The sequence below is a fragment of the Peribacillus sp. NPDC097675 genome (assembly GCF_050277655.1).
In the GTDB taxonomy this organism is placed as follows: domain Bacteria; phylum Bacillota; class Bacilli; order Bacillales; family DSM-1321; genus Peribacillus.
In genome coordinates, this window is sequence record NZ_JBNNSK010000001.1 from 115,343 (window position 1) to 230,685 (window position 115,343).

Below are 115,343 nucleotides of genomic sequence, written 5' to 3' on the forward strand. Positions count from 1 at the left end.
AATAAAGAGGATATTTTAATATCGTTATTTCATGAAAAAATGGGCTACTTTGTAGAACAAATTGAAGAAGAATTAAAAGGTAAGACTTCAGTTTCCGAAAAACTCTTCCTATTAATTCAAAAACATTTTCAAATCCTTTCAGAAGACGTGAACTTAGCAATTGTCACTCAATTGGAATTAAGACAGTCGAATAAAGAATTACGACTTAGGATTAATGAAGTATTGAGAGGATATTTAAATTTAATTGATCAAATCATTACCGATGGGAAAGAGAATGGTGAATTTCTGCCTGATCTAAATAATTTACTCGCAAGGCAAATGATTTTTGGAACCATTGATGAAACAGTGACAACTTGGGTGATGAATGAACAAAAATATTCACTCTCAGATCTCGCAACTGAGGTTCACCGTCTTTTGCTTGGTGGTTGTGGAACGAAAGGTTAGTGCTGACGGGAGGATGGCCAGAACCATCCTCTAGCCATTTAGCTTTTCGGCTTTTTCTTCAGAAAATGGTACATAAGGAATTTTCAAAAAAGTTTGATTATGATGGGAGAGGTCGATATGGAATATCTTAAGCTCGCAGTTGAAAATCATGTTGCTTTTATAACGATTAATCATGCACCTGCAAATGCACTTTCATCAGCAATCATTGGTGAATTAGCGCAGGCCTTCGATCAAATCGAAAGCAATGAGGATGTTCGTGTGGTACTGCTTCATGGTGAAGGTAGATTCTTCTCTGCAGGAGCAGATATCAAAGAATTTACTAGTGTGGAAAACGGTAAAGCTTTTGAGAAACTGGCCCAAAATGGTCAATCCGTATTTGAAAGAATCGAATCTTTTCCTAAGCCGGTTGTTGCAGCGATTCATGGAGCAGCCCTTGGCGGAGGGCTAGAACTAGCTATGGCCTGTCACATTCGGTTAGTAACTGAACGCGCAAAATTAGGGTTGCCGGAATTGCAACTAGGGCTAGTTCCTGGATATGCTGGATCGCAACGTCTACCAAGATATGTCGGTATGGCAAAAGCCGCAGAAATGCTATTTACCAGTGAGCCGATAACAGGTACACAAGCGGTGGAGTGGGGGTTGGCAAACCATGCTTACACGGATGAAGAATTACTTCCAAAAGCGAAGGATTTGGCTTCTAAAATTGCCAAGAAAAGTCCACTTGCCTTGAAGGCGGCTATTGAACTATTGAATTATACGAAGAATGATTCCTTCTATAAAGGTGTAGAAAGAGAAACTGTTTTATTCGGTCACGTTTTTGACTCCGCTGATGCAAAGGAAGGCATTTCAGCCTTTATTGAAAAAAGGGAAGCGGTATTTAAAGGGCAGTGAATCTTAAGTGACATTTAAGTATAAGTAAATATATTACTAATATTTAAATAACAAGCAGGATTTTGAAGAGTCCTAGAGAATAACTAAATAGTATGCCTAAAATTCATAATCTTCAAAACTCAAATTATTCGGGAGGTATTATCGTGAACATTTATGTGCTACTGAAAAGAACATTTGATACAGAAGAAAAAATTACGCTTTCTAACGGAAAAATCAATGAGGATGGAGCAGAGTTCATCATCAATCCATACGATGAGTATGCCGTAGAAGAAGCAATCCAAGTACGTGACGCCCAAGGTGGAGAAGTTACGGTTATTTCCGTCGGATCTGAAGATTCAGAAAAACAATTACGCACAGCGCTTGCTATGGGTGCTGACAAAGCCGTTTTGATAAATATTGAAGACGACATAGAAAATGGCGATCAATTTACGACTGCCAAAATTATCGGAGAATACTTAAAAGATAAAGAAGCTGACCTAATCATTGCAGGAAACGTAGCCATTGATGGCGGATCAGGGCAAGTAGGTCCACGTGTGGCTGAAATATTGGATATTCCTTACATCACAACTATTACAAAACTTAACATCGCTAATGGAAATGTAAGCGTTATCCGTGATGTGGAAGGAGATTCCGAAACAATCGAAGCTACGCTTCCGTTGCTAGTGACGGCGCAACAAGGGCTGAATGAACCTCGTTATCCGTCTTTACCAGGGATCATGAAAGCAAAGAAAAAACCGCTTGAAGAGTTGGAATTGGATGATTTGGATTTGGAAGAGGACGATGTCGAGGCAAAAACAAAAACAATTGAAATCTTCCTTCCGGCCAAAAAGGAAGCTGGTAAAGTTTTAACTGGCGAAATCCCGAACCAAGTTAGCGAACTTGTTCAATTATTACGCAGTGAAGCAAAAGTAATCTAATAGAATACCCTTAATTGAAAATAAACAATACACAACAAAAAGATAAAATAGAGCACAGGAGGTTTTTAAAAATGGCTAGAAAGTTTCTTGTATTGGGCGAAGTGCGCGATGGTTCTCTAAGAAATGTATCGTTCGAAGCTATCGGAGCGGCGAAACTTGCTGCAGATGGTGGAGAAATCGTAGGTGTTTTAGTAGGTGACAGTGTTCAATCTTTAGGAAGTGAATTGATTCAGTATGGTGCAGACCGTGTTGTAGTGGTTGAACATGATCAATTAAAACAATATACATCAGATGGTTATGCTCAAAGTTTACTGGCTATTATCGAGCAAGAAAAACCAGAAGGCATTTTCTTCGGTCATACGGCGTTAGGGAAAGACTTGGCTCCCAAATTAGCTGGTAAGCTGGAATCAGGTTTGATTTCCGATGTAACTTCCATTGAGGAAGAAGGCGGAAATATCGTCTTCACTCGCCCGATATACTCTGGAAAAGCCTTTGAAAAGAAAATCGTTACAGACGGCATTGTATTTGCGACTATACGTCCGAATAACATTGAGCCTCTTTCGAAGGATGAGTCCCGTTCTGGAGATGTGTCTACATTAAGCGTGGATATTAAAGACTTACGCACAATCATTAAAGATGTAGTAAGAAAGGCAAGTGAAGGGGTCGACCTTTCAGAAGCGAAAGTAGTCATTGCTGGTGGACGTGGTGTGAAAAGTGAAGATGGATTCGAACCGTTAAAAGAACTTGCACAAGTTCTTGGCGGAGCAGTCGGTGCATCTCGTGGTGCGTGTGACGCTGATTATTGCGATTACTCTTTGCAAATTGGACAAACGGGTAAAGTCGTTACACCTGACCTTTATATTGCCTGCGGAATCTCTGGAGCTATCCAGCATTTAGCTGGTATGTCCAACTCTAAAATCATCGTAGCAATCAATAAAGATCCAGAAGCAAACATTTTCAACGTAGCTGATTATGGTATTGTAGGCGACTTATTTGAAGTTATTCCAATGCTGACGGAAGAATTCAAGAAGTTAAAAGTAAACGCTTAAGTATTGTATCCAGAAATATATAAGATAGGTGTTTGTCAGGTAACTGGCAAATGCCTTTCTTTTTGTACTGTTCTGTTAGTTAGATATCAGTATTTTTTCTCTAATTATGGACATGCTACCATTGAAGCAAAATAATAGCATCATTTCCTGTTCCAATGTTATACTAACTATAGTTATTTGAGTACATTTTAGGAGGAAATAATATATGGCTATCGTAAATGCAACTGATCAAACATTCTCAGCAGATACTAACGAAGGTGTCGTTCTTGTAGACTTTTGGGCTCCATGGTGCGGACCGTGCAAAATGATCGCTCCTGTTCTTCACGAGTTGGATGAAGAAATGGGCGACAAAGCGAAAATCGTGAAAGTAGACGTTGACGAAAACCAAGAAACAGCTGGCAAATTCGGCGTTATGAGTATCCCTACTTTAATCGTTCTTAAAGACGGTGAAGTTGTGGATAAAGTGGTTGGATTCCAACCGAAGGAAGCTCTTGCTGATCTTCTTGCTAAACACGCTTAATTCGAATGGAGAAAGAGCTTCAAGTCTATGGACTTGAAGCTTTTTTTTGTATCTTGATATATAATTAATTGTAAAATGGGAGAACAGGAGGCTGAACGCATGAATCAACGGATAAAGAATAAACTTGCCCTTCTCCCTGATCAGCCTGGTTGTTACTTAATGAAGGATCGTCAGGGAACAATCATATATGTAGGCAAGGCGAAAGTATTGAAAAATCGCGTCCGCTCTTATTTTACGGGTTCACATGATGGGAAAACATTCAGGCTCGTAAATGAAATTGAGGATTTCGAGTATATTGTTACCTCGTCTAATATTGAGGCGCTCATTTTAGAATTGAATTTAATCAAAAAACATGATCCAAAATATAATGTCATGCTGAAGGATGACAAGACCTACCCATTCATCAAGTTGACAGCAGAAAAACATCCGCGTTTAATCATTACCAGAAAGGTCAAAAAAGACAAAGGGAAATATTTTGGTCCATATCCCAATGCTTTTGCAGCCAATGAAACGAAAAAACTTCTCGACCGCATTTATCCTTTGAGAAAATGTAACACACTCCCAGACCGTGTCTGCCTTTATTACCACCTTGGCCAGTGTTTGGCCCCTTGTGTGTATGATGTAGAGGATCAGGAATATAAGCAAATCGTCGATGATATTAACCGATTTTTAAATGGCGGGCATACCGAGATTAAAAGGGAACTGACGGAAAAAATGCTTGAAGCTTCTGAAATGCTCGATTTTGAACGAGCAAAGGAATATCGGGACAAAATCGCTCACATCGAAATCACGATGGAAAAACAGAAAATGATGACGACCGATTTCATTGACCGGGATGTATTTGGTTTTTCTTATGATAAAGGATGGATGTGCGTCCAAGTATTTTTTGTGCGTCAAGGAAAGCTGATTGAAAGGGATGTTTCTCTGTTTCCAGTCTATGATGAACCGGAACAGGAGCTTCTTACGTTTCTGGGACAATTTTATGAAAAGACCAATCACTTTAAACCGAAAGAAATATTATTGCCAGAGTCTGTAGATGCGGAATTGGCAGAGGGGTTGCTGGGTGTAAAAACACTACATCCGAAACGGGGCCCTAAAAAAGAAATGCTTCAACTTGCTAATAAAAACGCCTCTATTGCACTTCAAGAGAAGTTTTCATTAATTGAACGGGATGAAGAAAGAACCATTAAAGCGGTGGAAAATCTAGGTGATAAATTAGGCATCTTCACTCCGCATCGAATCGAGGCTTTTGATAATTCCAATATTCAAGGAAGCGATCCGGTATCTGCATTGGTCGTCTTTATTGATGGAAAACCAGAAAAACGGGAGTATCGCAAGTACAAAATTAAAACGGTGAAAGGACCTGATGACTACGAATCGATGCGTGAAGTCGTCCGCAGAAGATATTCACGCGTTTTGAAAGAAGGTTTACCCCTTCCAGATTTAATCATTATTGATGGAGGGAAGGGACATGTGGAAGCTGTCCGGGATATCTTGGAAAATGAGCTTGGTCTGGATATACCACTTTCCGGTCTCATAAAGGATGAAAAGCACCGAACCTCCCAATTGATGATTGGCAACCCTCTCGAACTGGTTCCACTTGATTCGCGAAGTCAGGAGTTTTACCTGCTACAAAGAATTCAAGATGAAGTGCATCGATTCGCGATAACCTTCCATCGCCAGCTTCGGGGGAAAAATGCCATTCACTCGCTGCTTGACGATATTCCAGGAGTGGGTGAAAAGAGAAGAAAGCAACTCCTCAGGCATTTCGGGTCATTGAAAAAAATGAAAGAAGCCTCAATCGAGCAAATCACGGAGGCTGGAATGCCCAAAAATGTAGCAGAAGGAATCTTTAGAAAATTACAAGAATAACCTTGCTAGCGACTTTTTCCTATGATATGATATAAAGGAATTTTTAACATGACAATTTAGAGTGCTGATAGAGGTGCGGAATTCATTAGTAAAAACCTAGAGAAGTATGAGCTTCGATGAAGGGTTTTGAAAGGGAATAACGCCGAAGGAAGACAAGACTCATACCTTGTTTTTCTGGTCTGACCATTTAATAGGTGGCAGATTGTCAGGGTTGATACCCTGGAGAGCTATCTCACTGTGATTACTGCGCGGATATGTAACCACAGCAATGAGATATTTCTCATTGCTTTTTTTATTGCCTAAAAAAGATAGAGAGGATGCATATGAATGGCACTGATCGTACAAAAATTTGGCGGAACTTCTGTCGGAAGCGTCGAGAAAATTAAGAATGTTGCAAACCGTGTAATCGAGGAAGCAGAAAAAGGGAATGATGTCGTTGTCGTTGTTTCAGCTATGGGTAAAACGACGGATGAATTGGTTTCAATGGCGAAAGACATTTGTAGCTCTCCAAGTAAGAGGGAAATGGATATGCTATTGACGACTGGAGAACAGGTTACGATTTCCCTGTTAACGATGGCATTGATACAAAAGGGACATGAAGCAATCTCTTTCACTGGATGGCAGGCGGGGATGCAGACAGAATCGGTTCACGGAAATGCCCGGATATTAGACATCGATGCTTCTAGAATTCAAGCTCAGCTAAAAAAGAATAAAATTGTCATTGTCGCTGGATTTCAGGGAATGGATGAACAAGGGGAAATCACGACATTGGGTCGGGGCGGTTCTGACACTACTGCGGTGGCAATAGCTGCAGCCCTTAACGCAAAACGATGTGATATTTATACCGATGTTACAGGTGTTTTCACAACAGATCCACGCTACATACAAAACGCTAGGAAGTTACATTCCATTTCCTATGATGAAATGCTTGAGCTTGCCCATCTGGGAGCAGGGGTCCTGCATCCGAGAGCTGTTGAATATGCGAAAAACTATCAAATCCCGCTTGAAGTCCGTTCAAGCTTAGAAAAAGAATCTGGCACCATCATTGAGGAGGAAGCAACTATGGAAGAAAATTTAATTGTACGTGGCATTGCCTTTGAGGATAGTATTACAAGAGTTACAGTAAATGGTTTGCCTCATTCACTTAGCGTGTTATCAACCATTTTCACGACACTTGCGAAAAACCACATAAATGTAGATATCATTATCCAAAGCATGACAGCAGAGGATACAACCAATCTTTCTTTCTCTATTAAGAGTGAAGACACAAAAGCAGCTTTGCGTGTTCTTGAAAACAATAAAAGTCATCTGAAATTTGATTGTGTAGAAACGGAAGGCGAGTTGGCCAAAGTATCCATTGTCGGTTCAGGAATGGTTACTAATCCCGGAGTAGCGGCAGAGATGTTTGAAGTAATGGCCAATACAGGCATCCAAGTGAAAATGGTCAGCACTTCTGAAATCAAAGTTTCGACCGTCGTAAATGAAAAGGAAATGGTAAAAGCGGTCGAGGCCCTTCATGAGGCATTTAAGCTTGGCCAACATGCCAAAGTGCTTGCCTGATTGATCTTGGAGGGAATGGCTTATAAAATGCAAAAGGGCACCTAAAAAGGTAGCCCTTTTTAGGTGCCGATAGGTATAACGAAAGAGAAGGGTTATAGAAAATAATAGACACCAAGAGAAATCAACATGATGGCCATCATAATAAGACCGATGAGCAGGGAGAAGGAAGACGGTAGGGATACAACATCGGAAAGTTTGGGGATGTCTTCTTTTTCCTCTCCTAAATGCTGGTTTTGTATTTGGAATAACCTACGGAAACTATAAAAAACCACATCAAAAAATCCACGTTGAACGACAAAAGTGACTAGTGATAAAAGAATCAACCCTCCACCTATGTAAAAAGTCATATTAATGAAATTCAAAAGAGTTAAACCCTGGTGGAACATGAAGGATAGCACGATGGATAATGCGATCCCAGAAAACGTACCTATAAGTATTTTTTTCATTAAGTTTACCTCTAGTTCTTCTTTTTGTAAGTATATCAAAAACATGAATAAACAAAAAGATTTTTTGAAATAGTTTGAAGAGAGATGTTCAATAACTTAATAGTATTCTGAAAAATTAAAATATTATAAATAATTACACTTTAACTACTTAAAGTAATAAAAACCTAGAATATTCACTATTTTTATAGTATATGAATTTTTTTAAAATAATTTATTATTCTAAGTTATATACAAAATCGAAAAAATCAGTATAATTAAAATATGTTTTTAAAATATAGAAAGAGGGGTCAATGCAAAATGAAAAATTCAAAATTGGCAATCTTAGCCGGTCTAATGCTGGTTCTAAGCGTCATGCTAGCAGCATGCGGCGGTAATTCAGATAATTCTGAGAAAAAGTCAACTGGAAAAAAATTGGCTGATAAACAAGAAATTAGTATTATGAGTAAATCAGAAATCCCGGTCATGGATTCAGTGAAAACAACGGATACAGTAGGATTTAACTATTTAAATAACGTGAACGAAGGTTTATATACCATTGATAAAGATGGAGAGACAGTACCTGCTCTTGTTGATGGAGAACCGGAAGTAAGTAAAGATGGTAAAACGTATACGTTTAAATTGATAGATTCAAAATGGTCGAACGGTGATCCCGTTACAGCAAACGATTTTGTTTTTGCCTTTAAACGTGCAATGGACCCAGAAGTGGCTTCTGAATATGGTCCTTACATGATGAATGGAAAAATTGCAGGTGCATCAGAAATCACAAACGCGGCTGCTAAGAAAAAATCATATGATTTAGACAGCCTTGGTGTGCAAGCGGTTGACGACAAAACACTAGCAATTACGTTTGAAAAACCACTTGCTTACTGGAAAGAATACTTATCTTTTGCAACATTCTTCCCGCAAAATGAAAAGTTCGTTAAAGAACAAGGCGACAAATATGCTACAAGTGCAGACACGCTATTGTACAACGGTCCCTTTGTCATGACTTCTTGGAAAGGTCCAACTGCGACAGAGTGGGAACTACAAAAGAACACGAATTACCGCGATGCGGATTCTGTTAAGTTAGAAAAAATCACGGTCAATGTTTCAAAAGACAACAATGCACAAGTAAATGCATTTGAAGCTGGAGAAGCAGACATCACGGACTTACTAACATCTGATCTTGTCCCACAATATGAAGGGGACGAGCGTTTACAAACTAATTTGGCACCAACAGTCTTCTGGATGAAGATGAATGAGAAAAATAAGGCGCTTGCGAATGTCAACATCCGTGAAGCACTTGCAAAAGCTTTCAATAAAGATGACCTTGCATCAAGCGTCCTAGGTGATGGTTCAGTTGCTGCAAATTACTTTGTACCAAAAGATTTCGTAAGCTATGATGGAAAAGACTTCCGCGAAGAAAATGGAGATCTAATTACATTTAACGCAAAAGAAGCAAAAGCGGCTTGGGAAAAAGGCTTAAAAGAATTGGGCGTTAAAGAACTTACTTTCAGCTATATGGGTGATGAAACTGATTCTGCCAAAAAAATCGCTGAATATATGAAAAACCAATTAGAGAAAAACCTTCCGGGTTTAACAATCAAAGTCGAAAGCGTTCCATTCTCAATTAGATTAGATCGTACGAAAAAAGGTGATTTTGATTTGGTTGTATCAGGTTGGGGACCAGATTATAAAGATGCCATTTCGTTTACTGATCTTTGGTTAACAGGTGGAACAAATAACGAAATGAATTATTCAAACCCTAAATACGATGAACTGATCAATAAAGCTACAACAGAATTGACGGACGATCCGGCTGCATATGCGAAGGCTATGCAAGATGCTGAAAAGCTCTTCTTGACGGAAGATTTCGGAATTGCGCCAATTTATCAACGAGTAGAAAACATCCTTGTGAATCCTAAAGTCAAAGGAATTGTTAAGAGTGATTTAGGACCACATTATTACTACAAAGGTGTAACAGTAGTAGAATAAGCAAATTTTAAAGCTAGAAAAGAGAGTATATCACTAGTATATACTCTCTTTTCACTATAAAACTATTGTCGAAAAAGAGAGAATTTTATATTTTGTGAGGTGTACGATGGCCAGATATCTAACGCAACGGATCATATATATGTTAATTACTTTATTTATCATAGCAAGCTTGACGTTCTTTCTAATGAAGATGATCCCGGGTTCTCCTTTTGCAAATGCAAGTAAGTTGTCGGAAGCTCAATTTCAAATCATGGAGGACAAGTATGGATTAAACGAGCCTGTACCCGTTCAATACGGGAAATACATGTTGAACCTAATCAAGGGTGATCTGGGGGTTTCGTTTCAATTCAACAATACACCCGTCACACAATTGCTAGGAGAACGGATCCAGCCTTCCTTGGTATTAGGATTCCAAGCAATGTTTTTTGGAACGGTTTTTGGGATTTTCTTGGGTGTAATTGGGGCCCTCAAACAAAATACATGGGCTGATTATGGAACAACACTCATTGCGGTCTTGGGTAAATCGATACCAAGCTTCGTATTCGCCGGCTTGCTGCAATATTACATCGGAGTGAAATTGGGTTGGTTACCGGTTATGTTCTGGAAAGGTTGGGAGTACAGCATTATGCCAACGATTGCATTAGCGATGTTCCCGATAGCCACATCTGCCCGTTTCATGAGGACTGAAATGATTGATGTCCTCGGTTCGGATTATATCACCCTTGCCAAGGCAAAAGGGGCGAGTAATTTTGAAGTGGCTTTCAAACATGGCTTGCGAAATGCCTTGATACCGGTCATAACTGTACTAGGGCCACTAACGGTATCACTCATGACTGGTTCGCTTGTCATTGAACAAATATTCGGAATACCAGGGATTGGGGAACAATTCGTTAAATCAATAACGGTGAATGATTACTCGGTAATCATGGGTACGACATTACTCTTTTCATTCTTATTTATCGTTATCGTTTTATTGGTCGACATTCTCTACGGTATAATCGATCCACGTATTAGGTTAGCGGGAGGGAAAAAATAATGGCAAACAAAGAAATGAGAATGTCTAAAAGTCAATTTGCACCGGCCATTATGGACGCCACGATAAGTGAAGCAATCAATAAGCCGAGTATCAGTTTCTGGCAGGATTCCTGGATGCGAATTCGTAAAAATAAAGCAGCCCTTGTAAGTATGGTATTGATTGCTTTAGTTTTTATTTTTGCTTGGGTAGCACCTCTTTTTAGTGGACATGGATTGGATGAACAAAATTTACAACGTACAAATCTTCCATCTAAGATTCCTGTCTTGGAAAACGTAAGCTGGCTTCCATTTGATGGTACAAAGACATTAGCAAATGGTACTGTAGTGGATGTTTACGAACAGAAAAAGATTGAAGAGCATTATTGGTTTGGAACGGATGGACTTGGTCGGGATGTCCTTACCCGAGTGGCCAAAGGAATCCAAATATCTTTATATATTGCCTTTTTAGCTGCTTTACTCGATATGGTCATCGGTGTGGCGTATGGAGCTATTTCTGGTTATTTTGGCGGGAAACTTGATAATGTCATGCAACGTATTGTTGAAGTCGTTTCAGGCGTACCTAACCTCGTAGTGGTCATCTTAATGATCCTTGTTTTCGAACCAGGTATCTTGTCCATTACCATCGCTTTGGCCATTACAAGCTGGACTAGTATGTCCCGTGTCGTCCGAGCTCAGGTCATGAAGTTAAAAGAACAAGAATTTGTCTTGGCTTCCAGGACACTAGGAAGCTCAAATTTAAAAATCATTTTAAAACATTTGCTACCAAACTTAGCAAGCGTCATTATCATCAATACGATGTTTACCATACCAAGTGCGATTTTCTTCGAAGCTTTCTTAAGTTTCATTGGATTGGGTCTGCAATCCCCACTAGCATCACTTGGGACGCTAATCAACGATGGTTTCAAAACGCTTAGACTATATCCACATCTGATGTTATTCCCAGCATTTTTCATCAGCCTTATCATGGTTTGCTTTAATATGATTGCCGATGGACTTCGTGATGCATTAGATCCAAAAATGCGAGATTAATAGGGGAGGAAATGAAATGAAAAACCTATTGGAAGTAAAAGATTTACATGTATCGTTTCATACCTTTTCTGGTGAAGTCCAGGCGATCCGTGGTGTGAACTTTGAATTGAAAAAGGGGGAAACCCTGGCGATTGTAGGAGAATCTGGATCTGGTAAGTCGGTGACATCCAAATCTATCATGAGACTGCTGCCACCAAACAATTCAGAAATCAAAAGTGGTGAAATTCTTTTTGAAGGAAAAGACTTGGCCAAGCTGTCTAATAAAGACATGCAAAAGGTCCGAGGAAAAGACATCTCGATGATTTTCCAAGATCCGATGACATCGTTAAATCCTACAATCAAAGTGGGCAAGCAAATCATGGAGCCCATTTTAAAGCATCAACATGTCAGTAAATCGGCTGCAAAGGAACGTGCGATTGAATTATTGAAGCTTGTGGGTATTCCAAATCCAGAGCAACGCTTCGAACAATATCCTCACCAATTTTCTGGGGGAATGAGACAACGTGTCGTCATCGCCATCGCTTTAGCATGTAACCCAAAAGTCTTGATTGCGGATGAGCCTACGACTGCTTTGGATGTGACCATTCAAGCTCAAATCCTTGAATTGATGAAGGATTTACAAAAGAAAATAGAGACATCAATTATCTTTATCACTCATGATTTGGGTGTAGTTGCGAACATAGCGGATCGAGTAGCGGTGATGTATGCAGGGAAAATCGTTGAAATAGGTACGGCGGATGAAATTTTTTATAATCCGCAGCATCCATACACATGGGGACTCATCAGTTCGATGCCAAGCCTAGACGATACCGGGGAACAAGAGTTGTATACGATTCCTGGCACACCACCCAATCTGTTGAATCCACCAAAAGGTGATGCCTTTGCTCCAAGGAATGAGTATGCAATGCAAATTGATTTAGAACAACAGCCACCTGTTTACAAAATATCCGATACGCATTATGCAGCAACTTGGCTTTTACATCCGGATGCGCCTGAGGTGACACCACCTCTAGCTGTTCAAAAACGCATGAAGCAATTCGTTCAGGGGGTAGCTAAATAATGGAACAACGTGAAAAATTAGTGGAAGTCAAACATTTAAAACAATACTTCAATAATGGCAAGCCTAATATGGTAAAAGCAATCGATGATATTTCTTTTGATATTTATCAAGGGGAAACGCTTGGATTTGTTGGGGAATCGGGTTGCGGCAAATCGACAACCGGTCGGACAATCATCCGCTTGTATGACGCAACAGATGGTGAGGTCCTTTTCAAAGGGGAAAGTGTCCATGGAAAGAAATCCAAGAAAGAACTGAAAGATATGAACAGAAAAATGCAAATGATCTTTCAAGACCCATATGCTTCGCTAAATCCTAAAATGAAGGTTGTCGATATAATCGCAGAGGGAATCGATAACCATGGTTTATCCAATACAAAAAAAGAGCGTTTAGAACGGGTCTATCATTTACTTGAAACGGTTGGATTAAATCGTGAACATGCAAATCGGTATCCACATGAATTCTCTGGAGGACAGCGTCAACGTATCGGGATTGCGCGAGCCCTGGCTGTTGAACCGGAATTCATTATCGCAGATGAACCGATTTCCGCGTTGGATGTATCCATTCAGGCACAGGTCGTAAATCTATTGAAAAAACTTCAAAAAGAAAAAAATCTAACATACTTGTTCATTGCCCACGATCTATCGATGGTCAAATACATCAGTGATAGAATCGGCGTTATGTACTTCGGTAAGTTAGTGGAGCTTGCACCTAGTGAAGAGCTCTATAACAACCCGATACATCCGTACACACAATCCCTGTTATCTGCAATTCCGCTTCCGGATCCAGAAATGGAGCGTACAAGGCAAAGGAAAGCCTATAACCCCGCTACACATGCTTATAAGGCAGATGAAGAAGTGAAAATGCGTGAGGTAAAGCCAGGCCACTTCGTTTTGTGTTCTGAACGCGAATTTCATCAATTCCAAGGTAATGTAGTAAATGATTTTCGGTCATGAAAAAGGAAGTCCAATATTTTAAGTCCTAAATGAATGGGGCTTAGATTATTGGACTTATTTTTTTGAAGTCTACAACTATCTATTTTAGAAAAAGGATTAGTTTCTTCTTATTATATTGTAGTCTACATCATCAATTTCTTTCTTGTGTAGGATATATGCTGTTTCGTGTTAGTGGAGTTAAGGGTGCAGCGCTTTGAGGTGGAAGAAATACGTGGAATCATTACAGAAAAAAGCCCCTTCAAAACAAGTCGGCCTAACCTAGGCATCCTTTTTTTTGAAGGGGTTCATGCTTAAATAGAATCTTTTGGATCCCAACGGATGGTGAAGTCAACTTTTTTGGCACGACGTTTGATTTCTTCCGTAGCTTCACTGAGGAACTTTTTTTGTAGGGAAAATTGTTCGGCAAGGAAGCCTGCTTCCAATTGGAAGTGAGCGTCAGGATATAAATCTAAACGACGGCTGATCATATCTCCAGATAAGGATAGTTCCATCTCGGTCTTGGAAAGCTTTATGATTTCAAGATGGCCCCAACCTGCATTATGGAAAAACGCAGCTACCTCCTGGTCGCCATTCAACGGGAATTTTCTTGCTAGTTGTTTACCTGCCCAATATAGGATTTGATAAGAGTCATTCCCGAGAATATCGTTCAATAAAAATTCTCTGATCAGTTCGTAGCCGAAAGCCGGAACCTGGAATTCTTCCGTTTGAATTTCTTCTTCTATAGCTGCAGCAATATTTTTTTTCATGTATTATCGCCTCTTTCTGTAAATCTATTATAAACGTTTTCCATTTGCGAATTATACTGTTTTTTTAAATATTCAAAGAATAAATGTAAATAAATGTTAAATTATACTAAAATATTAATAGATTAGTTAGTAATTTCACATAATTAGTATTAAAAACTATTTAATTTCATACTAATCTTCTGAAAATATTTATTTTAAAAAAGAGAAATCTTGTATCCGTTTTCTTGACGCCCATTGAAGTCAGGAGTAAAATGGACTTGTCACATAATTGTAAGAAAGTATAGAGGGGGACTATTAGACTCTATACTTATTTTCACGCGGAGATAATAGATAGATCTTTGCATGATTTTTCACAAATTAAGGGGGGGCACTTAGTGGCAAAGAATCGTGAGTTTGGGAATCGTAGGCTTCATTCACTTCTAGGGGTAATACCAATCGGTCTATTCCTAATTTTCCACTTGTCAGTTAACTTTATGGCAACAAAGGGAGCAGAGACATTCAACGGAGCAGTTCATTTAATTGAATATACTCCAGTGTTGATTTTGGTAGAATGGGTAGTAATCTATCTACCATTAATTTTCCATGCAGTTTATGGAATTTATATTGCCTTTACAGCAAAAAACAATTTAGGGAAATTCAGTTACTTCCGTAACTGGATGTTCATGCTACAACGTTTAACAGGCATCCTAACATTGATTTTCCTTGTTTGGCATATTTGGCAAACTAGGATTCAAAGAGCTTTTGGGGAAACAGTAGATTTTGATATGATGGCAGAGGTTTTCTCTAATCCATTTATGATCGGTTTTTATATCGTTGGTATTGTTTCGGCAATTTTCCACTTTGCTAATGGGTTATGGTCGTTTGCAGTAAGTTGGGGACTAACCGTTTCACCTAAGTCGCAAAGGGTTATGACTTATGTTACTTTAATCATTTTCGTTCTTCTTTCTTATATAGGAATTAGCGCAGTTTTCGCTTTCGTATAAGTAGCAGAAGAAATTAATTTATACGTACTAGAAAAAACAAAGCTTTTCTAATGGAATAAGGGAGTGACACAATTGGGTAAAGGTAAAATTATTATCGTCGGTGGAGGTCTAGCTGGTTTAATGGCTACGATCAAAGCAGCAGAGTTAGGACAACATGTTGATTTATTCTCATTAGTTCCAGTAAAACGATCTCACTCTGTTTGTGCACAAGGCGGAATCAACGGGGCAGTTAATACAAAAGGTGAAGGCGATTCTCCATGGCTTCACTTTGATGATACAGTATATGGTGGGGATTTCTTAGCAAATCAACCTCCAGTTAAAGCAATGTGCGATGCAGCACCATCCATTATTCATATGTTTGACCGTATGGGTGTTATGTTTAGCCGTACGCCGGAAGGTCTACTTGATTTCCGTCGCTTTGGTGGAACACAATTTCACCGTACAGCTTTTGCTGGTGCAACAACTGGTCAGCAATTGCTTTATGCATTGGACGAGCAAGTTCGTCGCTATGAAGTAGAAGGTCTTGTAACGAAATATGAAGGTTGGGAATTCCTTGGAGCTGTTATTGATGATGATCAAACAGCACGTGGTATTGTAGCTCAAAACTTGACTTCAATGGAAATCCAATCATTCCCTGGCGACGCAGTCATCATGGCTAGCGGTGGCCCTGGAATCATTTTCGGTAAATCCACTAACTCTATGATCAATACAGGTTCAGCTGCATCTATCGTCTATCAACAAGGTGCACATTATGCGAATGGTGAGTTCATTCAAATTCACCCGACAGCAATCCCTGGTGATGATAAACTTCGCTTGATGAGTGAATCTGCTCGTGGTGAAGGTGGACGTATCTGGACATATAAAGACGGAAAACCATGGTACTTCCTTGAAGAGAAATACCCGGCTTATGGTAATCTAGTGCCTCGTGATATTGCAACACGTGAAATCTTTGACGTGTGTGTAAATATGAAACTAGGTATTAACGGAGAAAACATGGTTTACCTTGACCTTTCACATAAAGATTCACATGAACTGGATGTTAAGCTTGGTGGAATCATTGAAATCTATGAGAAATTCGTTGGTGAAGATCCTCATAAAGTACCAATGAAAATCTTCCCTGCCGTTCACTATTCTATGGGCGGACTTTGGGTGGATTATGACCAAATGACAAACATCAAAGGTTTATTCGCTGCTGGTGAGTGTGATTACTCTCAACATGGTGGGAACCGTTTAGGTGCGAACTCACTTCTTTCAGCCATCTATGGTGGTTCAGTTGCTGGTCCGAATGCTGTTAAATACATTCAAGGGCTTGATAAAACTTCAGATTCTCTTCCTTCTTCATTGTTCGAAGGGTATAAAAAACAAGAGCAAGAGAAATGGAATTCAATCATGTCTCTTAATGGTAATGAAAACGCGTATGTCCTTCACAAAGAACTTGGTGAATGGATGACTAACAACGTTACTGTTGTTCGTTACAATGACAAGCTTAAAGAGACAGATAATAAAATTCTTGAGTTGATGGAGCGTTACAAAAAAATCAACATCAACGACACGGCTAAATGGAGCAACCAAGGAGCTGCCTTTACTAGACAACTTCAAAACATGATGCAATTGGCACGTGTAATTACAATTGGTGCCTTAAACCGTGATGAAAGTCGTGGAGCACATTACAAACCTGACTTCCCGGAACGTAATGATGAGAAGTTCATGAAAACAACAATGGCTACATTCCAAGGACCAGATCAAGCACCTGCATTCCATTATGAAGATATTGATGTATCACTAATTGCACCGCGTAAACGTGATTACACGACTACACATTAAAGAGGGGGAGCATAAAAATGGTTGAAACTAAATCTGAGACTAAAACAGTCCGTTTTATTATTACTCGTCAAGATACACCTGATTCAGCTCCTTATGATGAGGAATTTGAATTAGCATACCGTCCAAATATGAACGTCATTTCTGCTTTAATGGAAATTCGTCGTAATCCGGTAACTGTACAAGGTAAACAAACTACTGCTATCGCTTGGGACATGAACTGTCTTGAAGAAGTTTGTGGTGCCTGTTCAATGGTCATCAATGGTAAGCCAAGACAGTCTTGTACTGCTCTTATTGACCAATTAGAACAACCTGTACGCCTTGCGCCGATGCGTACTTTCCCGGTTATACGTGACCTTCAAGTCGACCGTAGCCGTATGTTTGATTCATTGAAAAAGGTAAAAGCTTGGATCCCAATTGATGGTACGTATAATCTTGGACCAGGACCACGTATGCCAGAAAAGAAACGTCAATGGGCATATGAATTATCAAAATGTATGACTTGTGGCGTATGTTTGGAAGCTTGTCCGAACGTTAATGACCATTCTAACTTCATGGGACCACAACCATTATCACAAGTTCGTTTATTCAATGCACATCCAACTGGTGCAATGAACAAAGCAGAACGTTTAAACACAATCATGTCAGATGGCGGTCTTGCTAACTGCGGGAACTCACAAAACTGTGTGCAGTCTTGCCCTAAAGGTATTCCGTTGACTACATCGATTGCAGCATTAAACCGTGATACTGCCATTCAACAATTCCGTAACTTCTTCGGAAGCGACGAAGTTTAATAACTAAAGGAAAGATCCCATATCCCTAGGATATGGGATCTTTCCTTTTATAAATATCGAACAGATTAAAAGCCCAGAATTATCCCCATTAATTCTTTACTACAATGAAATTCACTCAAAAAAAATATGTATTTCGGTAACATACTAAACAGTATTTTTTTCGTCTTCAAGGAGATTCTACCCTTATAGGAGGGGTCAGAATATGAAAAACGGCTCTGTTCAAAAAATCTCTTTTATTTTAATTATCTGTGGTTTCATGCTTGTGAATGCTTTCCCACTTATAAGTAGTACAAAAGATACGGCCTCATTGGTGGAATTCATTAAGAATTCAAGAGTTGGTAGTATAGTAAATGCTTCAGCTAAATCGGTAAGTCAAGAACTTGATTTAACAATTTTATACACGAATGATACCCATGCTCATCTGAAAAGCATCCCACGTCGTTTTACAGCAATCAATAAAATAAGGGACGCAAAAGAAAATGTCCTGTTACTCGATTCGGGCGACGTATTTACAGGCTCTCCCTTCTTTGATCAATATCTTGGCCAAGCAGATATCCACTTTATGAATAAAATCGGGTATGATGCTATGACACTGGGTAATCATGAATTCGATAAGTCATCGACCATATTGAGAGACTTTATAAAAGCTGCTGCTTTTCCCATTGTGACTGCTAATATCAATTTTTCTAAAGATGAGGATTTAAAGGAATTGGCTCATACAGAAATTGATACATCGGGTAGGAAAGGTAACATTTATCCGGCAGTAGTCAAAAAAATCAAAGGCCAGAGGGTGGGGGTTGTTGGTCTGACGACGGAAAGGACAACCCTTTTATCCAAACCTAATAAGGAAATCGTATTCGAAGGTGCTTTTGAGAAAGCTGAGAAAACAGTAAAAGCACTTGATGCTAAAGGGGTCAATAAAATCATTGTCCTTTCACACCTTGGTTACGGCTATGATAAAAAGTTAGCAAGGACAGTTAAAGGGATAGATGTTATCGTCGGTAGCCATTCTCATACTAAGTTGAAAGTACCTGACGTCTATAATCGAAAGAAGGAACCGACTCTGATAGTACAAGCAGGCAGGTATGGAAGGTTTCTTGGGGATTTAGATGTTACGTTTGATAATACCGGGAAATTGATAAAATGGAATGGAAAGCTCATTGATATACTGGTGAAAAACGAAGCAGGGGAATTTTTGTATGCAGAAGACAAGTGGGCCAAAAATCGTCTTGAGGAATTCAGTATCCCCATTAAGGAAATGAAAAAGAAAAAATAATAGAGTGAACAAAAAGGAAGACGTGTTCCCTTCCTTTTTGTTCATGATCATATTCTGGTTAAATGGAGAGATAGATTAGAAAAATAATTAAAAATATCTTCCCATTCCCTTTTTTTTCTTATAAGATGAATGAATAGCCATTCATTTTAAAGGGGGATTCTCAAATTGAGTAGAATACCATATATCGATAATATAAAAGAGTGGAGCAGTGAGTTTTCTTTTAAACATGACATTAAAGTCCGTTTTTCTGAAACAGACATGTTTGGTCATCTAAATAATACAGTGCCATTCACTTACTTTGAAGAGGCGAGGATTGAGTATTTTAATAGTATGGGCTTCATGATGGACTGGTTGTCAGCAGAAAGTGATTTGATTCCGGTTGTAGCCGATTTACAATGTGATTATATCCAGCAAGTATTTTTTAACGATCAATTGACGATTCACGTAAAAGCTGCCCACATTGGCAATTCTTCAATAGATATTCATTATCTGGGAACAAAAGAAGATGGCAAGGCTTGCTTCACGGGTAGGGGAACGATCGTCCAAGTATCGAAGGCTACCGGGAAGCCTGTTCCTTTGGCTGAAGATATGAAAAAATGGATGTCACAAACAAGTGTCAATCGCCTTTAAAAGTAAAATTTCAATTAGACAAGTAAAAGAGTCACTCCCTTGCCATAGCCGACATACTATATCTTGACTAAATAGACACCCACTCCGGGTTTTATGCTGGTGAAGGCAAGGAGGGTAACATTACTTGAAGGAGAACGAATTCACTCATAAGCCACTACTCACCAAAAGAGAAAAAGAAGTATTTGAGTTACTAGTACAAGACAAAACAACAAAAGATATCGCAGGTGAATTGTTTATTAGCGAAAAAACAGTTCGAAATCACATTTCAAATGCGATGCAGAAGCTTGGAGTCAAAGGACGTTCACAGGCAGTTATAGAGCTCCTTCGTATGGGAGAACTTAAGCTTTAATGTGTTGCTTTATTAATACGTAAGCCTTATATATCTATACTCTCCCGTTCATTTGCAGCATATAAGGAATGATGAAACATCTCGATGTTTCGACTTCCTTGGATGCTGCATATTTTTATGAGAGGAATATCTTGATGTCATAGAACTTCTGTCTTGAAATTTATTTCACTTTCTCCCAAAATGGTAGTATGATAAGTTTCATGAAGTTAGGTGAGAAGCTTAGGATTAGATTTCCTTCAGCTTAGAATTTCATCAAGAAATGAAAGAAAAATGAGGCGAGATTGTTGAAACAACCAATAGGAATTATTGATTCTGGAGTCGGTGGCCTGACTGTGGCTAAAGAAGTTATGCGTCAGTTACCGAATGAAAATATAATATACCTAGGCGATACGGCTAGATGCCCCTATGGTCCAAGGTCGAAAAAAGATGTTAAAAACTTCACATGGCAGATGACCCGGTTCCTAATGAAACAGGATATCAAAATGCTAATCATAGCCTGTAATACAGCAACTGCAGCGGTGCTGGATGAAATTAGGGCAATTCTTCCGATTCCTGTCCTCGGGGTCATCCTCCCTGGGGCAAGGGCTGCACTAAAGGTTTCGAATTCCCTACATATCGGCGTAATTGGCACAGAGGGAACGGTGAAGAGCAAAGCCTATGACGATGCACTCGTTTCCATAAACTCTGGTGTGGAAGTAGATAGTTTAGCCTGTCCGAAATTCGTCCCGATTGTGGAAAGCGGGGAGTTTCAAGGGGATATCGTCGAGAGGGTCGTGGCGCAAACGTTGAAGCCATTAAAGAAAATAAATATTGATACGCTCATTCTCGGCTGTACCCATTATCCTCATTTAGGACCCGTGATTTCAAAATTCATGGGAGACAAGGTACAAGTCATTTCCTCCGGGGAAGAGACGGCACGTGAAGCAAGTGTCATTTTGGATTACTACCGACTAAGCAATAGAAGCAAAAGGATCCCTGTTCATCGTTTTTATACAACGGGTTCTAAAGATATATTTGGTGCAATCGCATCGAGTTGGCTCGGCATAGAAATCGATACGATAGAGACCATTAAAATCGACCATCTTTAAGACTTCCATACGGAGGTCTTTTTTGTTTTTTTAAAACGAATGAATGTATGGAGTTGGTCAAGTTACTAAAGATGAGGGAAAATAATTGGTCTATTTTCGCTTAGGGCTCGTATAAATAGGAGTACAAACTGTCCTAGGAGTGATTTTATGTCCAATAAATCAAAAGTAACAGCAGCTGTGACAATCCTAGCTTCTTCCCTTTTCCTTTCTGGCTGCGGGTTGTTCGGCGCTGGCGAAAAAACGGAAATCGATCCCCCTAAGGATGTTTCTTTAGTGGAGGATGAAGCTTCGTTGGAAGAACCGAAGGAGAAGCAGCAGCCTGTAGCGGATGGAGAAGATGCGGCAACTGAACAAACAGTAAAGACCGAACTTTATTTAATTGATAAAAGTGGCTATGTAGTTCCACAGACTTTAGAACTTCCTAAGTCTGAAGCAGTCGCTAAACAGGCACTGGATTATTTAGTGGATAACGGACCAGTCACGGATAAGCTACCAAATGGGTTCAGGGCAGTGATTCCTGCAGATACTTCAATAAGCGTAAATATAAAAGAAGGAGTAGCTGTAGCTGATTTTTCACCCGAGTTTAAAAACTATCAAAAAGAGGATGAATTAAAAATTCTGCAAGCCATCACCTGGACTCTGACCCAATTTGACTCAGTTGATAAAATCCAGTTAAGGATTAATGGGGAAGATATATCGGAAATGCCGGTAAATGGCACACCGATAGACGATAATATCTCTCGAGCTTCAGGTATCAATATTGATGCGAGTGATGTAATCGATATTTCAAACTCAAAAGCATTGACGGTCTATTACATTGGCGGGGACGAGAAATATTCCTATTATGTACCTGTCACACGAAGGGTCAGTCAAAAGGAATCGGATAACGTGAAAGCGGCCATTAAGGAATTGACGAAGGGGCCAGCGGGATCCAACTTGCAAACGAGCTTCATGAGTGATGTTGCATTACTTGATGATCCTAAGGTTGCAGATGGAAAGGTTGTTCTAAACTTCAATGAAAATATATTGGGAAGTTTCAAAGAGAAAAAGGTCTCCAAGGATGTACTTGATTCTTTGGTTCTATCTTTAACGGAGCAAAAAGGGATTGAAAGCGTGGAGGTTCAGGTTAAGGGAAGTGCCGATCTTCTAAATGAAGAAGGAAAACCATTATCGGAACCGGTAATCCGTCCTGAAAAAGTGAACACAGGCAGTTTTTAGAGTGCGGTATTATTCGCTATAGATAGCGTGATTGGAGGTAGCATATGGCTGCCTCTTCTTTTTATTCTCTACAACTTTTTATAAAAATTCTCGGCCCTAAGTGCCATGATTATTGAAGAAGCTGGAGTTGTGATAAACTTAATTTATAAAGAATCCTCTAACTCCGTCGTTGTTATGAATGTCATCATGACATGTAGCAGAGAATCCGGGATACCTAGATGAATGAAAAAGGGCCTTGCACCCGGTTAATGTGCAGAGGTGTTAGAAGCCATTGACGATAAAACGTAAAAGGTGAGATGAGAAAATGAAAACAGTAATCATTGCGACAAAGAATCAGGGAAAAGCAAATGAGTTTAAAAACATGTTCGCTGCAAAAGGATATGAAGTCAAGACGCTTCTTGACCTACCGGATGCACCGGATATTGAGGAAACTGGAACGACGTTTGAAGAAAATGCAATTCTTAAAGCAGAAGCGATTGCTCATAAGTTAGGTCATTTTGTCATCGCAGACGACTCAGGGTTGATTGTGGATGCGTTAGATGGCCGTCCTGGCGTTTATTCTGCTCGTTATGCGGGAGAAGATAAGATTGATGCGGCAAACACGGAAAAAGTATTAAGGGAACTAGAGGGAGTGCCAGAAGCGGAAAGAACGGCTAGGTTCTACTGCGCATTGGCATTGGCTTCTCCAAATCAAGAAACGATTACCGTTTCGGGAACGATGGAAGGATTAATCACTGAACAACCTTCAGGAACAAATGGTTTTGGCTATGACCCAATCTTTTTTGTAGAAGAGCAGGGGAAAACAAATGCAGAACTGACAAAAGAAGAAAAAAATAATATCAGCCACCGTGCAAATGCATTGAAAGCATTGGATGAAAAACTGGAAGAATTCCTTAGACAGGAAGAAGGAATGTGACTATGAAAGTGCTGATAATGAGTGATAGCCATGGCCTTACTCATGAGTTAAGCATGATTGCTGAGCGTCATAGGCAAGAAGTTACTGCGATGATTCATTGCGGAGATTCAGAACTTGATAGCAAAGACACACTTCTTGAGGGGTTTTTGGCGGTACGGGGAAATTGTGATGATGGTGGCTTGCCTAATGATCTCATCCAAGACATCGCTGGCAAACGCTTCTTCATAACGCATGGGCATCTATACAACATTAAGATGACATTAATGAACTTGTCTTATAAAAGTGAAGAAGCGGGAGCTGATATAATTTGCTTCGGTCATTCCCACGCAGCAGGTTCTGAACTGATTGACGGCAGGCTATTCATTAACCCCGGAAGCATTCGCCAGCCTCGGGGAAGAAAAGAAAAAACGTATGCAGTTTTGAATATTGAAGAAAGTCAACTTGAACTTTCCTATTACGACCTTGAAGGAAATACAGTCGAGGAACTAAATAAAACTTATAAAATCGACTAACATATGGTATAATGAACAGGAAGCGCTCCTTGCTTCCTGTCTTATAAAATGAAGAAAAAATTATGAAAACCATTGACTTTCTTTTAATATCCTAATATAATAAGAATTGTCCTTAGGGAACAGTTAAGTAACGTTAATACATAAGTGTTACCGCAACTTATATCATAAAATGTCTCAGTAGCTCAGCTGGATAGAGCAACGCCCTTCTAAGGCGTCGGTCGGGAGTTCGAATCTCTCCTGGGACACTACCAAAACAGCCAAAACCTTTTAGAGGATTTGGCTGTTTTTTTTGTTATGAACCTTACTCTTTTATTTGGCAAGTTTTTTAAGGGGAAATGAATTGAATACCTGAAGTTATCACTTATATTCTACTTGGGAATTTTTGCGAATGGGTAAAACCTCTATAAAGCCAAAAGAAAATTATATTAAAAACTTAAAAATAGTTGACTTTCATTTGGATCTTTACTATAATAAAAAATGTCTTATTGAAAGATTAAGATGCATACATAAATATTTCCGTGAAATGTCTCAGTAGCTCAGCTGGATAGAGCAACGCCCTTCTAAGGCGTCGGTCGGGAGTTCGAATCTCTCCTGGGACACTACCAAAACAGCCAAATCCTTTTAGAGGGTTTGGCTGTTTTTTCTTTTCCGAGTATTGCTTGTGTTTTTTATTATATGTTTATAATTCGCCTTACTCCTGATCAGTTATCTTTCATACTGATTCCGAAAGGATAATACAATTAAAATAGTGGATATCGAATGAATGATATTTCTAATGATGGAGATAACGGTGTACGCCCATAGATCTATTGCTATGTAGCTTCTTTACTAACTTGTTTATATTTCCATTTTAGAGAAGGTGGATTATCTTTTATGTCGAACTGTATAGGAATAAGGGAGATGTTTAGATGAATAAAGATAGCTTATTTAAATTCATTCAAACTTCCACGCGAGGGAATTTCTTTTCAGTAGAGATAGCCCAAGATGGAACTAAAGTTGTTCAACTGGCCAAGGAGCTAGAGCAAGAAGGAAGAATTAAACTAAGAGAGTGTAAATCGCAAAACCAAGGGGTTTATCTGGAAGGAATCCTTAAATTTGTTCCTAATTAATGAACCTTAAAGGTTCATTTAGGAAGAGGAAAAAAGCATCCAAAGAGTTGGATGCTTTTTTTCTGCTTTTGAATCAATCTTTGTTTAAGCTTTGTAGATTTTTATTTATGATTTCACGGTTCTTAATTATTGCTGTGTTTAATTCTTCAAGCGGTGTTCGAGTAATATCTTGATCAATTGGAAGTGGGTTCTTGTTGGACGGATGCTCCAATATTGAATCAATGGTATCACGTAACTGAAGCATTGATATATTGAATTTTGCTGAGATGTTATATAATTCTTTATGTATTTCAGGGTTATGGATAGAAACAACCTTTCCATGCTCTGATTTCATTGATATATCCTCCTCTAAAGCTTGATACGAATATATATAGCTTATTATTGAGATATGATAATTATACATGGAAGGCAGGTTTTTTTCATGGGGAAATAAACTCAATTTAGATTTCTTACTAAAAAAGAAATTATAGGAGAATATTAATGAAGGTATGCTGGATTCGTCATGAGGGTGTCAGTATTGAGGTTTAAGAATCGGGATGTTAATCCATGATTAATCACATCTGCAAATGGTAATTTCGGATTGAAATGCGAAAAAAATGAAGAGTATAAGTAAAAAAGGAAAAGTAACATACATACTACAGCTTTTGTGATCAGGATAGGCTCCTTTATTTTATTTCCCTGAATGGGTGAGTGCTTCGACTTTATTAAGATTTTAGCCCATATATCTTTTGGATATAGTAAAATAGAGGCTGAGAGCTTGATAAATAATCAATTTTAGGAGTTGCACATGAAGCGGTTTGGATGGTTTATAACGGGAATTGGGGTTTTACTCGCACTGGGTGCTCTGCTTTATCCCTTGAATGTTATCAATAAGGTTGTTTGTATTTATTTATTACTAGGTGGATCCGGGCTTATGTTCGTTGGTTCCATGTTTAGGGCCTTTTCCCTTCTTAAGAGAAAAGGGTAATGACAGGTGGGTTGATAGATTAAGGTGGCTCTATGTAGAAGTGAATTGGAGTCCCCTGAATATCAGCCTTTTTTAGGGAATATAAAAAAATCAGGTGATGAAGAGTGGAAAAGAATCAATTGAAGTATGCACAGCAGCATTTGGCCAATGAACGGACTTTTTTGGCGTGGATTCGAACCGTGATCGCCATTGTAGGAGTGGGTTTTCTAACAACGAGTCTGCACTTTACGGTAGGTGTTTATCGAGATGCACGAATTGATTTGATTAGTATCGTACTTGGAATGTTTACCTGTTTTCTGGGTCTGGTGATCACCGTATTGGCAACGATAAGTTATCTACAGAAGAAACGACAAATTAACGAGGAGACCTTCAAGCCTTCTGCTACCCAAGTAATTCTGATTGCGGTGTTTATGGTTATTTTATTATTGATGATCATTTTATATTTTCTCTTTATTAAATTATAACAATCTGTCCTATTAATTAGGGCATTTTTTTATGAGCTTTTTTATTTGAATAATATACCTAGCATAATATACGGCATGAATTCGATGGGTGATTATGCGAAGAGGAACTATAGTTAGTGGAATTTATGATGGTTGTGTTTACAATGCAGGTCCTTACCCACCTTGGGATGTCGTCTTTAGAGTCCTTCATTGAAGGCTCTATCAATTATTTGTTTCGTAGTCAGATTGTGTTATATCATATAAGGGACAAAAGGAGGTCATCAAGATGGTAGATATCCAAAAAGGTGAAGGGGCATTTTTCGTCGAGGATTTAGGTGAGAAGCTCGCTGAGATTACGTACTTTAAATCAGGTGATAAAGAAATTACGGTGAATCATACAGTTGTTTCCGAGAAGCTGCGAGGGCAGAAGGTTGGAAATGCATTGGTTGAAAAGGTGATTGAACTGGCACGTGAGGAAAATTTGAAGATTGTTCCTGAATGTACATTCGTCCAAAAACAATTTGAAAAAAATGCAGATTACGAAGATGTTTTAGCCAAATAAGTAAAGGGCTGGATGCAAGGAAGAGGATGGACCCCCATTCTCAGCCTAAGTATCCAGCCCTTTTTCTTTCCGATTAATCATGTTTAACGACAAATTCCTCTTAATTTCATGATTTTAGGGATACTGCCTTTCCCATAACAGGCTTGTTTGCATTGTATATAGGGGAGGCGATAGTATGACTATTAAATTGAAGACCCTATTAGACCGGGCAACTAAAAATATGGGAAGCGGTATGAACTCGGTTGTTAAAGAATCAATCCTTGAAGTGATTAAATTAGCGTATGATGAAAAAATTTACGTTCTAATTACATCAGGATATCGAAGTTTTGCAGAGCAAAATAAATTATTTGCTCAAGGACGGACGGACAAATCGAAACCAATTGTGACTAACGCTAGAGCTGGTGAATCTTTACACAACTATGGTTTGGCTTTGGATTATGTCATTGTCAGCGATGACGGTCGTAGGGCTATATGGACGGTCAATAATAAATGGAAACGGGTGGCAGCAATTGCGAAATCATTGGGATTTGCGTGGGGAGGAGATTTCTCATCGTTCCTTGATTACCCGCATCTTCAAATGACTGGTGGTTTAACTATAAAGGACCTTCAAAATGGGAAGAGACCTAATTTAGTGTCCAAAGTTAAAAAGACCCCTAAAGATACACCTTTTCCAGGAACCATCTATAAAGTGAAAAGTCCACTAATGAATGGGAATAATATAAAGAAGATTCAACAGAAGCTTGGAATGCCTACTAAAGATATTGATGGGTTATATGGGGCTAAAACTGAAAAAGCAGTGATTGCCTTTCAGAAAAAAAATGGCTTACAGGCAGATGGTGTGGTAGGTAAGAATACTTGGAATAAATTATTTAACTAACTTTCATGATCTTTATATGTCTTGTAAGAATAAAGGATTAGGGAATTTCATGTTTTTTAACGATAAAATCACATTTTATTTTTTTGATGTAAATAGGATAATAGAAGGGATGAAAGCGTATACAAAAAAGTTGATAATTTAGAATTGTCAAATAATTTGCTAAATAGCTGTTGACTATAGCCCAAAATGCGAGTAAGATAATCTCAAATACAACACATCAAACATAAGCGGATCAAAAAAATAGAATAATGCAAAAACATTGAAAAGGATAAGTAGTCTTTTTGCAAGACATTCACAGAGAGCCGGATTGCTGAGAACCGGTATTGTCCCAAAAGATGAACTCACCTTGGAGTTTCAGCTTGAAAGTTATACTAGTAGAGCTGAACGGGTGCGTACCAGTACCCGTTACCAAAACAGAGAATGGTGTAAACCGTTCAAAGTGCGCGTGGAGTTTCATGCGAAAAAGGGTGGTACCGTGGAGCGACAGATAAAGTCTTTTCACCCCTTTAACTTGCTAAATGCAAGTACATTTGGGGTGAAAAGGCTTTTTTGTATGCAAAAAAATCCGAATATTTAGAATTTTATTGAGTGAGAAAGCGGAGGAGGTCTTTACGAATGACACAAAAAGCAGTAGTGGCTGATCGAAAAGGTGGAAAGACACATTATAGTGGTGCCGAGTTTTTGATGGAAGCATTGAAACAGGAAAATGTTGAAGTCATCTTTGGTTATCCTGGTGGTTCTGTATTGCCGATTTATGACAAGCTTTATAGCTCAGAGCTTTTTCATATTTTGACAAGACATGAGCAGGGTGCGATTCACGCAGCTGAAGGGTACGCCAGGATTACCGGCAAACCTGGAGTGGTCATTGTCACATCCGGACCAGGAGCCACAAACATTGTTACTGGCTTAGCGGATGCAATGATTGATTCTCTACCACTTGTTGTTATTTCGGGTCAGGTAGCTACTAGCGTAATTGGAACGGATGCCTTCCAGGAGGCAGATGTACTTGGAATCACGACTCCCATTACAAAACATAACTATCAAGTGAGAAAGCCGGAAGACCTCCCACGTATCATTAAAGAAGCGTTTTATATCGCTTCAAGCGGACGACCGGGTCCCGTGTTAATAGATATTCCTAAGGATATGGCGATTTTGGAAGGAAAAACAATGGAAGAAGAGCCCGAGATGGACCTGCCGGGCTATCAGCCGACAACAAAGCCGAATTACTTGCAGATTAGAAAACTTGTTGAAGCCGTAAGTGGTGCAAAAAGACCGGTTATACTTGCTGGTGCAGGTGTCCTGCATGCAAAAGCATCCCATTTATTGAAGGAATATGCCGAACAACAGGGCATACCGGTTGTTCACACTTTGCTTGGTCTTGGTGGTTTTCCAGCCGATCATCCGCAATTTATTGGAATGGGTGGAATGCATGGCAGTTTCACAGCTAACATGGCGTTATCGAAATGTGATCTTTTAATAAATGTGGGTGCAAGATTCGATGATCGTTTGACCGGGAATTTAGCCAAATTTGCACAGCATGCAACAGTTGCCCATATCGATATTGATCCCGCGGAAATCGGAAAGAACGTACCGACCCAAATTCCCGTTGTCGGCAGTGCAAAAGAAGCTTTAACGGAATTAATAGTACAAAGTGGGAAAAAACCTGATATTACGGAGTGGACTAATCAGCTGAAAGAATGGAATGAAGAATTCCCCTTACGTTATACCCAAGAAGAAGGGATTCTGAAACCCCAACGTGTCATTCAAATGCTTCATGAAAAAACGAAGGGGGAAGCCATTGTTACGACGGATGTTGGACAGCATCAAATGTGGGCGGCTCAATATTATCCCTTTAACCGACCAAATTCATGGGTCACTTCCGGTGGGCTGGGTACGATGGGATTTGGCTTACCGTCCTCTATCGGAGCGCAAATGGCAAACCCGAAAGCGACCGTTCTTTCGATATCGGGGGATGGCGGTTTCCAGATGTGTCTTCAAGAACTTTCGGTTATTGCTGAAATGAACTTGCCGATTAAAATCATCATCATCAATAACGGTGCGTTAGGAATGGTAAGGCAATGGCAGGAACTCTTCCATGATAATCGCTTTTCCCATAGTGTCTTCCAATCTCAACCTGATTTCGTGAAATTGGCTGAAGCATATGGAATTCCAGGGTTTAAAGCGACCACGGAGGAAGAAGCCAGTGCTTATCTCGATCAAGCGCTTGCGACGGAGGGACCGGCATTGATCGATTTCCGTGTCAAGCAAAAGGAAAATGTCTTTCCGATGGTTGCATCAGGAAAAGGCCTGGATGAAATGGAAGGAGTCTAAGCAATGAGGGGAATTCTAAGCCTTACGGTGAACAACAGGCCAGGCGTCCTTAATCGGATTACGAACCTATTCACGAAAAGAAATTATAACATTGAGAGTATGACTGTCGGTAAATCTGAACAGGAAGGCATTTCAAGGATGACCTTCGTGGTCGATGTTGATGACGAAACGGTCATTGAACAAATCACAAAACAATTAAACAAACAGATTGAAGTTCTTAAAGTAATTGATATTACCAATCAAGCAATTGTGGCTAGGGAACTGGCACTCGTCAAGATATTGGTGACAAGTCAGACCCGACCAGAAATTTATTCGGTAATTGAGCCTTTTCGGGCATCTGTAATAGATGTAAGTAAAGATAGCCTTACGGTTCAAATTACGGGGGAATCAGATAAAATCGAAGCCTTTATCGAACTCATTAAACCTTATGGTATCAAGGAATTGGCAAGAACAGGGACAGCAGCTTTCCCACGTGGAATGCAGATGTCATATGCAAAAAGCGCAACAATCGTTTAAAAACAAAACCAAACTATATGGATAAGAAAAGGGAGATGTAAATTATGGCAAAAGTATATTATAACGCAGAAGCAAACGAGAACTTTTTCAATAATAAAAAGGTAGCGGTAATCGGATACGGATCACAAGGACATGCACATGCTCAAAACTTACGTGACAGCGGTGTTGATGTAATCGTTGGAATTAGAAAAGGGAAATCGTTCGATAAAGCAGTAGAGGACGGATTCAATGTATATACAGTAAGAGAAGCAGCGGAGCAAGCAGATGTAATCATGAACCTTTTACCAGACGAAACTCAACCGAAAGTATATCAAGAAGAAATCAAACCCGTATTGCAAGCAGGTCAAGCATTAATGTTCGCGCATGGATTCAACGTTCACTTTAATCAAATCGTTCCACCAGCAGACGTAGATGTGTTATTAGTTGCTCCAAAAGGTCCAGGACATCTTGTTCGCCGTACATATGAACAAGGTGCAGGGGTACCGGCATTATTCGCGATCTATCAAGATGTTACGGGAGAAGCGAGGGAATTGGCACTTGCTTATGCTAGAGGAATCGGAGCACTAAGAGCGGGTGGATTGGAAACAACGTTCCAAGAAGAAACAGAAACGGATCTTTTTGGAGAACAGGCCGTGCTTTGCGGTGGATTAACTTCGCTTGTGAAAGCTGGTTTTGAGACTTTGACGGAAGCTGGTTACCAACCGGAAGTTGCATACTTCGAGTGTTTACATGAACTGAAATTGATCATCGACCTTATGTATGAAGGTGGCATGGAGAACATGCGTTATTCAATCTCTGATACCGCTCAATGGGGAGATTTCGTTTCTGGTCCACGCGTTGTAACGGAAACGACAAAAGAAGCAATGAAAGCTATCTTAAAGGACATCCAAGAAGGTGAATTCGCCAAAGGGTGGATCTTGGAAAACCAAGCAAACCGTCCAGTCTTCAATGCTATTAACAATCGCGAGAACCAACACCAGATCGAAGTGGTTGGTCGCGAATTAAGAAAAATGATGCCATTCGTAAAACCACAACAAACAGAGAAAGAAGTGGTAGCCGTTGCGAAAAATTAATATTTTCGAAACCTCACTTCGTGATGGGGAGCAATCGGCGGGTGTGAACTTAAATTTCACCGAAAAGCTTGAAATTGCTTACCAGCTCGAAAGGTTGGGTGTGGATATTATCGAGGCCGGTTTTCCGGCAGCGTCCAAAGGAGACTTCAACTCCGTACAGGAAATCGCGCGCAAAATAAGAAACAGCTCTGTTACAGGGCTGGCGCGCGCTGTAAAGGGGGATATTGACGCTGCGTGGGACTCATTAAGAGTTGGGGCAGAACCAAGGCTGCATACATTTATCGCCACGTCTCCGATTCACCGTCAATATAAGCTGAAAATGTCAAAAGAACAAGTGATTGAGAAATCAGTTGCCATGGTCAAGTACGGGGCAGAGCGTTTCCCAGTCGTACAATGGTCTGCTGAGGATGCCAGTCGAACTGAACTTGACTATCTGGCTGAAATAGTCGAAGCGGTCATTCAGGCGGGTGCGAAGGTTATCAATATACCGGATACAGTGGGTTATGCAGCACCGATTGAATATGGAAACATCTTCCGTTACCTACGTGAAAATGTTCCTTCCATCGATAAAGTAAGCCTCTCAGCTCACTGCCATGATGATCTTGGAATGGCAACGGCTAACTCATTGGCTGCCATTGAAGGTGGGGCAACGCAAGTCGAGGGGACGATAAATGGAATAGGCGAACGTGCCGGCAATGTGGCCCTTGAAGAAGTGGCGATGGCCCTTTACATCCGAAAAGATTTCTATCAAGCGGAAACGGGTCTCGTCTTAAATGAAATCAAAAGGGCTAGTGATCTAGTTAGCCGTTTAACGGGAATGCAGGTTCCTGCGAATAAAGCCATTATCGGAGCCAATGCCTATGCCCATGAATCCGGGATTCATCAAGATGGCATGTTAAAAGAAAAAACGACGTATGAAATTATTTCACCGGAACTAGTCGGTGTTTCATCTAATTCACTTGTGCTAGGTAAGCATTCTGGCCGACATGCTTTCAAAGAGAGATTACAAGAATTGAATTTCTCCGTAACAGATGAAGAAATGAATTCTTTATTCGTTCAATTCAAAGAATTGGCGGATAACAAGAAAACAATGACGGACGAAGATATCGTAGCCCTAGTTCTTGAGCAAAAAGCGACTGATATCAGTTTTTATGATCTGATTTCTTTCCAGATATCTCATGGTACGCACCAAGTTGCAACGGCCACGGTTACGTTGAAAAAAGGCAATAATGAAGAAATTCAAGAAGCAGCTACAGGTGCAGGTAGTGTTGAAGCCCTATATAACACGTTGGAAAGATGTTTGGGTAGTGAAGTCAACTTACAGGACTACAGGATACAATCTGTGGGAGCTGGGATGGATGCTTTAGCGCAAGTTTTCGTGAAAATTAATTACAACGGTGTGGAGACGAGTGGGCGCGGACTTGACCAGGACGTATTGGAAGCTTCGGCAAAAGCCTATTTAAACGCAGTGAACCGTGTTGTCATCATGAAGGAATTAGAAGAAAAAGCAGTTTTGCAATAGGAAGGGGAGATTTCGATGAAAAGGAATATTACGGTGCTTCAAGGAGATGGCATAGGGAAAGAAGTTACTAGAGGCGCTGTAGAAATTCTTGAGGCCGTTGCCCAAAGGTACGGACACGATTTTGAATTTCAATATGGAGAAATTGGCGGTGGGGCAATCGATAATACTGGGTTGCCACTGCCGGACGAAACGATAGAGATCTGTAAGAATAGCGATGCGGTATTATTAGGTGCTGTCGGTGGGCCGCAGTGGGATAATCAGCCTGCACACCTGAGACCTGAACGTGGGTTATTGAAAATCCGCAAAGAACTGAATCTCTATGCTAACATCCGGCCAATCAGCTACTATTCCAGTTTGTCGGAATCTTCACCCCTTAAAAAGGAATTCATTGAAGATGTGGATTTCGTTATTGTACGCGAACTAACGGGTGGCCTTTATTTTGGGAAACCAAGCGAACGCGTGGAACGTGAAGGGAAGGACGCGGTTGTCGATACTCTCTTTTATCAGAAAGATGAAATGAAGCGCATCATTGAACTTGCGTTTAAATTGGCCTCCGACCGCAAGAAAAAAGTGACATCGGTCGACAAAGCCAATGTCCTTGAATCTAGTAGGATGTGGCGGGAGACGGCTGATGAAATCGCAAAAGACTATCCGGAAGTGGAACTTGAACACATGCTTGTTGATAATGCCGCCATGCAACTTATAAAGAACCCGAAGCAATTTGATATTATCGTGACGGAAAATATGTTTGGCGACATTTTGAGCGATGAAGCGTCCGTATTAACTGGTTCACTTGGCATGTTGCCTTCCGCCTCTATTTCAACGGAAGGACCTAATTTATACGAACCGATACATGGATCTGCTCCTGATATTGCTGGTAAAAACTTAGCAAATCCAATTGGGATGATTTTATCCGCTGCATCGTTGCTACGCTTATCTTTTGGGTTGGAAAATGAAGCAGATGCGGTCGAACAAGCGGTGGAAACGATTCTCGATTATGGATTGAGGACAGGTGATATTGCTAACGGTCAATCTCCAATTACCACAACGACAGAAATGATTGCCCAGATAAAAGCGACGCTATTAGACCAGGAAGCCATCTCCAACATCATGGGAGCTTATGCTTAACCTTCTTTCACGGCCTAAACTTAGGCCGTGTTTTTTAAAAAACTATAAATTTGATTGAGGTGGATAGATGTGGGTAAATCAATAATTGAAAAAATATGGGATCGCCATATTATAAATGAAGAGGAAAATAAACCGGATTTATTGTATATAGATCTTCAATATATTCATGAAGTAACATCCCCTCAGGCATTTGAAGGTTTAAGGTTGAAAGGGCGCAAAGTGAGAAGACCGGATCGAACCTTTGCAACAATGGACCACAATGTACCGACTGTAAATCGCTACTTCATTCAAGATGATATCGCAAGAAAACAGTTGGAAGCACTCGATAAGAACTGTAAAGAATTCGGCATCCGACTTGCTGATTTAGACAGCCCAGAACAAGGGATCGTGCACGTTATCGGCCCGGAATTAGGTCTTACACAACCTGGTATGACGATTGTTTGCGGAGATAGCCATACTTCTACGCATGGGGCATTCGGATCGATTGCCTTTGGAATAGGTACAAGTGAAGTGGAGCATGTTTTGGCGACACAATCGCTTTGGCAAACAAAACCGAAAACGTTAAAGCTTGAAGTTAATGGGAAACTTGGTCATGGTGTCATGGCGAAAGATGTCATTTTATATGTCATATCTAAATTCGGTGTCGACTTTGGAACAGGCCATATCATTGAATACTGTGGGGAAGTCTTTGAAGAAATGTCGATGGAAGAAAGAATGACAGTATGCAATATGTCGATTGAAGGGGGAGCAAGGGCAGGGTTAGTGGCCCCGGATGAAACCACTTTCTCCTATTTAAAAGGGCGTAAATATGTGTCGAAAGGGGAAGAGTTCGAACGTTGTGTCCGGGATTGGAAGTCACTCGCTAGTGACACGGATGCGGTGTATGATCGTGAAATCATCCTTGATGGCAGCTTGATTTCACCGATGGTCAGCTGGGGAACAAATCCAGGTATGGCTAGTGGAGTAGACGAAAGTGTACCAACTTCTTCGAGTAATATCAATGATTCGAAAGAGCTCGTCCGTGCGCTTGAATATATGGGGCTTCAGGAAGGAATGGCAATTACGGATATTCCTGTTCAACATGTATTTATTGGTTCGTGTACGAATTCCCGGATTGAGGACTTACGCCAGGCAGCTGAGATGGTGGAAGGCAGAACGGTTAAAAAGGGTGTTCGGGCAATGGTAGTACCAGGTTCACAAAGTGTAAAGAGACAGGCGGAAGAAGAGGGCCTGGATGAAATTTTCAAGTCTTCGGGTTTTGAGTGGAGGGAATCAGGTTGTAGCATGTGCTTGAGCATGAATCCTGATGCTGTACCTTCTGGTGAACATTGTGCTTCCACTAGTAACCGGAATTTTGAAGGGCGCCAAGGAGCAGGAGCAAGGACCCATCTAGTAAGCCCGGCCATGGCGGCAGCTGCAGCTATATATGGGAAGTTTGTCGATATAAGAAATTTACAAAAAATAGAACAAGTCCATTAATTAAACAAAACAGTTGGAGGTGCAGAATGGAAATGGAACCCATTACGATATATAAAGGAAGAGCGGCGGCACTAAATCGCAAAAATGTGGATACCGATCAAATCATTCCAAAACAATTTTTAAAACGCATTGAACGTAGCGGCTTTGGTGAATTCTTGTTCTATAACTGGCGCTTTGATGAAGAAGGATATGAACGCCCTGATTTTGAATTGAATCAGCCTCAAAATCGTGATACGTCCATTTTAATTGCAGGAGAAAATTTTGGCTGTGGTTCCTCACGGGAACATGCACCGTGGTCGTTAAAAGATTATGGTTTTGATATTGTCATCGCCCCTTCTTATGCCGACATTTTTAAAAGCAATTGTATGAAAAATGGGATGGTCCCCATTGCCTTAAGCCAGGAGCAAGTCCAGTACCTTATGGAGAGGGTCTCTGCCCCTGACTATGAATTGACAATCGATCTTCCTAATCAAACCGTGGTAGATGGCCAAGGCTTTGAGGCGAGCTTTGAAATTCATCCATATTGGAAAGAAATGTTGGTTAAAGGCTGGGATGAAATCTCAATCACCCTTCAGTATGATGAGAAAATAACTGCTTATGAAAAACAAAAAGATGCACTTTCTAGCGTTTAAAGAAAATAGGTTTCGAGCTTCCTTATTGACATAAAATAGGAAGCTCGTTTTTTTTGTGGATAAATAATCAACTATAGACCATCACGGAGGGGTCATTGATTTTTGAATTTCGTTCTATTACATGCTAAACTGTCTTTCAAAAGTGAACGGCGAGGTGAAAACTAGGATGGATCATAATAATGGAAAGAACCAGGATGATTCCAAGGTCATTGCCTTTCCAAACCTAGGGGAGAGGCTAATCATTAAAGGGTTGGATGAGCTTGGGAACAGGAATTTTAAAGAGGCAGCTCTCCTCTTCACTCAAGCACGGGAATTTGAGCCGGAGAATGATGAAGTCTGTATGGGTTTAGTTGTATCGCTTGTAGAGCTTGAACATTATGAAGAGGCCAAAGAATTGTGTCAAGAGATGCTTAATAAGGGAATCGGGGACTATTTTCAATTGATTAACATCTATTTAATGGTCCTTCTACAATTAAATGAACATGAGGATATGATTACGACGATTGAACTTTTGTTTGATGAAAATCAAATACCGTTCGACCAAGAAGAGCATTTTGAAAAGATGCTCCATTTCAGCAAAAGGGCACTCGAAGAGAAAAAAGAGGAATCCGACAGGGGTAAACAGCTTCTTGAAGAAGAACTGCAGCAGGAAGAGTTGTTCGGTGGGAAAACGGATCAAGACATGTTGCTTGTGATATCAAAACTAACGAATCTAAACATTCGACCATTTATCCCTCAAATCGAGCAGTATCTTCAAAGTGAAGGACAACCATTTTTCAAAACGATGCTTCTTAACATCCTTATTGATCAGGAATATAACGAAAAAGTGATCGTTCAAAAATTCGGTGAATCCCAGATCGTCATTCCGAGTAAGTTGGAAGAATGGAAGGAAACGAGTTTTTATAAAACGATAAATGCCCTGATTGAAGAAGAAATCAGTCAGAAAAACCCGAGTTTATTTAAAATGGTGCACAGTTTAATTGAACGGCATTCATTTCTGTTATATCCATTTGAACCAGAACAACAAAAGATACCAGTATGGGCGGCTGCCTATCATGCGTTAGCCGAACAGTATATGACAGGGGAAGATATGGTTCAGAAAATAGCGGATAATTATTCCGTTGGTGGGGAAGCGGTTACGAATATTCTAGCCACAATAAAAGAAATCGAAGAAATTTCTTACCCCATTATTTAACCTATTGCTGTTGTAACAGTTTAAACCTGTGTTATAATGTAGTGGTTGTAATGTATAATCGTCTAATTTTGACGAATTCCCAATATTTTTCTTGGGTATATTTGAAGGATGACTTGTTAAAACTTGCAAAGCATATTCATCCAATGCTTATTATTGAAGTATATAGATCTTTTTGGAGGGAAACACATGTCTGTAAAATGGGAAAAACAAGAAGGTAATCAAGGCGTATTAACAATCGAAGTAGATGCTGTAAAAGTAAACGAAGGTTTAGACGCAGCATTCAAAAAAGTAGTAAAACAAGTAAACGTACCTGGCTTCCGTAAAGGTAAAATGCCACGTCAAATGTTCGAAAAGAAATTCGGCGTAGAATCATTATATCAAGATGCTCTTGATTTCATTCTTCCTGATGCGTATGCAAATGCTGTCGAAGAAGCTGGAATTCAGCCTGTAGATCGTCCAGAAATCGACATCGAAAAAATGGAAAAAGGCGAAAACCTAATCTTCACTGCAATTGTAACTGTTAAACCTGAAGTTAAATTAGGAGATTACAAAGGTGTTGAAGTAGAAAAATTCAATACTGAAGTAACAGAAGAAGACGTTGATAATGAATTGAAAGCAATGCAAGAACGTCAAGCTGAACTTGTCGTTAAAGAAGAAGGACAAGCTGCAGAAGGCGACACAGTCGTTCTTGACTTTGAAGGATTCGTTGATGGCGAAGCATTCGAAGGTGGAGCTTCAGAAAACCATTCTTTAGAAATCGGTTCTAACTCATTCATTCCTGGATTCGAAGAACAACTTGTTGGTCTTGAAACAGGTGCTGAGAAAGATATCGAAGTTACTTTCCCTGAAGAATACCATGCTGCTGAACTTGCAGGTAAACCAGCTGTATTCAAAGTGAAAATTCATGAAATCAAAACAAAACAACTTCCTGAGTTGGATGATGAGTTCGCGAAAGACGTTGACGAAGAAGTTGAAACGTTAGCTGAACTTAAAGAAAAAACTAAACATAAATTAGAGCATGACAAAAAACATGAAGAAGAAAACTTCGTACAAAACACTGTAATTGGTAAAGCTGTTGAAGGTGCAGAAATGGACATTCCTGAAGCTATGATTTCTAATGAAGTAGACCGCATGATGAATGAATTCTCTCAACGCATTCAATCTCAAGGCCTAAACTTAGAACTTTACTACCAATTCTCAGGTCAAGACGAAGAAGCTTTAAAAGCACAAATGAAAGAAGAAGCTGAAGGACAAGTTCGTACAAGCTTGACTCTTGAAGCAATCGCAGAAGTTGAAAAAATCGAAGCAACAGACGAAGACGTTGAAGCTGAACTTGCTCAAATGGCTACAATGTACAACATGGAAGTTGAAGCGATCAAACAAGCTCTTGGAAACTTAGAAAACATCAAAGGCGATCTTAAAATTAAGAAAGCAATTGACTTCTTGGTGGAAAACAGTAAAACAGTTGAAGCAAAATAATTTATTCTTAAGTAACGGTTTGTAAATATTTTCTTCAAAAAACAAGGCGCGAGTAATCGTGCCTTGTTTTATACATATTAAGAATTTGTTGGTAATTTTAACTATCAGATAGTTTCTGATTGATTTTTTTTTCATTTCAGTGTAGATTAGTTCTAACACGGCATATACATATTTATACAGAAAAACCTATTTTTAAAAACAGAAGTGTTTGGATATACTGATAAATGGAAACATACATATGAAATGAGATTCTGTACTTATTGGACAACTTGCTAGTGAGCGTTTTTGTTACAAAATATCCAAGAACATGATAGAATGCAAAACATACTAGGAATTTTGGAACGCTTAAGTAGTTATGGATCTGCTCCAGTTTGGAACAGATGCCATATACATCGCTAGAGTTGGAAGGAAGAGTATTTAAAGGGGTGAACGTACATGTTTAAATTTAATGATGAAAAAGGACAATTAAAATGTTCTTTTTGTGGAAAAACTCAAGAACAGGTCCGTAAACTGGTAGCTGGTCCAGGTGTATATATTTGTGACGAGTGTATCGAGCTTTGTACTGAGATTGTTGAAGAAGAGCTGGGTACGGATGAAGAAGTAGAATTCAGAGACGTACCTAAACCTAAGGAAATCCGTGGGATTCTAGACGAATATGTGATTGGACAAGAACAGGCTAAAAAATCTCTAGCTGTTGCTGTTTATAATCATTATAAGCGTATTAATTCCAATAGCAAAGTTGATGACGTCGAGCTTTCTAAAAGTAACATCGCTCTTATAGGGCCGACAGGAAGCGGGAAAACGCTTCTTGCTCAAACGTTAGCGCGTCTATTAAACGTTCCTTTTGCTATTGCTGATGCAACTTCATTAACAGAAGCTGGATATGTTGGGGAAGATGTAGAAAACATCCTTCTTAAATTAATCCAAGCAGCAGATTACGATGTGGAAAAAGCGGAAAAAGGAATCATCTATATCGATGAAATCGATAAAGTGGCCCGTAAATCCGAGAATCCATCTATTACACGTGATGTTTCCGGTGAAGGCGTACAGCAAGCCTTGCTGAAAATTCTTGAAGGCACGGTGGCTAGCGTACCGCCACAAGGTGGGCGTAAGCATCCTCATCAAGAATTCATTCAAATCGATACAACGAATATCTTATTCATCTGTGGTGGTGCTTTTGACGGCATCGAACCAATCATCAAACGCCGTTTAGGTCAGAAAGTTATTGGCTTTGGTTCTGATGTTAAAAAAGATGATATCGCAGAAAAAGAATTGCTTTCTAAGGTTCTTCCTGAAGATTTACTTCGTTTCGGTTTAATTCCGGAATTCATCGGCCGTCTTCCGGTAATTGCTACATTGGAGCAATTGGACGAAGCAGCTTTGATTGAGATTCTGACAAAACCGAAAAATGCTCTTGTGAAGCAGTATCAAAAATTACTTGAGCTGGATGACGTAGAATTGGAATTCGAACAGGAAGCACTAAGTGAAATCGCTAAAAAAGCGATTGAACGAAAAACAGGTGCACGTGGACTTCGTTCCATCATCGAAGGAATTATCCTTGAAGTGATGTTCGATCTTCCATCACGTGATGATGTTGCTAAATGTGTTATCACAGGTAACACAATCGCGAAAAATGAAACACCGAAACTTGTACTTAAAGATGGTACTACCATCCAAGGACAAGAAAAGAAAACTTCTGCTTAATGTAATAGTCACAAAAACTGCCAGTTCGTCTGGCAGTTTTTTTGTGCTTTTTCATCAAAGTGAGCCCATGCGATTTAATGAATAAACACCAAAATTTACATCCCTAATTTATTGGATTATTTCGCCCTCTACTAGGAGATACTATCAGAAATGACTAGGCAGTAGCAGGAGGGAAAATGATGAATTGGACAGGGATAGCATTATTTATTCAGCTGTTTTTTGGGATTGTGATTGGTTTATATTTTTTGAATTTATTAAAAGGTCAACGGACGCAAAAAGTTTCTATTAATCGTGATTCACGAAAGGAAATGGATCAGCTACAAAGGATGAGGTCCATCTCATTAACGGAGCCATTGGCTGAAAAGGTGAGGCCAATTACCTTTAAAGACATCGTCGGGCAGGAAGATGGCATCAAATCTTTAAAAGCTGCTTTGTGCGGTCCGAATCCTCAGCATGTAATTATTTATGGTCCTCCTGGAGTAGGAAAAACGGCAGCAGCAAGGATCGTTTTGGAAGAAGCCAAGAAAAATGGGAAGTCTCCTTTTAAAAAGTCGGCGGTCTTTATCGAGCTGGACGCTACGACCGCTAGATTCGATGAACGGGGAATTGCCGATCCATTAATAGGCTCTGTTCATGACCCGATTTATCAAGGGGCAGGAGCCATGGGGCAAGCAGGTATCCCTCAACCTAAACAAGGGGCCGTCAGTAATGCTCATGGTGGCGTGCTATTTATAGATGAGATTGGGGAACTCCATCCCATTCAGATGAACAAGTTGTTAAAAGTGTTGGAGGATCGAAAAGTTTTTCTCGAAAGTGCTTATTATCAGGAAGAAAATCAAAATATACCTACCCATATCCATGATATTTTTAAAAATGGCCTTCCTGCTGATTTTCGTTTGATCGGTGCTACCACCAGAACCCCAAATGAAATTGCACCGGCCATTCGGTCGAGATGCATTGAAGTGTTTTTCCGTGAACTTGATCGTGAGGAAATCGTATCCGTGGCTAAAAATGCTTCAGATAAAGTAGGTATTACTATCAGTGAAAAAGGGCTTGAGTCGATATCGGATTACGCCCGAAATGGCAGGGAAGCCGTCAATATGATTCAAACATTGGCTGGTATCTCCATCAATGAAAATCGTAGTTTCATTAGGGAAGAAGATATTGATTGGATGGCTCATAGCAGCCAATTAACGCAGAGAATGGACCGGAAAATAGAATCTAGCTCAAAAATCGGTCTTGTCAATGGTCTAGCAGTATATGGTCCTAATAGTGGTGCATTGCTGGAAATAGAAGTGACCGTGATGGCGGCTTCTAATGATAAAGGGTCAATCAATATCACAGGAATTGTCGAGGAAGAGAGCATTGGTGGTGGAAATGGGAAATCCATTCGTCGCAAAAGCATGGCCAAGGGATCGATAGAAAATGTTATCACCGTCTTGCGTTCAATGGGCGTACCGGCGGATCAATTTGATATTCATGTTAACTTCCCGGGAGGTAGCCCTGTGGATGGTCCGTCAGCGGGTATAGCGATGGCAACGGGCATTTATTCGGCCATCTATAAAATCCCTGTGGACCATATGGTAGCGATGACTGGAGAGATTAGCATTCATGGCGGAGTTAAACCGATCGGAGGCGTCATTCCAAAGATTAAGGCAGCGAAATTGGCTGGGGCGAAGACCGTTATTATCCCGGCGGAAAATATGCAACCACTTCTGCAAGAGATAAAAGGGATAGATATTATCCCTGTTACAAATGTGAAAGAAGTATTGGATAAGGCGCTTAATAAAGAGTTGATGTCAGAACAAATATTAGCTTCCTTGGAACCGTCCAAGAAAGAAAGTGTATAAGAGTAATACCCCGGTTTGAAAAAGACCGGGGCATTTTATGGATTCGGCAGAAAAATAACGATGAGTTCCCGCGTGCTTTTTCTGCCCAAATTGGAGATAATAAAAGCAAATGTACCCGTCAAGGGAAACAAATAGACACTTCTATATAAATAGGATAGAATTGTTAAAAGGTTGATAACTTGGGTAAATAGTTTACAACGACGATACTAAATTTGGAGGTGTCAGGAAATGACTGATCAAGAAATCATCGTTCCCCTCCTGCCGCTAAGAGGACTGCTTGTATATCCAACAATGGTACTTCATTTAGATGTAGGCCGAGATAAATCGGTACAAGCCCTTGAGAAAGCAATGGTGGAAGACCATCTTATATTTTTGACGACACAGAAAGATGTTTCGTTAGATGAACCTGGTGAAGAGGATTTATTCACCATGGGAACATTAACAAAAGTAAAACAGATGCTGAAACTTCCAAATGGTACCATCCGCGTTTTAGTGGAAGGTTTGAACCGGGCAGAGGTTAGTGAATTTTACGATTATGAGACACATTATGGTGCGAAGGTTAAAATATATGAAGACAGTGATGAAAAAGATGCTGAACATCAAGCGCTAATGCGCACTTTGCTGGATTATTTTGAACAATACATAAAGATGTCCAAGAAAATAACTGGTGAAACGTTCTCTTCCACTTCTGATATTGAAGAGCCGGGTAGACTGGCTGATATTATTGCTTCACATTTGCCATTAAAGCTGAAGGAGAAGCAAGAAGTACTTGAGACCATCGATATGAAAGAGCGCTTAAGCCGTGTGATTGAAATCATCAATAACGAAAAGGAAGTCCTCTTCCTTGAGAAAAAAATCGGTCAGCGTGTCAAACGTTCCATGGAGCGGACCCAAAAAGAATACTATCTCCGGGAACAAATGAAAGCCATTCAAAAGGAATTAGGAGATAAAGAAGGTAAAACAGGTGAAATTGCTGTCCTTACTGAGAAAATAGATGAAGCCGATATGCCCGCGCATATTAAAGAAACGGCTTTAAAAGAATTGGATAGGTATGAAAAAGTTCCATCCAGCTCAGCTGAAAGCTCCGTCATCCGCAATTATATCGAATGGTTGATATCGCTTCCATGGTCAAATGCCACGAAAGATGACCTTAATATTCACAAAGCGGAAAAAATACTTAACCGTGACCATTATGGGTTGGAAAAAGTAAAAGAACGGGTGCTTGAATACTTGGCGGTCCAGCAGTTGACTAATTCGTTGAAAGGACCGATTCTATGTTTAGTAGGCCCTCCAGGAGTCGGAAAAACAAGCTTGGCCAAGTCAATTGCTTCATCATTGAACCGAAAGTTTGTCCGCATCTCCTTAGGAGGCGTGCGTGATGAATCGGAAATCAGGGGACACCGCCGCACTTACGTAGGCGCAATGCCTGGTAGAATCATTCAAGGGATGAAAAAGGCTGGTACCATAAATCCGGTATTTTTATTGGATGAAGTGGATAAGATGTCCAATGACTTTAGGGGAGATCCATCGGCCGCAATGCTTGAGGTCCTTGACCCTGAACAAAACCATAATTTCAGCGATCATTATATTGAAGAAACGTATAATCTTTCCAAGGTCATGTTCGTCGCAACAGCAAATAATCTTTCTACAATTCCAGGACCGCTTCGTGATCGTATGGAAATCATATCGATTGCAGGGTATACTGAGTTAGAGAAGCTTCATATTGCCAAGGATCACTTACTGCAGAGACAGTTGGAAAACCATGGTCTATTGAAGACACAACTGCAAATTCGTGAAGAAGCCCTTACTAAGATCATCCGTTACTATACACGGGAAGCCGGTGTTCGTAGTTTGGAACGGCAGCTTGCCAGTATCTGCAGGAAGACGGCAAAGATCATTGTTTCCGGAGAGAAAAAACGAGTCGTGATTTCTGATAAGAATGTCGAGGAGTTTTTAGGAAAAACGATGTTCCATTATGGACAGGCTGAAGCCGAAAACCAAATCGGTGTTGCTAATGGATTGGCTTACACCTCGGTCGGTGGGGATACATTGCAGATCGAGGTATCTTTATCACCAGGTAAAGGCAAGCTCATTTTGACAGGGAAACTCGGGGATGTCATGAAAGAATCTGCTCAGGCTGCTTTCAGTTATGTACGTTCGAAAACCGAGAAACTCCAAATTGATACGAACTTCCATGAAAAGTATGATATTCATATTCATGTTCCAGAAGGAGCCGTTCCTAAGGATGGTCCATCTGCAGGCATCACGATTGCAACAGCGTTGATATCGGCTCTTACTAATAGGCCGATCAGAAAAGAGGTAGGCATGACAGGCGAAATTACATTACGTGGACGGGTTCTCCCAATCGGCGGCCTTAAGGAAAAATCCTTAGCGGCTCATCGGGCAGGGCTTACGAAAATCATCATCCCGCAAGATAACGAAAAGGATATTGATGATATCCCGGAAAGTGTCCGTAAAGAATTAATATTTGTTCCAGTTTCACATGTTGATGAAGTCCTTGAGCATGCATTGGTAGGTGTGAACGAATGAAAGTGACAAGTTCAGATATTGTCATCAGCGCCGTGAAGCCTGAACAATATCCTAATACACCGATTCCGGAATTTGCCTTAGCGGGCCGTTCAAATGTTGGAAAATCCAGTTTCATCAACAAACTAATCAATCGGAAAAATTTAGCGCGTACCTCCTCTAAACCAGGAAAGACGCAAACGCTAAATTTCTATATCATAAATGAGGCCATGCATTTTGTGGATGTACCTGGTTATGGATATGCGAAGGTTTCTAAAAGCGAACGAGACGCGTGGGGGAGAATGATCGAAACATATTTCACATCCCGTGAACAGCTTCGTGCAGCGATATTGGTCGTTGATTTACGTCATCCTCCGACTAAGGATGATATCGCCATGTATGAATTCCTGAAGCATTATGATTTGCCAAGAATCGTGATAGCGACGAAAGCAGATAAAATCCCAAAAGGCAAATGGCAAAAACATTTAAAAATTACACGTCAAACGCTAAATCTGGAAAAAGAAGATGAATTGCTTCTTTTCTCTGGTGAAACAGGCGAAGGAAAAGAACAAGTCTGGGGCGTTCTGAAAAAGTATATGTAACGAGAAATAAGACATTCCAGTTAGTGGAATGTCCTTCTCTTTTCATGAAAAGGTCTCCAATTGGAGGCCTTTTATTTTTTTCGAAGTAAGATATAAACACCAATTGCAATTATGACAAATGGCCAAAATTTTTCTATATTATAAGTGCTTGTTTCGAGAATGTCGAAGGATGATGTGATTTTATCATAAAATAAAGTGAGGATCGCAATGACGAATAGAATCATCCCATGCATCATTCCCGTATTCGTTTTACGGGTCCTTAGAATAAATCCAAGAGAAATGATTAAAATAAAGATACCAAGGCTATCTGGCCACAATTCCAGATTATTGGCAATGTGGAAATGGGCACCGAACCCGAGCAGGATGACACCTGGAAGAATTGATTCGTATTCATTCCCACTGTAGGCCTGAGTTAAAAAGGCAATACCAACGATACATAATAATGTAGGCCAGCTAAAGAAACCTGGGAAAATTTCAATTTGTGAATGTTCAAGAAAAAAATAAAGTCCGAAACCTATTAAAATGATTCCGGGAAAAATCCGTTGCTTTTTCATTTCATCCTCCTAACAATTCGATTACTTGAAGTTTTTTGGTATTTTTGTTATGGTTCTTTTGTACACAATGTCGAAATATGTATTTTATATATAATACAGCTACTACCCTGTCATTGAATCATGGGTTCTAGCTTTCTTATTATGGTAGCATACGTTCATAAACTGTTCATATATTTTTTTGTATCAGTTTTTGTACATGTTATAATGAATTTACATGAAAAATTTTGGGGGTGCAAAACAAAAGGTGCATATTCTAGCGGTTGGTATCAATTACAAAACTGCCCCTGTAGAAATTCGGGAAAAATTGTCGTTTAATGAAGCCGAACTTGCCGAGGCAATGAAAGCTCTTAAAAATAAAAAAAGCATATTGGAGAATGTCATTATCTCCACTTGTAATAGAACGGAAATCTATGCGGTAGGTGATCAACTTCATACTAGCAGATATTATATTAAGGAATTTCTTTCAGAATGGTTTAACCTCGATAAAGAGGAATTCTCTAAATATCTGTTTTTCTATGAAGGGGACGGGGCTGTTGAGCATTTATTCTCTGTTACGTGTGGCCTGAACTCCATGATTCTGGGAGAAACGCAGATTTTGGGACAAGTTCGTTCAAGTTACATGTTAGGACAGAAGGAAGATACAATAGGTACGGTTTTTAACCATCTGTTTAAACAAGCACTTACACTTGCCAAAAAAGCTCATTCAGAAACGGAAATCAACACGAATGCAGTTTCTGTAAGTTATGCGGCAGTCGAACTGGCGAAGAAAATTTTTGGTGGCTTAAGTGGCAAGAATGTCTTGATCCTTGGTGCAGGTAAAATGGGTGAATTGGCCATTCAAAATCTTCACAGCAATGGTGCGGATAGCATTACAGTCATTAATCGTACCTATCAAAAGGCTGTTGATCTAGCTGAACGATTTGACGGAAAAGCCAAACAGCTTCAGGAACTGCAATGTGCTTTAGTGGAAGCTGATATCTTAATCACTTCCACTGGTTCAAAAGATCTTCTCGTCACGAAGGAAATGATGACATTCGTGAACAAATTGCGTAAAGGTCGCCCTATCTTCATGGTGGATATCGCTGTTCCACGTGACTTGGATCCGGCATTGGCGGAGATGGAAAATGTATTCCTATACGATATCGATGATCTTGAAGGTATCGTGCAAGCAAATCTCGAAGAACGCAAAAAAGCTGCTGAAAAAATTGATCTAATGATTGAATCGGAGATAGTAGATTTCAATCAATGGATTAACCTGTTAGGTGTCGTTCCGGTCATTTCGTCATTACGTGAAAGGTCGTTGTCGATTCAAAAGGAAACGATGGAGAGTATAGAAAGAAAGCTCCCTCACCTAAGTGATCGTGATAAGAAGGTCTTGAACAAGCATACGAAAAGCATCATTAATCAAATGCTAAAAGATCCGATTTTATATGCTAAAGAACTTGCAGAGCAACCAAATGCAAAAGAGCAATTGAATAATTTTGTGAAAATCTTTCATTTAGAGGAATTGGTTGAAGAAAAAATGGTAGAGGACAATGAAACAGAACAACAAGCAAAGTCTTCCCTGCTAAACCCAGTTCCTGTCCATTAATGAGGTAGATATGGAATTACTAATGACAAGATTACATGAAGGTACTGTACTGTTATATGCGGTCAGTATGCTTTTATATTTTTTTGATTTTCTAAATAATAACCAGAAGGCTAATAAAGTAGCCTTCTGGTTGCTTTCTATTGTTTGGGTGTTGCAAACAATTTTTTTATTTCTTTATGTAATGAAAACGGGTAGATTTCCAATCATGACGGTTTTCGAAGGTTTATACTTTTATGCCTGGCTCCTCGTTTCATTCTCATTGATCATTAATCGCTTGTTGCGTGTGGATTTTATCGTCTTCTTTACTAATCTACTTGGTTTTATGGTGATGGCTATTCACACATTTGCCCCAGTACAGATAGAATCCGAAGTCCTTGCTCAAAAGTTGGTTTCTGAGCTATTGTTGATCCATATCACCTTTGCTTTGCTATCTTATAGCGCTTTTACACTTTCCTTTGTGTTTTCCCTACTCTACTTGATTCAATATGACTTATTGAAGCGGAAGAAATGGGGGAAACGGTTACTTCGACTTGGAGATTTGACAAAGCTTGAATATTTGTCTTATATTCTGGCTGTAATTGCGGTTCCTTTATTAGGAGTTTCTTTGATACTAGGCATACAGTGGGCAAATTTAAAATTGCCGGGTGTATCTTGGTTGGACATGAAAATTATCGGCTCATTTGTTATATTGATAGGATACAGTGTTTATTTATACTTGAAAATCCGTAAACAAATCTATGGCAGAACCCTAGCCTTCTTGAATATCGGTTTTTTCATGATTGTATTAATTAACTTTTTCCTTTTTGGAAGTCTTTCATCATTCCATGTTTGGAATACATAGGAGGAAACTATGAGAAAAATCATTGTCGGTTCTAGACGTAGTAAATTAGCGATAACACAAACCAATTGGGTTATTAAGCAACTTAAAGACCTGGGTCTACCCTACGAGTTCGAAGTAAAGGAAATTGTCACGAAGGGTGACCAAATTTTAGATGTGACGCTTTCCAAAGTAGGTGGTAAGGGACTGTTTGTTAAAGAAATCGAACAGGCCATGCTGAGTGGAGAGATTGATATGGCAGTACATAGTATGAAGGATATGCCAGCTGTTCTTCCGGAGGGTTTGACCATCGGTTGCATTCCGCCTAGAGAAGATCATCGTGATGCTTTGATTTCCAAGAACCATGAAACACTGTCTGAACTGAAACCTGGCTCCATTGTTGGAACAAGCAGTTTGCGCCGCAGTGCTCAAATTCTATCGAGAAGACCGGATCTTGAAATCAAATGGATCCGCGGAAATATCGATACACGTTTGGATAAGTTGAAAAATGAAGAGTATGACGCCATCATTCTAGCTGCAGCAGGTCTTTCGAGAATGGGTTGGAAACAAGACGTCGTAACGGAGTTTTTAGATGAAGATATTTGTTTACCGGCTGTCGGTCAAGGAGCTCTTTCCATTGAGTGCCGTGCAGATGATCATGATTTACTTTCTGAACTTGCAAAATTCACATGTGAGAAAACGAAAAAGACAGTTGAAGCTGAACGCGCCTTTTTAGATAAAATGGAAGGTGGATGCCAGGTTCCCATTGCTGGATTAGCGGTTGTAAAAGAGGATGGAGATGTTTCCTTAACGGCTTTAGTTGCTTCCCCGGATGGAAAAGTGATTTATAAAGAGATGGCCGAGGGCCCTAATCCTGAAGCTGTTGGTCTTAAAGCTGCTAAACTAATCAGTGAATTCGGTGGTAAACAGTTAATCGATCGTGTCAAAGAGGAGCTCGATCAGTAATGACGCCTTTTTTGCCTCTTAAAGATTATCGGATTTTAATCACCAGAGGAAAAGGCCAGACTGAGGGCTTACAAACTTTAATAGAAAAAAATGGGGGTACACCTCTATTGGTGCCGTTGCTTGATTTTACCCTTCCAGATCATTTGGGAGAGGTGAAAGAGCGGTTAAATCAATTGAACAGCTATGACTGGATCGTCTTAACAAGCAAAAACGGTGTGGACTTTTTGTTTGAACTTTTGGGTACGCAACTTGATGTTCTACCCAAAATAGCGGTCATCGGGTCAAAGACGGAAGAAGCCTTGAATAGGTATGGATATGAAGCCGACTTTATCCCGTCTGAATATGTTGCGGAACGCTTTGTTACAGAGTTCGTTAAGCTGCTTGAACCTGGCGGTCGTGTCCTTCTAGCGAAAGGGAATCTCGCACGTACAGTCATAGCTGAGGCCATCAATGAAAAAGGTGCGTTGTGTGATGAAATCGTTATCTATCACACCATACTTCCCGAAAAGAGCGCAAGAGAACTGGTTCAACTGATCCTGAGTAGGGAACTTGATATCATTACCTTTACAAGTTCATCGACGGTAAATCACTTCATTCAAATTATTGAACAATATGAATTGAATACATACATAGAGGATCTTATCATTGCCTGTATCGGACCAATTTGTGCGAAGACGGCAATGAAACATGGATTACATGTTTCTGTTTGTCCAGATGTATACACAACAGAAGCGATGGTAGAGGAAGTTATAAGATATATTGGTAAAGAAAATTAAAGGAGGAACCATAAAATGAAAGATATCCCATTCGATCGTCACCGCCGCCTGCGTGCAAGTGCTGGCATGAGAGCTTTGGTTCGTGAAACACACTTACATAAAGAGGATTTGATTTACCCAATTTTCGTCATTGACGGAGAAAACGTAAAAACCGAAATCAACTCTATGCCGGGCATATATCAGTTGTCATTGGATAACCTAGCTGCAGAGATGGACGAGGTCGTGAGTCTCGGTATTAAATCCGTCATTTTATTCGGTGTTCCATTTGAACATGATAAGGATGAAGAAGGCACTGGTGCCTTCCATCATAACGGACTTGTCCAACAGGCAACCCGACTCATCAAAAAGCAATACCCTGAAGTCTTGGTCATTGCCGATACATGCCTATGTGAATATACAAGCCATGGTCACTGTGGAGTGGTTGAAGGTGACAAAATCCTTAATGACGCTTCGCTGGACCTTCTAGCTAAAACGGCTATCAGCCAAGCTGAAGCAGGGGCTGATATCATTGCACCTTCAAACATGATGGATGGATTTGTTGCGGCCATCCGTACAGGCCTGGATGAAGCGGGTTATGAAGATATCCCAATCATGTCATATGCCGTGAAATATTCTTCCGCTTTTTATGGACCTTTCCGTGATGCAGCGAATGGAGCTCCTCAGTTCGGTGATCGTAAAACATACCAAATGGACCCGGCAAATCGTCTAGAAGCTTTCCGTGAAGCAGAATCAGATGTGAACGAAGGTGCCGACTTCCTAATCGTGAAACCGGCTCTTTCCTATATGGATATCATCCGGGATATGAAAAATACTTATACACTGCCAATCGTGGCTTATAATGTTAGTGGAGAGTATTCAATGGTGAAAGCTGCAGCCCAAAATGGCTGGATTGATGAGAAAGCAATCGTCATGGAGATGATGACGGGCTTTAAACGTGCAGGTTCTGACTTGATCATTACCTATTTCTCAAAAGAGATAGCACGCTGGATTGATGAAGATAATAATTGATGAATAAATAATATAGTTTAGAAATGGGGACTGAAGCATGCGGTCATACGAAAACTCGAAAAAAGCGTTTGCCGAAGCAAAAAACTTGATGCCAGGCGGCGTGAATAGCCCTGTCCGTGCCTTCAAATCAGTGGATATGGATCCTATTTTCATGGAACGTGGAAAAGGTTCAAAACTGTATGATATTGATGGCAACGAATATATTGACTACGTTCTTTCATGGGGCCCACTAATTCTTGGCCACACGAATGACCGTGTTGTTGAGGCTTTGAAAAAGGTAGCGGAATCCGGGACAAGCTTCGGTACTTCTACAGAAATCGAAAATGAACTAGCTAAGCTGGTCATTGAACGTGTCCCTTCCATCGAAATGATTAGGATGGTGTCTTCCGGAACGGAAGCCACGATGAGTGCGCTAAGGTTAGCACGTGGCTATACAGGCCGTGATAAAATCTTGAAGTTTGAAGGGTCCTACCATGGCCATGGCGATTCCTTGCTGATTAAAGCCGGATCTGGTGTAGCTACGCTTGGCTTGCCAGATAGCCCAGGTGTTCCAGAGGGGATTGCAAAGAATACCATTACAGTACCTTATAATGATCTTGCGGCCACTCAATATGCGTTTGAACAGTTTGGTGAAGATATTGCATGTATCATCGTAGAACCTGTTGCTGGGAATATGGGTGTCGTGGCACCACAACCTGGTTTCCTAGAAGGACTGCGTGACTTGACCACTCAATACGGGGCATTATTGATCTTTGATGAAGTCATGACTGGCTTCCGGGTGGGTTATAACTGTGCTCAGGGTTACTTTGGTGTTAATCCTGACTTAACGTGCCTAGGCAAAGTAATCGGTGGTGGTTTGCCAGTCGGTGCTTTTGGCGGTAAACGTTCCATCATGGAGCAAATAGCTCCGAGCGGCAACATTTATCAAGCAGGAACATTATCTGGAAATCCGCTTGCTATGACAGCAGGGCTTGAAACATTAAGTCAATTGACTCCTGAATCGTATGATGAGTTTACCCGTAAAGGGGATATGCTCGAAAAAGGAATTGGCGAAGCAGCAGCACGCTATGGTGTTCCCATTACATTCAACCGCGCCGGTTCAATGATCGGGCTTTTCTTCACAAATGAAGATGTAGTGAACTACGATACTGCCAAAACTTCCGATCTGGAATTTTTCGCTTCGTACTACAGGGAAATGGCGAACCAGGGAATCTATCTTCCACCATCCCAATATGAAGGCTTATTCCTTTCCACTGCGCATAGCGATGAAGATATAGAAAAAACCATTGCTGCCGCTGAAACGGCTTTTGCTAAATTAAAAAAATAATCTAAAGGGTTTCCTCGACTATGAGGAAGCCTTTTTTATTTGTTTGATAGTAGAAGGCTTTGAACTTCCTTCTCATTGATAAATGGAATAATCAATGGGCTTTCTTCATAGATTGTTATTGGTATAGGTACTGTTTTCCTGAAGCTGAAAGGAGGAGTTGTCTTGTCGCAAGAAAATGAATCGTATTTGCGATTTTCTTTGGAAGAATCCGTTTGGTTTCATAAAGGACAGGAAGTGGCTGAACTTTATTCGATATCCCTTGACCCAAATGTGACGATCCAAGAAAGCGATCAATATGTGTTTATCCGAGGTTCCTTAGATTTAAGTGGTGAATACAAAGATTCGCAAAACGGTGAACCTGAGGAATATCCCCAAAGCTTTATGCCTAAAGCCGTTCAAAAGGTTGAGAGGCATCCAAATGGGCTCAATGAATTCACGCACCGTTTTCCGGTTGATATAACGATACCGAATAATCGAATCTCCTCGTTGGAGGAAATCGATATTGCGATTCAAAGTTTTGATTATGTCTTGCCGGAACGTAACTGCCTCAAATTGCAGGCGGATTTGTTGATAACCGGTATCTACAATGATTCCTACGTAGAAGAACGCACGGACATGGAGCAAGAGACTGAGGAGACAGAGTTTCTTGAAGAATCAGATGAAGAAAATGAATCATACATTCCATATGCGGCTGCTGAACCACCTGTACCAGATTTTCAACATGTATTTCGAAATGATGAGGAAGAGGGATTATATACTCCATTTTCCGCGGAAGCAAAACGAGTGGCGGAAGCAAAAGAGGATGACGAGGAAGAACCCGTTTATCTAAGCAATCAACATAATGCGCCCGTTTTTGATATCCCTGTCTCACCATTTCCAGAAGAGATGCAGTGGGAAACTGATGTTAACAGGCAGGACGATATTGAGACCCAGGTGAAAAGAAGGGTTATAGAAATTGAGGAAGAGAAAAATGAGGCTAATGATTCTAAGAAAAAAAGCCCGGTGTCAAGGTTTGAGACAGGAAAAACAGGAAATGTTGAGAAACAGGTAAAAAGGCGAATTGATGAGATAGAGGCCAATAAAGAAGGAAATGTCAAAGAACAGGTAAAAGGACGAGTGAATGAGATAGAGGCCGAAAAAGAAGCAAATGTCGAAGTAGTAAATAGACGAGTGCCAGAGTTACAGCCAGAGAACAAGGAGAGCGTAGAAGAGCAGGTAAAAAGACGAGTGGCGGAGATAGAAGGTAAAAAAGGAAAGCACATTGAAACGGAAGTAAAAAGAAAAGTGGCTGAAATAGAAGAAGAAAAGGAAGGGTCCGTATATCTGACGGATGTGGAAAGTGTTCCGGTTGTTAAAATTCCGGGATCTCCTCATCAAGAACAGGAAGTCATCGTCAACAGGCAAGATGATGACCATATAGAAGAAAATGAATCTCCAAGTCTTGAAAATGATTCGGAATCCCATTCATCTTTAAGCGATTTATTCAAACGAAGGGAAAAATCAGCACAACAGGTTAAGGAATTGAAAAACTATAAAGGCAGAAAAAAACAAAATGCAGAACAAGCTGATAAGGAAAAGCAGGATAATGCCGATAAGCAACATTCCATCATGGATCTTTTCGGGAGAAAGCAGGAAGAAGAACTGGTCAGGATGAAGGTTTGTATCGTTCAGCAGGGCGAAACGTTGGATGACTTGGCCCAGCGTTATGGTGTCACGGTCCAATCCTTACTTCTTAGCAATGAACTAGAATCGAACCAGAATGTCAACGAAGGGCAAGTCATCTACATCCCGAAGGCTATTGCCTATAAAAACTAAATGGCCAGCAGAAAGCAGAGCAAATGGCTCTGCTCCTGTTTTATTTTGCATACACAAAAGGGTTGGTTTAGAGAAAGTGAGTGAGTCTCGTGAGGGAAAACGAGAATCAGCAGCTGAATAATACTAGTATGGATAAGGATTCGGAATTTGTACTAAAGGAGTATGCACTCTACGTTCAATATATTGAGGATTTCGGACGGGTGAAAAAAGTGTATAGCGACCGCGGTACCTTTGCCTTGAAATCAATTACCCCTCATAACGGCATGGATTTTATCCGAAACATCCAAACGCTGTACCACCGGGGATACAATCGGATCGTTCCTATCTACCAAACGATGGATCAACGCTACGCCGTTCTTCATAATGGCCGCCTATATTACCTGATGCCTTGGTTGAATAATGAGGAAAATGGCGAACGGGATGAAAAGCATAAACAGATGTTCAGGGAGCTTGCAAGGATGCATACCCTTTCTGTGAAAGAGACAGAAGTGGATACAGATGAACGGGAAGCCCATTATGAAAGAACGCTGAGTGAATGGAATACTCAGAAGGAATTCATGGAAGAGTATATCATTACCTGTGAAAAGAAGTGGTATATGTCTCCATTTGAGATGTCCGTCTGTACCTTTTTTACGGACATAACCCAGGCATTGAATTACTCGATCAAAAAATTCGAAACGTGGTTCGAGAAAACCAAGGAAAGTGAAAAAGTGCGGACTGTCCTTACCCATGGAAAGGTTTCATTAAAGCATTTTGTATATGATGAACGGGGATATGGCTACTTCATTAATTTTGAAAATTCGAATACTGCGCCACCCCATTTTGATTTACTTCCTTTTCTGGTCAAAACAGCCAGGACCTATCCAGTCCAATGTGATGATTGCGTGGATTGGCTTTATAATTATCTTCGCTTTTTTCCTTTGAAAGAAGAAGAAATGTTATTGATGCAAAGTTATCTCGCCTTTCCGGGGACAGCATTGGAGGTCGTGAAGAATTACTCCGAGGGTAAAGGCCTAAGGACGGAACTAGATAATGTCACGAAGTTGCAAAGGCAATTCTGGCTCCTGAAGAATGTTGAATATATGGTGATGAAAGTAGAAGAGGTTGAAAAGCAGAAAAAGGAGGCAGCAGAGGCGGCCAAAGAGGAACAATCTCCCCCAAGCTAAATATACATGATTGGATATTCATCCATTCATGTATATTTTTTTGCTGTAGGGGAATAATTATATCCATTCTAAATATAAAGACATGGCTAAGAAAATAAAAGCGACCAACAGAAGCATATCGAAGAACGTTGGAAAAATTAACGTGCGAATTCCCTGAAATACGATAAAGGGGACAATGAACTGCTGACAAACACCGCGGAACCTTTTCATCCAAGGTGGCAAGGTATAAGGTGAATATTTTCTTCTCAAGATTGCACCTTCCTTTGTAGGACTTCTTTTATTGTATGGGAGGGCTTTAGAACATGTGAGAAATACGGAACATTCATGATACGCTGCTGATATAATAGAAGAAATCATGCTCCCATTATGAGCCTCCCTCATCAACTGGGGTCATACTTACAAAAGTAAACGAAAAGATGATTGACTGGAGCCCCCTTTTTTTTGTACTATATACTATATGCGATTAATGAATTTACATATGAATATAAATGAATGTAAAGACCGGAAATAGTAAGATGAAATGCCCTTTTCAGAGAGGAAACCATTGGTGCGAGGTTTCTAAGTAGGCAGCATCAGAAGTCGTCCGCGAGCAGTCTTCGTGAACCAGTAAGTAGCGAAGGCCGGTGAAGAGCCGTTATTCCATTTGAGAGCCGGGAAAGAATCTTCTTTTTCGGAAAAAAGGTGGCACCGCGAACAACTTCCTTCGTCCTTTTATGATGATGGAAGTTTTTTTTATGCCCAAAAGGAGGAAAACAACATGGAAGAAAACCAAATTTCAATGCCGACTAAATATGATCCGCAAGCGATAGAGAAAGGCCGCTATAAATGGTGGCTTGATGGAAAGTTTTTTGAAACAACAGGTGACGATAAAAAAGAACCCTACACAATCGTTATCCCTCCGCCGAACGTAACGGGTAAGCTTCATCTTGGCCATGCTTGGGATACAACACTTCAAGATATCTTGACGCGTATGAAGCGTATGCAAGGGTATGATGTGCTATGGCTTCCTGGTATGGACCACGCCGGTATTGCAACACAGGCGAAAGTGGAACAAAAGCTTCGTGCTGAAGGTGTTAGCCGCTATGACCTGGGTCGTGAGAAATTCGTGGAAGAAACTTGGAAATGGAAAGAGGAGTATGCAAGTCATATCCGTGAGCAATGGGCAAAACTTGGTCTCGGCCTGGACTATACCCGTGAACGCTTCACGCTTGATGCTGGCCTTTCTAAAGCGGTAAATGAAGTATTCGTTACCCTTTATAAAAAAGGGTTGATTTACCGAGGCGAATATATCATTAACTGGGATCCATCCACGAAAACGGCGATTTCTGATATTGAAGTGATTTATAAAGATGTTCAAGGTGCGTTTTACCATATGAAATATCCACTAGTGGACGGATCGGGAGAAATTGAAATTGCGACAACCCGTCCTGAAACGATGCTTGGTGATACGGCAGTTGCGGTACATCCTAAAGATGACCGGTACAAGCATTTAATCGGGAAAATGGTTCGTCTGCCAATCACAGGTCGCGAAATTCCAATCGTCGGCGATGATTATGTGGATATGGACTTCGGTTCAGGTGCAGTTAAAATCACACCGGCTCATGACCCTAATGACTTTGAAATCGGAAACAGACATAATCTAGAACGCATCCTTGTCATGCATGAAGATGGTTCGATGAATGAGAAGGCTGGTAAATATGAAGGAATGGACCGTTTCGAATGCCGTAAGCAAATCGTCAAAGACTTACAAGAAGCCGGAGTACTCTTCAAAATTGAAGATCACCTTCACTCTGTAGGCCATTCAGAGCGTAGCGGGGCAGTTGTTGAACCATATCTTTCTACTCAATGGTTCGTTAAAATGCAACCTCTTGCAGATGCAGCGGTTGACCTTCAAAAGAAATCCGAAGATGAAAAAGTCAACTTCGTTCCGGATCGTTTCGAGAAAACATATCTGCACTGGATGGAAAATATCCGTGATTGGTGTATTTCCCGTCAGCTGTGGTGGGGCCACCGTATCCCGGCTTGGTACCATAAAGAAACAGGCGAAGTGTACGTTGGACAGGAAGCGCCTGCTGATGCAGAGAACTGGGAACAAGATACAGACGTTCTGGATACTTGGTTCAGCTCCGCACTATGGCCATTCTCGACTATGGGCTGGCCGGACAAGGAAAGCATTGATTTCAAACGCTACTATCCAACCGGAGCTCTAGTTACAGGCTATGATATCATTTTCTTCTGGGTATCCCGGATGATTTTCCAAGCGCTTGAGTTTACGGGAGAGCGCCCATTCGAAGACGTTCTGATTCATGGACTTGTACGTGACGAACAGGGACGCAAGATGAGTAAATCTCTTGGTAATGGTGTCGATCCAATGGATGTCATCGACCAATACGGTGCCGATTCCCTACGGTACTTCCTATCTACAGGAAGCTCACCAGGGCAAGATCTTCGTTATAGCACGGAAAAAGTCGAAGCGGTTTGGAACTTCTCCAATAAAATTTGGAACGCCTCCCGCTTTGCCCTAATGAACATGAATGGCATGACGTATGATGAAATCGATCTAAGCGGTGAGAAATCTGTTGCTGACAAGTGGATTCTGACTCGATTGAATGAAACGATTTCAAACGTGACAAGACTTGCAGATCGTTATGAATTCGGTGAAGTGGGCCGCGTGCTGTATAACTTCATTTGGGATGATTTCTGTGACTGGTATATTGAAATGGCTAAACTTCCGCTATATGGCGAAGACGAAGCGGCGAAGAAAACGACTCGTTCGATTCTGGCATACGTGTTAGATAATACGATGAGATTGCTTCACCCATTCATGCCGTTCATCACGGAAGAAATTTGGCAAAACCTGCCGCACCAAGGCGAATCAATTACGGTTGCTGCATGGCCTGTAGTGAACGAAGCGTTAACGGATACAGATGCAGCCGAGGAAATGAAGCTGCTAGTTGAGATCATCCGTTCCGTTCGTAATATCCGTTCTGAGGTGAACACACCATTAAGCAAGAAAATCAACTTGATTCTAAAAGCAAAAGATGAATCAATTTTAGAAACATTAGAGAAAAACAGCAGCTATATCGAGCGCTTCTGTAATCCTGAACAATTGACAATCGGCATCGAGGTCGAAGAACCAGCACAAGCCATGACAGCAGTTGTAACGGGTGTTGAACTGATCCTTCCATTGACAGGCCTGATCAATATCGACGAAGAAGTGAAACGTCTTGAAAAGGAACTCGATAAGCTTAATAAAGAAGTAGAACGTGTACAGAAAAAATTAGGCAATGAGGGCTTCGTCAAAAAAGCGCCAGCAAGCGTCATTGAAGAAGAACGTGCCAAAGAAAAAGACTATAGTGAAAAACGTGATTCTGTCATTCATAGAATCAACGAATTGAAACAGCTTTAAAAAATCAAATAAGGATGAACCGGCTCGTAAGAAGCTGATTCATCCTTTTTTATGTTAATGAATGGAGAGTTTTTCTTTAATAAACAATAGGTACTCTTTTACAATATTCAAATCGCTGAGCGCACTTAAAGTCCGGCTACCCACTACATCCTCTATTTCGTTGAGCATGAAGCTGCCATCTTCGGCAAAAATGAAATCTATACCTACCATGCCAAAGTCAAAGGCAGCAATTACGCGTTCTACAAGGGTCTTTTCAGAAGCTGACAGCTCATATAAAGAAGCCGAACCGCCTAAGGTATAATTGGCCTTGAAGGTGGTGGATGACTCTCTAAGGACAGCTGCTATGATTCTCGTACCAATGACAAAGACACGGATATCCTTTCCGAATACTGCGGGTTTTTGAACAATCCATTTGCCATCAGGCAGTTCATGTAAATCTTTGTCTTGTTCGATTAAGAACACTTGTTTACCTCCACGTCCATGAATGTCTTTTGCGATAAAAGGATATTCCATATCTTCCGAACGTGGTTGACCATGGCAATAAACGGTATCGGCCATTGGAATGCCGATGGAAGTCAAATACTGATGCGTTTTTGCTTTGTCATTCGCAAGCTCTGAGATAATAGAAGAGTTAAAGCAAGCAATGTGTAGCTTTTCCAATTGTTTTGTCAAGAATGGATCAATGGTCCGGACTATTGCAAAATCCGGCAATCCTATTGGTTGCTGCTTATGTTCGACATACAGTTGATTCGATCGATGGCCGATTTGTATGTCTTCGCGATAGTATAAATGCAAATCAAGGTTGATTTTTTTTGCTTCATCAAGCATCCAATCTATGTATCCACTGTTTTTTGCGGCATCTTCACGGTTATAAATCAGCCAGCCTGTTCGTTTAACCATCAGGATTCCTTTCTTTTTCGAATGTCATCCATTACATAATCAAACATGCTGTCAGCGATGTTGATGCCCGTACATTCGTAAATATTGAGTAAATGCGAGTTCGAGTTCACTTCACATAATAGTGGTCCATCTGCCCCGAACAATAAATCAACGCCGGCAAAATCGACGCCCAAAATAGCGGCGCATCGGATGGCAAGATCACTTTCTTCTTTACTAGGGGTATACGGTGATGCTTTTCCACCAGCCGTCATGTTTGCACGGAAGTCATGCTCGGACTTACGATGCATGGAAGCGATGACTTGATTACCGACGACGTTCACGCGGATATCGCGGCCTTTACTATGCTCAATGAATTCCTGCATGATAAATGGCCTGTGCCCAAGCTTGTTGACCATTTCCAAAAATTCATGCTCTGAGTGGATTAAATACACCTGTTCCCCAAATGAGCCATATGCTTCTTTTACTACGAGAGGGTACCCAAGTTCGTTGCCAATTTTCTTGAACGCATCGAGATTCTTTCTTTCAATTCCTTCATAAGTAAAAGGGGGAAACAAGGTTTTTGGCATTGGGATTCCATGATTCGCTAGGGCTTGATGCGTCTTTGCCTTACTATCGCACACCTCGATTGCCGTGCTGCTGTTATATACAGGGAGGCCGAGTAATTCGAGATGACGGGCCAAATGAATATCTTTATCCATGAACAGGACAAAGTCAGGCAGTTTTTCAAATGTTCCTTTTAGATAGGGTGTACCATTTTCAATAACGGGAATCAAATCGGAATTACGGATAAGATCGGCTGATATCCCTTTTCTTACTGCGGATTCTTGTATGAATAAAGCCAAGCTAGAAAACTTTTCATGCTGCAGATAGCCGTTGACGACAATCCAACAGTGAATTGAAGAAGATTTCATGTGATTCACTACCTTTCATCTAGGTAAAACGTTAATATATTGATAAAATAATTTTAACGCATAAGAGCGGTATAAAGAAAGAGGAGGCTACTTGAAACATGGTAACGGACATGAATGAAATCAACCAATTTTTTGAGAATCGACAGGTCCAATTGGGTATGAACTTTGGTTTGTCCCGAATGGAAACTTTATTAGCTAAATTAGGAAACCCCCATCAAGGGCTTAGGTATATACATATTGCAGGCTCCAACGGCAAAGGGTCGACGTTACATTTCATAAAGGAAATCCTATTGGCTGAAGGGGTACGGGTTGCTTCTTTCACTTCACCATACTTAATTCGACTGAATGAACAGCTGAAGATAGATCGAGAGGAAATTAGCGATCAGGACTTTGTCGCTGAATTCCAGGAACTGTGGCCGATTATAAAAGAGATGGATAGCGAAGGAAATGGACCCACTCAATTTGAGATTCTGACAGCCATGGCATTCTCTTATTTCAGCAAAAAAGAGGTCGAGTTGGTTTTACTAGAAACGGGGCTCGGAGGAAGACTTGATACGACCAATGTCATCCAGCCACTTCTTTCCATCATCACCTCCATCTCATTGGAGCATACGAATATCCTGGGCAATACGCTAGCGGAAATCGCTTTCGAGAAAGCGGGTATCATTAAAAATGGAGCACCTATCATCAGTGGTGTTACGTCAGATGAGCCAGCAAGCGTAATTAAAGAAAAGGCGGTTTCAGTTGGCGTTCCTTATTATCAAATAGGAAAAGACATCCATGTACAGGCTATCAAGCAAAACAAGCTAGGGCAAAGCTTCTCCTTTTCGTTCGACGATACCTCCATTGATAATATAGAGATGCAGATGCTTGGCGCTCATCAAATCGATAATGCCGCGCTAGCTATCGCAGCGGTTACATTAGTCAGAAAAACCATCCATGAAAAAAGCATACGGAAGGGAATAAGGGAGGCACAATGGAATGGCCGCTTCGAGAAGATTTCTGAAGCGCCGTTGATTATCATCGATGGCGCGCATAACCCGGCCGGCATCGAGGTTCTGCTTGATACATTAAAGACACGTTATCCGGAGTACGCCTACAATTTTATATTCAGTTCTTTTCGCGATAAAGATTATGCCAAGATGCTATCTCTGCTCGAAAAGGAAGCAAATGAAATAATCGTTACTGAATTCAAACATGAAAGGGCAGCGAAAGCGGAAGTCCTATATGAACAATGCTCAAAAGAAAAAAGGAGTTTAGAGAAGGATTGGCAGAAAGCGATAACAGTCGGGGAAGAAAAAACGAAGGCACGAGAAGTTTTGGTCATCACGGGTTCCCTTTATTTTCTTTCACTTGTACGAAAATTTATATCCAATGGCAATTGACCATCACTATAATTAAGAGTGGCTATTACAGCAGCCCCTAGTTTCACTTATCTTTTCCCTTTTGTCTTCCAAGACGAAAGGGTTTTATTTTTTATGAAAAAACAAAGACTTTCAGACTATGTGTTTTGAAGTTTTTTAATTTGGGTATAGTGCTTAAGTAGTAAAAACTGGTATGATAATACCAAGATACTCATGGGGATGGGGAAGATATATGAATATTTCTAGAAAGAAACGAATGGCTATCTATGTGATATGGTTTCTTGTCATGCCTGCTAGTTTAGTTGGGACTTTTCATGTATTTCCACCTATTCAAAGTGGGCATACAGGGGACATTGCAGCTTTTCTCGTGCTTATTAGTGTGTTGGCCTTTATGCCAATAATGACTAATAATATTCCAATCACGGTCGTGCAAGGCGTTTCGCTCGCCGTATTTCTTGTGTTCGGACTAGCTACTGAAATCGTTGTCACACAGGTAGCCTTTATATCCATTATAGTCAGGCTTCGACTTGCAAAAGAGGACTGGTATCGTTTTCCATTGAATTCCATTGCATCTTTTATCTTTTGCCTTATGAGTGGACTGGTCTATTATGGTTTAGGAGGAGATCATGATTTCTCATCCGGCATTGATGCTATCGATATTCTGTTGATTCTCGTTTATCAGTGTTCTTATTTTCTATTCAATCAGGTAGTGTTCATGGTAGCGCATTGGGTTATATATAGAAAAAAATTAGAAATGAAAACGAAGGATGCTATCTGGGATGGATTCACAAGTCTCATGATCATGCCAATCGGCATTATTTTGTTCGTATTATATATAGAAATGGGTAGTCTGGCCATTTTGCTTGTAGGAGCAGCGTTGGTTAGCTTAGCTTTTATCATGAAGCAATTCTACTTCACTAAGGAAATAAACAGGCATTTGAAAAAGGTGAGTGAATTCGGTCATCAGTTGACGAGAAGGTTACAGGCGAATGAGGTACTTGATTTATTTATTGACGGTAGTTCTGCCATCATTCCTTCTAAGTATACGCTGGTCTTTGAGATATTCGATGAAAAAGAAAACGCCCAGATCTTACGTTATGCAGAAAATGGGGTTCAAATAGAAAAACGGATTAAACCCGTATCCATAAAAGAAGGAATATATGCTACTCTTTTTCAATTGAAAAAGACCAAGGTCTTCCATTCTAAAAAGGAATGGAAACACCTGGCAAATTATGGTAATTTCCCGGAAGATGTGGAAAGTATCATGGCGATTCCGATTTTTAGAAATTCCGTATTAGTTGGAGAAATCATCGTTACCTCTTCCAAGAAACGAGCATATGGTTCGCATCAAACGAAAATCATGGACATTCTTTCCTCTTATCTATGGGTGGCTCTTGAAAATGCACGTCATTATCAGGAAACTAAATACAGCAGTGAACGATGTGCTTTAACTCATTTATATAACTTTCGATATTTTGAATGTGTGTTACATAAAGAATTTGAACGATTGCAGAATCAATCGCTTAACCAATTGTCGCTACTCCTTCTGGATATTGACCATTTCAAGTCGGTTAACGATACATACGGTCACCAAAGCGGCAATGAAATCCTTTGTGAATTGGCAGAGCGGCTGGACGGTATCGTTGGTGATTCAGGTACAACGGCTAGATACGGCGGCGAAGAATTCGTTATCCTCTTACCGAATGTCGGGAAAGAAGAGATCTACCAATTTGCTGAATTCATCAGACTTTCGATAGCGAACAAACCCTTCACCGTACATTCTGACTTAAATGAAAGTAGGCGGAAAGAGTCGATTTCCATTACAGCTAGCATTGGAGTCGCAACTGCACCCATTGATGCCGAAGATGCTCAATCGATAATTAGGCACGCGGACCGCGCGATGTATACAGGTGCAAAACAAGCAGGCAGAAACAAGGTTGCCGTATATGAAGGATAAAAAGGCAAGATTCTTCGGAGTCTTGTCTTTTTAATAAGGTAAAATTTACATATATTAAAAATTAATGTATTTATTGACCATTCCTGCACAATTTTTGATAAAATATGCTTAAGTAATAAGACTATATAACTAATAATAACGTATGCAATCAATAGAGAGAGAACTTATAGACTAGATTACTAGTATCAAGCTTGCTTCATGTAGCAGAAAGTATGATCAAATTTAAAAAGAGAGTGATGTGTAAATTATGAAAAAGTCCGTGGGATTCGTCGTATCATTAGTGTTAATTTTTTCGTTTCTTCTCCCACCGAAGTCCTTAGAAGCAGCCGTTCAATCTCCTGGTCCTAAATTGAGAATCCTTGAGATCGTAACTTCGGGTGGTTCTCAATTAAAGAGCATGTTTGGTCAAACGAACTATGATTACACTGTAATGACAATGAAGAAGTTTGTCGCACAGCGGGAAGAGCTGGATGGCAAATATGATGTAATTGCGATTATGGATGGAGAATATAATTCAAAATCAGTTAGTGGGGGTAAACACGATACAACAGGTGTAATGAATGATATTACTAACTTAAAAGCGAAAGAGATTATAACGGATTTCATTAATAAAGGACAGCCGGTGATTCTTTCATCAAAAGGTATTCCTAAGGCTACAAAATTGAATAGTAATTTCCAACGATACTTATCGACATCGCCTGTAAATGTGATTGTATATGATAGTGGGAATGTAAATAAATTCATGAAAGAAGTCGAGGGATTTTTTACTGGTGCTTATAAACAAGCACCACGTTTTACACTTTCTAAATTTCCTAGTAAAACTAAGAAATTCACCTATAATGAAAACTTGGATTTCACAGTAAATGTAGAGGTCCCTTCTAATATAAATTCGAAAAATTTAAAAGCCAAGCTATATATAGATTCTAACTTTGATGATAAATATACAACGGATGAAATAGTAGTAGAACAAAATGTCTTATCCAAGTCCACAAATTTTTCTTTCAAATTGCCAAAGGGCTATTCAGGAGTGAGATATTGGAAAGTGGAACTTGTAGATACCGGTAATAATCTGAAGAGCTATGAAAAAGGAATGATACAGTTTGTTGATAAAAAGGTGGAAGTGAAAGTCCTTCAGGTCTATACGAATGAAAATAGTTCGTTGAAAAAAGATAGTAGACCTAATAATATGAATCAATCGTATTTGAACAGTGACGAATATAATATCTCGATTGATGCAACGAGCATGACAAATTTTAATAATTCAAAAACTAAAGAGCCGAAATATTCACATGAGGTCATTAACGGAAAATACGACATGGTCATCTTTGGATTTGCCGATTCTTATAATAGATCGGCAAGTATAAATACGAATGCAGTCGCTTCACTGGAGAGATTTATTGCATCGAAGCAAAGCATCATGTTTACCCACGATACTATTTTTGAAAATAATAATAATTGGGTAAAGAATTTCATGGACGATACAGGACAAATCAGTCCGCAAACCAACCTAGGGTATGGAGCACCTAGTACATCAAGATCTACGAAAAAAATCAATGAAGGATTAATTACAACATATCCCTATGCACTGAATGATAATATCGCTGTAGCATTGACGCATAATCAATATTACACGCTAGATTTAGAAGATGACGATATCATCCCATGGTACAACATCATTGGTAGCAGTCGTGATGAGAACGATAGCTGGAATCATTATTATACGTACTCTAAAGGGAATATCACCTATTCGGGAACAGGTCATAGGGGAGGCAGTGATGACTTCCCAGCAGAAGAGCAGAAATTATTCGTCAACACGATGTACCGAGCTTTTCTAGGATCGAATCATGCTCCAGAGATTACGATTCATACTCCTACGGTTAATCAAGTGATTCCTACTAATCAGAACATCGAATTATCTTATACACTTCAAGACTATGATTTAAAAGACAAGAAAGTTTCTACTAAAGTATTTATGGATGGTAAAGAAGTATCAGCTGAAACAGATGTGACTAACGGATCGACAATCACTAAATCAATCCCACATAATCTTCATGATAGTGGAGTGGTAACTATAAAGGTCCAAGCAACAGATGAATCCGGTGCAGTTAGTGAAAAAGAAGTGAAAGTAAACGTACAAAAAATAAATGCCAATCTCGAAGTAAACAGAGTTTTGAAATCAAATAATTTAGTGGAAGTCGGCAAACCTGTAGAAATCGAATATACCGTGACTCCGAAAAATATAACTGGCAGTGAAGCTCAGGCTATTTCCGGGGAATCAGTGACTGTAGATTCTATAAAATTAATAGAAAATTTCCCACCAAAATTGGAAGTAACGAGTGACGGTGAAAAAAATGGGTCAGCAGCAACAGGGATTTCCTTAGAAAAGACATTAAGTAATATTGTCTATCATAAAAAGGGCAATGAATTCGTTGCTAGTCCCATTACATTCAAAATTCAAGTTACGCCTACTGTGAAAAAACAATATACTTTGGCTAATTCTATCTTGAATTATCAGGATTTATCAAATATCCAAAAGGACTTAACTTTTAACACACTATCATTCAATGCTGATATAGCATTAACAGGAATTACCTTCCCTGATGCATATGTATTAAGTAAAGGTACAGAAAAAAACTTCATGGTTGATCTGAAAATGTTTCCTGTAGATTCTGGAATCAAGAGTATTTCATGGAGTGAGGATAGCCGAGGACAGATATTGGATCTAAATTCCTCTCTTGGAACAGCTAAAGTTTTAAAAGAAGGCGATACATTTTTAAAAGTGATAGTAACGGACTATTTCGGACATGTTTTTGAAAAGAAAGTTCCTGTGACTGTAAGAATTCCTGTAGACTCATTTACTTTGGCAGATCTTTCATTAGATGTGGGTGAGACTTTGCCATTGCCGATTGATGATGTTGAACCTGAAGAAAAAGGTAAATCGAGCTTAGTAATTGAAGTAGACGATGCTAGCATAGCTAGCGTTGATAAAGAAAAATTCAAAATTACAGGATTAAAAACAGGTGAAACCACTATGACTGTGACGGGAATTAATTCTAATGGCGAGCCGGTAATACACACTTCGGTTATTACGGTTAGAGAGGTGCCGGTAACAGGCATTCAGGTGCAACCATCCTTGGTTCCTCTTAAGAAATTCGAGGAGTATGAAGATTTCAAAGTTATAATTTCACCTAGTACAGCAACAAATCAAACAGTAGAGTGGAAATCACTTAATGAGAGTATTGTAGAAGTGTTGAAAAATGGGAAAATAAAAGGAGTCAGTACCGGGACTGCAAACATAGAAGTTATTTCTAAATCAAATCCTGAGATTAAGGAAACAATTAAGGTCCAAGTAGGCCAACCTCTTGAAGGTATTAGTATGCCAGCAATCACGCTTCAAAAAGGTACTTCTCAACCCATTGTCGTTCACTACAGTCCTGCAGATGCAACAAACGTGGTTAAGACGGAATTCTCTCCTCTAAAGAATGAGTATATAGCCATATCTGGTGGAGTCATTCAAGGAGTGAGGGTAGGGAAAACTGAAATTAATGTTACAGTTACGGATGATAATGGGAAGAAGTATCCCGCTAACCTCAAAGTTACCATTACACCAAAACAAGAAGAAGGTTCAAACGACAATCAAGATAAATACTGATCGTTCATAAAGCCGGGGCAACCCGGTTTTCGTTTATATGAAACGGGAAAGGACATCTCATGAAAAAAAGACTCTTACTCATCAGTTCAGTGGTTTTATTTATGTTAATTGTGGCTGGTGGAGTGTATCAATACCAAGCAGCCAAAGCAGAGAATGAAGAACAGTTTGAATCGTTGCTATCCTATATCAATGCAGGAGAAGAGGAAAAAGCGGAAAAACTGTTGAAAAATAATAATTCAAAGGCATTCATTAATAAAGAATCTGAAGAGGGGGAAACTCCCTTGGAATATGCCTTACACATGCAACTTTATTCTTTATCTAGGACTCTATTAGAGAAAGGAGCAGAGATAAGTCCGAAAGCGGATAGCCCTCTGTTCATCCAGCTTGCTTATTCACTAGATTATTACCAGCAGATGCAAGAGGAAGAAAAGCAGAAAGCCAAAAATGAAATGTTCAAAATGGCTTTGAAAAAAGCTGAAGCCAAACTAAAAGAAAAGAATGAACAAGGAAATACGGCCCTTCATATCGTGTCCTTAAAAGGGGATGGTGAACTAGCACGACTTTTCATAAAGCATGGGGCCAACCCCGAGAGCAAAAATAAAGCAGGTGAAACGCCGCTCATGCTTGCCGTTCAGGAAGGGAATATCGAGGCCAGTAAAGCATTGATAGAAAGTGATAAAGAATTAACAAAGATGAAGGATAAGGAAGAGAATACCCTATTAACTATAGCGGTGATTAGTGGTAGAACGGAAATAGTGAAGCTGTTTACTCGTGTGGATACGATTCCAATTGATGACAAAAATAAAGATGGTAAGACAGCACTTATGTATGCCAGTGAATTCGGCGAGAAAAAACAAGTCCAGTTACTACTGGATGCGAAAGCGGATAAAACATTGAAAAGCAATGAAGGCAAGACCGCCTATGACTATGCTAAAGACTGGTACCATATAGGGGTTGTGAAACTATTGAAATAAAAACGGGGAGCCCTTAGAGCTCCCCGTTTTTATTTATCCTTATTCAGTTTATCAGGGATGACATCTAATCCTTCCACTTTCGGAAGAGCATGTGTCTTATTTAGGAAGAGTCTTCTGCTATTCTTGATGTTTAATCTTGACTTATCATCTTCCTTTACAGCAGGGAAACGTAAATCGCCAGTTTCCTCACCATCTTCTACGTCTCCACGATAACTATTAACAGTTAGATAACTCTTCGAAAAGACTCCGCCATTAATATTCAACAGTGATCCCACAGCATAAACCTCAGAAGAAGTCTGAAAACCTATATTACCGTTTTCCTCAGGTTTACATCCTACAGCATTATATTCACAGGCTGATTTACTTTCTGTATAAAAATAGCCATTGATCGTATTGGTATCGTTTTGGAATTTATTGACTCGTGCGATACTGAGCTTGCCTTGTGTCATTAAAATAAAGGAGGGATCGTCTGGTTCATTTCCGCAATTACCCTGATAGCATGGAATATCCGCATTATTTAATGTTGTGGAACCGAGCACATAGATGACGGAATCAAAACTTACTTTTCCTTTAATCGTTAAGTTACCCGTAATTAATAGATTACCTTTAACATTCATGGTTTTATCGAATGAGTTTTCTATCGTTGCATCACCAGAAACGACTAGCCATTGCCTATCCCCAAGCTCAATATCGAAGCTGTCTATATAGGCAGCTCCTGAGTGAATAATCGGTGATGATGTACCGTATTGCGATAAATTATCGAATCTAACTTTTTCATTTCTAGGATAATCTTTCTGATTAATGGATTGATTCAGAGATGCAATCGACATCTCTTTATTCAAACCGGATATACCTATACTGCTAGATGATAGTTTATCGATAAAGGTCTCTTTTATATCTATCTCATTGAAAGTATCGTCTACATCGTCAAAGAGAATATTTCCAGTGTGAAAAGCTTCTTTTAGCTTTGAAACATTTAAGCTTTGCCATCTTGTTTCATCTTTTTCATGTCCGGTACCACCGTAACAGGAAGGAGCCGATTTGCAAATTTTCATTTCCGTTCGATGGGCATGAAGTTCGCTATAATCTTGAACAGCAGGCAACGCTGTTTCTTTTGAAAGGTCAGAGGATTTATATACATATAAAGCCTGATTGCTGATATTGAACTTTTCTTTTGCGTAAATATTCCCATCAATATAGGGAGACCCATTAAGGGTCAGATCCTTGCCTGCACCAAGAGCATATTTTAGAAAGCTTGGCATCGCTGTGATATACACCTTTTGATGGTACTTGCCACTGCTTACCTCGAAGACTCTTGTATTATCATGTTGGTTATCTATTGTTGGATAATCATTCGTTATATTTTCGATTGTGTAAATATCTTTTTCATTTTCAGTATTTATGAATACCTCTAAATCTTGATTGTATGCGGTTTTATTATCTGACAGTAGGGAAGTCTCCATTCTATTAACATGTTCTTCGATAATGGAAACACCCTCTTTCACGGCGCTTATATCAGCAACGTCGTCCACGATTTCAGTTTCCCTAATTTCCGTTCTCTTTGCTCCATTAATACTCGCAGCAAGAAGGACCATCCCTAGCGTGGTCAGGATTAGGAAAGAAAGCAGCACAGATAAAAGGGTGTATCCTTTTTCATTCTTCCAGTTCATGAAATTCACTCCTTAAAATCCAAACGAGCTCTCCAATACAAGTGGTTCGGTTGAAACAAAGAATCCTTTGTTATGAATATTATTTTCGATAATCATCGTGATGTGAATTGTACTGTGCGTACATAAGGTCCCAGTGGGGTCTATCGTGCAGTCGTCACTATCCGTATCGAGTTTAATTCCCGTTTTCTTTTCCGTAGGTGTACCAGTATTTAAGTCGATAAAAGTAGAAGAGGAAAGATCGAGTGTGGTCAGGTCGCCCTTATTATCGATGATGAATTGGTTATCTTTAAAGTAAACATCCACTGGTTCTGTTCCTTTGCTATCTTCAATGATGTATCCATCTACTGTTTTTTCTTCTTCTACGTTAAGCCTGATACCATTTTTTCCATCTTCATTGAGGGGGGTAACGAATTTAGGCTGATTCGTAGTCAGTTCATTCATAATCATGGTGGCGATGTAATCTGCATCATCTCTCAGTTGGCCTTCCATTTGGATTTTTTGATAGAGGCTCAATCCTGTGATGAATAATGAGTAAATGATACCGGAGATGAAGGTGGTAATGGTGACGGCCAGTAGTATTTCTATCAGGCTTAAGCCTTTTTCATTTGAGAGCGATTCTTTTATTTTTTTAAAAGGCCTTCCACTCTTGTTTCTTTGTCTTCCCAAACAACCTTCACCTCGATTCCAATCAAGTTCTTATTGAGATCATAGCCGGTATCCGAGACTGCTTCATTCGGATTATATTTTTTTAGAATGATTTCTGTATCATATTTGTAATTATTTATGGTTGGTTGCAAAATTTCAGAACAGCTTGTTTTATGAAGGGATGGACGAGTATTACAGTCTGCTAGAGTTATCTTGATACCTTCTTCTGACTCTAATGACGCAATCTCATATTGTTTATAAAGTTCATTGAATTCAAGCTGATCAAAGTAATTGATGACATTTCTAGCTACATTTATTCCAACTGTCTTACTTTGGTTTCGTTTTGTATAATCATAGGATTGTGTAAAGAAGGCCATTGCCGTTATAGTAATAACCCCTAAAATAGCAATAGAAGCAAGTACTTCAACAAGTGTAAATCCTCTTTGTTTTTTTAAAAAAATATTTCCTTCCATACTTTTCCCTTCTTTCAAAATATCTATAAGTATTATACAATATTTTTAGGATTTATTACCTAAATTAAGGAGCTATTTTCGAAAAACGGAAAATATATAATAATATAGTAGAGGAGTGGTTTGTTGGAGACAATCGTATTTGCTGGAATATCTCTTATCTTATTGATTCCAATTGTTTATGTTCTGCCGTTGTCCCTGACCTTTAAGGGGAAGCTCGTCATAATTGGGGGTGCTGTCGCAGTGGCACTTGCTGGTCTAGTATTCGCGAATATCTTTCCTCTTTGGCAGGCAATATTATTTTTAGCCTTGTTGTTATTTTTGGCTTTATTTCTTATTGATAAGAAAATCGAGCCACTAATGCTCTCAACCCAAACGGAAGCGGACTTTTATGAAGCATTTGGAGAGAAACCCACTCTGAGTGAATCCAAGAGTAGACGAGTTTCTTTAACCAAAATGGAAGAATCGAATGGGGAAACAATAGTGTATGAGACAAGTGAGCACCATATTGCGGCTTCTGAGGAAAACACGATGGAAATGGAGGAACCAAAAAATTCGGTTGATAATGAAATAATCATTATCGACGCAGAAATGGAGATCCGAACCAGAACTTTAGACGAATCTGAAAGTCTTCCAGAAACCGAAACACCGGTAAAAAGCGAGATAAGTGAAATGGAAGAATTACTAGAAGAAGATTATTTTGTAGAAACAGTAATGGACGAAACGGAAACCCTTCCAGAGATTGAAATACCGGTAAAAAGCGGGATAAGTGAAATGGAAGAATTACTAGAAGAAGATTTTGCGGAACCGATGATGGACAAAATGGAAAGTCTCCCAGAGATTGAAATACCGGTAAAAAGCGAGATAAGTGAAATGGAAGAAGATTTTGTGAAGCCAATGATGGATGAAGCGGAAATTCTTTCAGAATATGAAATACCGGTAAAAAGCGGAATAAGTGAAATAGAAGAGTTACTAGAAGAAGATTTTGTGGAACCGATGATGGACGAAATTGTAAGTCCTCCAGATATCGAAGTGCCGGTAAAAAGTGATTTAAGTGAAATTGAAAAGCTACTAGAAGCTGATAATTTGGAACTTGAGATTGAAGAAGTGGAAACACAACCCAATAGTCAGCTAGGCTCACTGGAGGAAACGGATAACTCTGTTCATCTAGAAGGTGTGGAAGAGAGAATTACTCCTTTAGAGATAGAAGAACTAGAAGTATTTCCTGAAGAGCATGACTGGGAAGTGAATATAACGGAATTAGAAAAAGACACTATTGATAGTTTCCAAGAAACCGAAGAACCTGTAATTCCTGAAGATTTGTCCGATGAAACAGGTAGGGAAGATAGTCTTGAGATTATTATGGAAGAACAATATCCAGATAACATCCAGTTAGAAGGTTCTATAGAAAAAGATAGCCTTCTTGAAATACCTGAACAACTTCCTGAAAAGAGCTCTACTCATTTACCAGAGCCTTTAGAAAATGGTGCAGCCATAGATGAGCCGGAACATTTATTAGAAGAATCCTCTGCAATTATTGAGCAATCTAAGGAAATATATCCGGAGAGTAGCTCTAGTGATGTGGAACAGATACAGACTATACCAGAAGAAATGACGACTGCCACTGAACATGGCAGCGAATTGCAACAACAGATGTTTCAAACGATGGTATCTCATATCCAAATTGCACAGCATCAGATGAATGAGACAGAGTTTGAACAACTTGTTATGAGCCATTTACATCCGAATATACCAGATCAACAATATTATATATTTGCATCATTTTTAATTCAGAGTTATATGACAGCAAAGAAAACGGAAAAGCTTCGTGAATTGATCGCGCAGTTGAAGGAAAAGCTCAGTGCGCATCCAATCCTGCTTCAAGAGTTAGAATTCATGGAACGCCGTTTTTGTTAAGAAGAAAAATCAGAAGATAGGTATGGTGACGTTATGAAAAAAAGCACAGAAATTTTAGGTCTGCCAATTATCAGCATTACAGAAGGTATGGAAATTGGAAAGGTGAAATCATTAGTGATCAATCCTGAAAAAGGTTCACTGGATTTTATAACAATCGAACATGAAGATTGGCAGGTAAGTGTAAGGGCCATACCATTTAAAAAGGTGATAGGCATTGGGGAATACGCTTTAACCATCGAAACCGAAAATTCCGTCATCGATTTAAATGAAATACCAATCGCGAACCAGCTCGTCAATAAAAAAATTAAGATTACCGATGCCAAAGTGATGACCCGTAAAGGGGAACTGTTAGGAAGCGTTCGTGAATATTTTACAGATGAAGAAAATGGTCAAGTCATCGGAATGCAGGTTAAAGTGGGGGATCATGAGGTAATTCTTCCTTCTGAAACGGTTTTGACGTATGGCAAGGATATTTTGATTGTTACGGAAGATGCTTCATCTCGTTTCCTAGAACAGGCGGAACAGCTACTGGGAGAGCATGTTACGGAGGCGGAAGTAGCTGCAGGAGAAGAAGCGCCTAATGGGGAGACAGAGTTAAGAAACAAGCAAATTGAATTGCTTCAAGGAAAGCGATTGCTGAATCATGTAAGAGATCTGAATGGTAATATCCTTTTCTCGGAAGGTCATGTTCTTTCTAAAGAGGATATTGTTAAGGCACAATCTGCTAGCCCAAGTGTATTGGTCGGGCTATCCATGAATGTTGAAGCATAAAAAGGAGTTGCCTATATGTGAAGAATCCACAACTGCTGAAAATTTTTCTGGTCTTTATTTTATCAACTGCATATATATTTAGTTTTTCGCATTTTGGGGCATCAGCCTATAATCAGATTTTCAAGGACCAAGGACAATTTGGAGACAATACAATGATTGGTAGTCTGGATATTTCAGGTCAAAGCAAGCGGGAAGTAAGTACAGTACTCACCGAGGCAGTTGACCATTGGACACGTAATACGGTCTTGGATATCACCTATAAGGAAAGTAAAATGACTGTCGATAATGGGATATTCACCTTTCAAATGGATAAGACAATTGCTTCCTTGCTCTCAAATAAGAAGAATAGAGCTGTTGTTTCGGTAAACACCGAGTCTTTACAAGAAGACTTATATGATATGTCCTTAGCCCTTGCGTCTGCATCATTGGACATAGATAAGCTTGCCAAGGACCTGGCGGTAAGTGCCGAGTTCTTAACGGAAGGGTCTAAAACCCTTGCACTGGAAAACTATATTGATGGAGATACGGGTGAGGACGAGGTAGTTGCTGAAGCTACGGTTAACCTTGGGAATGCAGCTGCCGCTTTTAAGGATTTGATTCCATTAATTCAGCCGATAAAAGTTGACGCGGAAACTCAATTTTCTCTGTTGCAAAAAATGTCGGAGCTTGATGGGAAGAAGTATAACTCAGATACATTAAGCCGCTTAGCCACAGTTATTTATGGAGTGATTCTGCCGACTAACTTTACAATTATTGAACGGAATATCAGCAATCAACTTCCGGGTTATGCCGAATTAGGCTTTGAAGCACACGTTGATTCTGAAATTGGTCATGACTTGATTTTTGCCAATACGAATGATGGTTCCTACCGTATTGAGCTTCAGGTAGAAGGCAAGAAATTAAAGGCGACATTAAAGGGTCAATCTTTCCTGAATTCCTACGAGGTAAAGACGACCGATGAAAAGCGGTACACACCGAAGACGATTAAACAATATAGTGATGAGTTGGCTCCTGCTGCCATGCAGGTGAAACAAGAAGGAAAAGAAGGCATAACGGTCAAGGTTCTTCGTCGTATAGAGTCTTCATCGGGAGATCTTTTGGAAACAGAGACCTTATCAGAAGATTTTTATGCACCCATTCATCGTATTGAAGTATTTGGCTTGAAGCTCAAAGAAATCATCTCACCTCCTACCGATTCCGATAATGAAGATGAATCTGATACCGATTCCGATAACTCAGGAAAAGACGACGAGACCATTGATGAAGATACGGAGCAAGAGCAAGGTAATGAGGATAAGAAATTGCCTGGTGATGAGAGTAGTAATGGTAATAGTAGCGAAAACAATCAAGATAGCCAAAAAGATGAACAAGAAAGTAATGAAGATAAGGGTGATAGTAACCAGGAAGCGGGTGGATACCCCAGATATGAGGAGGATCCTAACGTTCCCCAAAAATAAGATAAAGCAGGGATAAATATGGCTCAAACCCGAAAACGGCTTGGAGACTTATTGGTGGAAGCTGGCTTGATTACAGAAGACCAGCTTCAAATTGCCTTGAAAGAAAAAAGTCAGGTTCAAAAGCTTGGGGATGTATTGCTACAAAAAGGATATATTACGGAGCAACAATTGATTGAAGTGTTGGAGTTTCAGTTGGGCATCCCCCATGTAAGCTTATATCGGTATCCATTCGATTCAAACATATTCAGTTTGATTTCGGAAGATATGGCTAAGCGGAACTTAATGATTCCTTTGAAAAAAGAAGGCGAAAAGCTTTACGTAGCCATGGCTGATCCGATGGACTTTTACGCCATCGATGATTTACGTCTATCAACCGGGTTTCAAATAGAACCAGCCATCGCCACAAAAGATGATATATTGCGTGCAATCGCCAAACATTATACCAATGAAGAGGGCCTAGAAGAATTGATGGTTGCCCTTAATCGCGACGTTAATGATGAAGAAGCAACCGTTGATCAGAATTCACCGGTTGTGCGACTCGTCAATCAATTGTTGTCAAATGCTGTGATGCATAAGGCAAGTGATATTCATATCGATCCACAGGAGAAGAAATTGGTCGTCCGTTATCGAGTGGATGGTGTATTACGATTGGAAAAGGTATTACCCAAGAATATGCAAAATGTTTTAATTGCCAGGATCAAGATCATGGCGAAATTGGACATTACCGAACATAGAGTTCCACAAGATGGCCGAATTAAAGTGAATCTCGGCCATCATCCCGTGGATCTTCGGGTGTCGACACTGCCCACCATATTTGGTGAAAAAATGGTCTTACGAATCCTTGATTTGGGTAATAAGTTGAATGATTTAAAACAACTTGGATTCAATAAATTAAATCTACAACGTTTTGAATCGATGATTGCCCAACCAAACGGAATCGTCCTGATTACAGGTCCTACCGGTTCAGGAAAATCGTCGACCCTGTATGCGGCTTTAAATCAGCTTAATACCGAGGAAGTTAACATCATAACGATTGAAGATCCTGTCGAGTTTCAGCTTGAAGGCGTCAATCAGATTCAAGTCAACCCGAATGTCGGGATGACATTTGCGACCGGTCTCCGATCGATTTTGCGACAAGATCCAAATGTCATCATGGTTGGGGAAATTCGTGATAAAGACACGGTAGAAGTGGCCATCCGGGCATCCTTAACGGGCCATCTTGTACTGAGTACAATTCATACGAATGATTCTTTAGGAACGATTACTAGATTGATAGATATGGGTGTTGAACCGTTTTTGGTCGCTTCTTCTTTAAGTGGAATCATGGCCCAGCGTTTGGTAAGGAAAGTGTGCCGGGATTGTGTTGAAAAGCAGGAACCGAGTAAGCGGGAGATAGAGATCTTCGCCAAACGTGGTATGAAAATCGAGAGCATTAACCGAGGTCGAGGGTGTACTTCTTGTAATATGACCGGTTATAAGGGAAGGATTGCCCTTCAAGAAATACTGGTGATCAATGATGAAATGCGCAAGTTGATCATGAATGGTGAGCCGCTTAATAAGCTCCGAGAAGTGGCAGTAAAATATAAAACGATTTTCTTGATGGATGACGGCTTATTGAAAGTTAAACAAGGGCTGACCACTACCGAAGAAATTCTACGAGTAGCAGTTCTGGAATAGAGGTGTTTGTTTGAAAGCTAAAATAGATAATTTACTCATGGCTGGCTTTGAATTAAAGGCTTCTGACATCCATATCACGGTGGGCGTACCGCCAGTCATGAGGATGAATGGCGAATTGAAAAAGTATGGAAAAGAGTTATTGCTTCCGGCAGAAACAGAAGGAATGGCTAAAGCGATTATTCCTGAAGAGATGTGGGCGCAATTTAAAGAACGTGGTGAATTGGATTTTTCGTACGGAATTCCAGGGATTTCAAGGTTCCGTATCAATACGTATATGCAGCGATCCTGCGTGGCATTGGCCATTCGAATCGTGCCGACAAGAATTCCGTCCTTAGATGAACTGCAATTACCGTTCATCCTAAAGAAAATCGTCGAAAAGCCTCAAGGTCTAGTGCTTTTGACGGGCCCGACAGGAAGCGGAAAATCAACGACACTCGCATCGATGATTCAATATATGAATCAGACGATGCGTAAGCATATCATAACGTTGGAAGATCCCATCGAATATTTGCATAAACATCAGAATTGTATCATTGACCAACGCGAAGTAGGTTTTGACACGAATAACTTCGCAAATGGGCTGAGAGCGGCCCTAAGGCAGGATCCCGATACGATTCTAGTAGGGGAGATGCGGGATTTAGAAACCATCCAGACGGCGATTACAGCAGCGGAAACTGGCCATTTGGTCTTTGGGACATTACATACATCCAGTGCTCCGACAACGATTGACAGGATTATTGATGTCTTTGAACCGGCACAGCAGCCTCAGGTACGAATTCAGCTCGCTAATGTCCTTGTTTCCATCATATCGCAACGTTTAATTCCCACCGTCGATAAAAAGGGCCGAAAAGCGGCAACCGAAGTTCTAGTCAATAATGCTGCTGTTGCGAACTTAATCAGAAATGAGAAAATCCATCAAATCGTCAATGTAATGCAAACATCCCGGGCACAAGGCATGCATACGCTTGAGAGCAGCGTTAAGGAATTATTAGCAGAAGGCGTTATCTCCAAAGAAAGCGCTCATGCCTTTTTACAGGACAAGGTGGAATAAATGGCCAGATTCAAATATTCAGGTCGAAATAAATCAGGAAAAAAAGCCGGAGTCGTCACCGCCGATACGAAACGTGAGGCAATGGAAAAGCTAAAGCTAGAAGGCATTCGGGTCATTGATATGACGATGGTACCAGAAACACTGTTTACGAGGGACCTATCAATCGGAAACCCGGTAAAACTCCAACATTTCGTTATCTTTATCCGCCAATTTTCGACGCTTTTACAATCAGGTGTCACGGTTGTCGATGCAACAAGCATTTTATCTCAGCAGACCGAGAGCAAGCCATTAAGTAAAGCACTTGAAAGCATTGAACAGGATTTACAGGAAGGGAAGGCACTTTCCGAAGCAAGTGCCAAGCATAATAAAATCTTTTCGACCATGTATATCAATATGGTCAAGGCAGGAGAAGCCGGGGGTAATCTGGATAGCACGTTGGACAGGTTAGCTGATCATTTTGAAAAGCAACAGGCGACAAGGCAAAAAATCACTTCAGCCATGGCCTATCCAGTTGTCGTCGCTTTTGTAGCCTTTTTTGTTGTCATCTTTTTATTAACGTCCGTCGTGCCAACATTTGCTGATATGTTCAGTGATTTTGGCGGCGAACTGCCAGCAATTACACAGTTTGTCTTAGGGGCAAGTGGGTTCATGCAGAAGGCTTGGTACCTGATCGTTTTATTCGTACTCTTGGTGGCCTTTGGGATTATGTCTGTGAAGAAAAACCCAAAGACGAAATATTATTATGATATTACCATGCTACGAATGCCCCTATTCGGAAAGATGATGCAAAAAGCGGTCTTGGCAAGAATGACAAGGACGCTGAGCTCCCTTTTTAGCAGCTCGGTGCCTATCCTGCAGGCGATGAAAATCGTCGAGCAGGTGGTTGAAAACGAAGTGATCGGTCGCGTCATTCATGAATCACATGATTCTCTTGAGCGGGGCGGTTCAATCACCGACCCAATGAAAAAACACTGGGCGTTCCCGCCATTGATCACTCAGATGATATTGATTGGCGAGAAAACCGGGGCCTTGGATGCGATGCTTGGGAAAGTCGCCGACTTTTACGAGAAGGAAGTGGAAGCGAGTACAGATCGCTTAAAATCCTTAATCGAACCACTCATGATTGTCCTCTTGGCCGGAATTGTCGGAACGATTGTTATCTCGATAATGGTACCGATGTTTGAAATCTTTAACCAAGTGGATAATATGTAAAAAATGTAAGGATTATTTACCCCTAAATGCTGTATTTTTATAGAAATATATAGTAATCTAATAGAAAAGTAGCAGTAAAGTAACGAAATGGTAATTAAAAAGAGGAGGATTAATTTATGAATTTTATCAAAAAACATTTGAAAAACGAACGCGGTCTTACCCTGATCGAGTTATTGGCGGTTGTGGTTATTCTTGGGATTATCGCAGCGATTGCTATTCCTAGTATTGGTAGCTTAATAAATAACTCGAAAAAAGATGCTCATATTGCTAATGGACAGCAGATGGTTAGCGCGGCTAGGACGGCGGTTGCTGCAGGGGAAGATGCTAGTACAGGAGAATTCACCTTAGCGGAATTAGAAAAAATTGGTTATTTAGAAAACGTGAAAAATCCAAGTGGTGAAGGATACAGCAAGACGGGTAGTATAGTAAGCATTACTAAGGGGACTGGGGAAAATAAAAATAAATTCACTTATACAGTAACTTTAATGGATAATGGAAAAGGTGAAGCGGCTAAAAAGTATATTGATGATAAAGATCCAAGTACTTTAAAACGTGATGATATTAGCTTATAAACATGACTACCTATCTCTTAATTTTGAGCCTAGGCCTAACACTAGGTTCATTCTATAACGTCGTCGGTTTAAGTGTACCGACAAACAAGTCATTTACGAATCGGCGTTCGGCTTGTCCCTCTTGTGGACGGACCTTGTCGCCGTTCGAGTTAATACCGGTTGTTTCTTATGTAATACAAGGCGGGAAATGCCGTGGCTGTGGAGCCCGGATTTCCCCGCTTTATCCGGTTGTTGAATTGCTGACAGGCATTTTGTTCGCTGCCGCTCCTTTATTCTTGGGATGGACAAGTGAATTGTGGATAGCCTGGGCATTGATTTCTTTATTGATGATCATTTTCGTGTCTGACATGGCTTATATGCTTATACCTGATAAGATACTGCTTTTTTTTGCAGTGGTTTTTTTATTTTTACGAGTGTTTTTCCCACTCTCTCCATGGTGGGATTCCGTTATAGGCGCGGCCGTCGGGTTTGGCCTTCTGCTTTTTATTGCCGTTGTCAGTAGAGGTGGTATGGGTGGTGGCGATATCAAGCTTTTTGGTGTACTAGGCTTTGTATTAGGGTTGAAACTGGTGCTGTTATCCTTTCTATTTGCGACATTCTATGGAGCGTTTCTTGGTATCATTGGGATTCTGACGGGGATGATCAAGAAGAAAACGGCCATCCCGTTTGGGCCGTATATTGTATTCGGTACATTAACCGCCTATTTTTGGGGCGAATCTATTTTACAGTGGTATTTGCAATTTTTAAGATGACTTAAAGTAAGGGGTATCTATCTATGGCTTTCTCTTTTTTTAGCGGAAAAAACCGAATAGTGAATTTAATCTTCAAAGATTATGTAATCCGGTATGTAGAGCTAAAGCAAATGGATCCACCTATCGTACAAGCTTATGGTGAACGTTATCTGCCTCCTGGAATCATTAAAGAAGGGAAAATCCTTGATTATGAAACGCTGCAGATGATTGTCGGGCAATGTGTGGAAGAATGGGGCCTTGCGAAAAAACAAGTGCGTTTTTTAGTGCCAGATCCATTTGTGGTGATTCGTAAAATGATGATTCCAGAAGAGGTCAAAGACGATGAAATTGAGGGCTATCTATATTTAGAGCTGGGAACAAGCATTCATTTACCGTTTGAAGACCCGATTTTCGATACGGTAAATCTTAAGGAGAATTCGGAGAGTAAGGAGATTCTTTTGTTCGCGGCTTCCGAAGAGCAGGTTTCACAATACAGCGATTTGCTTGAAAGCACCAAATTAGAACCCTTGGCTGCCGATATTTCTTCACTTGCCATCTATCGATTATGGGATATAACTAGAGAATTGGATTCTGATGAACAGCTTATGTTACTAGAAATAGATATGCTTTCGGTGACGGCCACCATTTTCGTTGAAGATAAGCCTGTGTTCATGCGACATGTCTTGCTTCCTGATGAGGTTTCTGATTGGGAAGTCGATCATTCATCAAGTGGATTGGAAACATTAGCTTATCAAGGTGATAGACATGCTTATTTTCAAACGCTCGAGGATACGTATGTAGAGATTGATCGATTGCTGACTTTTTATAAATACAATTTGAATAGTGGTCGTGACTCGGTCTCCACCATCCTAGTGACCGGAGATCATCCATATCTAGAAGAGATTTGCGAAAAACTATCAAACCATTTGGACCTTCCTATCACTATCTTAAATGAGAGCATGGAAATGGTAATGGATGATGCTCCTTTATTGCGTCGTTATCACTCTTCCGTTGGATTGGCCATTAAAGGGGTGCAATAATCATGCTTGTTGATATTAATTTACTCCCCAAGAAAGAAAAAAGAAATCCACGTTTCTTCATTTATCTGATTCTCTTATTCTTGATAGCCTTAGCAGTGGGTGCTTTGTTTTATTGGCAATATTCTTTGCAGTCAGACCGCATTAGAAGTATGGATAAGCAGATATTGCAAGTGAGGGAAGCAACAGCAATGGTAGAACAAAATATGCTTAATACACAGAAGTCTGGAAATTCCGTTACCGAATTACATAGTGTCATTGACTGGGCTGATACGTTTCCCATCGATACGGTATTTGTGTTAAACCACTTGACTTTCCTGCTTCCAGAACGAGGTTTCTTCGATGCTTTTTCCTATAATGAGGATGGGTCCATTCAATTAACCGTCCAATTCGATACTTCAAGACAAGCTGCTTATTATTTAAGTGAATTGACTAAGTCTAAATTGATTGCTTCCGCTGATTTGGTATCAGTGAACACTGAAGAAATGGAAAAAGATATAGAAAACACTGTAGAAGAGACAGAGGACTTTCTTCCGCGTTATCTGGCTGTGTATACCATTATTCTCGACAAACCAGCCGTTAAAGAAGCTATAAAAGACGATGAAGAACAAGCAGGGGAAAAGGGTGGTGCTTCTGAATGATGAGGTTTTTCAATAAAAAACAACTACTCCTATTAGGTGGCACACTTTTAGTCTTTGTCTTGGTCTTTATTCTACTATATTTTTATCTATTAGATCCGGTAAAAAAAGAACTATCCTCCAAGACATCCGAATTGAAAAATGAAGAACAGATCTTAGAGATGGTCCAGACGAAAGCTGGTACAGGAATGAGTGTTGATTTTGAATCAACGACAGAACTGCAAAAAAGACTGCCAGTGCAACCCTTAACCGATCAGTTTGTATTAAACCTGGAAAAAGCAGAAGTCGTGTCCAATAGCTTTATTGTCGATATGGCATTTACGGATGGAGATACGCCAGTTGAGCCTGAACTACCTGAGGCAACAGGAGAGGAAAAACCTGCAGCTACGGATGAGGCATCCGAAAGTACAGATACTAATGACCAAGCTTCTGAAGATGAAGGGAAAGATACAACGGATTCAAAAAAATCAACGACTGAAACTCAGGATCATACTGTATTGGAGGCACCGGGGACACTGCCCAATAGTCTGAAGAAGCTTTCAGCAACAATGAATGTAAGATCTTCTTCTTATGATGAGATGTTGGAATTTATCCAATCCATTCAAGCGACAAATCGAATCTTTACGATAGATAGCTTAACCTTCGAGGGAGCTGAGGAAGTCAGGACCCGTGACCAAAGTGTAGAACCTTTAGAGTATGGTCTGACTGTGTCTGCCTATTATTATCCTTCATTAACGGATTTACAGGAACAGACGCCAACTGTCGTTACGCCGAAACCTAGTGAAAAGAAAAATCCATTCAGCAGAAATGAAAGAGACGATGCGGATTCGGATACTGGTAATTAGGATGAGGACACAACTCTGTCGGAATGTAGCTAATGATAAGGGCATGACATTGATGGAAGTCTTGGCGGTAATCGTCATACTAGGAATACTTGCTGCTGTGGCGGTACCTATTTATCTCAATGTGATTCACGATTCAAGGACGAATGCATTCGTATCAAATAGTTACGCTTTTAGGGACGCGGCAAACTTTTATATGAAAGATAAGGTCATGCGAGGAGATAGTGTGACGGAAATCAGCTATCAAGAGCTGGTGGAAGCTGGATTTCTCGATGAGATAGTAGATCCCGATACGCGAGAGTACTGGGATCCTTCAAATAATAAATCCTATGTGACTGCCAGTGGTAACAAGGTTGTGGGACTATGCCTGTACGGGGATGAACGTAAGCTTTGTGGCGGTGAAGGAGAAGATGAGGCACCGGTCCCTTTTGAAGATCTATCACCTGATTTAGTTACGGACAAATGAATAGAGAAAAATGACGAAACCTATTAATGACAAGACGACAAAAGTCTTGTTATTTTTTTTTGCTCCTATGATAGGATGAGGAAAATGAATGGGAGGGGAGGAAGAAAAGTGGACAAGTCTGAAAAACGTAAAGGGGTAAAAATTAAGATAAATGGCGAAGAAAAAATATTCTATGGAGAAAATAAGCGGGAGGTTGTAGAAGAAATTCCCGAGGCAGCGGGTGAGGAACAGCCTGATGATAGTTTCGAGTGGATCCTGCCGGAGGATTCACCCGAAAACAAGATTGTGTTGGTTCCAACACCACCTAAGAAGAAAATGCCAAAGCTTATTGGCTTTGGGACAAGTTCAGTCAAGCGTCCGAATAATAGGTCCGTAAAGACTTTCATGATTGCTGTTTTTTGTGCAATTTTATTTGGGTCGGTACTAGGCTTGATTGCCGTAAATACGATTACGAAGGAAAAGGCTGCGGACGCTCCTGTGGAAACAGCTATCACGACGACGGCAACCCCACCAGTGGAGAAAAAGAACGACGGGGGAGCTAAGGAAAAAGGGGCGGAATTGAAGACTTTTCTTGTTCAAGGTGGAATGTTCAGTAGCGAGGATGCAGCGAAAAAAATCCAAGGTAGAATCATGGAAAAACAGGTTCCAGCTGAAGTATTCAAACTGGAGGACAGCTATTATTTATTTTTAGGTTCAGCAGAGAACTTGATATCAAGTAAAGAACTTGCCTTGTTTTTAAAAAGCTATGATGTAGATGTCTTTTGGAAGGAGATAGATCTTAAGGCGACAGGAATAAGCACAGAAGAAGAGAAACCACTCGAAACCATGAAGGGTATCTATTCTTCCTTATCAGAGTTTTCGGCAACGGAGCTTCGGGGGAAGGAAGCGACATGGAACCCGGAAACATTGAAGAAAGATATGGACAAGCTAAAGGCTGAGAAACTATCATCAGACCTTTCCCAAATGAATACTCATTTAACGGCTGCAGCTAAGTTAGTGAATGATTATGAGGTCTCTAAAAAGGAGGAGCAGCTATTAAAAGCACAAGGGGAATTATTAAAGTTTCTTAAGGGGTTTCAAAGTATGGATAGTTAAGAAAAGGGGTATGAAGGGAAACTGTTTTACAGAAAAAGTTTCCCTTTAGGAGGAAAACATCTTACTTTAGGCCTTTTTTTATTTTCCGGGAAATATAGGGGGAATCTTTGTCGATTCATGGTAAACAATAATTGTAGATTTCTAAATAATTTGATAGGATGAAAGGGTATCTCTCCTAGTAAAGAAAGGTGAATTTTTATCATGCAATCATTAATATTAGCTTCCTCATCACCACGTCGTAAAGAACTCCTACAATTCCTACAAATCCCCTTCGAAAGTATGAATTCCAATGTTGATGAAGATATTGAGGAAAACATGCAGGCAGAGGACGCAGTACAAGAACTAGCTGTAAGGAAGGCAGAGGCCATTGCATCAAGATATCCGGATAGTTGGGTAATCGGTTCCGATACGGTTGTTGTACTTGAAGGAGAAATTCTTGGTAAGCCAGCTAATCATGCCGATGGAAAAAGAATGCTCGAAATGTTATCGGGTAAGACTCACGAAGTATATACGGGTGTGGCCATTCTATTTGGAGAGCACCGCCGTATATTTGCAGTAAAAACGGAAGTGACTTTTTGGGAGTTATCAGAATCGGACATCGAACGTTACCTCGATAGCGGGGAACCGTTTGATAAAGCGGGAAGCTATGGAATCCAGGGGTTGGGTTCACTTCTTGTCAAACAAATCAATGGAGACTATTTCTCGGTAGTCGGACTTCCAATTTCAAGGCTAGCAAGAGAATTAAAGACGATGGAATCTGAGTTGACGTAAGATTCCGGACTGATCCTCTCCCTTTTATTTAGGAAGGGTGGATGCTTTGAGTGAGAATATGTTAATCAGGGATTATCCGAAAGAAGAGCGGCCGCGCGAAAGGTTCTTGCAGGATGGTCCAGAGAGCCTCTCGAATCAAGAGTTGCTTGCGCTTTTGTTAAGGACTGGTTCTAAAGAGGAATCCGTGCTCCAGCTCTCTAATCGGCTTATTAAGGCTTTTGAGGGATTACGGCTTTTAAAAGAAGCTTCCGTAGAGGAAATGACGGAAATCAAGGGAATTGGGGAAGCCAAGGCGATTCAAATTCTAGCATCGGTGGAGCTTGGTCGGCGAATTCATCAATTAAATGATCAGGACCGCTATGTCATTCGTTCACCGGAAGACGGCGCCAATTATTGCATGGAAGAAATGCGTTTTTTGTCGCAGGAACACTTTGTTTGTCTCTATTTAAATACGAAAAATCAAGTCCTTCATAAGCGAACTGTCTTTATCGGCAGCCTCAATGCTTCGATTGTGCACCCACGCGAAGTTTTTAAAGAAGCCTTCCGCAGGTCGGCAGCCTCTATCATTTGTCTTCATAACCATCCCTCCGGAGATCCTTCTCCCAGCAGAGAAGATATAGAAGTAACGAAAAGATTAGTAGAATGTGGTAAAATAATGGGGATTGAAGTATTGGATCATATCATCATCGGGGAGCATAAATATGTGAGTTTAAAGGAAAAAGGTTATTTATGACACTATCCAAATTTTTGACGATACGATATAATGTTGTTTATGATTTTTAAAAGAGGGAACTTTTTTCAAAAACCTATTGTCAAAAAACGACAAATTATAATGTGAACTTATAAAAAGGCATTTTTGTTTACGAAAGGGAGATACCGTAATGTTTGGAATTGGTGCAAGAGATATTGGAATTGATCTAGGAACAGCGAATACGCTGGTTTATGTAAAAGGGAAAGGCATTGCTGTCCGTGAACCATCGGTTGTTGCCGTGCAAACAGATACAAAGCAAATCGTCGCAGTCGGTAAAGATGCGAAAAACATGATCGGTCGTACACCGGGAAATGTGGTTGCTCTTCGCCCGATGAAAGATGGAGTAATTGCTGATTATGAAACTACTGCAACAATGATGAAATATTATATGAAAGAAGCTCAGAAAAAAGGTGTATTCGGCAACAAGCCATATGTCATGATTTGCGTTCCTTCTGGAATTACGGCTGTTGAACAGCGTGCAGTGATTGATGCAGCAAGACAAGCTGGCGCCCGTGATGCATACCCGATTGAAGAACCTTTTGCAGCTGCTATCGGAGCTGATCTTCCTGTTTGGGAACCTACAGGCAGCATGGTTGTTGATATTGGCGGTGGAACTACGGAAGTGGCCATCATTTCTCTAGGTGGTATCGTGACAAGCCAGTCAATCCGAATTGCTGGTGATGAAATGGATGACGCGATTATTGTTTACATCCGTAAAAACTACAACTTGATGATTGGTGAACGTACAGCGGAAGCAATTAAAATGGAAATCGGTTCTGCAGGTGATACAGAAGGAATCGAAAACATGGAAATCCGCGGTCGTGACTTATTGACGGGTCTTCCGAAAACGATTGAAATCACTGCTGAGGAAATTTCTAAAGCATTGCGTGATACAGTTTCAGCCATCGTGGATTCTGTGAAAAACACATTGGAAAAAACTCCGCCAGAACTTGCAGCTGACATCATGGATAGAGGAATTGTTTTAACAGGAGGCGGCGCTTTACTGCGTAACTTGGATAAAGTAATCAGTGAAGAAACGCAAATGCCTGTAATCATTGCTGAAAATCCACTTGATTGCGTAGCCATCGGAACGGGAAAAGCATTGGACCATATCCACCTGTTCAAGACGAAATCAAGAGATTCTCGCTAAACGGTACTTATAAAAGGGCCGGCTCAACAAAAGATCGCAATTTTGAGCCGGCTTTTCTATTTTTAAAACTGTCTTGCACTAGTAGCGTTAAGACGGTGGAAATCATACTTAATTTTAATAGAGTAAATGAAAATAGAGGTGCAAATCATCATGCCACAGTTTTTCAATAAAAAGCTCTTACTCTTGCTCGTTAGTATTATCGTTCTCGTGGCATTGATCGGTTTTTCATTAAGAGAGAGAGAAGAGTTAACTTGGCCCGAAAAGTTTCTGAAGGATACAACCGGCTGGGTTGGAAATGTGTTTAATAAACCTGTATCGGGTATTACAGATTTTGTAGGGGATTTAAAGGAACTTCAAGATACATACGATGAAAATAAAAAGTTAAAAGCTCGTCTGGATGAATACGTCTTATTAAAAACACAGGTTCAGGATTTGAAAGAAGAAAATGAAGATCTTCGTGACAATCTTGAAAAAGAAGATGACTTGCGAAAATTCTCGCCAGTTCAGGCAACGGTCATTGGGCGTAATCCGGACCGCTGGCATGAAATGCTTACGATTAATAAAGGTGAGCGTAACGGAGTAGAAAAAAATATGGCTGTCATCACCGCCAATGGATTAGTTGGTAAGGTGAAAGCCACGACTGAATTCACTTCATCGGTTCAGCTCTTAAGTTCGATTGATAAAGCGAACCGCGTCTCAGCTATCGTCCAGGGCAATGATAAAGCGTACGGTTTGATTGAAGGGTTCGATGATGAGAAGAATCTTTTATTGATGAAACGAATTCCTTATGATAAAAAAATCAAGAAGAATTCAAGTGTCATCACATCCGGTTTGGGAGGAATCTTTCCTAAAGGCCTGCCTATCGGAAAAGTTGTCGATGTTAAAGTAGATCAATATGGCTTGAACCAAACCGCTTATATTGAACCTTATACGGATTTCTATGATATCAGTAATGTCATGGTGGTTAAACGTGAAGTTGATGGAGCTGTAGAAGAAAGTGAAGGGGAGGATGAAGCTAAGTGAAACATTTCATCCTTTCTTTTGTAGCCTTACTTTTCTTGGTTTTTGAAAGTATCTTTGCACAGCTATTCGCGGGGGATGTGTTTGGTAGTAATAACATCCTCGTTCCCCGCTTCATGATTGTTTTCGTCTTCTTCCTGACCATGTACGGTTCAAGAAGGATGGGGATGTTGTATGGAGCAATTTTGGGGCTGACGTATGATGTCGTATATACGGAGATTTTGGGAATTTATATGTTCCTTTTACCTTTTCTAGCATATTTGATATCCAAAAGTATGAAGATTCTTCAAAACAATATTCTCATTACCTGTTTAATGGCACTTGTCTTTACGGCACTTGTTGAGGGTGTGTCTTATCAAATGAATCACATTCTTACTTTTGCGGATATGACATTTGGTGAATTTATGGAACGGCGATTTGTTCCAACAATTATATTGAACCTAATATTTATTATTATTAGTTGTTACCCATTAAAGAGACTTATTGAAAAGTTTGATTTGCAGGAAGAAATGGAATAACGTTCACTGGACTGGTAAGTAGGTCTAAAATGTATTTTCTCTTTTACATGTACGTAGAAAAAGGGAATTTGTTTTCCTATGTCGAATTATATTTCATTGAGGTGAAACAAACGTCATGAATAAAAGAATTCAGCAAAATGTTATGATTAAGGGGACAAAGGACGGGTTTATGCTTCATCTCGATGATTCTTGCTCATTTTCCGAGTTATTGAAAGAGTTAGAAGTGAAGCTTTCGGCAAACTATCAGTTTCAAGAGAACGACCCGTCCATTTCCGTTAAAGTACATACCGGGAACCGCTATCTAGATGCAGACCAAAAGGAAAAAATCAAAGAAGTAATTCATAAAAAAAAGAAACTTATCGTTGATGAGATGATTTCCAATGTTATATCAAGGGAAGACGCGAAACAATGGAGAGATGAAAATCAAGTGACAACCTTGACCAAAGTGATAAGATCGGGACAGGTTTTTGAAGTTCCTGGCGATTTGCTACTCATTGGTGATGTCAACCCAGATGGAACCGTTCGAGCCGGTGGAAATATATATGTCATGGGACAGCTAAGAGGGATCGCTCACGCTGGTTATACGGGAAACAAGAAAGCCATAATTGCAGCGTCAGTCATGAAACCAGCACAATTGCGAATTGCAGGGAAAGTGAATCTATCTCCTGACCAATATACGAAATTTGGACATGATTTGGAATGTGCCTTCATGGACGATGAAGAAAATATCATCATTGATAAACTGCAAGTTTTAAAGAAATATAGACCTAATTTAAATAGATTAGAAGGGGGTCTCTAATCGTGGGAGAGGCAATAGTTATAACATCTGGTAAGGGTGGTGTAGGTAAAACAACCACCTCTGCCAATTTAGGAACATCGTTAGCTCTTCTAGGCAAAAAGGTTTGCTTAATCGATACGGATATTGGACTTCGCAATTTAGATGTGATTATGGGATTGGAAAATCGCATCATCTATGATTTGGTCGATGTTGTTGAAGGACGTTGTAAAATCCATCAAGCGCTGATTAAGGATAAACATTTCGAAGATTTGCTCTATTTGCTACCGGCTCCACAAAACAGTGATAAATCAGTAGTGAACGAAGAACAGATGAGGAAACTTATCAGTGATATGAAACCGGACTACGACTATATCGTTATCGATTGTCCTGCAGGGATTGAGCAGGGCTTTAGAAATGCTATAGCAGGTGCTGACAGGGCGATTATCGTTACGACTGCTGAAAGACCGGCTGTCCGCGATGCAGACCGTATCATCGGTCTACTTGAGAAAGAAGAACAGATTGCGCCTCCTCAATTAATCATCAACAGAATCCGTGGACACCTTCTACATGAAGACGAAGAAATGGATATTGACGGAGTGACCAACTTCCTTAAAATTGATTTGATTGGGGTAATACCTGATGATGATCAGGTTATTGTGGCTGCTAATAGAAAGGAACCGATAGCTTACAATCCGGACAACAGGGTCTCGATTGCCTATCGGAACATTGCGCGCCGGATTCTGGGTGAATCCGTGCCGTTGACGCCAATTGGAGGCGAACAAAAAGGTTTCATGTCCAAATTGAAAAAGTTCTTTAGTGTGCGTTAGAGTAGTTTAGCGAGGGCATTTTGTGCCCCCGCTTTTTATTTTATGGAAAAGGACATAAAAAAGGTAAGCCTTCTTAAAAGGCTTACCTTATCTATTGTACTGAAGTATTAAAAATGCAACAGGTTATCCGCGTCTTCCGCCTCTACCGCCACGTTTTGATTCTGTACTACGTTTGAGCGTAGATAAGTTCTCTTCGCTAGTCTTTAAAAAACGGACCATTTTATCTTCAAAGTTTTCCTTAGGTTGAAAATTGCCTTTAGAACGAAAATCTTTATTACGATTATCGCCTTGGCGTGGTGGGCGTTTGGTATAAGAAGAGGTTTGTCCTTCGGGTCTATCTATAGCTTTTTTGATGGACAAGGCAGTTTTTCCGTCTTTCTCGCTGATCACTTTTACCTCAATTTGGTCGCCTACTTTAAGATGGTCATTAACGTCTTTTACATAGCTGTCCGCTACCTCACTGATATGCACAAGACCTGTTGAGCCTCCTGGTAATTCTACGAATGCTCCAAAATTAGTGATACCTGTTACTTTACCTTGTACTTTGCTGCCTATTTCGATTGACATATTAAAATTGTTCCCCCTCAATAATGTTAAAACAACTTCATTATAACAAATAAAGCACGGTAATATCAATTGCATTTTTCACCTCATTTATTATTAAAAGACATTGCCCTTCAAATCTTTTGAAAACGGCTCATTTTTCCAACAAAAATTTGTTTTAAAAATGCAACGAGAAAGAAAATGGATTCTTCGTCATAGTCTGGACAGGTTGGTCATACGCTTTAATATGAGCGCTTTGATATGAGCAGGGGGTAGATTTTTAAATGGATGATCGCAGGAAAGATATCCGCAATCGTATCGCCAAGAGACGAAAGAATGGTAGCCCGGTGGTTAACAGTACTTGGACGGAGATTGATAAGGAGAACCCGTACGAAATCGAATCTTATGACGGGTATTCAGACAAAGATCATCCGCTTTTTAAAAAAGAGTATTTCTTTTTTAAAATCCTCGTCAGTGTTTGCCTATTCCTGGTGGTTGCCGTGATGTTTAAGCACCCTTCCGTTCGATTGGATTCTGCCAGAAGCTTTGTCACGGAAAATATGAATCAAGAGTTTCAATTCGCCTCGGTTTCCAGTTGGTATGAAAATACATTCGGCAAACCCATCGCTTTTTTACCGACTGAATCGAATACGGAAACGGTTGATTCCGGCGAGGGATATGCAATGCCTGTGTCGGGGGAAATAACCCAATCCTTTGAGTCGAATGGAGAGGGAATCATCATGGAGACGAGCCTAGGGTCTAAAGTCGAATCCATTAATGAGGGGGTAGTCATCTTTGCTGGTGAGAAAGAAGGGATTGGAAAGACTGTAGTCATACAGCATGCCAATAAAAGTGAATCATGGTATGGCCAGCTAGAAACAATCGATGTGAAGCTTTATGATTTGGTGAAGAAAGGGAAAGAAGTGGGACAGGTCACCGTAAGTGAGGATGGTTCAAAGGGGCGGTTTTATCTTGCCATTAAAGAAAATGATGCATTCGTCGATCCTAAAAAGGTGATTTCCTTTGACTGAGTATGTGAACTTACTGTCAAAAATCAAGATTCATCCTACGCTGTGGTTCGTCATTGGGGTTGCTATCCTTACGGCTCATTTTATTGAAGTGATGATGCTTTTACTTATCGTCTTTATCCATGAGATGGGACACGCTGCATGCGCACAGTACTTTAAATGGCGAATTAAGTCCATCCAGCTCCTCCCTTTTGGAGGGGCGGTTGAGACTGAGGAGTACGGGAATAAAAGCCTGAAGGAAGATCTTGCGGTCGTGCTTGCTGGTCCGCTCCAACATATATGGCTAATCGGAGCGGCTTTTCTGCTCCATTTCTTTTCTTTTATTTCTTCCGACCTGTATCAATCATTTATATATATGAATCTTATGTTGTTATTTTTTAATTTGCTGCCAATCTGGCCATTGGACGGGGGGAGGCTTCTTTTCATTGGCGTGTCCCTATACTGCACCTTTCTTGACGCACAGAAATATACGTTGTATTTTTCTGCGGCTTTCGCAGTAGTGGCGTTTTTAACATGGGTTTTTCTCGAACCGCTTAACCTGAATATTTGGCTAATCATCTTTTTTATCAGTCTCTCGCTAATCATGGAGTGGCGACAGCGATATTTTGCATTTATGCGCTTTCTCCTGCAACGTCATTATGGGAATACGAATGATTTGGCAAAGTTAAAGCCAATCATGGTGGATTCGCAAGAACCGATTTATAAAGTGTTGGAGATGTTTCAACGCGGCTGTAAACACCCCGTGATCATCATGAAAAATGGGAGGGAGAGTGGCTCGTTGGATGAAACGGAAATTCTTCATGCTTATTTTTCCGAGAAAATGACCCATGGGGAAATTGGTGACCTGTTATATTCTTATTAAATATGATATCCTTTCTTCAAATTGAGGAGAGGATTTTTTTTGATGAAAAAAATGATCGTGAACCTATCTTCACGCGAAAAAAGAGTGGCAGTCCTGGAGAATGAAGTCTTACGTAAAATCGAAATCATGCCACCTCATCAACGCAGTACGGTAGGCAATGTTTATCTGGGCAAAGTGACTAAGGTTTTACCAGGGATGGATGCCGTTTTTATTGATTATGGTGCCGAAAAGAATGGTTTTTTGCATCGTGATGAAATTCCGGCGTACCAACTGACAAAGCGGGATGGGGAATCACCTATCAATCATTATATTCGACAGGGTGAAAAGTTGCTCGTACAGGTGAGCCGTGATGAAACAGGTACAAAAGGGGCGAAGCTAACGGGATTGATCGAGTTTTCTACGGAGGCCCTCGTTTACATACATGGAATAGATTATGTGGGTGTTTCGAAGAAATTTAAAAATGAGAGATTGCAAAAGCATTGGCGAGCAAAAGCATTAGCATACAAGCAAGAGGATGAGGGGCTCATTGTCCGTACCTCGATGGAGAATGAAAGCGAGCCGGTATTTCTGGACAAGCTGAATTCAATGAGGCAGCTGTATAAAGACTTGGAAAGGAAGGCTAGCTCTATAAAGGCACCAGCCCTCCTCTATGAAAAAGATACATTCCTGGAGATGGTTATCACTGAAATGAACACAACAACTTCAGGACAGCTCTTTATTGATGATTTTGAGGCATACCAAGAGTTGAAAAAGTCTAACGGCATGGATTGGAATCTTTCCTATGAGACGGGTCCAAAGAATATTTTCTCTGAACGGAATCTGGATAACCAAGTTGAAAAGGCCTTGAAAAAGGTGGTATGGCTCGATAATGGTAGCTATTTGATTTTTGAAGAAACGGAAGCATTCACAGTTATCGATGTCAATTCAGGGAAGTTTACGGGCAAAGTGGAAAAAGAGGCCACGCTATTTGCGGTAAATGTGGCTGCAGCTAAAGAAGTTGCCCGTCAGCTGAGACTTAGAAATATTAGTGGAATCATTTTGATTGATTTTATTAATATGGAGAAACCGGAACATAAGCTTGAAATCATCAATCTTGTCAAAAAGGAAGCGGCGAGAGATGAGATGCGCATCAAGGTTGTTGGTTTTACTGAATTGGGCATCTTGCAGGTGACAAGAAAACGGACATCTCCAGCGCTTAGTGAAACGATGCGGGTTCCTTGCCCAGTCTGTAACGGCAATGGGAAAATAGAGAGCGCCGAAACTGTGGCCTTCCGATTGGAGCGTGAGTTGTTCGAACACCGTAAAACGGATGATGAGGCCGTTTGGGTGGAGCTTAGCCCATCAGTGGCCGAAGTACTGTTGGGTGAAAAGGAATCGTACAGACCGACTTTGGAAGAGTTGATAGCCAAAAAGTTATTTATCTCTTATGTCCCAGGTCCGATACATACATATTCCATCAGGCGCTTCGGTAGTTGTGAGGAAATCGAACGGTCTTCAAAGTGAAGGACAAGAAATCCAACAAATATATTGACAGCTATTCCGGTTTCATGATAGGATTTTACTGTTATGTTTGTAGCACCCGTGCTACAACCGCTCAACAACAGGTTATAAGTTTTTTGTCTTCTGGACAAAACGCCTGTGATTGGCGAGTCTGAGACATTCAAGGAGGTGCAAGTATGTACGCAATTATCGAAACTGGCGGAAAACAAATTAAAGTAGCAGCTGGCGAAGCGGTTTACATTGAAAAATTAAACGCAGAAGCAGGCGAAACTGTTACATTTGACAAAGTTTTATTCGTAGGTGGCGAAGACGTGAAAGTCGGTGCTCCACTAGTGGAAGGCGCTACTGTAACAGGTACTGTTGAGAAACAAGGTAAGCAAAAGAAAATCACTGTCTTCAAATACAAAGCGAAGAAAAACAATCGTAGAAAACAAGGTCATCGTCAACCATACACTAAAGTTGTTATCGACACAATCAACGCGTAAGGGCTGATATCAAGATGATTAAAGTTATTCTTGATGCTCCGCAAGAACGATTCACTTCGTTCACATTAAGCGGACATGCTGATTTTGCTAAAAAAGGTTCCGATATTGTCTGCGCAGGCGTATCGGCCGTGTCCTTTGGGACCGTCAATGCAATTATGTCCTTAACGGATATAGAACCTGAGATTGAGCAGGGGAAAGACGGTGGCTATCTTCGCTGCGTCATTCCGGGGAATCTTTCGCCGGAGTCCGAAGAGAAGGTGCAACTGCTCTTGAACGCTATGCTCATATCGTTGCAGACCATCGAACGTGATTATGGTAAATACATGAAAATTATCCTCAACCAGTAGGAGGTGGAACAAATGTTAAGATTAGATCTTCAGTTCTTCGCTTCGAAAAAAGGAGTAGGTTCTACAAAGAATGGACGTGACTCAATCTCTAAGCGTTTAGGCGCTAAACGTGCAGATGGTCAATTCGTTTCTGGTGGTTCTATCCTTTACCGTCAACGCGGAACAAAAATCTATCCAGGTGAGAACGTAGGCCGTGGTGGAGACGATACTCTATACGCTAAAGTAGACGGTGTTGTTAAATTCGAACGTTTCGGACGTGACCGTAAAAAAGTAAGCGTATATCCAGTTGCACAAGAAGCATAATTGGCATCTTTGAACAGAGGCTGACTCAAAAGGGTCTGATTCCTTCTATGAGACACTATATATCGCGTCATTATTAATAATGGTTTGCTATATATAGTGCGGAAGGGGTCCGGCCCTTTATTTATACTATAAGTATGATAAATAACCAGCGTTTGCAGGAGATTTTAGTCAGTTAGTATGGAAAAAAACCTCTGATTCACAAAAGGCTCGCCAGTTTGGCGGGCTTTCTTATACTTTATGGGATAAAAAAGCTACTTTAACTATCATATTGAGTTAATCCAAATAGACTGTTCCATTCAACTATTATATCTCCAATTGTTGCATGAATAAGCCCATTCTCTTTGCAAGTTCAAACGGCTCTACCATCGTCCAAAGAACTCAGGGTGTGTGGCTGTGTTTTTTGGACGGGGGCTTTCATATGAAGGCATGTGAATCGAGCTTCATTTCCTGTTTGTTTGTTTTTTGATATACTGTACAAATGGAAGTATTCAACATGATAGAGCATAAATGTTTCTTTATCATAATTGAAGGTGTTAATAATGGATAAAAATTGGACGACTATTGAAACGCTTCGTCAAACAAGGCATGATTGGTTGAATAGAATTCAAATTATAAAAGGGAATTTGGAGTTGAATCGAATTGATCGAGTCAAAGGCATTATTGATGAGATCATCATTGAGACCCAAAATGAAGCAAGGCTCTCTAGTTTGAATTTGCCAAAGTTCAGCGAGTTGCTGTTGACGTCGAACTGGAGTAATTCAACATTTCATAGTGAATTTGAAATAATCGATGTTTTTGCGGGCTCAACGGAGTTGGACGAGTTGATGTCTCGTTGGACGTACGATTACTTTAAAGTTTTAGAAAAGAATCTGGATCCTTTTGGAGAAAATGTACTGGCTGTCTCTATGTGTAAAAAAGAGATAAGCGATATGCGTTGTTCTTTCCATTTGCAGGGCCGATTCATTGACCAATCCGCAGTGGTCGAATTTTTGCAGAAGTCCTTAACAGCGGAACAATCAGTTGAAATGCGTCTTTGTAATGAGGATGAATTATTCTTTAAGATGGATATTAAGTTTTAAAGATGTATACAGCAAGAAATGACTTGCAGAAAACAAGGAAGTGATAGCATGTTTGTCGATCAAACGAAAGTCTATATAAAAGGCGGAGATGGTGGTAACGGAATCGTTGCTTATCGTCGTGAAAAATTCATACCAAAAGGCGGACCTGCCGGCGGAGACGGCGGCAATGGTGCAAACGTCGTATTTGAAGTGGAAGAAGGTTTGCGGACATTAATGGATTTCCGTTATCAACGTCACTTCAAAGCCCCTCGTGGTGAACACGGCATGTCCAAAAACATGCATGGTGCAGCTGCGAAGGATATGGTCGTTAAAGTGCCACCTGGTACGGTTGTCATTGATGAAAAAACGAAGGAAGTCATTGCTGACTTAGTTGAACATGGACAACGTGCCATTATCGCTAAAGGTGGCCGTGGTGGTCGTGGGAATTCCCGATTTGCAACACCGGCCAATCCGGCTCCGGAAATTGCTGAAAATGGTGAGCCAGGACAAGAACGCGATATTGTCATGGAACTGAAATTATTGGCAGATGTAGGCCTAGTAGGATTCCCGAGTGTTGGTAAATCCACTTTGCTTTCTGTCGTTTCGGCAGCTCGACCTAAAATTGCAGAATATCATTTCACGACGATCGTTCCGAACCTTGGAATGGTTGAAACGGAAGATCACCGCAGTTTCGTTATGGCTGATTTGCCAGGACTAATTGAGGGTGCTTCTGAAGGCGTTGGACTTGGACACCAATTCTTACGCCATATTGAAAGAACAAGAGTCATCGTTCACGTGATTGATATGTCCGGTCTTGAAGGCAGAGATCCGTATGAAGATTACCTGACAATCAATAAAGAGCTTGAAGAGTACAATCTTCGTTTGACCGAACGCCCGCAAATCATTGTAGCCAGTAAAATGGATATGCCTGATTCAGCCGATAATTTAGCGGCATTCAAAGAAAAGCTTGAAGAGGATTTCCCGGTCTTCCCGGTTTCCGCTGTAACACGTGAAGGAATTCGTGAACTTCTTTATGCAATTGCTGATAAAATTGAAGAAACACCTGAATTCCCGCTTGATCATGAAGAAGAAAATACTGGGGTTCACCGTGTGCTTTATAAACATACAGCTCTATCAGATGAATTTGAAATTGAACGCGAATCCGATGGAAGTTTTGCAGTTAAAGGGTTCAAGATTGAACGTCTATTCAAAATGACGGACTTCACTCGTGAAGAATCCATCAAGCGTTTTGCTAGACAACTTCGTTCATTTGGAGTCGATGAAGGACTTCGTCAAAAAGGTGCGAAACACGGCGATATCGTTCGTATCCTTGAATATGAATTTGAATTTATTGACTGATAAATAGTAAAAGACCATGGTGGTAGGCAAAAGGAGCGTGCGGACTTTGAATAAGGCCGATCAGAAATTTTTCCTCGTTCGAGAGGATGTCCTTCCTGAAGCAATGAAAAAAACGTTGGATGCTAAAGAAATGATTGAACGGGGAAAAGCAGAATCTGTCTGGGAAGCGGTACAAAAAGTGGATCTGAGCAGAAGTGCCTTTTACAAATATAGGGATACGGTTTTTCCGTTCCATACGATTGTCAAAGAGAAGCTGATTACCTTGTTCTTTTACCTCGAAGACCGTTCCGGGACCCTATCGGAGCTCTTACGACTGGTCGCCTCATCTGGCTGCAACATCATGACGATTCATCAAACGATTCCCTTGCAAGGTCGTGCCAACGTCACTCTCTCACTTAATACGAGTGGGATGACGGTGGATATTGAGGACCTTTTAACAAGCTTGCGTAATATGGAGTTTGTTGAAAGAGTCGAAATCCTTGGGAATGGTGCGTAAAAAACAGCCTGTACAGTTTAATTGTACAGGCTGTTTTTTTATGCAGGTCTCTGAAGATTAACTATTGTAATAAATCTGAAAATGGCATAACATAAACAGTAGATTTTCCGTGAAAAGAGGATGATAATATGACATCAAAAATAGCATTTCTTGGACCGAAAGCAACGTTCACGGATTTAGCTGTCTCTCGATTGTTTCCCCATGATAGTAAAATCCCCATGAATACCATTCCGGACAGCCTCGATGCTGTCTATGGCGGGGAAGTGAATCATGCGCTTGTCCCCATCGAGAATGCACTGGAAGGTTCGGTAAACATAACCATGGATTACTTGGTCCATGAAGTGACGCTTCCAATCAAAGGAGAAATCACGATTCCCATCCAGCAGCATTACATGGTGCACCCTAATCAGGCTTACCCTGACTTTAAACCGGACATGGTCTATTCCCACTCACATGCTATCGCCCAATGCCGTAAATTTTTACATAAGGATCTTAGTGGCATTCCGTTTGAATATGTTACCTCGACGGCTGCAGCCGCTAAAATGGTGATGGAGAATCCGGATTCCAAGATTGCCGCCATCGCCAATGAAATGGCAGCGGAGGAATATGGCTTGACGATTATTAACCGGAATATCCATGACTATGAACATAACCATACTAAATTCATCGTTGTCTCTAACGATGAAATCGACTTCAGTGGACATCTGACTACAGAAGGAGTCAGAAAAACCACACTGATGATCCAGCTTCCAGCCGATCATTCAGGACAACTTCATCAAGTTCTTTCCGCCTTCTCTTGGAGGAAACTAAACCTTTCCAAAATAGAATCACGACCGATGAAAACAGGATTAGGAAATTATTTTTTCATTATCGATATAGAGATGGCACTGGATGAAGTACTCATCCCAGGAGCTATTTCTGAACTTGAGGCTCTTGGATGCACGGTTTCAATTATGGGGAGTTATCCATGCTTTACAGTTCAAAATGGAGTGGCACATCGATAAGGACAGGATTTAAAGGCAGAAGGAAACCGTGTGTTGAATATGTAGATTATTGAAAAATTCCTTGGATAAATTCCAGGGTTTTTTTGTTGGCATATTTGACTCGTTAAATCAAAATGAGAAAAATGGGTATATTCATATGAAACATTATTTTAAAGAACGTAAAGTCATCCAGCCCATATAATAGGGTGAATGACAAATCGTGTAGGATATACATACCCAAGAGGTTAACCAAATTTATCGTTACAATGTCCTCATGCAAAATCTAACCACAAAAGAATGAAAAGATGAAAGTAGGGGGGATGGGAGATGTGCGGTAAAGATGAGTAATGAGTTCAAAGAAACTTTTGGATCTTGGGTTCAGGCCATTGGGACGGTTTTATCCGCCATCGCAAATACACCAACTTTTGTTTCGGATGAACATTCTTCAACGAACTTGGATGTCGTCGGAAACGTCCTCCAGGGAACGGGTAATGCTGTAATTGCGGATGGTGAGGAAGCTTTCACGCTGGAACAAATCGGAAGTGCGGTTCAGGCTGTTGGAAATTCGTCAGTTGTTATGGGTTTGATTAGTGATTTTTCACAAGATACGAAAGATAGATTAATTATAAATGGAAACTTTATTCAAGCAGTGGGTGGAGGCGTTTCTGCGGCTGATATTACAGAGAATGCTCCGGACCAGGCATTGAATATAGTCGGTAATCTATTGCAGGCGGTAGGGAATTCGTTACAAGCACTCGCTACAATTATCGATTTGAATAGTGTTGATCAAAATGAGAGTTTTGAGAGTTTTGGAGGCCAGGTGGGAAGTGATGGACTGGATGAGGAATCAATACAAGTGTTAGGGAGTTGGATTCAAGCGATAGGTTCCATCCTCACCTTGATTGCCCAACTGAAAAGTAACCAGTCTGATGAGTCTGATGAGAGCGAAGATGACAACGAATCGTAGAAAAAAGGACACTTCCGAAGCGTTGCTTCGAAGTGCCCTTTTTTAGTTTACTAATATTCCGGCTTTATTTAATGCTTCTTCTGCTTCGTTTAGTATTTCTTCTGAAGATGCACTGATTGTATGAAGATGAATGCCACTCGTCAGTTCCGATAATAAAGTGGCATTTGTTTCAGTGACTTTTGAAAGGAATGATTCCACTTCTTTCCGATTGCTGACCATGATGGAGGCTGTTAAGTCACCGTACACGGGATGCTCCACTTTAACATCCTTAACAGTTATACCGATGTCCACAAGGAGAAATAATTCTTCTTGGGCCCGAGAGGGATCGTGTTGGCAAGCAACGGTCCGTTCCGGGTTTGGTCTAGTCTCGGTTTGTAAGTATATGTACCCTTGGCTTGTAGCGATAATTGGCTCATTTCTTGCTTTTAGAAGGGTAATGTCACCGACGATGACCTGACGGCTGACGTTCGTGATCTGGGAGAGTTCGCTACCGGTAATAGGCTGTGAACTTGTTTGCAGGATATGTAAGAGTTTCGTTCGTCTTTCTTCGCCTAATAATTTCTTTTTTTGCATGACTCTTCACCTCGTTATGTATAATTAGTTTACCATAAAATAATGTGGCTAATCGAATGAAAGTCGATTTAACCATGGTGTTCCTTGAATGCGGGTGAATGCAACAAAAAAAGGGGGACACATGGAAAAGTCCGCCCTCAATCTTCTACAATCATAGGTTACTTGCTTTGAACGTATTGCCTCCTTTCATATCACCAGATTGGAATCCTTTGTTAACCCAGCGCTTTCGCTGCTCGGAAGTACCATGAGTGAAGCTATCTGGAACAACATACCCTTGAGCTTTCTTTTGGATGGTATCATCACCTACTCCACTGGCTGCATTCAGGGCTTCTTCAAGATCACCTTCTTCAAGCAGGTTCTCCCCTTGTGCATGATGGGCCCATACTCCTGCTAAATAATCGGCTTGAAGTTCTAGTCGAACGGAATATTTATTATATTCGTTTTTACTGACTCTCGATCGATCCGGCATTTCCTTTTTAGACGTGCCTAAAAGGGTTTGAACATGATGACCCACTTCATGGGCAATGACATAAGCCATCGCAAAATCACCGGGTGCCTGATATTCATCTTGTAGCTCCTGATAAAAGCTTAAATCAATATAAAGCTTCATATCACCAGGGCAATAAAAGGGTCCTACCGACGAACCTGCTGTTCCGCAGGCTGAATCGACGCTATCTGTATACAAAACTAGAGTAGGCTCTTTATATTCTAATCCTTGCTTACGAAACTCTTGTGACCAGACCCGCTCTGTATCCCCAAGGACGACGGAAACAAATTGTGCGAGTTCTTTCTCTTGGTCCGTTTCCTCATATGTACCATTGTTATTCGTATCATTAGAACCTAAGCTATTGAGAAGATCACTCGGATTGCCACCTAGGAACATCACAATCAAAACGACGACGATGCCAAATCCGCCGCCAATCCCGGCGATGCTCTTACCACCCATACCTCTTCTGTCCTCAACGTTCGAACTCTTTTGTCTTCCTTTCCATTTCATGAGAATTACCCTCCTAGATTGCTGGTTTTTATGTAAGGTAAACACCTTTAGGATATTTTATAAAACTTATACCCGAAGTTCTTACCGTTTAGACAGGTGAGTTATTTCTAAGTATTGTTGAAAAAGTTTACCTCCATTCATAAATAGGTCACTTCCTGCATAAGTTTTCATGATAAATAATAATAGCAATTTACCCACTACATCATAGTATATATGGACATATGCACAGGAGGGGTTAGCAGCGTGAAAATTCATATAGTCCAAAAAGGCGATACTCTTTGGAAGCTCGCAAAAAAATATGGCGTCAGTTATGAACAACTGAAAAAATCTAATTCTCAGTTAAGTAATCCGGATATGATGATGCCAGGCATGAAAATCAATATACCTGGAACGACATCTGGAATGATAAAAAAAGAAATGGGTTCGCCACAAGTGAACTATCAATCAAAGGAAACTCAGATTCAACCGATGCAAATGAAAGAACAGCAAATTAAGCCACAACCCGTAATTAAAGAACAGCAAAAGTATCAACCACCAGTAAAGGAACAACAGATATTTCAACAGCCAGTAATAAAAGAGTATCAACAACCTATAATCAAAGAATATCAACAGCCAATTATTAAAGAAAAACAAATCGTTGTCCCGAAAGAGGTTCAAGTACCTACACCAGTGGTTCCAGAAATAGATATCAATAATTATTATATGGTCAATATGACAAACATGAGCGTGCAGAAACCACCTACTCCACCAGCTCCACCAAAAAAAGTGGAACCGGTGGTAGAGAAAAAAGTGGAGAAACCGGTAAAGAAAAAATCGAAAAAGAAACCGGTTGTTCAGGAAATATGTGAACCGATGGATGATTGCATTCCTATCACACCGATCATGCCAGGAAGCGGTTTTTGTATCGAGCCCCCACCTTGGTCACATATGCCGATGCAGGGAGTCCAAGGTGTAAATGACTATCAGGCAACTTTTCAAGATGTGCAAGGCATGCAAGGATATCAAATGATGGAAGAGAGTTCAGACGTATGGGGAGAGTCTCCTGATATGTATATGATGGACCAAAGTAACAACCAAGGAGCCGGTACTAACCAGGCTGGACAGCAATATTATCCATATCAAGCTTCAGCACCCGTTCCCCACCATATGTATGGTGGAACACCACAACAAGTTGCAGGAGCTTATATGAAACACATTGAGTCATCTTCTGAATCATCATCATCGGAATCATCATCTTCATCATCAGAAAATCAAAATTTTCAAGTTTATCCGCAACAGACGTATACCATGCCCATCGTGCAAGCGGATGAGGATTGTGGCTGTAACAAGGGAGTACTAGGAACATATGGGCCGGAGAAGGGAGTCAAAGGTCAATATTCAGCTGGTGCGGAAATACAAAGTCAAGCTCACCATCATCCTGATTATCATCAATTTCATAAAGGCAGACCTCAACAGCAATATTCTGAAGCCTTCGCAGAAACTAGTTTCCAAAGCCTAATGGGTGAGGGTCAGCAACAGCAAACCCAGTATGAAGTTGAATCAATGGATGAAATTAACTTTCAAGTAGGGCAACCACCAGGACCTATGATGGGTAACCAACCGGGTAACCAAATGGGAGGTATGATGGGCAATCAACCGGGCAACCAAATGGGAGGTATGATGGGCAATCAACCGGGCAACCAAATGGGAGGTATGATGGGCAATCAACATGGCAACCAAATGGGAGGCATGATGGGTAACCAAATGGGCAACCAGATGGGAGGTATGATGGGCAATCAGCCGGGTAACCAAATGGGAGATATGATGGGCAATCAACATGGCAACCAAATGGGGGGCATGATGGGCAATCAACATGGTAACCAAATGGGGGGCATGATGGGCAACCAACCAGGTAACCAAATGGGAGGTATGATGGGCAACCAACCAGGTAACCAAATGGGAGGTATGATGGGCAACCAACCAGGCAACCAAATGGGGGGCATGATGGGCAATCAGCCGGGTAACCAAATGGGACCTATGATGGGTAACCAAATGGGCAACCAGATGGGAGGTATGATGGGCAATCAACCGGGTAACCAAATGGGAGGTATGATGGGAGGCCAACCAGGTATGATGCCAGGGCAATTTGGCGGACAGCCAGGAATGATGCGAGGACAGCTCGGAGGTCATCCTGAAGCGATGATGCCAGGACAAATGGGTGGTCAACCAGGTCAGTTCGGGGGCGTTCAAGCACCTGAGACTTTTGGAATGCCAACTTATGCGGATGAAAGTGATGACTACTAACTACCAAGGGGACAGTGTTTTTCACACTCGTCTCCTCTCTTATTTAAATCGCGAGCCAAAGACCATCCACTATCTTCAGAGCAACGTCTATTTAATTACATTCAAGAAAAACCCTCCCATCATTCTAAAAGGGTTCGACAGTTTCGAAAAGTGGGATCGACAAAGGGAATTGACTTCTCTATTAGGTCAAAGAGGATTCGATCAAACGTACCAAATTCATCAGAAATTAATGCCTTTCAAATTTAAAGGGAAATGGTACGGCAGTATGGACTATATCCCTCCAAGTAAGAAAAAATTTCGGTTTTCCAATTCCAAAGACCGTTTGCAGGGAATTCAATTGCTGGAAGAGTTTCACGATGTTACTGAAAAACTTTCAATTAAAGCTCCTGTTTTTAATCAATTTAAAAAGTGGAAAGAACGGTTAGAGTTGTTTAAAAAGAACATTTCCTATACACGCCAATACGTTTCAGACGAGATTATCAATGAATGGGTACGGTGGGGAGAATGGTCCCTCGAGGGTTTTGAAAAAAACCAATCTAAATGGAATAAGGAAAAAATGGTCATCATTCACGGGGACTGTGCCCACCATAATTTTTTGCGTAGAGAAGATGGGACCCTTGCATTAATTGATTTCGATTTAATGGCGAAAGCGCCTCGCTGCATAGATTACTTACAATATGCGAATCGAATTTCCCATCATCTTGATGACCCGGCTACCATGATATGGGATGTTCCACAGTTAAAAAAATATCAGAAAGACCGCACTTTTCTTTATGCCTTGGCTTTCCCGACAGATATATTTCGCGAGTGGAATCGGAATAATAAAAGTTCATCCCAATTTCATTCTGTTTGGAAAATGACGGTAGAGGGGTTTTCCAAGCGAATGGAGATGAACGAAAAATTGGCGGACATGATTTCCAAAAGGTAATTCGTAGCTAATATGGGCGTAACTAACAGACTGAAACCCCTTCTAAACAACCATGCTAAATATGAGCGAGAGGATGGGCTCAATTTAGCAAGGGGGGGATTATTGGTGCAAAAGAGTAAATGGGCACTGCCGCTTTGCACGGTTTTCTTTATAGGTTTGGTGGGATGTGGCAATAATGATACGGCCGAAAATCAGAACCCCATGAATGAAACCGGATACCACAAATCGGAAAAAAATACACTGGTTCGTCAAATCAATATGGATAATATGGAAGAGAAGCTGTATGGCAAAGATGATGCATACAGTACGCGGAATCGAAATTATCATGGTCATGAAAGCAAACCAATCCGGACTAAATCATCCTATTACAATTCATATGAAGGTGCTTTAGTCGATCATGTGGATATCATTTCAAATCGTGTGGACGATGTGATTGATGCACGAGCCATCGTCATGAAAGATGAAATGTTAGTGGCTCTATTGCTAGATGATTATGATCAGGCATCAGCGGTCAAAGAAGAGGTGTGGAATCAAGTCAAGCCTTTTACAGAAGGCAGGACCCTTTATGTTACGACCGATGAAGGTGTGTATTTTCGGACCATGACCCTCGATAATAATCTTAGGGACGGGGGAACAAAAGAATTAATTGTCCTGGATGCCAACGACATGTTCGATAACCTGGATATTCATGAAGATCATATTAAATGAGTAAAGAGACTGACTTCAAATGGAGTCAGTTTTTTTCTGGTTAATAATCTATTTTCAGGTCAAACTATGTAAAAAGTAAACGCCTTGAGGGGTGATCTTAGTGATTAAACAACTTAAAATTCAGTTTTTCTTCGCCTTGCTCGTCATTCCATATTGTTTGACGGCGTTTGCCGAAGAAGCAAAACAACAGGAAAACGAGCTGATAGAACAAAAGGTCATTCTTCAGCGATTATATCTTGATGGGGAATTAAGCGAAGAGAAATTAACGGAAAAAATATGGACAATGGAAGATTTTTGGTCGAAATATCAAGGATGGAATGTGGTCAATCAAAATGAAGACCACATTGTATTGAATAAAATAGAAAATGATATATCACCGTTACTCAAAGCCAACGGTTATCTTGGAATAAAAGAGGATGGGACGCTATCCATTTTTATCGGGAGGCCGGAACATGCCAAAATCATCCATACCTTTTATCAATTGGATGTGGGGAAGCTGGAAGTATATAAGCAGGAAGAATTACAAAAAGGTATCCCAATCGTCAATAAGGATCAATATAAACAGCTCATTAAAGAATATGAACCATATTCGATCAATTAGGACGGGGAATAGACTCGTCCTTTTTGATTGTCTAGAAGAATGGAAAGAGTCTTGATGGGCGGAAGGTATATAGTCAAGAAACATTAATTTGAAAATTTAGAAAAAATAATGTCAAACAAACTAGGAAGAAGGGGGTAAACATCACCAATTGCTAAATAACTTTTAATGAACATCCATCCTCTTTTATGATAAAATGAGAGGTACAGCAAAATCAGGGAGAGAATTAATTTGTATGATTATATAAAAGGAACGGTCGATTATATTGGACCTGAATACATAGTCGTGGATAATGGCGGGATCGGATATCAAGTACTGACTCCGAATCCTTTTATTTTTTCCGCCCAATTCAAGAAAGAGATTCAAGTTTTTCTATATCATTATGTACGGGAAGATATGATTGCATTATACGGATTTCAGACGCGTCAGGAAAAGGCGTTGTTCACGAAGTTATTGAACGTGACGGGAATCGGGCCAAAAGGGGCACTTGCTATACTGGCATCTGGTCAGGTTGATCAGGTTGTGCAAGCTATTGAAAATGAGGATGAAACGTTCTTGGTGAAATTCCCTGGAGTAGGGAAGAAGACGGCACGCCAAATGATTCTTGACTTAAAAGGCAAGCTAGAGAATATCATCCCGGATGCTTTCCCGAACTTGTTCAATGAAGGGGTTCCATCGGCAATGAATCAAACTGGTTATTCCGAGGAACTGGAAGAAGCTATATTGGCCTTGAAGGCTCTTGGTTATTCGGAAAAAGAAATACAGAAGGTCGCTAAGAAACTGCAAGTGGAAGAAATGACGACCGAGCAATACATTAAGAAAGCCTTGCAAATGATGTTAAGATAAGGAGTGGCGCAATGGAGGAGAGAGTTTTCAATCAGGAAGCCGATTTGAACGAACTATCCTTTGAACAAAGTCTGCGACCGCAAAACTTAAAGCAATATATTGGACAGGATAAAGTGAAGGCGAATCTGAGCGTATATATCGAAGCGGCAAGGATGCGCGAAGAAACGCTTGATCATGTACTTTTATATGGACCGCCGGGGCTTGGTAAGACGACACTTGCCGTCATTATCGCTAACGAAATGGGCGTCAATATACGCACCACTTCCGGACCTGCCATTGAGCGGCCGGGTGATTTGGCAGCTATCTTAAGTGCACTCGAACCGGGCGATGTGTTATTCATTGATGAAATCCATCGTTTACCTCGTGTCGTCGAAGAAGTGCTTTATCCAGCCATGGAGGATTTCTGTCTGGATATCGTAGTCGGAAAGGGACCGGAGGCTCGTTCGATAAGGATTGACCTGCCACCATTCACACTCGTTGGTGCTACAACAAGGGCTGGTTCACTTTCGGCGCCTCTAAGAGACCGATTTGGCGTCTTGAGCCGGCTGGAATATTACACGGAACATCATCTGACCGACATCGTCCTCCGTACCGCCCAAATCATGGATACGGAAATGGATGAACAGGCAGCTGGTGAGATTGCGAGAAGGTCTCGGGGAACTCCTAGGATTGCTAACCGACTTTTACGTCGTGTAAGAGATTTTGCCCAGGTCCGCGGCGATGGGACGATAACGACGGAACTGGCAGAGTATGCATTGGAATTAATGCAGGTCGACCGTTTAGGACTTGATCATATTGACCATAAATTACTTAAAGGCATCATCGAGAAGTTTCGTGGAGGTCCTGTTGGATTAGAGACGATTGCAGCTACGATTGGGGAGGAAGCGCATACGATTGAAGATGTGTATGAACCCTATTTACTGCAGGTTGGTTTCTTACAACGGACCCCTCGAGGCCGGATCGCCACCCCGTTTGTTTATGAGCATTTCGGGTTGGAGATGCCTGAGAGATGAATGTGCCTAAAACCGTCATGACCTTAGGTGTAATTATTTTTGTGATTGGATTTGCGATGAAGTATATTCAGCTTGGCAGACTGCCGGGAGATATCTTCTTTAAAAAGGGGAATACGACTTTTTATTTTCCTATCGTGACCTCAATCATTGTCAGCATAGTGCTGTCAGCTATTTTTTATCTAATTAGCCGTTTTAAATAAACTACTGCATGATAGACAGGTAAGGAAGTGGAACAGATGAAATTAGAAGAGTTTGATTTTCATTTACCAGAGGAATTGATTGCCCAAGTTCCTTTGGAAAACAGAGAAGCTAGTAGATTGATGGTATTGGACAAGGACACAGGAGAAATTCAGCATGATGTGTTCAGCTCCATTACGGACTATGTAAAACCGGGTGATTGCCTTGTATTGAATGATACGAAGGTCCTCCCAGCAAGACTTTATGGTAGTAAAGAGGAAACAGGCGGGAAAATTGAAGTTCTCTTGTTAAAACAAGAGAGTGATGATGTTTGGGAAACCCTTGTCAAGCCTGCAAAAAGAATAAAAGTGGGATCGACCGTCGTGTTTGGAGATGGTAAGCTAAAGGCTGTCTGCACAGGTATACTTGAACATGGTGGACGGATTATGAAATTCCAATATGAAGGCATTTTTTATGAGATTCTGGAGGATCTTGGCGAGATGCCATTACCTCCTTACATTAAAGAACAGCTTGACGACCAGGATCGCTACCAAACCGTTTATGCACGTGAACGCGGTTCTGCAGCAGCGCCTACGGCTGGACTTCATTTTACGGAACATTTGCTTGAAAAGCTGAAAGACATGGGTGTTCATATCGCTTTCATTACCCTTCACGTCGGACTGGGAACCTTCCGTCCTGTGAGTGTGGACGATATTGACAATCATGAAATGCATTCGGAATTTTACCAAATGACCGAGGGCACAGCGCGTTTATTGAATGAAGTGCGAGCAAGTGGTGGTAAAATCATCACGGTCGGCACCACTTCGACGAGAACGCTAGAAACGATTGCTTCCCGTAATGACGGTGTCTTCAAGGAGGAAAATGGTTGGACAAGCATTTTCATATATCCTGGATATGAGTTCAAGGGGACTGACGCAATGATCACGAATTTCCATCTGCCAAAATCAACGTTAATCATGCTGATTTCTGCACTTGCAGGCAGGGAAAATGTTCTCCATGCCTACGAAACGGCAGTGGAAGAAAAATACAGGTTCTTTAGTTTTGGAGATGCGATGTTAATCAAGTAATATAAGAGTGATAGGCTCTTGAAGGGAGTTATTGCGTTGACTGCAATACGATATGAGTTAATCAAAACATGTAAACAGACTGGGGCACGGCTAGGCCGCGTTCATACACCACACGGTACTTTCGAGACACCTGCATTCATGCCGGTTGGAACGATGGCTACTGTCAAAACGATGTCACCTGAAGAATTGAAGCAAATGGGTGCAGGCATCATACTTAGCAATACGTATCATTTATGGTTGCGTCCGGGGCATGAAATCATTAAAGAAGCTGGTGGACTGCATAAGTTCATGAACTGGGATCGTGCGATATTAACCGATTCTGGTGGTTTTCAGGTGTTCTCTCTAAGTAAGTTCCGTCAAATTGAGGAAGAGGGAGTCCATTTTCGAAATCATATCAATGGCGATAAGTTATTTTTATCTCCTGAAAAGGCTATGGAAATTCAAAATGCACTAGGTTCAGATATCATGATGGCATTCGATGAATGTCCTCCATTCCCGGCTACTGAAGAGTATATGAAGAAGTCGGTTGAACGGACATCACGCTGGGCAGAACGTTGTTTAAATGCTCATGAACGTCCTAATGATCAAGGCTTGTTTGGTATCGTTCAGGGTGGGGAATTTGAACATCTTCGTAAACAGAGTGCAAAAGACCTTGTTTCCCTTGATTTCCCGGGTTATGCTATTGGGGGATTATCAGTTGGTGAACCTAAGGATATCATGAACCGGGTACTGGAGTTCACTAGTCCATTATTGCCAACGAACAAACCTCGTTACCTAATGGGGGTTGGGTCACCAGATTCATTGATTGACGGTGCAATCCGCGGCGTTGATATGTTTGACTGTGTATTGCCAACACGAATTGCCCGCAATGGTACGTTGATGACAAGTACTGGCCGCTTAGTTGTGAAAAACGCGAAGTATGCACGTGATTTTGGTCCTATTGATGAAAATTGCGATTGCCATGTTTGTAAGAATTATAGCAGGGCATATATTCGCCACTTGATTAAATGCGAAGAAACGTATGGTATTCGTTTAACGACTTACCACAATCTTCATTTTCTGTTAAACTTGATGGAACAGGTCAGACAAGCTATCCGAGAAGATCGCCTTGGAGACTTTAGGGAAGAGTTTTTCGAACAATATGGTTTCAATGAACCTAATGCGAAAAACTTCTAATCCATAAATACTTTTAAAAAATGAAAGGAGTGAATATAAATGGGTGGTTTAACACAATTACTTCCGTTAATCTTAATGTTCGTATTGTTCTATTTCTTACTTATCCGTCCGCAACAAAAACGCGCCAAGACTACACGAAACATGCAAGAGAGCTTGAAAAAAGGCGATAAGGTTGCTACTATCGGTGGAATGCACGGCACAATCGATGCAATCGATGAGTTGAAAATCGTTATTAAATCTGCAGACGGTTCAAAATTAACTTTTGACCGTGCAGCAATCCGTGAAATTACGGAAAGCGCACCAGCTAGAGAAGTACAGTTATAAGACAGACAAAAACCGAGCCTTGTGCCCGGTTTTTTTTGTTTTTAATTTGTCCGCGATTCTGAACTCATATTTACCCCCAGTACTCCTCCCATCATGGCAGTAATGACAAAGCAGCCATAATAAATCCACTGTTTCAAGGTGAATAGTGCATCATGTCCCAAATATTGAAAAAGGAACACGACTAAAAGATACAGTAATCCCGTACTACCACCTAAGAATAATCCCTGTTTCTGACCCTTTCCTCCTGAAATGAAACCGCCAATGAACAATGAGATAAAGGATACAATCATGATTACGTATGTCAGGGATGATTCCGTCAATGATGTGAAGCGAAGAAGGATGGAAAATAGAAAACTTGCAATCACAGCTATGGCAAAGATGGAGCCGACGCCATAGAGTACGGCGACACTCATTTTTTTTGATTCGATGATTATTCCCCCTTTTTAAAAGGCTGGATCGACTAGCCTGTTGATGTGTTTGTACAAGCATATTCCACTTTTATGCGCTTTAGACCAGCTTTAGGGAACCTTATGGGGATTTTACAAAAAAATTGAGTAATTAATCGTCTTCCCAGCCATGATAATGGTGAAGGAAGTGTCTTACTATGGAAGATTATTTAAGCAGTGGTTTAAAAACTCTATTTGTTTATTTATTCATTTTGTTCCTTTTCAGGTTGATGGGAAAACGAGAGGTCGGGGAGCTTAGTATCTTGGATTTAGTGGTATCAATCATGATAGGTGATATAGCAGTGTTGGTACTGGAAGAAAATGATAAACCATTTATAAGAACAATCTACCCGATGTTTGTCCTTGCAATGGTACAAATCGCCTTGGCCTTCTTTTCATTGAAGAGTGTAAGGTTCCGTTATCTCATGGATGGCCAACCACAAATCATCATCAACCAAGGCAAAATAGATGAGAAAGTAATGAGAAGCCAACGGTATAATTTCAATGATCTGTTGACGCAACTTCGCGAACAGGGTATCAGTGATTTGAATGAGGTGCAATTTGCAATCCTTGAATCTTCAGGGAAGCTTTCCGTCATTAGAAATAGTCAAGGTAAAAAGTCAAAGGGTATCGAGACGCCATACCCGCTTATCATCGACGGACAGATGCAGGAAAAAAATCTAGCATACATAGGAAAAGACAAATACTGGCTTTTGCATCAGTTGAAAAAACATGGAGACCTCAATCTTAATGAAGTCTCGATTTGTGGGTACATCAATGGTCAATTCTATATTGATAAAAAAGAATCAAAGAAAAAACCAAAAGCTTGAACTTTGTTTTTTTTTATTTCCATGCAAACTTTGCCAAAAAAACACCGATGAAAGGGATGCGAATCAAATCCGCTTTTTTAATGCTGCCAGTCAATAACATGAAAAAGGCGAAGAGTATGAACAAGACTATCACGGAGAGCAATAACCGCGATCCCAGAGGCTGAGAGGCAAGTGGGAATTGGTAGATATAATAGCCTCCAAATCCGGAAACTAAAGCAATCACTAAAGACAGCATATAGCTCCGAAAATGGAGCGTAAATGGAACAACTTTTAAAACGGTGGAAAAATGAAGGAAAGTAACGAGCATAGATCCGACGGCTATCCCGATTGCCGCTCCCATGATACCGAAGTTTTCCTTTGAAGCCAGAAACCAGATGACGCCAATCTTAATGATGTTTCCAGCCAAGCTATTAAACATGGCGGCTTTTGCAAGGTCAAGTGCCTGAAGCATGGACTGAAGTGGATATTGAAAATAGAAAAGGATGAAAAAAGGCGCTAGAAATTTAATGAATACAGCTGCATGAGAAGAACCATACATCACTTGTAAAATAGGTTCCGCGAAGATGAAGAGTGTGACGACAGATAAACAACCCGTTATGAAGGTGATTTTCAACGCTTGCTGAAGCCGGTGTTCCACTAGCAGATAATTTCCTGTTGTCCGGGCTTCACTCACTGCAGGTACGAGGGCTGTAGCCAACGAAGCCGTTACAAAGGAAGGGAGCATAAGAAGCGGCAAGGCATACCCTGTCAGCTCCCCATATTGGCTAGTTGCTGCAGCGGCGGTCACTCCGGCAAGGGCTAAACTTTGAGCTACGACAATCGGTTCCAAAAACCAGGAAATCGATCCAATCATCCGGCTTCCTGTCGAGGGGAGGGCGATTCCCATCAATTCAACGAACGTGCTCTTTCCTGATTTCACATTTTTGAAGAATCCTTTTCGAAATTTAAAATGCTTCTTGAATTTAAAGCTTGTTAATAAGTACACGAGCGAAACGAGCTCGCCGATAATCGAGGCAAGCATCGCCCCGGCTGCAGCATATTCAATTCCGTACGGTAAAAAGGCCTTTGTCAGAACTGCGATGAATGTGATCCGAGCCACTTGCTCAATCACTTGTGAGAAAGCAAATGGTTTCATATTTTGTTTGCCTTGGAAATATCCGCGCAGCACAGATGAGATAGCGATGATGGGAACGATAGGGGCAATTGCCATCAGTGGCCAAATCGTCCGTTCGTCCGTGAACAAGTGTTCAGAAAGGAATGGCGCTGACAGTAACATGGCCGGGGTGAAAATCAACGATAAACCAAACGTGCAAGACAAAGAAACAACCAGGATCTTCTTGATTTTCCGTTCATCACCCCTGGCGTTTGCTTCTGCTACATATTTAGATATGGCAATCGGCAAGCCCAATTGAGTAATGTTGATAACAAGGAATAAGGTCGGCAGTGCCATCATATATAAACCAACACCTTCTTCGCCGATGAAACGGGCAATGACAATGCGGTTGATGAATCCAAGAACCTTTGTGATCAGGCTTGCCATTAATAAAATCAGTGTCCCTTTTAAAAATTTAGACATTGAACTCCCTCCCTGCCTTCTCAAAAAAGCGGATATACTATACAATTATCTATATGCTTGTACTTGGACAAAGCATGACAAAAGTGTTTGTGTTCTCTCAAATGATTGAATCTCTTCTAAAGAATGTACGCATCCAATTGAGAATCATTTTAATGGAGGCAAAGTGATGAAGAAAAAAAGTCATCCGTATCAGAGCTATTATTTAAAGGTTCGTCCATTCCTGAAAAGCAAATGTGAAGAGTTCGAAATGATTGGATTAGAGGCAGTCACCGAGGAGGACCTATGGAGTACATTAACGGACATGAAGTGGAAGCGCCCCCAGGAAGGCGTGCACCTTCACGAACTAGTTGCGGACATCGTTACTTTTTCCAGCAATCAGTTCATGTCATTTCAAATGGTCCAGGCTTACAAGTCACCGAATCTATTCGCCCCCCTTTCTGAAGAAGAGTTAAAAGAGCTTTTGAAAGAATAAAAGAGATTTATATACTTAAATTGACAGCCGTTTATAAATGAATCAT

111 protein-coding genes, 2 tRNA genes, 1 riboswitch and 3 other annotated features (1 of these 117 cut by a window edge) are annotated in these 115,343 nt (G+C 40.5%); of the genes, 98 read left to right on the forward strand and 15 right to left on the reverse strand.

Annotation, left to right across the window (positions count from 1 at the left end; genetic code table 11):
- From ACQKL5_RS00540 to ACQKL5_RS00570, 7 genes are all read left to right on the forward strand, one after another.
- Positions 1-444 carry the 3' portion of a TetR/AcrR family transcriptional regulator gene (locus ACQKL5_RS00540; RefSeq protein WP_427605950.1) on the forward strand. It extends 144 nt beyond the left edge of the window, so only the last 444 of its 588 coding nucleotides appear in the window; its start codon lies off the left edge, out of view; the stop codon is at positions 442-444.
- 117 nt (positions 445-561) lie between these two features.
- Positions 562-1,335, forward strand: a complete 774-nt coding sequence (locus ACQKL5_RS00545; RefSeq protein WP_427605951.1) for an enoyl-CoA hydratase — start codon at positions 562-564, stop codon at positions 1,333-1,335.
- Positions 1,336-1,478: 143 nt separating this feature from the next.
- On the forward strand, positions 1,479-2,252 hold the full coding sequence (locus tag ACQKL5_RS00550) for an electron transfer flavoprotein subunit beta/FixA family protein (RefSeq protein WP_427605953.1): 774 nt from the start codon (positions 1,479-1,481) through the stop codon (positions 2,250-2,252).
- A gap of 71 nt (positions 2,253-2,323) precedes the next feature.
- Positions 2,324-3,301: an electron transfer flavoprotein subunit alpha/FixB family protein gene (locus ACQKL5_RS00555; protein WP_402960703.1), complete on the forward strand. Its 978-nt coding sequence runs from the start codon at positions 2,324-2,326 to the stop codon at positions 3,299-3,301.
- Positions 3,302-3,506: 205 nt separating this feature from the next.
- A complete protein-coding gene (gene trxA / locus ACQKL5_RS00560) occupies positions 3,507-3,821 on the forward strand; it encodes a thioredoxin (protein ID WP_427605955.1) in 315 nt (104 codons plus the stop codon).
- Between the two features lie 99 nt (positions 3,822-3,920).
- Positions 3,921-5,693: an excinuclease ABC subunit UvrC gene (uvrC, locus tag ACQKL5_RS00565; protein WP_427605957.1), complete on the forward strand. Its 1,773-nt coding sequence runs from the start codon at positions 3,921-3,923 to the stop codon at positions 5,691-5,693.
- Between the two features lie 60 nt (positions 5,694-5,753).
- Positions 5,754-5,931, forward strand: a riboswitch (Lysine riboswitch).
- 89 nt (positions 5,932-6,020) lie between these two features.
- Positions 6,021-7,253: an aspartate kinase gene (locus ACQKL5_RS00570; RefSeq protein ID WP_427605959.1), complete on the forward strand. Its 1,233-nt coding sequence runs from the start codon at positions 6,021-6,023 to the stop codon at positions 7,251-7,253.
- Positions 7,254-7,345: 92 nt separating this feature from the next.
- Here the strand turns inward: ACQKL5_RS00570 and ACQKL5_RS00575 are convergent, their stop codons facing one another.
- Positions 7,346-7,699: a DUF3899 domain-containing protein gene (locus tag ACQKL5_RS00575; RefSeq protein WP_427605961.1), complete on the reverse strand. Its 354-nt coding sequence runs from the start codon at positions 7,697-7,699 to the stop codon at positions 7,346-7,348.
- Between the two features lie 297 nt (positions 7,700-7,996).
- Between ACQKL5_RS00575 and ACQKL5_RS00580 the strand changes: the two genes are divergently transcribed.
- The 5 genes from ACQKL5_RS00580 to ACQKL5_RS00600 all read left to right on the forward strand — a co-directional run bounded on the left by ACQKL5_RS00580 (position 7,997) and on the right by ACQKL5_RS00600 (position 13,750).
- Positions 7,997-9,673, forward strand: coding sequence for a peptide ABC transporter substrate-binding protein (locus ACQKL5_RS00580; protein ID WP_427605962.1), 1,677 nt, complete (start codon positions 7,997-7,999; stop codon positions 9,671-9,673).
- 106 nt (positions 9,674-9,779) lie between these two features.
- On the forward strand, positions 9,780-10,709 hold the full coding sequence (gene opp3b, locus ACQKL5_RS00585; protein WP_427605964.1) for an oligopeptide ABC transporter permease: 930 nt from the start codon (positions 9,780-9,782) through the stop codon (positions 10,707-10,709).
- Complete coding sequence (opp3C, locus tag ACQKL5_RS00590) at positions 10,709-11,737, forward strand: oligopeptide ABC transporter permease (RefSeq protein ID WP_427605966.1); 1,029 nt, start codon at positions 10,709-10,711, stop codon at positions 11,735-11,737. Before opp3b ends, opp3C begins: the two co-directional genes overlap by 1 nt.
- 16 nt (positions 11,738-11,753) lie before the next feature.
- Entirely contained in the window at positions 11,754-12,797 is a 1,044-nt protein-coding gene (locus ACQKL5_RS00595) for an ABC transporter ATP-binding protein (RefSeq protein ID WP_427605968.1), read from the forward strand.
- Entirely contained in the window at positions 12,797-13,750 is a 954-nt protein-coding gene (locus ACQKL5_RS00600) for an ABC transporter ATP-binding protein (protein WP_427605969.1), read from the forward strand. Before ACQKL5_RS00595 ends, ACQKL5_RS00600 begins: the two co-directional genes overlap by 1 nt.
- 290 nt (positions 13,751-14,040) lie before the next feature.
- Here the strand turns inward: ACQKL5_RS00600 and ACQKL5_RS00605 are convergent, their stop codons facing one another.
- The gene (locus ACQKL5_RS00605; RefSeq protein WP_427605971.1) at positions 14,041-14,496 is read right to left on the reverse strand and encodes a YslB family protein; all 456 of its coding nucleotides are present in this window, start codon (positions 14,494-14,496) and stop codon (positions 14,041-14,043) included.
- A 374-nt stretch (positions 14,497-14,870) separates the two neighbouring features.
- On the opposite strand from ACQKL5_RS00605, the gene ACQKL5_RS00610 reads away from it, so the two are divergent.
- From ACQKL5_RS00610 to ACQKL5_RS00670, 13 genes are all read left to right on the forward strand, one after another.
- Positions 14,871-15,479, forward strand: a complete 609-nt coding sequence (locus tag ACQKL5_RS00610; RefSeq protein WP_427605973.1) for a succinate dehydrogenase cytochrome b558 subunit — start codon at positions 14,871-14,873, stop codon at positions 15,477-15,479.
- Positions 15,480-15,551: 72 nt separating this feature from the next.
- Positions 15,552-17,303: a succinate dehydrogenase flavoprotein subunit gene (sdhA, locus tag ACQKL5_RS00615; protein ID WP_427605975.1), complete on the forward strand. Its 1,752-nt coding sequence runs from the start codon at positions 15,552-15,554 to the stop codon at positions 17,301-17,303.
- A 17-nt stretch (positions 17,304-17,320) separates the two neighbouring features.
- On the forward strand, positions 17,321-18,094 hold the full coding sequence (gene sdhB / locus ACQKL5_RS00620; protein WP_427605976.1) for a succinate dehydrogenase iron-sulfur subunit: 774 nt from the start codon (positions 17,321-17,323) through the stop codon (positions 18,092-18,094).
- A 202-nt stretch (positions 18,095-18,296) separates the two neighbouring features.
- The gene (locus ACQKL5_RS00625) at positions 18,297-19,370 is read left to right on the forward strand and encodes a metallophosphoesterase (protein ID WP_427605978.1); all 1,074 of its coding nucleotides are present in this window, start codon (positions 18,297-18,299) and stop codon (positions 19,368-19,370) included.
- A gap of 165 nt (positions 19,371-19,535) precedes the next feature.
- Complete coding sequence (locus ACQKL5_RS00630) at positions 19,536-20,000, forward strand: acyl-CoA thioesterase (RefSeq protein ID WP_427605979.1); 465 nt, start codon at positions 19,536-19,538, stop codon at positions 19,998-20,000.
- Between the two features lie 124 nt (positions 20,001-20,124).
- Positions 20,125-20,349: a helix-turn-helix domain-containing protein gene (locus ACQKL5_RS00635; protein WP_402874572.1), complete on the forward strand. Its 225-nt coding sequence runs from the start codon at positions 20,125-20,127 to the stop codon at positions 20,347-20,349.
- 284 nt (positions 20,350-20,633) lie between these two features.
- On the forward strand, positions 20,634-21,437 hold the full coding sequence (racE, locus tag ACQKL5_RS00640; protein WP_427605980.1) for a glutamate racemase: 804 nt from the start codon (positions 20,634-20,636) through the stop codon (positions 21,435-21,437).
- Positions 21,438-21,584: 147 nt separating this feature from the next.
- Positions 21,585-22,655: a GerMN domain-containing protein gene (locus tag ACQKL5_RS00645; protein WP_427605982.1), complete on the forward strand. Its 1,071-nt coding sequence runs from the start codon at positions 21,585-21,587 to the stop codon at positions 22,653-22,655.
- Positions 22,656-22,959: 304 nt separating this feature from the next.
- Positions 22,960-23,571, forward strand: coding sequence for an XTP/dITP diphosphatase (locus ACQKL5_RS00650; RefSeq protein WP_427605983.1), 612 nt, complete (start codon positions 22,960-22,962; stop codon positions 23,569-23,571).
- A 2-nt stretch (positions 23,572-23,573) separates the two neighbouring features.
- Positions 23,574-24,083 carry a metallophosphoesterase family protein gene (locus tag ACQKL5_RS00655; protein WP_427605985.1) on the forward strand — a complete coding sequence of 170 codons (510 nt, stop codon included), beginning with the start codon at positions 23,574-23,576 and terminating at the stop codon, positions 24,081-24,083.
- 171 nt (positions 24,084-24,254) lie between these two features.
- A tRNA-Arg gene (locus ACQKL5_RS00660) sits at positions 24,255-24,328 on the forward strand.
- Positions 24,329-24,608: 280 nt separating this feature from the next.
- Positions 24,609-24,682, forward strand: a tRNA-Arg gene (locus tag ACQKL5_RS00665).
- A gap of 309 nt (positions 24,683-24,991) precedes the next feature.
- Entirely contained in the window at positions 24,992-25,192 is a 201-nt protein-coding gene (locus ACQKL5_RS00670; protein WP_402960659.1) for a hypothetical protein, read from the forward strand.
- Between the two features lie 73 nt (positions 25,193-25,265).
- Here ACQKL5_RS00670 and ACQKL5_RS00675 read toward each other — a convergent pair whose 3' ends face one another.
- A complete protein-coding gene (locus ACQKL5_RS00675) occupies positions 25,266-25,526 on the reverse strand; it encodes a hypothetical protein (protein ID WP_427605987.1) in 261 nt (86 codons plus the stop codon).
- A gap of 453 nt (positions 25,527-25,979) precedes the next feature.
- Between ACQKL5_RS00675 and ACQKL5_RS00680 the strand changes: the two genes are divergently transcribed.
- The 17 genes from ACQKL5_RS00680 (at position 25,980) to yihA (ending at position 46,078) form a co-directional block, all read left to right on the forward strand.
- Positions 25,980-26,159, forward strand: coding sequence for a hypothetical protein (locus tag ACQKL5_RS00680; RefSeq protein WP_427605989.1), 180 nt, complete (start codon positions 25,980-25,982; stop codon positions 26,157-26,159).
- Positions 26,160-26,263: 104 nt separating this feature from the next.
- On the forward strand, positions 26,264-26,623 hold the full coding sequence (locus tag ACQKL5_RS00685; RefSeq protein WP_427605990.1) for a YidH family protein: 360 nt from the start codon (positions 26,264-26,266) through the stop codon (positions 26,621-26,623).
- A gap of 265 nt (positions 26,624-26,888) precedes the next feature.
- Positions 26,889-27,164, forward strand: a complete 276-nt coding sequence (locus ACQKL5_RS00690) for a GNAT family N-acetyltransferase (RefSeq protein ID WP_427605992.1) — start codon at positions 26,889-26,891, stop codon at positions 27,162-27,164.
- A 175-nt stretch (positions 27,165-27,339) separates the two neighbouring features.
- Complete coding sequence (locus tag ACQKL5_RS00695) at positions 27,340-28,041, forward strand: peptidoglycan-binding protein (RefSeq protein WP_427605993.1); 702 nt, start codon at positions 27,340-27,342, stop codon at positions 28,039-28,041.
- Positions 28,042-28,291: 250 nt separating this feature from the next.
- Positions 28,292-28,550: a binding site (T-box leader), on the forward strand.
- A 106-nt stretch (positions 28,551-28,656) separates the two neighbouring features.
- Positions 28,657-30,372: an acetolactate synthase large subunit gene (gene ilvB, locus ACQKL5_RS00700; protein ID WP_427605995.1), complete on the forward strand. Its 1,716-nt coding sequence runs from the start codon at positions 28,657-28,659 to the stop codon at positions 30,370-30,372.
- A gap of 3 nt (positions 30,373-30,375) precedes the next feature.
- A complete protein-coding gene (ilvN, locus tag ACQKL5_RS00705; RefSeq protein WP_427605997.1) occupies positions 30,376-30,888 on the forward strand; it encodes an acetolactate synthase small subunit in 513 nt (170 codons plus the stop codon).
- Positions 30,889-30,932: 44 nt separating this feature from the next.
- Positions 30,933-31,961, forward strand: a complete 1,029-nt coding sequence (gene ilvC / locus ACQKL5_RS00710) for a ketol-acid reductoisomerase (protein ID WP_427605999.1) — start codon at positions 30,933-30,935, stop codon at positions 31,959-31,961.
- A complete protein-coding gene (locus tag ACQKL5_RS00715) occupies positions 31,948-33,483 on the forward strand; it encodes a 2-isopropylmalate synthase (protein WP_427606001.1) in 1,536 nt (511 codons plus the stop codon). The genes ilvC and ACQKL5_RS00715 overlap by 14 nt, the downstream gene beginning before the upstream one ends.
- Positions 33,484-33,498: 15 nt before the next feature.
- A complete protein-coding gene (leuB, locus tag ACQKL5_RS00720) occupies positions 33,499-34,611 on the forward strand; it encodes a 3-isopropylmalate dehydrogenase (RefSeq protein WP_427606003.1) in 1,113 nt (370 codons plus the stop codon).
- A 69-nt stretch (positions 34,612-34,680) separates the two neighbouring features.
- Complete coding sequence (gene leuC, locus ACQKL5_RS00725) at positions 34,681-36,090, forward strand: 3-isopropylmalate dehydratase large subunit (protein ID WP_427606005.1); 1,410 nt, start codon at positions 34,681-34,683, stop codon at positions 36,088-36,090.
- A gap of 32 nt (positions 36,091-36,122) precedes the next feature.
- A complete protein-coding gene (gene leuD / locus ACQKL5_RS00730; RefSeq protein WP_427606586.1) occupies positions 36,123-36,722 on the forward strand; it encodes a 3-isopropylmalate dehydratase small subunit in 600 nt (199 codons plus the stop codon).
- A 166-nt stretch (positions 36,723-36,888) separates the two neighbouring features.
- On the forward strand, positions 36,889-37,917 hold the full coding sequence (locus ACQKL5_RS00735; protein ID WP_427606007.1) for a tetratricopeptide repeat protein: 1,029 nt from the start codon (positions 36,889-36,891) through the stop codon (positions 37,915-37,917).
- 186 nt (positions 37,918-38,103) lie between these two features.
- Positions 38,104-39,396 (forward strand): trigger factor, encoded by a 1,293-nt coding sequence (gene tig / locus ACQKL5_RS00740; RefSeq protein ID WP_427606008.1) that lies wholly within the window; start codon positions 38,104-38,106, stop codon positions 39,394-39,396.
- 435 nt (positions 39,397-39,831) lie between these two features.
- Positions 39,832-41,100, forward strand: coding sequence for an ATP-dependent protease ATP-binding subunit ClpX (gene clpX / locus ACQKL5_RS00745; RefSeq protein ID WP_427606010.1), 1,269 nt, complete (start codon positions 39,832-39,834; stop codon positions 41,098-41,100).
- A 179-nt stretch (positions 41,101-41,279) separates the two neighbouring features.
- A complete protein-coding gene (gene lonB / locus ACQKL5_RS00750) occupies positions 41,280-42,950 on the forward strand; it encodes an ATP-dependent protease LonB (RefSeq protein WP_427606012.1) in 1,671 nt (556 codons plus the stop codon).
- 228 nt (positions 42,951-43,178) lie between these two features.
- Positions 43,179-45,500: an endopeptidase La gene (lon, locus tag ACQKL5_RS00755; RefSeq protein WP_427606014.1), complete on the forward strand. Its 2,322-nt coding sequence runs from the start codon at positions 43,179-43,181 to the stop codon at positions 45,498-45,500.
- Entirely contained in the window at positions 45,497-46,078 is a 582-nt protein-coding gene (gene yihA, locus ACQKL5_RS00760) for a ribosome biogenesis GTP-binding protein YihA/YsxC (protein WP_402874633.1), read from the forward strand. Before lon ends, yihA begins: the two co-directional genes overlap by 4 nt.
- Positions 46,079-46,149: 71 nt before the next feature.
- On the opposite strand, the gene ACQKL5_RS00765 is transcribed toward yihA, so the two are convergent.
- Complete coding sequence (locus ACQKL5_RS00765; RefSeq protein ID WP_427606016.1) at positions 46,150-46,632, reverse strand: LiaF transmembrane domain-containing protein; 483 nt, start codon at positions 46,630-46,632, stop codon at positions 46,150-46,152.
- A gap of 244 nt (positions 46,633-46,876) precedes the next feature.
- Between ACQKL5_RS00765 and hemA the strand changes: the two genes are divergently transcribed.
- The 8 genes from hemA (at position 46,877) to ysxE (ending at position 56,098) form a co-directional block, all read left to right on the forward strand.
- Positions 46,877-48,223 (forward strand): glutamyl-tRNA reductase, encoded by a 1,347-nt coding sequence (gene hemA, locus ACQKL5_RS00770; protein ID WP_427606587.1) that lies wholly within the window; start codon positions 46,877-46,879, stop codon positions 48,221-48,223.
- A 22-nt stretch (positions 48,224-48,245) separates the two neighbouring features.
- Positions 48,246-49,064 (forward strand): cytochrome C assembly family protein, encoded by an 819-nt coding sequence (locus ACQKL5_RS00775; protein ID WP_427606018.1) that lies wholly within the window; start codon positions 48,246-48,248, stop codon positions 49,062-49,064.
- A gap of 9 nt (positions 49,065-49,073) precedes the next feature.
- Positions 49,074-50,006 (forward strand): hydroxymethylbilane synthase, encoded by a 933-nt coding sequence (gene hemC / locus ACQKL5_RS00780; protein WP_427606019.1) that lies wholly within the window; start codon positions 49,074-49,076, stop codon positions 50,004-50,006.
- Positions 50,006-50,782 carry a uroporphyrinogen-III synthase gene (locus ACQKL5_RS00785; RefSeq protein ID WP_427606020.1) on the forward strand — a complete coding sequence of 259 codons (777 nt, stop codon included), beginning with the start codon at positions 50,006-50,008 and terminating at the stop codon, positions 50,780-50,782. Before hemC ends, ACQKL5_RS00785 begins: the two co-directional genes overlap by 1 nt.
- A gap of 15 nt (positions 50,783-50,797) precedes the next feature.
- Entirely contained in the window at positions 50,798-51,790 is a 993-nt protein-coding gene (gene hemB, locus ACQKL5_RS00790) for a porphobilinogen synthase (RefSeq protein ID WP_427606022.1), read from the forward strand.
- Between the two features lie 37 nt (positions 51,791-51,827).
- Positions 51,828-53,117, forward strand: coding sequence for a glutamate-1-semialdehyde 2,1-aminomutase (gene hemL / locus ACQKL5_RS00795; RefSeq protein ID WP_427606024.1), 1,290 nt, complete (start codon positions 51,828-51,830; stop codon positions 53,115-53,117).
- 162 nt (positions 53,118-53,279) lie between these two features.
- Positions 53,280-54,932, forward strand: coding sequence for a stage VI sporulation protein D (spoVID, locus tag ACQKL5_RS00800; protein WP_427606025.1), 1,653 nt, complete (start codon positions 53,280-53,282; stop codon positions 54,930-54,932).
- A gap of 128 nt (positions 54,933-55,060) precedes the next feature.
- Entirely contained in the window at positions 55,061-56,098 is a 1,038-nt protein-coding gene (ysxE, locus tag ACQKL5_RS00805) for a spore coat protein YsxE (protein WP_427606027.1), read from the forward strand.
- Between the two features lie 57 nt (positions 56,099-56,155).
- Here ysxE and ACQKL5_RS00810 read toward each other — a convergent pair whose 3' ends face one another.
- Positions 56,156-56,308, reverse strand: coding sequence for a hypothetical protein (locus ACQKL5_RS00810; RefSeq protein WP_427606588.1), 153 nt, complete (start codon positions 56,306-56,308; stop codon positions 56,156-56,158).
- Positions 56,309-56,586: 278 nt separating this feature from the next.
- Positions 56,587-56,812, forward strand: a binding site (T-box leader).
- Positions 56,813-56,855: 43 nt separating this feature from the next.
- On the opposite strand from ACQKL5_RS00810, the gene ACQKL5_RS00815 reads away from it, so the two are divergent.
- On the forward strand, positions 56,856-59,507 hold the full coding sequence (locus ACQKL5_RS00815; protein ID WP_427606028.1) for a valine--tRNA ligase: 2,652 nt from the start codon (positions 56,856-56,858) through the stop codon (positions 59,505-59,507).
- Between the two features lie 54 nt (positions 59,508-59,561).
- Here ACQKL5_RS00815 and ACQKL5_RS00820 read toward each other — a convergent pair whose 3' ends face one another.
- Together ACQKL5_RS00820 and ACQKL5_RS00825 are read right to left on the reverse strand one after the other, a co-directional pair.
- Positions 59,562-60,407, reverse strand: coding sequence for an ATP-grasp domain-containing protein (locus ACQKL5_RS00820; protein ID WP_427606030.1), 846 nt, complete (start codon positions 60,405-60,407; stop codon positions 59,562-59,564).
- Positions 60,407-61,318 (reverse strand): ATP-grasp domain-containing protein, encoded by a 912-nt coding sequence (locus ACQKL5_RS00825; protein WP_427606032.1) that lies wholly within the window; start codon positions 61,316-61,318, stop codon positions 60,407-60,409. Before ACQKL5_RS00825 ends, ACQKL5_RS00820 begins: the two co-directional genes overlap by 1 nt.
- Before the next feature lie 98 nt (positions 61,319-61,416).
- Between ACQKL5_RS00825 and ACQKL5_RS00830 the strand changes: the two genes are divergently transcribed.
- The 4 genes from ACQKL5_RS00830 to ACQKL5_RS00845 all read left to right on the forward strand — a co-directional run bounded on the left by ACQKL5_RS00830 (position 61,417) and on the right by ACQKL5_RS00845 (position 69,265).
- Positions 61,417-62,703, forward strand: a complete 1,287-nt coding sequence (locus tag ACQKL5_RS00830; RefSeq protein ID WP_427606034.1) for a bifunctional folylpolyglutamate synthase/dihydrofolate synthase — start codon at positions 61,417-61,419, stop codon at positions 62,701-62,703.
- Positions 62,704-62,914: 211 nt separating this feature from the next.
- On the forward strand, positions 62,915-64,639 hold the full coding sequence (locus tag ACQKL5_RS00835) for a sensor domain-containing diguanylate cyclase (RefSeq protein ID WP_427606036.1): 1,725 nt from the start codon (positions 62,915-62,917) through the stop codon (positions 64,637-64,639).
- 247 nt (positions 64,640-64,886) lie between these two features.
- The gene (locus tag ACQKL5_RS00840) at positions 64,887-68,291 is read left to right on the forward strand and encodes a DUF5057 domain-containing protein (RefSeq protein WP_427606038.1); all 3,405 of its coding nucleotides are present in this window, start codon (positions 64,887-64,889) and stop codon (positions 68,289-68,291) included.
- Positions 68,292-68,350: 59 nt separating this feature from the next.
- Entirely contained in the window at positions 68,351-69,265 is a 915-nt protein-coding gene (locus ACQKL5_RS00845) for an ankyrin repeat domain-containing protein (RefSeq protein ID WP_427606039.1), read from the forward strand.
- 29 nt (positions 69,266-69,294) lie between these two features.
- Here the strand turns inward: ACQKL5_RS00845 and ACQKL5_RS00850 are convergent, their stop codons facing one another.
- Genes ACQKL5_RS00850 through ACQKL5_RS00860 form a run of 3 tightly spaced genes read right to left on the reverse strand, consistent with a single transcriptional unit; the run spans position 69,295 to position 72,053 of the window.
- Positions 69,295-70,935, reverse strand: a complete 1,641-nt coding sequence (locus ACQKL5_RS00850) for a hypothetical protein (protein WP_427606041.1) — start codon at positions 70,933-70,935, stop codon at positions 69,295-69,297.
- 12 nt (positions 70,936-70,947) lie between these two features.
- Positions 70,948-71,601 (reverse strand): PilW family protein, encoded by a 654-nt coding sequence (locus tag ACQKL5_RS00855; RefSeq protein WP_427606042.1) that lies wholly within the window; start codon positions 71,599-71,601, stop codon positions 70,948-70,950.
- Positions 71,556-72,053, reverse strand: coding sequence for a type II secretion system protein (locus tag ACQKL5_RS00860; protein ID WP_427606044.1), 498 nt, complete (start codon positions 72,051-72,053; stop codon positions 71,556-71,558). Before ACQKL5_RS00860 ends, ACQKL5_RS00855 begins: the two co-directional genes overlap by 46 nt.
- A 123-nt stretch (positions 72,054-72,176) precedes the next feature.
- Between ACQKL5_RS00860 and ACQKL5_RS00865 the strand changes: the two genes are divergently transcribed.
- From ACQKL5_RS00865 to minD, 20 genes are all read left to right on the forward strand, one after another.
- A complete protein-coding gene (locus ACQKL5_RS00865) occupies positions 72,177-73,967 on the forward strand; it encodes a hypothetical protein (protein WP_427606045.1) in 1,791 nt (596 codons plus the stop codon).
- A gap of 33 nt (positions 73,968-74,000) precedes the next feature.
- The gene (locus ACQKL5_RS00870) at positions 74,001-74,738 is read left to right on the forward strand and encodes a PRC-barrel domain-containing protein (protein ID WP_427606047.1); all 738 of its coding nucleotides are present in this window, start codon (positions 74,001-74,003) and stop codon (positions 74,736-74,738) included.
- Positions 74,739-74,755: 17 nt separating this feature from the next.
- Complete coding sequence (locus ACQKL5_RS00875) at positions 74,756-76,195, forward strand: VanW family protein (protein ID WP_427606049.1); 1,440 nt, start codon at positions 74,756-74,758, stop codon at positions 76,193-76,195.
- A gap of 18 nt (positions 76,196-76,213) precedes the next feature.
- On the forward strand, positions 76,214-77,872 hold the full coding sequence (locus tag ACQKL5_RS00880; protein ID WP_427606051.1) for a GspE/PulE family protein: 1,659 nt from the start codon (positions 76,214-76,216) through the stop codon (positions 77,870-77,872).
- 10 nt (positions 77,873-77,882) lie between these two features.
- On the forward strand, positions 77,883-78,923 hold the full coding sequence (locus ACQKL5_RS00885) for a type IV pilus twitching motility protein PilT (RefSeq protein ID WP_427606052.1): 1,041 nt from the start codon (positions 77,883-77,885) through the stop codon (positions 78,921-78,923).
- Positions 78,924-80,135 (forward strand): type II secretion system F family protein, encoded by a 1,212-nt coding sequence (locus ACQKL5_RS00890; RefSeq protein ID WP_427606054.1) that lies wholly within the window; start codon positions 78,924-78,926, stop codon positions 80,133-80,135.
- A 116-nt stretch (positions 80,136-80,251) separates the two neighbouring features.
- Positions 80,252-80,707: a prepilin-type N-terminal cleavage/methylation domain-containing protein gene (locus tag ACQKL5_RS00895; RefSeq protein WP_427606056.1), complete on the forward strand. Its 456-nt coding sequence runs from the start codon at positions 80,252-80,254 to the stop codon at positions 80,705-80,707.
- Positions 80,708-80,709: 2 nt separating this feature from the next.
- Complete coding sequence (locus ACQKL5_RS00900; RefSeq protein WP_427606058.1) at positions 80,710-81,459, forward strand: prepilin peptidase; 750 nt, start codon at positions 80,710-80,712, stop codon at positions 81,457-81,459.
- Positions 81,460-81,482: 23 nt separating this feature from the next.
- Positions 81,483-82,478: a type IV pilus biogenesis protein PilM gene (gene pilM, locus ACQKL5_RS00905; RefSeq protein WP_427606060.1), complete on the forward strand. Its 996-nt coding sequence runs from the start codon at positions 81,483-81,485 to the stop codon at positions 82,476-82,478.
- A 2-nt stretch (positions 82,479-82,480) separates the two neighbouring features.
- Positions 82,481-83,116, forward strand: a complete 636-nt coding sequence (locus ACQKL5_RS00910) for a fimbrial protein (protein ID WP_427606061.1) — start codon at positions 82,481-82,483, stop codon at positions 83,114-83,116.
- On the forward strand, positions 83,113-83,958 hold the full coding sequence (locus tag ACQKL5_RS00915; RefSeq protein WP_427606063.1) for a hypothetical protein: 846 nt from the start codon (positions 83,113-83,115) through the stop codon (positions 83,956-83,958). The genes ACQKL5_RS00910 and ACQKL5_RS00915 overlap by 4 nt, the downstream gene beginning before the upstream one ends.
- Before the next feature lies 1 nt (position 83,959).
- Positions 83,960-84,421 (forward strand): type II secretion system protein, encoded by a 462-nt coding sequence (locus tag ACQKL5_RS00920; protein WP_427606065.1) that lies wholly within the window; start codon positions 83,960-83,962, stop codon positions 84,419-84,421.
- Between the two features lie 108 nt (positions 84,422-84,529).
- Positions 84,530-85,516, forward strand: a complete 987-nt coding sequence (locus ACQKL5_RS00925; RefSeq protein WP_427606067.1) for a hypothetical protein — start codon at positions 84,530-84,532, stop codon at positions 85,514-85,516.
- A gap of 201 nt (positions 85,517-85,717) precedes the next feature.
- On the forward strand, positions 85,718-86,287 hold the full coding sequence (locus ACQKL5_RS00930) for a Maf family protein (RefSeq protein ID WP_427606069.1): 570 nt from the start codon (positions 85,718-85,720) through the stop codon (positions 86,285-86,287).
- Positions 86,288-86,345: 58 nt separating this feature from the next.
- Positions 86,346-87,020: a RadC family protein gene (gene radC / locus ACQKL5_RS00935; RefSeq protein WP_427606589.1), complete on the forward strand. Its 675-nt coding sequence runs from the start codon at positions 86,346-86,348 to the stop codon at positions 87,018-87,020.
- Positions 87,021-87,168: 148 nt separating this feature from the next.
- Complete coding sequence (locus tag ACQKL5_RS00940; RefSeq protein WP_402960562.1) at positions 87,169-88,188, forward strand: rod shape-determining protein; 1,020 nt, start codon at positions 87,169-87,171, stop codon at positions 88,186-88,188.
- A gap of 150 nt (positions 88,189-88,338) precedes the next feature.
- Entirely contained in the window at positions 88,339-89,211 is an 873-nt protein-coding gene (gene mreC, locus ACQKL5_RS00945; RefSeq protein WP_427606590.1) for a rod shape-determining protein MreC, read from the forward strand.
- Complete coding sequence (mreD, locus tag ACQKL5_RS00950) at positions 89,208-89,726, forward strand: rod shape-determining protein MreD (protein WP_427606071.1); 519 nt, start codon at positions 89,208-89,210, stop codon at positions 89,724-89,726. Before mreC ends, mreD begins: the two co-directional genes overlap by 4 nt.
- 115 nt (positions 89,727-89,841) lie before the next feature.
- Positions 89,842-90,525, forward strand: coding sequence for a septum site-determining protein MinC (gene minC, locus ACQKL5_RS00955; RefSeq protein ID WP_427606073.1), 684 nt, complete (start codon positions 89,842-89,844; stop codon positions 90,523-90,525).
- 2 nt (positions 90,526-90,527) lie between these two features.
- On the forward strand, positions 90,528-91,331 hold the full coding sequence (gene minD / locus ACQKL5_RS00960) for a septum site-determining protein MinD (RefSeq protein WP_427606075.1): 804 nt from the start codon (positions 90,528-90,530) through the stop codon (positions 91,329-91,331).
- A 123-nt stretch (positions 91,332-91,454) separates the two neighbouring features.
- Here minD and ACQKL5_RS00965 read toward each other — a convergent pair whose 3' ends face one another.
- Positions 91,455-91,898 carry a S1 domain-containing RNA-binding protein gene (locus tag ACQKL5_RS00965; RefSeq protein WP_402960552.1) on the reverse strand — a complete coding sequence of 148 codons (444 nt, stop codon included), beginning with the start codon at positions 91,896-91,898 and terminating at the stop codon, positions 91,455-91,457.
- 260 nt (positions 91,899-92,158) lie between these two features.
- On the opposite strand from ACQKL5_RS00965, the gene ACQKL5_RS00970 reads away from it, so the two are divergent.
- The 11 genes from ACQKL5_RS00970 to ACQKL5_RS01020 all read left to right on the forward strand — a co-directional run bounded on the left by ACQKL5_RS00970 (position 92,159) and on the right by ACQKL5_RS01020 (position 101,262).
- The gene (locus tag ACQKL5_RS00970; protein WP_427606077.1) at positions 92,159-92,905 is read left to right on the forward strand and encodes a peptidoglycan DD-metalloendopeptidase family protein; all 747 of its coding nucleotides are present in this window, start codon (positions 92,159-92,161) and stop codon (positions 92,903-92,905) included.
- A gap of 4 nt (positions 92,906-92,909) precedes the next feature.
- Positions 92,910-93,764: a M50 family metallopeptidase gene (locus ACQKL5_RS00975; RefSeq protein ID WP_427606079.1), complete on the forward strand. Its 855-nt coding sequence runs from the start codon at positions 92,910-92,912 to the stop codon at positions 93,762-93,764.
- Positions 93,765-93,806: 42 nt separating this feature from the next.
- Positions 93,807-95,267, forward strand: a complete 1,461-nt coding sequence (locus tag ACQKL5_RS00980; protein ID WP_427606591.1) for an Rne/Rng family ribonuclease — start codon at positions 93,807-93,809, stop codon at positions 95,265-95,267.
- Positions 95,268-95,342: 75 nt separating this feature from the next.
- Positions 95,343-95,427: a sequence feature (ribosomal protein L21 leader region), on the forward strand.
- A gap of 13 nt (positions 95,428-95,440) precedes the next feature.
- Entirely contained in the window at positions 95,441-95,749 is a 309-nt protein-coding gene (gene rplU / locus ACQKL5_RS00985; RefSeq protein ID WP_427606081.1) for a 50S ribosomal protein L21, read from the forward strand.
- A 14-nt stretch (positions 95,750-95,763) separates the two neighbouring features.
- Positions 95,764-96,096 (forward strand): ribosomal-processing cysteine protease Prp, encoded by a 333-nt coding sequence (locus ACQKL5_RS00990; RefSeq protein ID WP_402960544.1) that lies wholly within the window; start codon positions 95,764-95,766, stop codon positions 96,094-96,096.
- Between the two features lie 12 nt (positions 96,097-96,108).
- On the forward strand, positions 96,109-96,399 hold the full coding sequence (rpmA, locus tag ACQKL5_RS00995; RefSeq protein WP_048688955.1) for a 50S ribosomal protein L27: 291 nt from the start codon (positions 96,109-96,111) through the stop codon (positions 96,397-96,399).
- A gap of 539 nt (positions 96,400-96,938) precedes the next feature.
- Positions 96,939-97,478 carry a Spo0B domain-containing protein gene (locus ACQKL5_RS01000; protein ID WP_427606083.1) on the forward strand — a complete coding sequence of 180 codons (540 nt, stop codon included), beginning with the start codon at positions 96,939-96,941 and terminating at the stop codon, positions 97,476-97,478.
- A gap of 48 nt (positions 97,479-97,526) precedes the next feature.
- The gene (gene obgE, locus ACQKL5_RS01005) at positions 97,527-98,816 is read left to right on the forward strand and encodes a GTPase ObgE (protein ID WP_427606592.1); all 1,290 of its coding nucleotides are present in this window, start codon (positions 97,527-97,529) and stop codon (positions 98,814-98,816) included.
- Positions 98,817-98,832: 16 nt separating this feature from the next.
- Positions 98,833-99,312, forward strand: coding sequence for an ACT domain-containing protein (locus tag ACQKL5_RS01010; protein WP_427606085.1), 480 nt, complete (start codon positions 98,833-98,835; stop codon positions 99,310-99,312).
- Positions 99,313-99,440: 128 nt separating this feature from the next.
- On the forward strand, positions 99,441-100,316 hold the full coding sequence (pheA, locus tag ACQKL5_RS01015; protein ID WP_427606087.1) for a prephenate dehydratase: 876 nt from the start codon (positions 99,441-99,443) through the stop codon (positions 100,314-100,316).
- Positions 100,317-100,635: 319 nt separating this feature from the next.
- The gene (locus ACQKL5_RS01020) at positions 100,636-101,262 is read left to right on the forward strand and encodes a DUF6944 family repetitive protein (protein WP_427606089.1); all 627 of its coding nucleotides are present in this window, start codon (positions 100,636-100,638) and stop codon (positions 101,260-101,262) included.
- Between the two features lie 42 nt (positions 101,263-101,304).
- Here the strand turns inward: ACQKL5_RS01020 and ACQKL5_RS01025 are convergent, their stop codons facing one another.
- Together ACQKL5_RS01025 and ypfJ are read right to left on the reverse strand one after the other, a co-directional pair.
- A complete protein-coding gene (locus ACQKL5_RS01025) occupies positions 101,305-101,835 on the reverse strand; it encodes a transcription repressor NadR (RefSeq protein WP_427606091.1) in 531 nt (176 codons plus the stop codon).
- A 151-nt stretch (positions 101,836-101,986) separates the two neighbouring features.
- On the reverse strand, positions 101,987-102,832 hold the full coding sequence (gene ypfJ / locus ACQKL5_RS01030) for a KPN_02809 family neutral zinc metallopeptidase (protein ID WP_427606093.1): 846 nt from the start codon (positions 102,830-102,832) through the stop codon (positions 101,987-101,989).
- 243 nt (positions 102,833-103,075) lie between these two features.
- Between ypfJ and safA the strand changes: the two genes are divergently transcribed.
- The 10 genes from safA (at position 103,076) to yajC (ending at position 111,973) form a co-directional block, all read left to right on the forward strand.
- Positions 103,076-105,115: a SafA/ExsA family spore coat assembly protein gene (safA, locus tag ACQKL5_RS01035; protein WP_427606095.1), complete on the forward strand. Its 2,040-nt coding sequence runs from the start codon at positions 103,076-103,078 to the stop codon at positions 105,113-105,115.
- On the forward strand, positions 105,105-106,043 hold the full coding sequence (locus ACQKL5_RS01040) for a phosphotransferase (protein ID WP_427606097.1): 939 nt from the start codon (positions 105,105-105,107) through the stop codon (positions 106,041-106,043). The genes safA and ACQKL5_RS01040 overlap by 11 nt, the downstream gene beginning before the upstream one ends.
- Positions 106,044-106,148: 105 nt before the next feature.
- Positions 106,149-106,751 carry a YhcN/YlaJ family sporulation lipoprotein gene (locus tag ACQKL5_RS01045; RefSeq protein WP_427606099.1) on the forward strand — a complete coding sequence of 201 codons (603 nt, stop codon included), beginning with the start codon at positions 106,149-106,151 and terminating at the stop codon, positions 106,749-106,751.
- A gap of 100 nt (positions 106,752-106,851) precedes the next feature.
- Entirely contained in the window at positions 106,852-107,352 is a 501-nt protein-coding gene (locus ACQKL5_RS01050) for a BofC C-terminal domain-containing protein (protein ID WP_427606101.1), read from the forward strand.
- Positions 107,353-107,580: 228 nt separating this feature from the next.
- A complete protein-coding gene (gene ruvA / locus ACQKL5_RS01055; RefSeq protein WP_427606103.1) occupies positions 107,581-108,195 on the forward strand; it encodes a Holliday junction branch migration protein RuvA in 615 nt (204 codons plus the stop codon).
- 11 nt (positions 108,196-108,206) lie between these two features.
- Complete coding sequence (ruvB, locus tag ACQKL5_RS01060) at positions 108,207-109,208, forward strand: Holliday junction branch migration DNA helicase RuvB (RefSeq protein ID WP_427606105.1); 1,002 nt, start codon at positions 108,207-108,209, stop codon at positions 109,206-109,208.
- The gene (locus ACQKL5_RS01065; protein ID WP_402960518.1) at positions 109,205-109,408 is read left to right on the forward strand and encodes a DUF2905 domain-containing protein; all 204 of its coding nucleotides are present in this window, start codon (positions 109,205-109,207) and stop codon (positions 109,406-109,408) included. Before ruvB ends, ACQKL5_RS01065 begins: the two co-directional genes overlap by 4 nt.
- Positions 109,409-109,444: 36 nt before the next feature.
- Positions 109,445-110,473, forward strand: a complete 1,029-nt coding sequence (gene queA, locus ACQKL5_RS01070) for a tRNA preQ1(34) S-adenosylmethionine ribosyltransferase-isomerase QueA (protein ID WP_427606107.1) — start codon at positions 109,445-109,447, stop codon at positions 110,471-110,473.
- A gap of 36 nt (positions 110,474-110,509) precedes the next feature.
- Complete coding sequence (gene tgt, locus ACQKL5_RS01075) at positions 110,510-111,649, forward strand: tRNA guanosine(34) transglycosylase Tgt (RefSeq protein ID WP_402960514.1); 1,140 nt, start codon at positions 110,510-110,512, stop codon at positions 111,647-111,649.
- 39 nt (positions 111,650-111,688) lie between these two features.
- Positions 111,689-111,973: a preprotein translocase subunit YajC gene (gene yajC, locus ACQKL5_RS01080; RefSeq protein ID WP_427606110.1), complete on the forward strand. Its 285-nt coding sequence runs from the start codon at positions 111,689-111,691 to the stop codon at positions 111,971-111,973.
- 41 nt (positions 111,974-112,014) lie between these two features.
- Here yajC and ACQKL5_RS01085 read toward each other — a convergent pair whose 3' ends face one another.
- A complete protein-coding gene (locus ACQKL5_RS01085; protein WP_402869831.1) occupies positions 112,015-112,386 on the reverse strand; it encodes a TIGR04086 family membrane protein in 372 nt (123 codons plus the stop codon).
- A 191-nt stretch (positions 112,387-112,577) separates the two neighbouring features.
- Between ACQKL5_RS01085 and ACQKL5_RS01090 the strand changes: the two genes are divergently transcribed.
- Positions 112,578-113,249 (forward strand): DUF421 domain-containing protein, encoded by a 672-nt coding sequence (locus tag ACQKL5_RS01090; protein WP_427606112.1) that lies wholly within the window; start codon positions 112,578-112,580, stop codon positions 113,247-113,249.
- 13 nt (positions 113,250-113,262) lie between these two features.
- On the opposite strand, the gene spoVB is transcribed toward ACQKL5_RS01090, so the two are convergent.
- Entirely contained in the window at positions 113,263-114,825 is a 1,563-nt protein-coding gene (gene spoVB, locus ACQKL5_RS01095) for a stage V sporulation protein B (protein ID WP_427606114.1), read from the reverse strand.
- Positions 114,826-114,991: 166 nt separating this feature from the next.
- Here spoVB and ACQKL5_RS01100 point away from each other — a divergent pair, with 166 nt between their 5' ends.
- Positions 114,992-115,297 carry a post-transcriptional regulator gene (locus tag ACQKL5_RS01100; RefSeq protein ID WP_427606115.1) on the forward strand — a complete coding sequence of 102 codons (306 nt, stop codon included), beginning with the start codon at positions 114,992-114,994 and terminating at the stop codon, positions 115,295-115,297.
- Positions 115,298-115,343 lie beyond the last annotated feature (46 nt).

Excerpts from the sequence above, each read along its gene's own strand:
- ilvN (WP_427605997.1), top strand. The coding sequence starts at position 30,376 with ATGAGGGGAATTCTAAGCCTTACGGTGAACAACAGGCCAGGCGTCCTT.
- yajC (WP_427606110.1), top strand. The coding sequence starts at position 111,689 with ATGGGTGGTTTAACACAATTACTTCCGTTAATCTTAATGTTCGTATTG.
- hemC (WP_427606019.1), top strand. The coding sequence starts at position 49,074 with ATGAGAAAAATCATTGTCGGTTCTAGACGTAGTAAATTAGCGATAACA.
- spoVB (WP_427606114.1), bottom strand. The coding sequence starts at position 114,825 with ATGTCTAAATTTTTAAAAGGGACACTGATTTTATTAATGGCAAGCCTG.
- ACQKL5_RS00870 (WP_427606047.1), top strand. The coding sequence starts at position 74,001 with ATGAAAAAAAGCACAGAAATTTTAGGTCTGCCAATTATCAGCATTACA.
- ACQKL5_RS00545 (WP_427605951.1), top strand. The coding sequence starts at position 562 with ATGGAATATCTTAAGCTCGCAGTTGAAAATCATGTTGCTTTTATAACG.
- ACQKL5_RS01010 (WP_427606085.1), top strand. The coding sequence starts at position 98,833 with ATGGTGGTAGGCAAAAGGAGCGTGCGGACTTTGAATAAGGCCGATCAG.
- ACQKL5_RS00910 (WP_427606061.1), top strand. The coding sequence starts at position 82,481 with ATGCTTGTTGATATTAATTTACTCCCCAAGAAAGAAAAAAGAAATCCA.
- ACQKL5_RS00850 (WP_427606041.1), bottom strand. The coding sequence starts at position 70,935 with ATGAACTGGAAGAATGAAAAAGGATACACCCTTTTATCTGTGCTGCTT.
- ACQKL5_RS01065 (WP_402960518.1), top strand. The coding sequence starts at position 109,205 with ATGAATGTGCCTAAAACCGTCATGACCTTAGGTGTAATTATTTTTGTG.
- ACQKL5_RS01025 (WP_427606091.1), bottom strand. The coding sequence starts at position 101,835 with ATGCAAAAAAAGAAATTATTAGGCGAAGAAAGACGAACGAAACTCTTA.
- opp3b (WP_427605964.1), top strand. The coding sequence starts at position 9,780 with ATGGCCAGATATCTAACGCAACGGATCATATATATGTTAATTACTTTA.
- ACQKL5_RS00930 (WP_427606069.1), top strand. The coding sequence starts at position 85,718 with ATGCAATCATTAATATTAGCTTCCTCATCACCACGTCGTAAAGAACTC.
- ilvB (WP_427605995.1), top strand. The coding sequence starts at position 28,657 with ATGACACAAAAAGCAGTAGTGGCTGATCGAAAAGGTGGAAAGACACAT.
- ACQKL5_RS00990 (WP_402960544.1), top strand. The coding sequence starts at position 95,764 with ATGATTAAAGTTATTCTTGATGCTCCGCAAGAACGATTCACTTCGTTC.
- ACQKL5_RS01020 (WP_427606089.1), top strand. The coding sequence starts at position 100,636 with ATGAGTAATGAGTTCAAAGAAACTTTTGGATCTTGGGTTCAGGCCATT.
- ACQKL5_RS00775 (WP_427606018.1), top strand. The coding sequence starts at position 48,246 with ATGACAAGATTACATGAAGGTACTGTACTGTTATATGCGGTCAGTATG.
- ACQKL5_RS00580 (WP_427605962.1), top strand. The coding sequence starts at position 7,997 with ATGAAAAATTCAAAATTGGCAATCTTAGCCGGTCTAATGCTGGTTCTA.
- ACQKL5_RS00575 (WP_427605961.1), bottom strand. The coding sequence starts at position 7,699 with ATGAAAAAAATACTTATAGGTACGTTTTCTGGGATCGCATTATCCATC.
- ACQKL5_RS00970 (WP_427606077.1), top strand. The coding sequence starts at position 92,159 with ATGGATGATCGCAGGAAAGATATCCGCAATCGTATCGCCAAGAGACGA.
- ACQKL5_RS00680 (WP_427605989.1), top strand. The coding sequence starts at position 25,980 with ATGAAGCGGTTTGGATGGTTTATAACGGGAATTGGGGTTTTACTCGCA.
- ACQKL5_RS00670 (WP_402960659.1), top strand. The coding sequence starts at position 24,992 with ATGAATAAAGATAGCTTATTTAAATTCATTCAAACTTCCACGCGAGGG.
- ACQKL5_RS00570 (WP_427605959.1), top strand. The coding sequence starts at position 6,021 with ATGGCACTGATCGTACAAAAATTTGGCGGAACTTCTGTCGGAAGCGTC.
- obgE (WP_427606592.1), top strand. The coding sequence starts at position 97,527 with ATGTTTGTCGATCAAACGAAAGTCTATATAAAAGGCGGAGATGGTGGT.
- ACQKL5_RS00690 (WP_427605992.1), top strand. The coding sequence starts at position 26,889 with ATGGTAGATATCCAAAAAGGTGAAGGGGCATTTTTCGTCGAGGATTTA.
- rpmA (WP_048688955.1), top strand. The coding sequence starts at position 96,109 with ATGTTAAGATTAGATCTTCAGTTCTTCGCTTCGAAAAAAGGAGTAGGT.
- leuB (WP_427606003.1), top strand. The coding sequence starts at position 33,499 with ATGAAAAGGAATATTACGGTGCTTCAAGGAGATGGCATAGGGAAAGAA.
- pheA (WP_427606087.1), top strand. The coding sequence starts at position 99,441 with ATGACATCAAAAATAGCATTTCTTGGACCGAAAGCAACGTTCACGGAT.
- ACQKL5_RS00830 (WP_427606034.1), top strand. The coding sequence starts at position 61,417 with ATGGTAACGGACATGAATGAAATCAACCAATTTTTTGAGAATCGACAG.
- ACQKL5_RS00815 (WP_427606028.1), top strand. The coding sequence starts at position 56,856 with ATGGAAGAAAACCAAATTTCAATGCCGACTAAATATGATCCGCAAGCG.
- ACQKL5_RS00625 (WP_427605978.1), top strand. The coding sequence starts at position 18,297 with ATGAAAAACGGCTCTGTTCAAAAAATCTCTTTTATTTTAATTATCTGT.
- ACQKL5_RS00980 (WP_427606591.1), top strand. The coding sequence starts at position 93,807 with ATGAAAAAAATGATCGTGAACCTATCTTCACGCGAAAAAAGAGTGGCA.
- ACQKL5_RS00920 (WP_427606065.1), top strand. The coding sequence starts at position 83,960 with ATGAGGACACAACTCTGTCGGAATGTAGCTAATGATAAGGGCATGACA.
- uvrC (WP_427605957.1), top strand. The coding sequence starts at position 3,921 with ATGAATCAACGGATAAAGAATAAACTTGCCCTTCTCCCTGATCAGCCT.
- ACQKL5_RS00655 (WP_427605985.1), top strand. The coding sequence starts at position 23,574 with ATGAAAGTGCTGATAATGAGTGATAGCCATGGCCTTACTCATGAGTTA.
- ACQKL5_RS01040 (WP_427606097.1), top strand. The coding sequence starts at position 105,105 with ATGACTACTAACTACCAAGGGGACAGTGTTTTTCACACTCGTCTCCTC.
- ysxE (WP_427606027.1), top strand. The coding sequence starts at position 55,061 with ATGGATAAGGATTCGGAATTTGTACTAAAGGAGTATGCACTCTACGTT.
- ACQKL5_RS00835 (WP_427606036.1), top strand. The coding sequence starts at position 62,915 with ATGAATATTTCTAGAAAGAAACGAATGGCTATCTATGTGATATGGTTT.
- ACQKL5_RS00810 (WP_427606588.1), bottom strand. The coding sequence starts at position 56,308 with ATGAAAAGGTTCCGCGGTGTTTGTCAGCAGTTCATTGTCCCCTTTATC.
- lonB (WP_427606012.1), top strand. The coding sequence starts at position 41,280 with ATGAATTGGACAGGGATAGCATTATTTATTCAGCTGTTTTTTGGGATT.
- ACQKL5_RS00785 (WP_427606020.1), top strand. The coding sequence starts at position 50,006 with ATGACGCCTTTTTTGCCTCTTAAAGATTATCGGATTTTAATCACCAGA.
- ACQKL5_RS00555 (WP_402960703.1), top strand. The coding sequence starts at position 2,324 with ATGGCTAGAAAGTTTCTTGTATTGGGCGAAGTGCGCGATGGTTCTCTA.
- ACQKL5_RS00860 (WP_427606044.1), bottom strand. The coding sequence starts at position 72,053 with ATGGAAGGAAATATTTTTTTAAAAAAACAAAGAGGATTTACACTTGTT.
- ypfJ (WP_427606093.1), bottom strand. The coding sequence starts at position 102,832 with ATGAAATGGAAAGGAAGACAAAAGAGTTCGAACGTTGAGGACAGAAGA.
- minC (WP_427606073.1), top strand. The coding sequence starts at position 89,842 with ATGAATAAAAGAATTCAGCAAAATGTTATGATTAAGGGGACAAAGGAC.
- lon (WP_427606014.1), top strand. The coding sequence starts at position 43,179 with ATGACTGATCAAGAAATCATCGTTCCCCTCCTGCCGCTAAGAGGACTG.
- ACQKL5_RS01090 (WP_427606112.1), top strand. The coding sequence starts at position 112,578 with ATGGAAGATTATTTAAGCAGTGGTTTAAAAACTCTATTTGTTTATTTA.
- mreC (WP_427606590.1), top strand. The coding sequence starts at position 88,339 with ATGCCACAGTTTTTCAATAAAAAGCTCTTACTCTTGCTCGTTAGTATT.
- opp3C (WP_427605966.1), top strand. The coding sequence starts at position 10,709 with ATGGCAAACAAAGAAATGAGAATGTCTAAAAGTCAATTTGCACCGGCC.
- ACQKL5_RS00915 (WP_427606063.1), top strand. The coding sequence starts at position 83,113 with ATGATGAGGTTTTTCAATAAAAAACAACTACTCCTATTAGGTGGCACA.
- ACQKL5_RS00695 (WP_427605993.1), top strand. The coding sequence starts at position 27,340 with ATGACTATTAAATTGAAGACCCTATTAGACCGGGCAACTAAAAATATG.
- ruvB (WP_427606105.1), top strand. The coding sequence starts at position 108,207 with ATGGAGGAGAGAGTTTTCAATCAGGAAGCCGATTTGAACGAACTATCC.
- ACQKL5_RS00900 (WP_427606058.1), top strand. The coding sequence starts at position 80,710 with ATGACTACCTATCTCTTAATTTTGAGCCTAGGCCTAACACTAGGTTCA.
- leuD (WP_427606586.1), top strand. The coding sequence starts at position 36,123 with ATGGAACCCATTACGATATATAAAGGAAGAGCGGCGGCACTAAATCGC.
- pilM (WP_427606060.1), top strand. The coding sequence starts at position 81,483 with ATGGCTTTCTCTTTTTTTAGCGGAAAAAACCGAATAGTGAATTTAATC.
- sdhB (WP_427605976.1), top strand. The coding sequence starts at position 17,321 with ATGGTTGAAACTAAATCTGAGACTAAAACAGTCCGTTTTATTATTACT.
- ACQKL5_RS00825 (WP_427606032.1), bottom strand. The coding sequence starts at position 61,318 with ATGAAATCTTCTTCAATTCACTGTTGGATTGTCGTCAACGGCTATCTG.
- ACQKL5_RS01100 (WP_427606115.1), top strand. The coding sequence starts at position 114,992 with ATGAAGAAAAAAAGTCATCCGTATCAGAGCTATTATTTAAAGGTTCGT.
- rplU (WP_427606081.1), top strand. The coding sequence starts at position 95,441 with ATGTACGCAATTATCGAAACTGGCGGAAAACAAATTAAAGTAGCAGCT.
- ACQKL5_RS00840 (WP_427606038.1), top strand. The coding sequence starts at position 64,887 with ATGAAAAAGTCCGTGGGATTCGTCGTATCATTAGTGTTAATTTTTTCG.
- ACQKL5_RS00965 (WP_402960552.1), bottom strand. The coding sequence starts at position 91,898 with ATGTCAATCGAAATAGGCAGCAAAGTACAAGGTAAAGTAACAGGTATC.
- ACQKL5_RS00880 (WP_427606051.1), top strand. The coding sequence starts at position 76,214 with ATGGCTCAAACCCGAAAACGGCTTGGAGACTTATTGGTGGAAGCTGGC.
- ACQKL5_RS00645 (WP_427605982.1), top strand. The coding sequence starts at position 21,585 with ATGTCCAATAAATCAAAAGTAACAGCAGCTGTGACAATCCTAGCTTCT.
- queA (WP_427606107.1), top strand. The coding sequence starts at position 109,445 with ATGAAATTAGAAGAGTTTGATTTTCATTTACCAGAGGAATTGATTGCC.
- hemL (WP_427606024.1), top strand. The coding sequence starts at position 51,828 with ATGCGGTCATACGAAAACTCGAAAAAAGCGTTTGCCGAAGCAAAAAAC.
- ACQKL5_RS00845 (WP_427606039.1), top strand. The coding sequence starts at position 68,351 with ATGAAAAAAAGACTCTTACTCATCAGTTCAGTGGTTTTATTTATGTTA.
- ilvC (WP_427605999.1), top strand. The coding sequence starts at position 30,933 with ATGGCAAAAGTATATTATAACGCAGAAGCAAACGAGAACTTTTTCAAT.
- tig (WP_427606008.1), top strand. The coding sequence starts at position 38,104 with ATGTCTGTAAAATGGGAAAAACAAGAAGGTAATCAAGGCGTATTAACA.
- ACQKL5_RS00650 (WP_427605983.1), top strand. The coding sequence starts at position 22,960 with ATGAAAACAGTAATCATTGCGACAAAGAATCAGGGAAAAGCAAATGAG.
- ACQKL5_RS00600 (WP_427605969.1), top strand. The coding sequence starts at position 12,797 with ATGGAACAACGTGAAAAATTAGTGGAAGTCAAACATTTAAAACAATAC.
- ACQKL5_RS00890 (WP_427606054.1), top strand. The coding sequence starts at position 78,924 with ATGGCCAGATTCAAATATTCAGGTCGAAATAAATCAGGAAAAAAAGCC.
- trxA (WP_427605955.1), top strand. The coding sequence starts at position 3,507 with ATGGCTATCGTAAATGCAACTGATCAAACATTCTCAGCAGATACTAAC.
- hemB (WP_427606022.1), top strand. The coding sequence starts at position 50,798 with ATGAAAGATATCCCATTCGATCGTCACCGCCGCCTGCGTGCAAGTGCT.
- ACQKL5_RS00675 (WP_427605987.1), bottom strand. The coding sequence starts at position 25,526 with ATGAAATCAGAGCATGGAAAGGTTGTTTCTATCCATAACCCTGAAATA.
- ACQKL5_RS01000 (WP_427606083.1), top strand. The coding sequence starts at position 96,939 with ATGGATAAAAATTGGACGACTATTGAAACGCTTCGTCAAACAAGGCAT.
- ACQKL5_RS01085 (WP_402869831.1), bottom strand. The coding sequence starts at position 112,386 with ATGAGTGTCGCCGTACTCTATGGCGTCGGCTCCATCTTTGCCATAGCT.
- yihA (WP_402874633.1), top strand. The coding sequence starts at position 45,497 with ATGAAAGTGACAAGTTCAGATATTGTCATCAGCGCCGTGAAGCCTGAA.
- ACQKL5_RS00820 (WP_427606030.1), bottom strand. The coding sequence starts at position 60,407 with ATGGTTAAACGAACAGGCTGGCTGATTTATAACCGTGAAGATGCCGCA.
- radC (WP_427606589.1), top strand. The coding sequence starts at position 86,346 with ATGTTAATCAGGGATTATCCGAAAGAAGAGCGGCCGCGCGAAAGGTTC.
- clpX (WP_427606010.1), top strand. The coding sequence starts at position 39,832 with ATGTTTAAATTTAATGATGAAAAAGGACAATTAAAATGTTCTTTTTGT.
- ACQKL5_RS00605 (WP_427605971.1), bottom strand. The coding sequence starts at position 14,496 with ATGAAAAAAAATATTGCTGCAGCTATAGAAGAAGAAATTCAAACGGAA.
- ACQKL5_RS00595 (WP_427605968.1), top strand. The coding sequence starts at position 11,754 with ATGAAAAACCTATTGGAAGTAAAAGATTTACATGTATCGTTTCATACC.
- ACQKL5_RS00940 (WP_402960562.1), top strand. The coding sequence starts at position 87,169 with ATGTTTGGAATTGGTGCAAGAGATATTGGAATTGATCTAGGAACAGCG.
- ACQKL5_RS00735 (WP_427606007.1), top strand. The coding sequence starts at position 36,889 with ATGGATCATAATAATGGAAAGAACCAGGATGATTCCAAGGTCATTGCC.
- ACQKL5_RS00895 (WP_427606056.1), top strand. The coding sequence starts at position 80,252 with ATGAATTTTATCAAAAAACATTTGAAAAACGAACGCGGTCTTACCCTG.
- ACQKL5_RS00765 (WP_427606016.1), bottom strand. The coding sequence starts at position 46,632 with ATGAAAAAGCAACGGATTTTTCCCGGAATCATTTTAATAGGTTTCGGA.